The following is a 111696-nucleotide window of genomic DNA, read 5'->3' as shown; positions in this document are numbered from 1 at the left end:
GCTGCCGCCCGGTCCAGTGGCCGCCGTCGGCGTCGGAACGCAGGGTCACGTCGTAGCGGGCACCGTCGGGCGCGGCCGCGGCTCCGGACACGTCCGGCCCGGACACGGCGCGGGCGTCGCCCAGGGCGGACCCGGCCGCCACGAGGAGCGCCAGCAGGACGGTGAACAGACGGCGACCGGAGACGGCGGACCACGCGACTGACGGAGTCATGCCGGCGGATTCTGCCACAACAGCCCTGCCGCGCACCCGACTTGGACGACTTCGCCGCCCGGGACGAGGGGACGACCGGCACGCTTCACGACCGACGACGGTATCGATGCCCATGGTCCTCGCGTGGCTAGACTCCCCGCAGGGCGAGAAGCTGCGGCGACACGACCGGACCGTGGTTTCTCCGGAGAGGCGAGCGATGTCATCGGAAACACAGGGAGCGGGTGAACCCGCGGCGCGGCGGACCGCCGGGGGCGGCGCCGGGCGGCAGCCCGGGATGACCGACGTCGCCCGGCTGGCGGGGGTCTCCGCGCAGACGGTGTCCCGCACCCTGGCCGGTCACCCCCACGTGCAGCAGAAGACCCGCGCCAAGGTGCTCGCCGCCGTCGAGCAACTCGGCTACCGCAAGAACAACGCGGCGCGGACGCTGTCGTCGGGGCGCAGCCGGACGATCGGTCTCGTGACCCTCCAGACCACCTCCTCCTCGCGTACGAACCTGACGTTCGGCATCGAGACCGCCGCCCGCGGGGCCGGGTACGCGGTGAGTACCGCGACCACCGCTTCGCTGGACACGGGGGCGATCGAGGGAGCGCTGTCGCGGCTGGCGGAGCAGGGCGTCGAGGGCGTCATCCTGTCGGTCCCGCTGGTCCATGTGAGCCCGCGGATCGAGCAGCTCACCCGCTCCGTGCCCACCGTCACCGTCGACGGATCGAGGACCCCGGCCACGGAGGTCGTCGCCGTCGACCAGACCCTCGTGGCACGCCTGGCCACACGTCACCTGATCGACCTGGGCCACGAGACCGTCTGGCACGTGTCGGGGCCCGAGGAGTGGCTCGACGCCGCCGGCCGCCGGGCCGGGTGGCGCGACACGCTGGAGTCGGCGGGACGGCCCGTGCCCCCGGTGCTGGAGGGCGACTGGACCCCCGCCTCCGGCTACCGGAACGGGCTGATCCTGGGCAACATCCCCGACGTCACCGCGGTGTTCGTGGCGAGCGACGACATGGCCTTCGGGGTGATCCGCGCCCTGCACGAACTGGGCCGCAGGGTCCCTCAGGACATCTCCGTCGTGGGGGTGGACGACATCGCGCTGGCCGAGTACTGCTCGCCCTCGCTGACCACGGTGGCCCAGCCCTTCGCCGAGATGGGAGCCCTGGCGGTCGCGCACCTGATGCGGCACATCGCGGACCCGGCGGCAGCGCCGGAGCCCGCCGCCGTCGAGCCGGCGCTGATCGTCCGCGCCAGCACCGCGCCGCTCGGCGGACGGGCCCGGCCGTGACCGCGTCCGGAAGGGTTCTCATCTCCGGAAAGACAGGTAAAATCGCTCTAAAGTAGGCGTCCTGCCAGGCGTACCCGCACCGTCACGGAGGGGGGTCGCCATGGATCCGTGGCTGATCTGGCTGATCGTCGCGTCGGTTCTGATCGTGGCGGAGATCTTCACCCTCACCGCCGCGCTCGGCATGCTGGGTGCGGCCGCGCTGCTCACGGCCGCGGCCGCCGCGGCCGGACTGTCCGGTCCCCTCCAGTTCGTTGTGTTCACCGTCGTGGCCACGGTCACCGTCCTCTTCGTGCGCCCCGTCGCCCTGCGACACCTCCTCCAGCCCCAGACGGAGCGGTTCGGCGTGGACGCACTCGTCGGCCGGGCCGCCTACGTCGTGACGGAGGTGACGGGCAGGGAGGGCAGGGAGGGGAGGGTGCGCATCGGCGGGGAGGAGTGGTCGGCCCGTTCCTACGACGAGACGCTGGTGATCCCCCCAGGGGCGACCGTCGACGTCCTGGAGATCAGCGGCAGCACCGCCCTCGTCCACCCCCGGGAGTGACCATGGAAGTCTCGGCGTTCCTCGTCGCAGGTGTGATCGTCGCCCTTCTCGCGGTTTTCACCGTGGTGCGCGCGGTACGCATCGTGCCCCAGGCCCGCGCCCGCAACGTCGAACGGCTCGGCCGCTACCACCGCACCCTGAAACCCGGGCTGAGCCTCGTCATCCCGTACATCGACCGCGTGTACCCGGTGATCGACCTGCGGGAGCAGGTCGTCTCCTTCAAGCCGCAACCCGTGATCACCGAGGACAACCTGGTCGTCGAGATCGACACCGTGCTGTACTTCCAGGTGACGGATCCGCGCGCGGCCTTCTACGAGATCGCCAACTTCCTCCAGGCGGTCGAGCAGCTCACCGTCACCACCCTGCGCAACGTCGTCGGGTCCATGGACCTGGAGAAGACGCTCACGTCACGGGACACCATCAACAGCCAACTGCGCGGCGTGCTCGACGAGGCCACCGGAAAATGGGGGCTGCGGGTGAACCGGGTGGAGATCAAGGCCATCGACCCCCCGCAGTCCATCAAGGACGCGATGCAGAAGCAGATGCGTGCCGAGCGGGACAAGCGGGCCGCGATCCTCGGCGCGGAAGGGCAGCGCCAGTCGCAGATCCTCACGGCCGAGGGCGACAAGCAGGCCGCGGTCCTGCGCGCGGAGGGAAACCGCACCGCCGAGATCCTCAAGGCCGAGGGCCAGTCCCGGGCCATCGACGAGGTCTTCCAGGCCGTGCACCGCAACGACCCCGACCCCAAGCTCCTCGCCTACCAGTACCTCCAGGTGCTGCCGCAGCTCGCGCAGGGCTCGGGCAGCACCTTCTGGGTCATCCCCAGCGAGGTCACCTCCGCCCTGCAGGGCGTGTCCCGGGCCTTCACCGAAGCGCTGCCCCAGTCGCCCGCCACCCGCGAGACCCGCTCCGACGACGGCGCCGCCCAGGCCGCCAACGACACGGCCCAGGCCGCGGAAGCCGCCGCCCAGGCACTCGCCGACGCGGCCGAGGCCGACAAGGCGACGTCCCCGGCGCCGCGCCGCGCCCCCGTGACCGACGAACGGTGAGGACCGGCGACGTGGTGCACACTCGGATGTAGGGGGCGTCTCTCCGCAAGCCACTGCGAGGCCCGCATGTTGGATGTGCCGTTCTGGCTCTGGGCAGTCTTCGCCGCGACCGTGGTCGTGTCGCTCGCCGTCGACCTGTTGGCCCACCGCCACGCCCACGTCATCGGCTTCAAGGAGGCGGCGGCCTGGAGCGGACTGTGGGTCGGACTCGCCCTGGTCTTCGGCGCGGTCGTCTTCCTCGTGCTCGGCGGCACGGCGGGCACCGAGTACACCACCGCGTGGCTCCTGGAGAAGAGCCTCTCCGTCGACAACCTCTTCGTCTTCGCCCTGATCTTCGCCTACTTCAAGGTGCCCCGTGCCTACCAGCACCGGGTCCTGTTCTTCGGCGTCATCGGCGCCCTGGTGTTCCGCGGCCTCTTCCTCGCCGCCGGCGTGGCCGTGGTCAGCCGGTTCACCGCCGTGCTGTTCGTCTTCGCGGCCATCCTCTTCTACAGCGTCTACAAGATCCTCAAGGGCGAGGAGGACAGCTTCGACCCCGGCCGGAGCTTCGCCGTCCGGCTGCTGCGCAAGGTGATCCCCGTCCGGGACACCTACGCGGGCCCCAAGTTCTTCGTGAAGGAGGCGGGCAAGCGCGTGGCGACGCCGCTGCTCGCCGTCGTCGCCGCGATCGAGGCAGCCGACCTGATCTTCGCCGTCGACAGCGTGCCGGCCGTGCTCGCCGTCAGCGACGACGCCTTCATCGTCTACACCAGCAACGCCTTCGCCATCCTCGGGCTGCGGGCCCTGTACTTCATGCTCTCCGGGCTGCTGGACCGCTTCCACTACCTCAGCAAGGGCCTGGCGATCATCCTCGGCTTCATCGGCCTCAAGCTCATCCTCCAGGCGACGCACAAGCTGGTCAGCCCCTCCGTGCCGGAGATCCCGTCCCCGGTGAGCCTGGCGGTGATCGTGGTGGTGCTCGCGGGGTCCGTGATCCTGAGCCTGCGACGTCCGGCGGACGCGCCGGCGGAGAACGCCGGTGAGGACTCCGAGGAGCCACTCACCGCACCGCGAGGTGACCGGGACGCCCCGTGAGGCGGCGGCACGACGCGGATCGCCGCTCCCGGCATACGTACACCAAAAACGGGTAAAAACGTACCAAAACCCTTCTATCGTGTCGCGGACGTGAGCACCATGAGCCACCACACCGAGCGAACGAAGACAGCACAGGTCACATCGGAGCGCGAGGACGTCTGCCCGTCCTGCGGCCACACCGTCCACGCGGAGGTCACCCGGCACAAGACCCTAGGGATCTACGTCCCGGTCTGGCGCCGCGGTACCTGCCACAACCCGGACTGCGCGACGGCCGCACCGGACCGGCGCCGGTGACCCCTGGGTCCGGCGCGACGGCGCGGGCGTGCGCCCGGAGGACACCGGCCGGGCCGCTCAGCCGCGGGCGGGCCCGGTGACGAGCCGGCCCTCGGCGTCGTAGGGCCAGACGTTGGTGCGGCAGCCGTGCAGCCCCTTGATCTGCTGCATCATCACCGGCGCCGGCCGCCCCGCCCCGGGGCACCCCACATGGCCGTGGCCGAGGAAGTGGCCCACCTCGTGGTTGACGATGAGGGCCCGGTAGGACGGCACGTCGTCCGCGTAGTACCGGGTCGCCAGCAGCCACCGCTTGAGGTTGACCATGACGTCCTGTCCCACGTTGCAGTTGACCTCACCGCCGGTGTCGAGACCGTACCGGCCGCAGATCTCGTCCACCGTCCCGGCCGTGGCCAGCCGCACCCGGAAGTCCGAGGCGCCGCCGGACACGCGCCGGAACCCCACCTTCCGGTCGGCCGTCCAGCCCCGCTCGTCGGCGAGGACGCGCTCGACCTCGGTCGCGACGTCCTCGGCCGGAATCCCGATGCCGTCCTCGACCTGGACCACGTAGGTCAGGGTCCGCTCACGCCCCCCGACCCGGGCGCCGTCACCCGGCGCGGTGGCGAACGTCCCGGGCCCCGCCGACGGGATGGAACCGGCGTCCGAACCCGTCTCCGTCTCCGTCCCGTCCTCCACGACCTCGACCCGCTGCCGGTCCTCCGCGGTCCGCCCCTCCCCGCGTGCCCCGTCCGTCTCGACGACCTCGCGCGAGGCGGGCGGCTCGGACGCCGCCGGCCGCCCGGCGGCATCGGCGGAGCGGCCGGACGGCTCCGTCGGCTCCCTCAGGACCAGCCCGCCGGCGACGAGCAGCACGACCCCCGCCACGAGCCCGGCCCGCAGCAGCGGCGGCCCGCCCCGGCGGCGGCGGGAGCGGCCCCCGCCGCGGCGTCGGGGGACCCTCTCGGAGGCAGGCGAGGACGACGATCGGTGCGCGTTCATGATCACGCAGCGTGCCGCCGCCGTGTGATCGTGCGGGGACCGCTTGTGGACCGCTGTGTAACAGCCGGGCCCCGGGCGCCGGTGTTCGCACGTTCATACGCATACTGAGATCCATGCCACGGGTCCTGATCATCGAAGACGACCGCGCCGTCCGGGAGGGCGTGCGGCTGGCCCTGCGCCGTCAGGGACACGAGGTCGCCGCGGCCGCGACGGGCGAGGACGGACTGGAGCGCCTGCGGTCCTTCCGGCCCGACGCCGTGATCCTCGACCTGATGCTGCCGGGCATGCCCGGGCTGGAGGTGTGCCGCCGGATACGCGCCGGCCACCAGGTGCCGATCATCATGGCCACGGCCCGCGGCGACGACACCGACATCGTCGTCGGACTGGAGGCCGGAGCGGACGACTACGTCGTGAAACCGGTCCGCGCCCGCGTACTGGACGCACGCATCCGCGCGGTGCTGCGCCGCGTGGGCGGCGGTCCGGACGACCACGGCACGACCCGTACCGAACACCACGGCGACCTGGTCATCGACCGCGCCGGCCTCACCGTCACCCACCAGGGGCGGCCCGTCGCCCTCGGCCCCTCCGAACTGCGGCTGCTGCTGACCCTGTCCGCCTCGGCCGGGCAGGTCTTCAGCCGCCAGCAGCTCCTGGAAGCCGTGTGGGAGCACAACTACCACGGGGACGCACGCCTCGTGGACGCCTGTGTGAAACGCCTGCGCTCCAAGATCGGCGAGCCCGCGGGCCGGCCGCGCTACGTGCACACCGTGCGCGGCTTCGGCTACCGGTTCGGGACCCGGTGAGAATTGCCCGGGTGGCGCGCGCCCTGACCGGGCTGCGCGTGCGGCTGGTCATGGCCTTCACCCTCGTCGCGGTCGTGGCGACGGTGACCACCGGAGCGCTGACCTTCCGCGAGGCCCGCACCAGGCTCCTCCAGCAGAGCCAGGACACGGTGATCGAGGACTTCCGGCACCGCGTCGACACCCTCGTCCCCAACTACCGCTTCCCGCCCGAGGAGTCCGACCTGCGGTCGTTCGCCGCCGACGTGGCGCGCGGCGGGCGCTCCCAGCCCTGGCGGATCCTGGTGGTCCACGGGGAGGCGAGCGCGACGTCCGTGTCCGGGGACGCCTTCCGTGAACTGTCCCCGGCCATGCGCGAGTCCGTACGCACCCGCAAGGCCACGGTGTTCCAGCGGGTGTCGCGCGACGGCCGCTCCGCGCTCGTCGTCGGCACGCCGGTCACCTTCGCGGGCCCGTACAGAACCGCGCAGCGCGCCTCCGGGCTGGAGGTCTACCTGACCGTGCCGCAGCAGGAGGAACAGGGGTACGTCGATGCGCTGGTCGCCGCCATCGAACGGGCCACCGTGCCCGCACTCGCCCTGGCCGTCCTGCTCGCCCTGCTGGCCGCGCGCGGGGTGCTGCGGCCCGTACGGGCCCTGCGGCGGGCCACCCGCAGCATCGCCGAGGGCCGACTGGACACCCGGCTCACGGTGCAGGGCTCCGACGAACTCGCCGATCTGTCCCGCACCTTCAACGAGACGGCCGCCGCCCTGGAGGGCTCGGTGGCCGAACTGCGGCGCATGGAGGCCGGTGCCCGGCGCTTCGCCGCGGACGTCTCCCACGAACTGCGCACCCCGCTCGCGGCGATGTCGGCGGTGACGGACGTGCTGGACGAGGACGCGGCCGGCCTGGACGGCGACACCGCCATGGCCGTACGCCTCATCAGCGAGGAGACCACGAAGCTGGCGGGCCTGGTGGACGACCTGATGGAGATCTCCCGGTTCGACGCGGGCGCGGCCGCCCTGCACCTGGACGAGATCGACCTCGCCGAGTCCGTACGTCGCACGCTCGCCTCCCGCGGCTGGCAGGCCACCGTGGAGACCGACCTCCCGGAACCGGGCGCGCTGCGGGGCCGGGTGGACCCGCGCCGCCTCGACGTCGTCGTCGCGAACCTCGTCGCCAACGCCCTCCGCCACGGGGCACCCCCCGTCCGGCTGCGCCTGCGGGAAGAGGACGACCCCCGTGCCGGACGGCGGGCGGTAGTGACGGTCGCCGACGGCGGGGACGGTATCCCCGGCGAGGTCCTGCCGCACGTCTTCGACCGGTTCTACAAGTCGGACAGCGCCCGGACCCGCAGCGAGGGCAGCGGCCTCGGACTGGCCATCACCATGGAGAACGTGCGCCTGCACGGCGGCACCGTCCGAGCCGCCAACCATCCGCAAGGCGGCGCCGTCTTCACCGTCGTCCTCCCCCTGAACCCGGACGGCGCACGGGAGCCGACGACGCACTCCGCGAGAGGGGACCGCCCATGAGACCCCCGGCCCCGGGCCCCGCGCGGGCGTGCGGCCGCACCGGGACGAGCGCCCGCCGCCTGCTCCCGCTGCTGCTCGCGGCCCTGCTCCCGCTCTCGGCCTGCGGCATCCCCGCCACCGGAGTCGTCGAGGCGGGCGAACCCGCGACCGGCGTCCTCGATCCCGGCCCTGCCCCCAGCCCCTCGCAGACCTGGCCCGAGCCCGCTCCCGCCACAGTCGTCCCGCTGTACTTCGTCGTCGACGGCGCGTTGACCACGGCTCCCCGTGCGCTGCCCGGCGCGGGGGCCGACCTCGGCAGCACGGTGCTCATGCTGTTCCAGGGGCCGGACGCCGAGGAGCGGAGGAACGGGCTGACGACCGAACTGCCGCCTTCCACGGTGGCGCCCACCATCCGGACCGACGGAGCGGCGGTGAGCGTCCAGCTCCCCGAGGACGCCGCCGGTCTCAGCGACCTGGCCGTCGACCAGCTGGCCTGCACGGTCGCCGTCGCCCGGATGCGCCAGGACCCGACGCTCGGCAGCGCGCAGGTGACGGTGGAGCAGCCCGGCGGCCGGCTCGCGGGCCGGTCCAGCGAGGACTGCCCGGCCGACGCGGCCCACAGGAGCCGGTGAGCGCGTCCGCGGGGGCGGCGCACCCGTGCCGGTCGGCACAGTGCTCGACGTGTCCCGACCCCGGACACGGCAGTGGGCCCGGACCGGAGTCATCCCGGTCCGGGCCCACCTGCGCGGCCACGTGCGGTCACGGCACCTCGGCGGTCAGCGTCCGCCCGGGCCGCCGCTCCCGAAGGAACCGCCGCTGCCCTCGTCCCAGCGGGGCCGCTCCTGCCCGGAGGCGGTACGGCTGCCCTGGTGCCCGAGGTCGTGCGGCAGCGTCCGCTCGTCGCTCTGCGGCATCTCGTCGGGCTCCCGGCGCTCCCGGGTCTCCCGAACGGGCCCGTCCGCGGGCATACGGGGCTGCTCCTCCGGCAGCGGCGGCGGCGACTCCTTGCGCTTCTGCCGGCTGCCGAACGCGAACGCGCCGATCAGCAGGCCCACCACCACGACGGCCGCGACACCGATGCCGATGCCGATCCCAGCAGAGCTCACGGCCAGGTCCATCCATGCGTTGGTCATGGAGCGCGGGTACCCCCGGCTTCGCGTGACCAACCTGCTCAGCGGCATACTCCTGCACCGCCGGGGCGAGGGCCCCGCGCCGACCCGACGGTTTGGCGGCGACCGCAGCGGCAACCCGCGCGGTGTGACATCGACGACGACTTCCCAGCAGGAACTGTTCCGCTTCCTGGAGGACCGTTTCGCTTGTGCACAGGCGTGTACCGAGTGCGCCAGGGCGTGCGCGCTGCGGGCGAGCCTCGTGGACCCGGACGGGACCGAGAACCAGGAGCTCGTACGGCGCAAGGGCATCATGTGCGCGGAGGTCTGCGACGCGACCTGCCGGGTGCTGTCCGAGCAGAACCAGGTGGACGAGGCCGCGATACGCGTCCAGCTCGAGTGGTGCCGGCAGGTGTGCCTGGAGAGCGCCCACGTCTTCGACGGGCACCCCGGGGCGGAGGAGGCCGCCCAGGCGTGCCGGGCCTGCGCCCGGGCCTGCGGAGAGTTCCTCGACACCCTGCGCTGAGGCGGCATGGCGGCGCTGCGGCCTGAGCCTCTGTGGCCGCCGGGTGCGGGGCGCTAGCCTGCCGGTATGACGGCGACGCGGACGACCGGTGATCCGGGGCTCTTCGGCCCGGACTCGGTGACCTGGCAGGCGCACGGCGACCCGATGATGTGGATCGCCGGCATCCGCGCCCTGTACCTCCAGGCACTGCACCCGCGCGCCGTGCGCGGCGTCATGCAGAACAGCGACTTCCGGCGCGACGCCTGGGGCCGGCTGATGCGCACCGCGAGCTTCGTCGGCACCACGACGTACGGCACCACCGACGCCGCGGAGCGGGCCGGCGCGCGGGTACGGAAGATCCACCGCAGGCTCGGCGCAACGGACCCCGCCACGGGCGAGCGGTACGGCGTCGACGAACCCGCGCTGCTGCTGTGGGTGCACTGCGCCGAGATCGGCTCCTACCTCCACGTCCTGCGCCGCTCCGGATTCCCGCTCACGGACGCCCACGCCGACCGCTACCTCGCCGAACACCGGCACAGCGCGCGTCTGGTGGGCCTCGACCCCGCCACCGTGCCGGGGAGCAGGGCCGAGCTGTCCGCCTACTTCGCGCGCGTGCGGCCCGAGCTGGCCGCGGGGCCCGAGGCACACGAGGTGGACGACTTCCTGCTCCGCCCGCCCACGCACCCCCTCCTGGTCCCGGCACGCGAGCTGCTGTGGCGCCGTGTGGCACATCTGGCGTACGACTCCCTACCGCCCTACGCCCACGAGCTCTACGGCAGACCGGCCCCCGCGCCCGGCACCGTCACCCGGCGGCTCCGTGTCACCGGCACCCTGCTGCGCGGAATCCCCGCACGTCTGCGCTGGCAGTTGCCGCCCCAACACATCCTGCGCGCCACGGCCCGGCTCGGTCCGGCCGCGCGCCCGGCACCGTACAAGATCGGACCGTAGGCCGCCGTACTGGGCCGGCCAGGGGAGGATGGGTCGGACTGCTACACCTCGGCCGGCTCGGACGCCCCGAGGACGCCCACCGGATGGCCCGCGAGGCGGCTGCCGCCCGCGCCCGCGTGCTCGGCCCGGACACCCTCGCCCCTCGCCCCTCGCCACGAGATCGGGCATCAGCCTCGGCCGCCCGCGCCCACCACGCGCTCACGGCGGAAGCACGCCGACCGAAGCGCCAACGCCCTTCCGGGCGGGGCCGCACCCGCGTCCCACCCGGGGAGCCCCGGGCGGAGCCCGAAGACGACCGCCGGCGCGACCGTCGCGCCCGACTCTCCCCGCCCTCTCGACCGCGCGGGGCGCCGCGGCTGCCGCGGGGGCTCGGTCACCCGGCCGGCCGATCGCGGCTCTGGCCGCTCATCGCAGCCCCGTGCTACCAAGAGCCATGACCCCGCCCACCCCGCCCAGCGCACGCCATGCGCCCCACGCCTCCCGCGCCTACGACGCCGTCATCGTCGGTGGTGGCCACAACGGCCTGGTCGCCGCCGCCTACCTGGCCCGCGCCGGCCGCTCCGTGCTCGTGCTGGAACGCCTGGACCACACCGGGGGCGCCGCGGTGTCGACACGCCCCTTCGCCGGGGTCGACGCACGGCTGTCGCGCTACTCGTACCTGGTCAGCCTGTTGCCGAAGAAGATCGTGCGGGAACTGGACCTCGACTTCCGGGTACGGGGACGCACCGTCTCCTCGTACACGCCCGTCGAGCGGGACGGCCGGCCCACCGGGCTCCTCGTCGGCGGGGGCGAGCGGCGGACCCGGGAGTCCTTCGCCCGGCTGACCGGTTCGGACCGGGAGTACGCGGCCTGGCAGCGGTTCTACGGCATGACCGGCCGGGTCGCCCAGCGGGTCTTCCCGACCCTCACCGAGCCGCTGCCCACCCGCGACGAGCTGCGTCGCCGGGTCGACGACGAGGCGGCCTGGCGCGCGCTGTTCGAGGAGCCGATCGGTGTCGCGATCGAGGAGCACTTCGCGGACGACCTGGTACGGGGAGTGGCCCTCACCGACGCCCTGATCGGCACCTTCGCCGACGCCCACGACCCCGGCCTCAGCCAGAACCGCTGCTTCCTCTACCACGTGATCGGCGGTGGCACCGGCGCCTGGGACGTCCCGGTCGGCGGCATGGGCGCCCTCACCGACGCCCTGGCCGACGCGGCGCGCGCCGCGGGCGCCGTGCTGGCCCCCGGGCACGAGGCGGTGCGGATCGACACGGACGGACGCGCGGCCGAGGTCACCTACCGCTGTGCCGACGGCGAGGCCGTCGCCGCCGCGCGCCACGTCCTGGTGAACGCCTCCCCGCAGGAACTGGCGACGCTCACGGGACAGGCGCCCCCGCCGCCCGCCGAGGGCGCACAGCTCAAGGTCAACATGCTGCTGACGCGGCTCCCCGCGCTGCGCGACCCCGGGACCGACCCGCACGAGGCCTTCGCGGGGACCTTCCACATCGCGGAGGGCTACGAGCAACTGGCGACCGCCCACGCCCGTGCCGCGGCCGGCGAGCCGCCCGAGGCACCGCCCTCCGAGATCTACTGCCACTCGCTGACCGACCCCACGATCCTCGGCCCCGACCTGGCCGCGAAGGGCATGCACACGCTCACCCTGTTCGGTCTGCACACCCCCGCCCGGCTCTTCGCCCGGGACAACGACGCGGTGCGCGAGCGGCTCCTCGCGTCGACCCTGGCCCAACTCGACGCCCACCTGGCCGAGCCCCTCGCGGACTGCCTGGCGACCGACGCCGACGGGCGGCCCTGCATCGAGGCCCGGTCGCCGCTCGACCTGGAACGCGACCTGCGCCTGCCCGGCGGCCACATCTTCCACCGCGAGCTGGCCTGGCCCCACGCCCAGGAGGGCACCGGCCCCTGGGGCGTCGGGACGGGGCAGCCGAACGTCCTGCTGTGCGGAGCGGGCGCGGTACGCGGGGGCGGGGTCAGCGGGGTGCCGGGGCACAACGCGGCGATGGCCGTGCTGGGCCGGTCGGCGAGCTAGTCGGCCGACGCCGTCCACCCCACCGCCGCGATCCGCGCCGCGTCGGCGGGGCGCGCGTCGTGGAAGAGGACGCCGTCGGCCCCCTCGGCGCGCAGCCCGTCGACGTACGCCCCGCGGCCCACGTACAGCCGGTCGGTCGTGTACCGCCAGCGCAACGTCACTCCCCGCGCTGCCGGGAGGGCGGCCGTCAGCCGGTGCCAGACGCGGCCCGACCAGCCGGTGACCGAGCCCGCCGGGTGCTCCCGCGGTGCCTCTCCGCGGCGCGTCGTGGTGAAGGGGACGCTCGTCCAGGTGGTGCCGCCGTCGGTCGTGGCCTCCAGGACGAGGGTGTCCGACCCGGGTTCGACGTCCCACCACAGCGCGCAGTCCAGCCGCGCCGCACCGCCGGACGTGTCCAGCGCGGGCAGCGTGAGCGTCGCCGTCGCGGAGTTCGCCGTACCGGAGAACCAGGCCGTGCGGCCGTGTGCGGGACGCACCGGCACCGCCCGCGCCATGTTCGTCCCGGCCGCGGCCCGGGGGGCCGAACCGGAACGCCAACTGCGCACCGGGTGGACCGAATTGCCCAGCACCACGAGGAACGAGTCGGTGGTCGGGTCGAGCACCAGCGAGGTTCCGGTGAAGCCGGTGTGCCCGGCCGTGCGCGGAGTGGCCATCGCCCCCATGTACCAGTGCTGGTACAGCTCGAAACCGAGGCCGTGCTCGTCCCCCGGGAAGTCCGTGTTGAAGTCGGTGAACATCAGCTCCACCGACTCCGGCCGCAGGATGCGCTCCCGGCCGTAGGAGCCGCCGTTGAGCAGGGCGCGGCCGAGGACCGCCAGGTCCCAGGCGCAGGAGAAGACGCCCGCGTGACCGGCGACGCCGCCGAGGCTGAAGGCGTTCTCGTCGTGCACCTCGCCCCACACCAGCCCCCGGTCCAGGCCGGACCAGGGCAGGCGCGCGTCCTCCGTGGCGGCGATGTGCGGCTTCCAGGACGCGGGCGGGTTGTAGCGGGTGCGGCGCAGGCCGAGCGGGGCGGTGATCTCCTCGCGCAGCAGCACGTCGAGGGTGCGGCCGGTGACCTCCTCCAGGACGAGCTGGAGGGAGATCAGGTTCAGGTCCGAGTAGAGGTAGGCGGTGCCGGGCGGACTGGCCGGCGCCTCGTCGTAGACGAGCTGCACCTTCGCCTCGTAGGTCGGCGCCTTGTACAGCGGGATCCACGCCCGGAACCCCGAGGTGTGCGTCAGCAGCTGCCGGACCGTCACGTCCTGCTTGCCGGCCCGTCCGAAGTCCGGCAGGTACGAGGCGACCGGCTCCTCCAGCTCCAGCGTGCCCCGCTCCAGCTGCTGCACGGCGAGGATGGAGGTGAACAGCTTGGAGATCGACGCGAGGTCGAACACCGTGTCCTCGGCCATCGGGATCTGCTGCCCCGCGGGGAACTCGACGCCGGTGTCGGTCGCCTCGTCGTAGGCCCGGTAGCGCACAGCCATGCCGATCGGCTCGTGCAGCGCCACCGTGCCGCCCCGCCCGGCGAGCAGCACGGCGCCCGCGTACCACGGGTGCTCGGGGGAGGGGCCGAGGTAGGCCTCGGCGTCGGTGACGAGGCGGCGCAGATGACCGGGGAGCAGACCGGCGCGCTCGGCGGAGCCGCGCCGCAGGGTGGGGCGGCGACCCTGGTCCGCGGCGGCCTCGGCCGGTCCGGCCGCGAACGGGGCGATGGCCAGGGCACCACCGAGTGCCATGGCACCGGCGCCCAGTTGACGCCGCGTGAATCCGTTGGTCGCCTGTCCGGCCATCGAAGAGCCTCCCGCCGCCGAAGCTGAAAGTATCTTTCCTGGATCGCCGTGCGGAGTGAAACTTTCCTGTCAGTGCCGGGTCGTGTCAATGGGGCGGACGGAGCCGACGGGACGCCGGACCCGCCCGGCGCGGCCGGACGGGTCGCAGGACGGCGCGGACTCAGCGTTCGCGCACCCGGACGACGCGCAGGGCGGGCGACGCCCGGATGTCGCGCTCGCAGAAGCGGGACGTCACCCACCGCTCACCCGAGAACAGCCGGGTCTGGTCGGCATGATGGGGCGAGGTGGGGTCGGCGGACTGGGAGTAGGTCAGGAGCGTCCGCGCCACCGGGCACCGGCTCCCGTCCCAGCCGACCGCCTGGATGTAGCTGGAGCCGGTGGTCACCTCGGTGTAGCCGCCGCCGGCCGGGTCCCAGACGGGCTCGATCTTGTTCCAGACGCCCAGCGACTCCGTGCCCCCGCCCACGGGGATGCGCTTGCCGCCCCGCACCACGAACTGGTGCTCACCCAGCCGGGCGCCGAGCGGGATACCCGCCGCCCGCAGTTCGCCGACCGCGTCCGCGAGGGCGGTGGCGAAGCCGGGTACGGAGGTGTCGAGGGTGTTCGGGGTGCGGACCGGGTCGTCGGGCGAGAACGGCACCTTCCACAACCGCCCGGCCGGCACCGTCCTCGTGAGGGCCCGCCAGAACCGGTCGAAGAGCAGCGCGCCCCGGCTCCCGGTGTCGACCGTGCGGTCCCAGCGGGCGAGGACACCGCAGGCATCCCGCACGTCCACCGCTGTGCCCGCGCTGTCGGTCGCCGTGCCGCCGGCCAGCGCCGCGCAGGCCCGCGCCGCGTCGGCGGCGACCAGGTCACCGGCGGGCACGCGGTCGGCGAACTGCTGCCGCTGGAGGTCCCGTACGGTCAGCCCGCCGCGCCCGGCCATCGCCGCCACGTCCTCGACCGCACCCCGCGTCCGCATCGAGCGCTGGGTGCCGACGGTGCCGAAGACGCGTTCGTAGCCGGTGAGCGGGCGGTCCGCGTTGGCCAGCCAGGCGCTGTCGTTGGAGTTCTCCGCGTACGGCGCGTCCTCGAGCGTCGGCATCCGGTCCGGACCGAAGATCCCCGGCTGTACGGCGTCCCGGTCCCGGCCCAGGGCGCAGTCGCCGCGCGACCCGTCGAGGACCGCCACTCCCGAGGACGGGTAGGTGACCTTGCCGAGCGGTGTGGAACAGCGGTCGGCCAACTCGTCGGTGATGCGGGGGAGTACCTGTGACTGGGTGAACAGGGTGCGCCCGCGCGAGTCGGCGGCGATCGTGTTCACCCACGGCAGCCCCTGCGTGCGGCGCAGCGAGTCCCGTACGTCGCCCGTGCCGCGGGCCCGGCTGAAGCCGAGCGCGGTGTCGGAGGCGCGCAGGTTGGCGGCGTTCGGGTCGTTGAGCGCGTAGGCGGTCGTCCCGGTCCACGGCAGGGGCAGCGAGGCGCCGAGCGAGGTCACCACCGGGCCGTACCGGGTCCACCACTGGGTCCGGGTCACCGGCGCGCCGTCCTTCACCGGGACGGTCACGGACCGCTCCGTCATCCGCTCGCGCCTGCCGTCCACCAGGTAGACCGTCGGGTCGGCCGGGTCCAGCGTCAGCTGGTGGAGGTTGAGCGGCACGCCCGTGGCGACGGTGTGGCTCCAGGCGACATGCGCGTTGTGGCCTATGGACACCGTGGCGGAGCCGAGCAGGGAGCCGCCCGCCACGTCGAGCCGGCCCGGGATCGTCTGCTGCGACTGCCAGAAGCGGCGCCCGCCGTGCCACGGGTAGTGCGGGTTGCCGAGCAGCAGCCCGCGCCCGTTCGCCGTGGTGCGCCCGCTGAACGCGACCGCGTTGGAACCCATGTCGGCGTCGTCGGCGGCGAACAGCTCCCGGGCGGCGCGCGCGAGAGCCCCGGCGTCGGGCGCGGGGGCCGCCGCCGCGGTGCCCCCGGACGGGGGCCGGGCGGCCGTGATGCCGTCCACGGCCCGTCCCTCACCGCCGAGCACGGCGAGGGCGAAGCCGCGCACGGCCACGTCCAGCGAGGTCACCGGGCGCACCCAGGAGGCGCCCCGGCACGCCGGGTCGGTGATCCGGTTCTGCTCCAGCCAGGCGTTGTAGCCCGCCGCGAAGCCCCGCATCAGTTCCTCGGAGTCGCGGCTGGGGCCGCGCGGCGCCGGCTCGGCGAGCAGCCGCTCCACCGTGCGCGACCGGCGCACTCCCTGGAAGTACAGGTCGCTGGCGAGGTTCGTGGTGGCCGACGAGAGCGAGAGGTCGGTCGCCGCGTCGGCGCCGAAGTGCCGTGAGCGTTCACCGCGCACGGTCACGAAACCGTCGGCCAGCGCACACACCTGGTCCTCGGCCTGGGCCCAGCCCGTGCCGAAGCCGAGGTTCGCGTAGTCCTCGGCGACGATGTGCGGGATGCCGTACTCGGTGTAGCGGATGACGGCGGACAGCCCGCCGTGGGACGGACGCTCGTGCCGGCCGGCGGACCGTTCGTCCGCGGCGGCCCCGGGCAGCGCGGTCGCCGCGGTGAGCAGGGCGACGGCCGTGACGACGAGCCGTCTCAGGCGGGTGCGCATCGTGCCTCCCGACGTCTTTGGGGGAAGGGGCGGCTGAGCGTACCAGTCGGTATGTGCACGTGTCAGTGGCATGACACGAGCTGTTCACGGAGCCGCCGCACGTGTCTTGACCCGCCCCGCCCACCGGTCGAGGATCATGTCATGACGCAGACGCCCGGACACGGCAGCACGGTCGACGGGGTGCTGCGCCGCAGCGCCCGCCGCACGCCGGCCCGCGTCGCGGTCGAGTACCGCGACCGCTCCTGGACGTACGACGAACTCGACACCGCCGTCTCCCGCGCGGCGAGCGTCCTGGTGGCCCAGGGAGCCGCCCCCGGCGACCGGATCGGCGCCTACGGGCACAACTCCGACGCCTACCTGATCGCCTTCCTCGCCTGCGCCCGCGCGGGCCTGGTGCACGTCCCGGTCAACCAGAACCTGACCGGCGACGACCTCGCCTACCTCGTGACCCAGTCCGGCAGCACGCTGGTCCTCGCCGACCCGGACCTCACCGGCCGGCTCCCCGACGGCGTCCGCACGCTCCCGCTGCGCGACACGGACGACTCACTGCTCGCCCGGCTGGCCACGGCACCCGCGTACGACGGACCCGAGCCGGGCGCCGAGGACCTGGTGCAGCTGCTCTACACCTCGGGCACCACCGCGCTGCCCAAGGGCGCGATGATGACCCACCGGGCGCTGGTGCACGAGTACCTGAGCGCCATCACCGCCCTCGACCTCGGCGCGGGCGACCGCCCGGTGCACGCGCTGCCCCTCTACCACTCGGCGCAGATGCACGTCTTCCTGCTGCCCTACCTCGCGATCGGCGCGACGAACATCGTCCTCGACGCGCCCGACGGCGACCGGATCCTCGACCTGGTCGAGAACGGCCGCGTGGACAGCCTGTTCGCGCCGCCCACCGTGTGGATCGGTCTCGCGGGCCGCGCCGACTTCGCCACCCGGGACCTCGGCGGCCTGCGCAAGGCCTACTACGGGGCGTCGATCATGCCCGTGCCCGTCCTGGAACGCCTGCGCGAGCGTCTTCCGGGACTCGCCTTCTACAACTGCTTCGGGCAGAGCGAGATCGGCCCCCTCGCCACCGTCCTCGGCCCGGACGAGCACGAGGGCCGCATGGACTCCTGCGGGCGCCCCGTCCTGTTCGTCGACGCGCGGGTGGTCGACGAGGACGGCAAGGACGTACCCGACGGCACACCCGGCGAAGTCGTCTACCGCTCCCCGCAGCTGTGCCAGGGATACTGGGACAAGCCCGAGGAGACCGAAGCCGCCTTCCGCGACGGCTGGTTCCACTCCGGCGACCTCGCGGTCCGGGACGCGGACGGCTACTTCACGATCGTCGACCGCGTGAAGGACGTCATCAACTCCGGTGGCGTGCTGGTCGCCTCCCGCCAGGTCGAGGACGCCCTCTACACCCACGAGGCGGTCGCCGAGGCCGCCGTGATCGGGCTGCCCGACGAGCGGTGGATCGAGGCCGTCACGGCGGTCGTCGTCCCGCGCGGCGAGGTCACCGAGGACGAACTGATCGCCCACGCCCGCGAGAGGCTCACCGCCTTCAAGGCACCCAAACGGGTGAGGTTCGTGGACGCGCTGCCGCGCAACGCCAGCGGGAAGATCCTCAAGCGGGAGCTGCGGGACCGGTTCACCGGCCCCTGACCACACGGCCTGTCGGCGGTCGGACCCGATCGCTAGGCTGACCGCGGACGACGAGACCGGGAGGAGCACGGACGTGGCCGAGAGCACCACCCAACAGCGCCCGCTCATGGGCTGGGACAAGCCGGAGCTGGACCTCAGCAAAGCGCAGTGGCAGTCCAGCAGCCGAGGCCTGGGGGATGTCCAGATCGCCTTCGTCGAGGGGTTCATCGCCATGCGGAACAGCGGCAGCCCGGAGAGCCCCTCCCTGATCTTCACCCCCGCGGAATGGGGCGCGTTCGTGTCGGGAGCGCGGGAGGGCGAGTTCGACCTCACCTGAGACGCCTCCCCGGACGCCGGGCCGATGCCCGTCCGCCCGATCCGGGGGTGTTCCCCGCCTTTTTCCGGACACGCGAGCGCGAGCGCCCCCGCGGGGCCGAGGCCTGAGCGAGGCTGACGCCACGAGGGGGACGGTCGTACCCGGAGGTGAGGAACCCATGAGCACCACCCTGCCGGTCATCGCGGCGGTCGACGGCTCGGACGACAGCCTGCGCGCCCTGGACTGGGCCTTGGACGCCGCCCACCGGCGCGAGGCACCCCTGCGGGTGGTGCACGTGCGTCAGTACGCCGCCTGGGCGCAGGCCGAGGTCCTGGTCGCGGGCCCACCGGACACCGGCGACGACCCGCTGCTCGACCAGGCCCGCGAGCACCTGCGGGGGCGGGCCTACGCGGTGGCGACGGAGTACGTCGGCATGGAGGGCGTGCCGGGTGCCGTGCTGCCGGAGCTGGGCGCGGACGCCCAACTGCTGGTGCTCGGCTCCCGGGGCCGCGGCGGCTTCGCCAGTCTGCTGCTCGGCTCCAACGGCATGGCCGCCGCCCGCGACGCCGAGTGCCCCGCCGTGGTCGTGCCCCGCCCCGGGCGCGAGGTGCACGGGGAGCCGCCCGCCGAACCCGGGCCCCGGGTGGTCGTCGGACTGCACGTGGACAGTCCCGACGACGCCACGCTCTCCTTCGCCTTCACCGAGGCGGCGCTGCGCGGGGCCCGCCTCCAGGTGGTCGCCGCCTACCCGTGGCCGGTACAGACCTGGGCCGCCGCCGGCCAGATGATGCCGCTGGTGATCGACGAGGTCTCCATCGAGAGCGAGACCCGGGTCCTGGCCGACGGCTTCCTCGCCCCCTACCGCGGACGCCACCCCGACGTCCGGGCCGAGACGCACGTCGTGCCCGGCGACGCCGCCGGGCACCTCGTCGCCGCCTCCCGCGACGCCGACCTGGTCGTCGTCGGCCGGCACCGCCGGCGCCTGCTGGCCCCCGCCCGCATGATGGGCTCGGTCACCCACGCCGTCCTGCTGCACGCGGCCGCCCCGGTCGCGGTGGTGCCGCCGGCTCCCCCGGAGGAGTGAGGCGAGGCGGACACGCACGACGGCGGGGCCGCACGGCCGGGTCGGGCGGCGCCCGCACTCCGTGCGGAGGGCGCGGCCACGTACCATGGCGGCATGTCGTTCCTCCGCCGCCGCAGCGCCACGCCCGCCGGGCCCGACTTCGACGTACTGGCCATGGACCCGGGCGACTGGCCCGGGAACCTGGGCGCCGGCCTCCTGCCCGCACCGGACGGCAGCTGCCAGGGCGTCTTCCTGCGCTACGACCTGTTCGGCGGACGCGGCCCCGCGATGATCATCGGCAACCTGCCGGCCGGCTCCCCGGCCCGCGAGGTCCCCGAGGGCGAGATCCCGTTCGAGGTCGCCCAGCTGCTGCTGGCCCTGGAGAACGAGGAGGAGGTGACGGTCGTCGGCGCCGAGGACGTCCCCGTGATGCAGGGCGACAACCTGCTCATCGTGCGCCGCCTCAAGCTCTCCGAGGGCCGGATCTCCTGCGTGCAGTTCGACCGCAGCGACGGCGTCCTGGTGACCATCGCCGCCTGGGACCGCCCCATCACCGACGACCTGTACGCCCTGCTGAAGCCGCTCCCGGCGGAGCTCTTCCAGCAGGGCTGACCCGGCGGCTACCGCACGGTCGCGAGCGTGACGTCGGCGGCGCGCACGTACGCGACCCGGTGGCCGTACTGGATCTCGTAGTACAGGTCCTCACCCACGACCACCCGGTGCGAGGCCTCGTCGAAGGTCACCGCGTAGTAGTACTCGCCGGGCACCTTCCCACCGGTCACGTACCTCTGCCCCGCGAGCAGCCGGTACGGCAGCGGCGACACGGCCTGGGCGGGCACGTCCGCCGGGTAGGCGGCCTTCTCCGGGTACGCGCGCCCGTACACCGGTACGCTCTCCAGACCCTCCCTCGGAGTGATCACCCGGCCCGAGGCGGGCACCGCCGCCGGGTTCTTCCGGGGGTCGTGGAACCAGGCCTTCTGGCCCAGGTACCAGATGGCGGTCCAGTCCCCCCACCGGTCGGCGACCGCGTACTGCTGACCCGTCGAGACCCGCGACGACAGGTCGTTCACCCCGGTCGTGGGGGTGGTGCCGAGGCCGACGTCCCTGATCAGCGGCGCGTTCACGTCGTGGTCGGAGTAGAGCCGCACCGCGCTGGAGCCGTGTGCCGCGCAGGGCTCGCCCCGCGTCTCGCAGCCGGTGTACCCGGGCCGGTTGGCGGCGTAGTCGGGGCGGATCGTCACCATGCCGGACTTCCTGCCGGCCGTCGGCTCGAAGGGGCGGCCCAGCAGCTCGAAGTAGTGCCGCCAGTCCCAGTACGGGCCGGGGTCGGTGTGCATGCCCGGGATCGTCGCCGTCGTGGTGCCCGGGACGTTGTCGTGGCCGAGGATGTGCTGCCGGTCCAGCGGGATGTCGTACTTCTTGGCCAGGTACTTCACCAGCCGCGCCGACGAGCGGTACATCGCCTCCGTGTACCAGGCGTCCGGCTCCGCCAGGAAGCCCTCGTGCTCCAGGCCGATCGACTTCGCGTTGACGTACCAGTTGCCCGCGTGCCAGGCCACGTCCTTCGCCTTCACGTGCTGGGCGATGTGGCCGTCGGTGGAGCGCAGGCTGTAGTTCCAGGACACGTAGGTCGGGTCCTGGACCATGTCGAGGACACCGTCCCAGGCGCCCTCGGTGTCGTGCACGACGATGTACCGGATGCGCTGGGCGGCGGGCCGGTTCCCCAGGTCGTGGTTGCCGTAGTCGCCGTCGCCGAACTCCTCGTACGGGGCCGGGAGCCATGCGCAGGACACCGTCTTCGGGCACTCGGTGCCCGCGGCCGAGGCGGTGCGCAGTCCCACGCGTCCCAGCTGCGAGACATCGGGCGCCACGTCGGGCCGGGCCGCCAGGGCGACCCGCTGCCCGGCGTCCGTGGTCCGCCGCCCACCCTCGCGGATCACCTCGAACACGTCGTTCGCGTACGCGGCCGCCGTCGCGGAGTCCTCGGCCCCCGAGAAGCGGGCCACCGCCCCGTACCAGTCCGCCGGGTCCGCGCTGAGCGGCTCGCCCAGGTCCCGCTGGGCGGCGGCGAGCAGTGCGGCGCCGCCGGACACGTTCGCGGCCGCGTCGGTGCGCAGCGCCTCGGGACTCAGACCGGTCAGCTCGGCCGCCCGCGGCAGCGTGGACAGCCGGGCCGGCAGATCGGCGGGTGCCCGGGCCGGCCCCGGGCGCAGCGGCGCCCGGGCGTCGTCGCCACGGGGATCCTCGGTGCCCTCGCTGTGGTGCGAGGCCCCGGCCAGGGCCGCACGCGCGTCGGTGAGGTGCAGCGGGCCGTAGCCGCCGGTCACACTCGGCGCGCCCGCGTGCGCGTCCCAGCGGGACTGGAGGTAGGAGACGCCGAGCAGGACGCTCTGCGGCACGCGGTACTCCGCGGCCGCCACGGCGAAGGCCCGCTGCAGGCGGTCCTCCTGGGCGGGCGGCGCCACGGAGGGCCGGGCGGCGGACGGTGCCGCCCCGAGCAACGGCAGCAGCACTGCCGCCGCGGCCAGGACGGGCACGACGGGGGATCTGCGCAAAGCGGCCTCCTGTGACGGGCGTGACGGGACGGACGGTGCGGGGCCGGGCGTGGGTCAGTGGTACCCGGCGGTCCGACGATCCGTCAATCATGCGTCCATCACGGCGATTGCCCACGTCAGCAGGGGGGCGGGCGAGTTTCGCGGCGGCGGGCCACGGGCCTGGGCGGCGTCAGTGGCGTACACCAATGGCCGACGCGCACCGCGGCACACAAAAATCCGCGGTGCGCTCCCGTCCCGGGCGCACCGCGGTTCGTCGTCCTTCCGTCAGCGCGTGCCGACCGCCGCGCGCACCGCCCGCCGGGCCATCTGGCAGTCGTCGTGCAGCCGGCGCAGCAGCAGCCGCTGCTCCTCGCCGGAGGGCGCGGCACCGGGCGGGACCGGCGCCGCCGGCGCGGTGTCCTGCAGGGAACGCTGCACGGCCGTCTCGTACGTACGGATCTCCCGGGTCAGCACCAGCATCAGGTTGACCAGGAACGCGTCGCGCGCGGCCGTCCCGCCCGACTGGGCGATCTGGCTGATCTGGCGGCGGACCACCGGGGCGTCGCCTAGGACGGCCCACAGCGTCGCCAGGTCGTAACCGGGCAGGTACCAGCCGGCGTGCTCCCAGTCCACCAGCACCGGACCGGCCGGTGACATCAGGACGTTGGAGAGCAGTGCGTCACCGTGGCAGAACTGGCCCATGCCCTGGCGGCCACCCGCGTGGGCGATGCCGTGCAGCAGCTTCTGCAGGTCACCCAGGTCCCGGTCGGTGAGCAGTCCCAGCTCGTGGTAGCGGGAGATCCGGTCGGCGTAGTCCAGCGGCGCGTCGAAGGTGCCGGCCGGTGGACGCCAGGCGTTGAGCCGGCAGATCGCGCCGAGCGCCGCCCTGATGTCCGCCCGCGGCGGAGCCTCCAGCGGATGCCGGTGCAGAGCCGCCACCCGCCCGGGCATCCTCTCGATCACCAGTGTGCAGTTGTCCGGATCCGCTGCGATCAGCCTCGGCACCCGCACCGGGGGGCGGTGCCGGACGAACGAGCGGTATGCCCCTATCTCGTGCCGGATGCGCTCCGCCCACGCGGGGGAGTGGTCCAGTAAACACTTGGCGACCGCGGTGCTGCGCCCGGTCGTACCGACCAGGAGCACGGAGCGCCCGCTGCGGCGCAGCACCTGCACCGGCGAGAACTCCGGACAGATCCGGTGCACGGAGGCGATCGCCGTGCGCAGTTGGGCCCCTTGGGGGCCGGACAGGTCGATTCTCCCGCTGAGCGGCTGGGCGCCGGGGCCCGCGCCGCGCCGCGCCCTGCCCGCCCCGAGCACCGGGGCCGCCGGACGAGCGGGGGCGAGATAGGGGCCGCCGCCCGCCGTCGGACGGGGGTGCAGCGAGCGCTGCGGGGCGGACACGGAGGACGATGCTGCGTACATGATCGAGACAGATCCCTTCGTGTGCCTGCTGTGCCTGTCTGAAGAGCGGTGCCCGACCGATCGTGCGGAAGGGCCGCCTTCTGGAAGCCGTCGCGCCGTCCGACCGGCCGCCGGGGACCACCCTGGGGAGTAACCCCACGGCAACCGGGTCGGGGTGGCGCATTCCTACCTGACACCCGTCCGCCCCTGGCACACCATCTGGCGCACCCTGGCGAACGGTGGCGAATCATCGCCCGGCAACCTGCACGGGGCTACTGTCAACTCAGCCGAGAACCTGGGGGCTTGACGTGAACAAGGAACCCAACACCCGTCTGTCGGACCTGTTCGGCCTGGCCGGCTGGTCCAAGGGGGAACTCGCGAGGCTGGTCAACCGGCAGGCGGCGGCCATGGGCCACCCCCAGCTGGCGACCGACACCTCGCGGGTGCGGCGGTGGATCGACATGGGAGAGATCCCGCGCGATCCGGTGCCGCGGGTGCTGGCGGTCCTGTTCACCGAGCGTCTCGGCCGTGTCGTGACCATCGAGGACCTCGGTCTGGTTCGGCACGGGCGCGCGGGGAAACGGCAGGACGGCGGGAACGAGGAACATCCCGACGGAGTGCCGTGGGCGCCCGAGCGGACCGCGGCGGTCCTCACCGAATTCACGGGAATGGACCTCATGCTCAACCGACGCGGCTTGGTGGGCGCGGGCGCCGCGCTCGCCGCGGGCTCCGCACTCAGCAGCGCCATGCACGACTGGCTGCACACCGACCCGGCCCTGGCTGCCGACGCTCCCCACCCCCGCCGACCTCCGCACGCCGACCCCGCCGGGTTCGACCGGTACGAGGCCGCCCCCATCGGGTCCCAGGAAGTCGAGGAACTGGAGCGCTCGGTCGAGGTGTTCCGCGCCTGGGACGCCGCCCGGGGCGGCGGACTCCAGCGCAAGGCCGTGGTGGGCCAGCTCAACGAGGTGGGGGGCATGCTCTCCTACCACCACCCACCCCATCTCCAGCGCCGCCTGTGGGGCGTCGCCGCCAACCTCGCGGTCCTCGCGGGCTGGATGTCGCACGACGTCGGCCTGGAACCCACGGCGCAGAAGTACTTCGTCATCGCCGCCCATGCCGCGCGCGAGGGCGGCGACCGGCCCCGGGCCGGCGAGGCGCTCTCCCGGGCCGCCCGTCAGATGGTGCACCTGGGCCGGCCCGACGACGCGCTCGACCTGATGAAGCTGGCCGAGTCGGGCTCCGGCGAGGAGGTGCTGCCGCGTACCCGGGCCATGCTCTACACCATCGAGGCCTGGGCGCAGGCCTCCATGGGCAAGGGCCAGGCGATGCGCCGCACCCTGGGCCGGGCCGAGGACCTCTTCGTCTCCGACAAGGCGGACGTGCCGCCGCCGGACTGGATGCAGACGTTCAAGGAGGAGGATCTGTACGGCATGCAGGCCCTGGCCTACCGGACGCTCGCCGAGTTCGAACCGGGCGCCGCCGCGCATGCCCAGCACTACGCCGAGAAGGCGCTGGCCCTCAGGATCGACGGCCGGCAGCGGTCGAAGATCTTCGACTACCTCTCCATGGCCTCCGCCTGCTTCATCGCCGACGACCCCGAACAGGCGGACCGGTACGCGCGACTGGCCCTGGTGTCCATGGGCACCAACTCCTCCCAGCGGACCTGGGACCGGCTGCGTCAGATGTACCGGCTGACCGCGGAGTACGCCGGCTTCCCGAAGATCCAGGAGCTGCGCGAGGAGATCGAACTGGCGTTGCCCAAGGGGAAGTCGTCGAGGGCCAGGGGGAGGAGCGGCGACATCGCGCGGGCGTAGCGCCCACCGCGTGGTGACCGCGCCGCTCAGCCGTGCTCCCTAGACCGTCACCCGGGCGACCAGCACGCAGGTGTCACCCCGGCTGCCGGACGCGGCGGTCGCGGCGAGCACCTCCGTCACGATCCGTACGCCGTCCTGGGCGGAACACACCCCTGCCAGACGGAGGGTCAGCGCGAGGAGGCGATGCTCGTCCTCCTCGGCGAGCCCACCGGTGTGCAGGAGGACCAGGTCGCCGGCGCGGAGGGGCACCGCCTGCCGCTCGGCTGTCGCCCGCACCGTCCCGTCACGGACCAGCAGGGGGGTGGCTCGGCCGGTGTGCGCCCAGGTCAGGGTGCGGGTCCCGGGCCGGTATCCGCAGAACAGGGCCTCGCGCACGGGGGGCAGGGCGCCGCGGTCGAGTAACCGGTCGAGGAGGTCCGGCAGGTGGGCGGGCGGCGAGCCGGCCATCGACAGGCCGCGCAGCGCGCTGATGACCATCGCCGGGGTCTGGGCCCCGGCGATGTCCGGCCCGGCGAGTGCGCCGACGCTGAGCAGGGTGTCGTCGCCGGTGAGCGCGCACGCGTCGTACCAGGCGCCGCTCCGGGGCGCGTGGGCACGGGACGGCAGGTACCCGGCGGCCAGGTCCAGGCCGGGCCGGCCCTCGCGCGGGAACCGCAGGATGCCGTGCCAGGGTGGCAGCACGGCGTCCCGCGGTTCGACCGCGGCCCGTGGCTCGCCGGCCGCCGGCAGGGGACGGTGCCGGAGCGAGTCACGGGTCTCGCTCACCGCCCGCTGACTGCGGCGCAGCTCGCTGACGTCGCGCAGCACCGCCCACATCGAGGCGGTGCTGCCGTCGGCGTCGAGCACGGGCTCGCCCATCATGTGCACGGTGCGTACGGTGCCGTCGGGCCGCACCACGCGGAACTCGCCGTCGATGGGCCGGCCGTCGACGAGGCAACCGGTGACCATGGCGGTCAGTTTCGGCCGGTCGTCGGCGACCACCAGGGAAGGGAGTTCGTCGAGACTGAGCGGAGCGGTCGCCGGATCGCGGCCGAAGATCTGGAAGAGTTCCCCGGACCACTCGGCCTCGTCGGTCAGCAGGTTCCACTCCGCGCTGCCGACCCGGCTGAGCAGGGAACCGGGCCGGAGGGCGGGCGCCGGGCCGTCCCGCAGTTGCGCCAGGTGCTCGTCCAGATCGCTGAGCTGGTGCAGCGCCAGGTCGTAGAGGGCACGCTGCCAGCGTCCGCGCGGGTCCGTCCCGTCGCCCCGGCTGTCCCGCCGTACCGCGTCCACGTCGCCCCGGAGCCGCCGTGTCAGCGATATCAGGGCTTCCACCGAGCCGTGTCCTGATGGCTGGGCGGCTGGATGGTCCGCGGAGAGAGGGGACGACATGACGCACTCCGATGTGCAGACGGTACGACCAAGGCGGGACCGAGGCTGGCGGAAGGACCGTTACGACTGTTGCACAGCCCGCGACGCCCCGTAAGGGATTCGGCAACACACGATACGGTGGTGCTTCAGGCATATGCCACGGTCTTCCCGGAGCGACTTCGGCACGTCGGCGGGGTAGGCGGGCGGAGGCTCAAGTCGTAGAAGTCCTACGGAACTTGACGGGCCTCGGCAGGTGGCGGAGTCGTCGCCCTGATGTTCGGTGAACCCTTGTTCTATGACCGGTCGTACAGGGCCGGGCGGGGCGCCAGGACGACCGGGGTGCGCGTGCCCGTCTCCAGGGAGCGTGCACCGGCCTCGGCGGCCACGGAGGCGGCGTACCCGTCCCAGGCGTCCGGGCCGGTGACCCGTCCCCGCCGGGTGGCGTCGACCCAGGCCTGCACCTGGCGGTCATAGGCGTCCGCGAACCGTACGAGGTAGTCCTGCGGCACCTCTTCACGAGCGGCGCCCGCGGCCGTCACCAGCATGCCGTGCGCCTCCCCGATCCGGGCGCTGCCCGACTCGCAGACGGCCTCGCAGCGCACCTCGTAGCCGAAGCCGCAGTTGACGAAGATCTCCACGTCGACCAGGGCGCCCCGCTCGGTCTCGAAGAGCACGAACTGCGGGTCGAGCAGTCCCGTGGGCGCGCCCGCCGAGGGGCGCGGCCGGAGCACGGACACCGCGGTCAGTTCCTGACCGAGCAGCCAGCGGGCCGCGTCGATCTCGTGCGAGACGGAGCTGGTGACCAGCATCGCGGACGTGAAGTGCGGCGGGGAGGACACGTTGCGGTGGACGCAGTGCAGCATCAGGGGCCGGCCCAGCCGCCCGCCGTCCAGCAGCGACTTCAGCTGCCGGTACTCGGTGTCGTAGCGCCGCATGAAGCCGATCTGCGCCAGCCGCCGGCCCCCTCGCGCCTCCGCCTCCACCACCCTCAGCGCGCCCGCGGAGTCCGGCACCATCGGCTTCTCGCACAGCACCGGCAGCCCGCGGGCGAAGGCGGCCAGCAGAGCCTCCTCGTGCGCCTCGCCGGGCGAGGCGATCAGGACGGCCTCGACACCCGGTGCGTCCAGCGCGGCCTGCGCGGTGGTGCGCACGGCCACGCCGTCCATCCCGGCGACGGCCTCCTTCGCCCGGTCGGCGTCGGGGTCGGCCACCGCGGCGACCCGGGCGCCGCTCACCACCCGGTCGAGGCGTCGTACGTGGTCGGCGCCCATGTGCCCGGCGCCCAGGACCGCCACACCCAGAAGTTCGCTCACGCTCCGTCGACTCCTTCCCCGTCCGCCGCGTACCCGCGAGGGCGGACACGTGTCCGGCGGACAGGGTTTCATGGTGGTCGAGAGGAGCGGGCCCCCGGGGTACGGCGGGTCAGTACCGCAGCACCCCCGCGATGCCCTCCGCCTCCCCGAGCGCGCCGTCCGGTACGAAGCGGACCTCGGCGCCGGTCTCCAGACATTGCTCGACGATCTCGTCCACGATGTCCTCGCGGGCGTCGAGGTCGCCGTCGTCCGCGGGGAGCAGGTGCTCCCCGTCGTCGCGCATCGTCACCTTGAAGTTCTCCTCGACGGCCAGCAGCCGGACCCGGCCGGTGTGCGCGCTCTCCCACAGCTCGTCCACGCCGGCGGCGAAGTCCTTGCGCCCGCGGGCCGCCTCCAGTTCCCTGGCCACCGCCTCGACGTGACCGTGCGCCTCGTCCTCCAGGACTGGCTGCACCGCCTGCCGCACGGCCTCGGCCGTGCCGTGCGCGAGACCTCCGTGCGGCACCAGCACCGCCTCCCGCACGGTGCTCCCGGTCTCCTCCAGCAGGGACAGCGCGGGCTGCGGACCGGTGATGTACAGCGGCCGGGGATGCGCGCGCAGGACCCTGCCCATCGCGGCGTCGGCGTCGCGCAGGAACCGGCGGGTGGTCTCGTCGCGGAAGGTGCTCGGCGAGTCGCCGATCCGCTCCTGGCGTTCGGGGTCGAAGTCCAGCGGCGGCCGGTCCATCGGGAAGCCGCCGGTGCGGTCCTCGACGACCCGGTCCGCGCCGCCGCTCCACAGCGTGACGCGGTCGGCCGCGACCGACAGCACCCAGAACGGCCGTTCGGCGGCCTGCGCGGCCACCAGGTTGCGGGTCAGGAACGTGTCCGCGAGGACCACGCGCTCCGGGACGGAACGGGCGAGCGTCCAGACCTGGTGCTCGCCCGGAGCGGCGAAGATCGCCAGGCCGTCCTCGGCATGGGTCAGATCGACTTCGGCGAGGGCCCGGTCCAGTTCCCGGGACACCTCCATGCGCCGTTCGCGGGTGACCGCCGGATCGTCCTCCAGCTGTTTCTTGGCCTCGGCGACCACGTTGCGCAGCCGGACGGAATCCTGGGCGTTGTCCGGTTCACGGCGGTGGGTCGGCGTCAGCACGGACACGGCCGGGTAGGGGCGGGGGCGCCGAAGCTCGGCGAGGGTGGCGGGACTCAGATCGTGCTCCATGACAGCACGATAGGACCGATGGACGTATCGGGCATTCGGGGGCGATCCACGCCGGCCCGTGCCGGCCTCGCGGCCCGTGGCGCCACCGACCGCGGCCGGCTCAGTCGTCCTCGCTCCGGGGGGTCTCGGAGCCGCAGGAGCTGCCGTCGGCCGGCAGGGAGCCGTACAGCAGGAAGTCGTCGACCTTGCGGTGCACGCACTCGGAGGAGGCGTAACCGGTGTGTCCCTCGCCCTTGTTGTCGAGGACCACGGCCGGCGCCCCGAGCCGCTCGGCGGTCTCCACGGTCCAGCGGTACGGCGTGGCCGGGTCGCCCCGGGTGCCCACGAGCAGCATCCTGGCCGTGTCGAGGTCCTTCACGTCGTCCCGGATGTAGTCGGTGCCCTTGGGGCGGCCGTGGCACATCAGCACCTGGGTGAGCCGGTAGCGGCCGAAGACGGGCGAGGCCTCCTCGTACCGTGCGCGCAGCCGGCCCAGGGACCCGGCGACCTGCTCGGCGGTGGGGCGGTCGGGATCGTCCGCGCAGTTGATCGCCATGAGGGCGGCCGGCAGGTTGTCCAGGGGGACGTCCTCCTGGTCGGTGAGGCCGCCGCCGGCCCGCTCCCGGCCCCGCGCCGGTTCCGGAGCCCGGACCGGGAAGGTGACACCACCGGACACGAAACCCTCCAGGCCGCGGGTGTCGCCGTCCTCCATGAGCTGGGCGAGCGCCCGCTGCAAGGAGGGCCACAACTCCTCGCTGTACAGCGCCTGACCGACGGCACCGACCATGTCCTGTCCGGAGAAGGGCTCGCCGAAGCCCGTCGGGACGGGGTCCGCGTCGAGCGAGGCGATGACCTGTTCGACCTGGCGGCGGGCGCTCCGGGCGTCCTGCCCGAACGGGCACGCGATGTCCTGCACGCACCAGTCGAGGAAGTTCTCCAGCGCCGTCTGCTGTCCCCGCGCGCCGGCCAGTCCCTGCTCGGTCAGCGGTTCCGTCAGGGTGTCGACGCCGTCGAGCACCACCCGGCCGACCTTGTCCGGGAACTGGGCGGCGTAGACCGCGCCCAGCCGGGTCCCGTAGGAGAAGCCCAGGTAGTTGAGCCGGTCGTCGCCGAGTGCCCGGCGCATGACGTCCAGGTCCCGCGCCGCGTCGACCGTGCCTATGTGCCGCAGTACGGGACCGGAGTGCTGCGCGCACTCGGCGGCCGCGTCCCGCAGGCGTCCGAGCACGTCCTCGGGGTCGGTGAGCGTCTTGTTCCCGTCCGTCGCCTCGATGATGTCCACCGTGGCCGGCCCGCAGGTCACCGGGGAGGAGCGGCCGACGCCGCGGGGGTCGAAGGTCACGACGTCGTAGTCGTTGGTGAGGTGCATGAACTCCTTGCCGCCGCCGCTGGCGAACTCACTGACGCCCGAGCCGCCCGGCCCGCCGAAGTTGATCAGGACCGAACCGCGCGGGTGGTCGGTCGTCGCCGGGTAGCGGGCGAGGGCCAGATCGAGCGTCTCCGCCTCGGGCCGGTCGTGGTCCAGGGGGACGGTGACCTTTCCGCATTGCAGGTCCTTCGGGACGTCCATGCCCTCGCACGCCGACCAGGTGACCTTCTGGTCGTGGAACCGGGCCGGGCCGGGTGCGGCGTCGTCCGCGGTCGCCGTCGCGGCGGGCAGCCCGGCACCCAGCAGGGCCAGCCCGAGCGCTCCGGTGACCGCGCGGCGCCGGGCCGTGGGCCGATTCGACAGCTTGGCCTGCATCGATGCCTCCCGGGCGCCCCGTCGCGGACCGGTGGTCGACGCCCTCGCTCACCATAAGCGGGGCCCCGGCGCGGCGCCTCCGGGCGATGCCGCCGGGGAGCCGGGCGCCGCGGCGGGCGTGCGGACGCTTTGCCGCTCGTTCGATGAAACGGCCACTCGATGGGGTGAAAGGCCTATAAGCCATAACTCGGATGGTGCGGTCGCGTTTTAACCGGTGCGGGTCAACCGGTGCGGGCGAGTGCCCGTGACCATGTCTGAAAGGCAGGGAACCTCATGAGAAGGGTCACCCGAAACGGTGTGTTCGCCCTCGCCGCCTCCGGTGCGCTGGCGGTGACGCTGCCGACGCACGCCGCGTTCGCGTCCGGCGGTGCCGCCGCGGACGGTACCGCGGTCGGCTCGCCCGGGCTGATCTCGGGCAACACCGTCCAGCTCCCGGTGGACGTGCCGGTCAACGTGTGCGGCAACACCGTGAACGTGGTCGGGCTCCTGAATCCGGCCGCGGGCAACACCTGCGCCAACGGAGGCGGGGGCGGCACGGCCCGCCAGGGGGCCTCCGCGGGCGGCGGGGCGTCCGGCACGGGCGGCGGCGCGGTCGCCGAGGGCGCCGGGAAGGACTCCCCGGGCGTGCTCTCCGGCAACGGCGTGCAGCTCCCGGTCGACCTCCCGGTGAACGTGAGCGGCAACAGCGTCAACGTGGTCGGCATCGGCAACCCGGCCGTCGGCAACGAGTCGCGGAACACCCCCGGCGACCGCCCCGAGACCGACCGTCCCGAGACCGAGCGGCCTCCCGCGGAATCCGAGCCCGAGCCGTCCGTACCGGAGGAGGAGCGGGTCCCGCCGCAGCCGTCCCCACACTCCGTCCCGCCGCGGTCGTCGGCGTCCCTCGCCCACACCGGCACGGACCAGACCCTGCCCGCACTCGCGGGTGGCGCCGCGCTGCTCCTGGGCGGAACCGTCCTCTACCGGCGTTTCCGACCGCAGGCCGGGGGCTGACCCTCGCGGACGGTCGTCCCGGGGTGCCACCGGGCAGGGTGCAGCCGGGACATGCCGCTCCGCCGGGCGGACACGTGCCGCCGGGCGGACGCGTCGTCGCGCGTCTCCGCCCGGCCCGGTGACCTCGCTTCGGCCGCCGCCCTCAGGCCGGCCCTGAAGGCCCTTCGTGGAAGCGGCGGTGCAGTGCGTGGATCTCCGCGGACAGTTCGCGCACCGGTCCCTCCACGGTCACGCCGGGCGCCACCTCGTGCACCGGCAGCGCCCGCACCGGCGCGGCCGCGGCCCCCAGCTCGGCCAGCCAGCCCCGGAGCTGCTCCGACGAGGCGACGTACACGATGCGGCCGAGTCCCACCCAGGCGTGGGCGGCGGCGCACATCGGACAGTGCTCCCCGGACGTGTACACCGTGGCGGCGGCCCGCTCTTCGGGCGTGAGGTGCGCGGCGGCCCAGCGGGCGAGTGCGAACTCCGGGTGCTGGGTGCGGTCGCCCGAGGCCACGCGGTTGCGGTCCTCGGCCAGCACCGTGCCGTCCGCGCCGACCAGGACCGACCCGAACGGCTCGTCACCGGCTTCCAGTGCCTCGGCCGCCAGCTCCACGCAACGGCGCAGATGCGGCAGTTCGGCGTCCTCCACGGCCATGGCTCGGTTCCTCTCGACGATGTGATCCTCACCCGAAGCCCGCCCGGGTTCACCCGGCGCCACGTCGTCCTGACGTCCCGTTGCGAGCGGGTGCCGGAGGCTTGGGCCCCTGCCTCCGCGGAGTCGAACCTCAGCGTCGGGTACGGCTGCGCGAGCGGTCCAGCGCGGCCACGCCGACCGCGGCCAGTCCGATCTGGATGAGCCACTCGACCCAGTCGACCCCGTCCGTGTCGGCCACGTCGAAGGCCGACGCGATGCCCGAGCCGATGAGCGCGGCCGCGATGCCGACGAGGATCGTCCACAGGATCCCGATGCGCTGGCGGCCCGGGACGACGAGTCGACCCAGGATGCCGACGACGATCCCGATGACGATGGCACTGATGATTCCGTCTATCTCCATGTCCGCCCCTTCTTGTCAAGGCCCCCGCAGGAGTGCGTATGCCCTCTGTGGGCGGTCGCAGTCCGTCTCGGGGCCCGGGGCGCGCGCGGGCCGGTCCGCGGGGGCGGGCCGGCCCGTGCTGTTCCCTTCCGGTGCCGTCTAGGGCTTGCGCATGCTCTTCGCCGCCGTAGCGGCGCACACCGTCCCCAGGGCCAGGGTCAGGGCGCCGATGATGAGGTTGTTCCAGATGACGCCGGCATCCGGGTTCGTACCCACGATCCACGGCGAGATGATCATCCAGATCCCCATCGCGCACATCGCCCCGCTGAGGCCGTACATGCGTTCCGGAGCGCGGGTGAATCCGAGGGCCAGCAGGCCGATGGCGATACCTATGATCAGGTTGTGGGCCACCAGTGCGGGCTGGCTCGTGGTGAAGTGGACTATCCACGGGGACACGGCACAGTACAGGCCGAGCAGGAACACCGGCCCGTCCACGAGTGCCACGTCGCGGCCGCCCAGCATGCGGTCGTAGCGTTGCTGCATCTCCGGTGCGTCGGGATGGCTGGTGATGTCACCTCGGGTGTGCGAGACGTTGGCCATGAGTCGTCTCCTTTGCCTTACCGGGCTCACCGCGTCCTGTGCGGCGAGCGGTAGCGCCTCATATGTTCAGTGTGCTCTTATTTCGCCCTTATGTGTAGTCGTGGGGGGCGTGGGCGGCGTGGGGCGAGGGGCGGACCGGACATGTCCACGCGGATCGCGGGCAGGCGCTGTGGTGAGGGAGCACGAACGGACAGAGGGACAGCGGAGGTGGCCGCGGCTATGGGTGCGAAGGTGTTGGAGCGTTTTCCGGCGGGGTCGCCGCGCGGATCGTGGCCGGCGGAAGAGTACGCCGCGCGACGTCGGGACCAGGGTGAGGCCGCGACCGTCGTGATGGATCTGAAGTCGGACGCCTTCCTGGTGGTCGTTCCGGGGCGCGACGAGGACTGAACCAGGGCCGGAGACGGTGCGGTGCGGGCGTGGTGGCGCCCGCACCGCACGCATGTGGGGCCGCATTGTCGGTCCGCGCGAGGAGAGGCCCTTGTGTCACGCCCGTGTGAAATCCGGTCCGCGATCCGAGACCGGGCCGTTTCCCGTTGACCCTCGTCGACGACGGCTGCCACGATCACCGCTATGACCACGCGACCGGACCTCACGCGGCGACGCCACGTCGACCTCGCGCGCGTCTCGAGCGCCGTCTGTCGCACCGCGGTCTGACCTCTCGCCGAGCCGCCGCTCGGACCCGGCGTACGTGACCGCGGGCCCGTCCCGCGCCTGAGAACGCGGTGCCGATCCCGGTGCCTCGGGGGCTCGTTCACGCCCTGTTCCGCCACCGTCCGTCGCGCGTGCGGCTGTTCGGAGTGCCACGGTGCCGTGCGCCGGGCGGTCCTCCGGTGCCGCTGTCCCGCCCGCGGCCGTCCCGTGTGCCGCTCCGCTTCCCCCCACCCCCTCGTCGTACTCCCCACCGGTGGTCGCGCACCGCCGGATTCCTCGTGTCCGCGCGGCAGGGGAGATCCGGCCGGGAGCGCCGCGCGTCCGCCCACCCGAAAAGAGGAACCATGGCCACCGTCCTGTCCGTCTCCGGCAGCCCCTCCGCCTCCTCGCGCACCAGCGGGCTGCTGCGCCACCTCGACGACCGGCTGGCCGCGCAGGGCCACGAGGTCCTTCCGCTCGACGTGCGCACCGTTCCCGCCGAGGCCCTGCTCGGCGCGGACTTCGCGCACCCGGCGATCATCGAGGCCACCGCGCTGTTCGCCCGCGCCGAGGGTGTCGTCATCGGCACGCCCGTCTACAAGGCGTCCTACTCCGGGGTGTTGAAGGCCCTCCTGGATCTCCTCCCGCAGTACGCCCTCACCGGCAAGACGGTGCTGCCGCTCGCCACCGGGGGCACCACCGCCCACGTCCTGGCGATCGACTACGCGCTCCGCCCGGTGCTGAACTCCATGGGCGCGGCGCACATCGTGCAGGGCTGGTTCACCCTCGACCGGGACATCACGCGCCGGGAGGACGGGACGGTCGCGCTGGCCGAGGGCGCGGAAGAGGCCCTCGCCCACGTGGTCGACCAGTTCTCGACGGCCCTCGGCACCCGCTTCGACCGCCCCGTGCTGGCCGCGACCGGGTGAGCAGCGGGCCGCCCACCGCCGCCCGTACACCGCCGTCCGCTCGGACGCCGTTCGCCGTGCGCTGCCCGTCCGTCGTGCACCCACCCCACCGCAGTGCAGCGACCCTCCGTCGTGCACCGCGTCCTCGAAGGAGATCCCCGTGTCCCTCACCTTCCACTGGTTCCTGCCCACCAGCGGCGACAGCCGCGACGTCGTCGGCGGTGGCCACGGCGCCCCCGCCACCGACTCGGGGCGCAACCGGCCGCCGACGGTGGCCTATCTGAGCCAGATCGCCCGTGCCGCCGAGGATCTCGGCTTCGTCGGCGCGCTCACGCCCACCGGCGCCTGGTGCGAGGACGCGTGGCTGACCACCGCCATGGTCTCCCAGGCGACCGAGCGCCTGAAGTTCCTCGTCGCCTTCCGGCCTGGCCTGCTCTCGCCCACGCTCGCGGCGCAGATGGCGTCCACCTTCCAGCGGCAGACCGGCGGACGGCTCCTGCTGAACGTCGTCACGGGCGGTGAGAGCCGCGAACAGCGGGCCTACGGCGACTTCCTGGACAAGGACGCCCGCTACCGCCGCACCGGCGAGTTCCTGCAGGTCGTCAGGGAGTTGTGGGAAGGCGGCACGGTGAACCTCCGCGGCCGGCACCTCCAGGTCGAGGAGGCGCAGCTGGTCCGGACGCCCGACCCCGTGCCCGAGGTGTACTTCGGCGGCTCCTCGCCCGCCGCCGGACAGGTCGCCGCCCGGCACGTGGACGTGTACCTGACCTGGGGCGAACCGCCCGCGCAGGTCGCCGCCAAGATCGCCTGGATGCGCGGGCTCGCCGCGGAGCAGGGCCGTACCCTGCGCTTCGGCATCCGGCTGCACGTGATCACGCGGGACACCGCGGAGGCGGCCTGGACGGAGGCGCACCGGCTCCTCGACGGCTTCGACCCCGAGACCGTACGGGCCGTGCAGGCCGGCCTCGCCCGCAGCGAGTCGGAGGGGCAGCGGCGGATGCTCGCCCTGCACCACGGGGTTCGCGACGACCTGGAGATCCACCCCAACCTGTGGGCGGGCATCGGCCTGGTGCGCGGCGGCGCGGGCACCGCCCTGGTCGGCAGCCACGAGGAGGTCGCCGACCGGATCGCGGAGTACCACACGCTCGGCATCGACGAGTTCGTCCTCTCCGGGTACCCGCACCTGGAGGAGGCCTACTGGTTCGGCGAGGGCGTCCTGCCCCGCCTCGCCGCACGGGGCCTGTGGCGTCATCCCGCGCGGGCGGAGGCGGAGGCCCCGGTGCCGGTCGCCGTCTAGAGGCCGGCCAGCGCGGCCAGATGGGCCGCGCGCACCGGCGCCGTCTGGCCCTGCACCAGCAGGAACATCCCCTCCCGGGCGAGCCGCTGGGCGGGGCTGTCCAGGCTCGTGGCGCGTCCGCCGCCGCTGACGACCGCCGCCGTGGTGGCCGCCCGCAGGAGGTCGTACGCCCGGGTGCGCAGGGCCAGCCGTTCCTCGACGTGCTCGTGGGGGTCGGGACGGTCCGCGAGGGCGTACGCCCGCGTGCGCAGCTCGTCGAGCCGGGCACGCAGTACGTCGGCGGTCCTCCGCTCGTCCGGGGAGTCGCCGAGCAGGTCCAGCGCGGCACGGGCGACGCCGAAGACGGCGGGCGAGGTGTTGGCGCTGCGGGGCAGGTCGACCCGGGCGAACGCCTCCCGGGGCGTGCGCAGCACCACGGCCTCCCGCGGCACCCACAGGGCGTCCAGCTCCACGGAGACCGTGCGGGAGGCCGTCAGCGCCGCGAGCCGCAGGGGCGGCGACGGACGCAGTCCCGGCTGCTCACGGGCGTCGACGAAGGCGAAGACGACCTCGTCCGCCTCGGTCACGCCCGCGAGCAGCATCACGTCGTTCAGGCCCCAGCCGGTGTACCAGGGCACGGTGCCGTCGAAGCGCACGCCGCCCCGCTCGGCGGCGGCCCGCACCGGGGTGCGGGCGACGGAGCGGACGTGGGCGTAGGCGATGCCGGCCAGAAGTCCGCCGGTCGCCAGCGGCCGCAGCAGGCGTTCCCGGGCGGGGAGCCCGGGCTCCGCCTTCGCCAGCAACCGGACCGGTGTGTGGTGCTGGGTCTGCACGAACCAGGTGGAACAGCACGCCCCGGCCAGGATCTCCGCGACCTCCCGGGCCACCGGGTCCGGGGCGCCCGCCCCGCCGTACTCCTCGGGAGCGCTCACGCCCAGCAGCCCCGAGCGCCGTACCGCGTCGATGTGGCTCGCGGGCACGACGTCCTGGTCCACGTGCTGTGCGGAGGGGGCGAGCAGGCCGTCCGCGAGCCGACGGGCCTCGGCGACGAGCGGATGGGGTGTGGTGGTGGTCATGCGGCGATTCTCGCGATCAGGGCGTCCCGTGACGAGGGCGCCACGGGGGAGAGGCTTCGCGGGGGGAGGCTCAGTGGCGGGTCGCCGGGGTGGGAATTATTTCTCGATGTGAAAGGTTGGTTATTGCATCTACTGTCCGGCGACCGTCTTCCCCCCACCTGCGAGGCACATCGTGAACCACTCCGCCCCCGAGCGGCCCGCCGAGGTCGCGTCCCGGCTGCGCGCCACCTTCCGCACCGGCCGCACCAAGCCCGTCGAGTGGCGCACCGCCCAGCTGCGCCGGTTGCGCGCCCTGCTGACGGAGCAGGGCCCGGAGCTGGAGGCCGCGCTCCACGCGGACCTCGGCAAGAGCGCGGCCGAGGCCCAGCGGACGGAGATCGGCTTCACCGTGCGCGAGATCGACCACACCCTCGACCACCTCACCGACTGGTTGCGCCCCGAGCCCGCCCCCGTCCCGGCCCACCTCGGTGCCGACGCCACCGCCTGGACGCAGTACGACCCGCTGGGCGTCGTCCTCGTCATCGCGCCCTGGAACTACCCGGTGCAGCTTCTGCTCGCCCCGGTCGCCGGCGCCCTGGCCGCGGGCAACGCCGTGGTGGCCAAGCCCAGCGAGCTGGCGCCGGCCACCTCCGCCGTACTGGCCCGGCTGCTGCCGGAGTACCTGGACGACGAGGCCGTGGCCGTGGTGGAGGGCGGGGTCCCGGAGACGACGGCGCTGCTCGCCGAGCGCTTCGACCACATCTTCTACACCGGCAACGGCACGGTCGGCCGGATCGTCATGCGCGCCGCCGCCGAGCACCTCACGCCGGTCACCCTCGAACTGGGCGGCAAGTCCCCGGCGTTCGTCGACCGCGACGCCGACCTCGACGTCGTCGCCGCCCGGCTGGCCGGCGGCAAGTTCCTGAACGCGGGCCAGACCTGCGTGGCCCCCGACTACGTCCTGACCGACCCGGAGACCGCCGCCGCGCTGGAGCCCGCGCTGGTACGCGCCGTCGAGGCACTGTACGGAACCGACCCCGCCGGGTCGGCGGAGTACGCGCGCATCGTGAACGAGCGCCACTTCGACCGGCTGGCCGGTCTGCTGGACTCCGGCCGGGTGGTCGTCGGCGGCGACAGCGAGCGGGCGCGGAAGTACATCGCGCCGACCGTCCTCGCCGACGTCGCCCCCGACGCGCCGGTGATGCGCGAGGAGATCTTCGGGCCGATCCTGCCGATCGTCACCGTGTCCGGCCTGGACGAGGCGATCGCGTTCGTCAACGACCGGGACAAGCCGCTGGCCCTCTACGTCTTCAGCGCGTCCGACGGGACCCGGGAGCGGTTCGCCGCCGAGACCTCCTCCGGCGGCCTCGGCCACGGGCTGCCGCTCGCCCATCTCACCGTCTCCGACCTGCCCTTCGGCGGGGTGGGGGAGAGCGGCATGGGCAGCTACCACGGGCGCTGGTCCCTCGAGACCTTCAGCCACCGCAAGGCCGTGCTGAAGAAGCCGCTGGCCTGACCGCGTCAGGCCGCCCACGCCAACCCGGCCGCCCCTCGGCCGGGTTGAACTGGTCTACACCCTTGACTGGTACAGACCAACGCGGTTGAGTGTGCCTCCACACCCCCCACCACGGCCGCCCCCACGCCGTGGCCGGTCCGACCGGCACGCGCGCACAAGGCTCCGCTCCTCCCTGTCCTCGTACGGGAGCGGCCGTGCCCCGCCGAAGGAGGCAGACCCGTGTCGAGGCGCCGTATATCCGCACTGGTGACCGCACTCGCCCTCGCCGGAGCCGTGCCCGTGCTCCTGCCCGCCGCCGAGGCGTCGGCCGCCGCCTGCTCGAGCTACCCGAGCTGGACGGCCGGCAGGTCGTACAACGCGGGCGACATCGTCCGCTACACCGACGGCAAGGCGTACATCGCCGAGCACGCCAACCCGGGCTACGACCCGATCATCAGCACCTGGTACTGGGAGCCGTACGCCTGTGACAACGGCCCCGGGACGCCGGTCGGCACCTTCGTCGTGAGCGAGGCCCAGTTCAACCAGATGTTCCCGGGCCGGAACTCCTTCTACACCTACCGCGGCCTCACCGCCGCGCTCAGCGCCTACCCCGGGTTCGCCAACACCGGCGGCGACGCCACCAAGAAGCAGGAGGCGGCGGCCTTCCTCGCCAACGTCAGCCACGAGACCGGCGGACTCGTCCACGTCGTCGAGCAGAACACCGCGAACTACCCGCACTACTGCGACTGGGGCCAGCCCTACGGCTGCCCCGCCGGACAGGCCGCCTACTACGGGCGCGGGCCGATCCAGCTCAGCTGGAACTTCAACTACAAGGCCGCGGGCGACGCGTTGGGCATCGACCTGCTGGGCAACCCCTGGCTGGTGCAGAACGACGCGGCCGTCGCCTGGAAGACGGCCCTGTGGTACTGGAACACCCAGTCCGGGCCCGGGAGCATGACCCCGCACAACGCGATGGTGAACGGCGCCGGCTTCGGCCAGACCATCCGCTCCATCAACGGCTCCCTGGAGTGCGACGGCAAGAACCCCGCGCAGGTCCAGAGCCGCGTCACCAAGTACCAGCAGTTCAGCCAGATCCTCGGTGTCTCACCGGGCGGCAACCTCTACTGCTGAGCCGGCCGGCGGGCGGCCCGCCGTGACGCCCGCCGAGCCCGCCTACCGGGCCGTCAGGTACGCGACCGCGACGACCGTGCCCGCGGCCGCCACTGTCGCGGAGGCCGCGGCGGCGTGCCGTCTGAGCAGGGTGCGGCGCAGAGCGAGGTAGCGTGCCTCGTACTCGGCGCGCAGCTGGTCGGCGCGCCGGGCCGTGGACCGCAGCATCCGCCGGGTCAGGTCGAGGCGCTGCGCGGTGTAGTGCCGCGTGAGGTCCTCCGCCTGACCACCGGTGAGCCACGGGAGGCGGGCGCACAGGGCGGCGGCCTCGCTCCGAGCCCGCTCCTGTTCGGCCCGGAGCAGCAGGTAGCCCTCGGCCTGCGTGGCGACCGGAGCGACCCGCGCCCGCGTACCGTCCCCGGTCACGAGCGGTCGCCCTTGTGCCCGGCGGTGTCCAGGGCGTCCCGCTGCCCCGTGTTCTCCGCCTGGTCGAGGCCGGCGAGTTCAGGGTGGTGGAGGTCGAAGGCCGGCGACTCGGAACGGACGCGGGGGAGCGTGACGAAGTTGTGCCGCGGCGGCGGGCAGGAGGTCGCCCACTCCAGGGAGCGCCCGTAGCCCCACGGGTCGTCGACCTCGATCTTCCTGCCCAGGTGGGCCGTCTTCCAGACGTTGTACAGGAAGGGCAGCGTGGACAGCCCGAGCAGGAAGGCGCCGATGGAGGACACGGTGTTCAGGGCGGTGAACCCGTCGGCGGCCAGGTAGTCGGCGTACCGCCGCGGCATGCCTTCCGCGCCGAGCCAGTGCTGCACCAGGAACGTGGTGTGGAAGCCGACGAACAGGGTCCAGAAGTGGACCTTCTCCAGCCGGGTGTCGAGCATGGTGCCGGTCATCTTCGGCCACCAGAAGCTGAAGCCGGCGAACATCGCGAAGACGATCGTGCCGAAGAGCACGTAGTGGAAGTGGGCCACCACGAAGTAGCTGTCGGTGACGTGGAAGTCGATCGGGGGCGAGGCCAGCAGGACACCGGTCAGGCCGCCGAAGAGGAAGGTGACGAGGAAGCCGGCCGCCCACAGCATCGGCGGTTCGAAGGACAGCGAGCCCTTCCACATGGTGCCGATCCAGTTGAAGAACTTCACGCCGGTCGGCACCGCGATCAGGAAGCTCATGAAGGAGAAGAACGGCAGCAGCACGGCACCGGTGGCGAACATGTGGTGCGCCCACACCGTCGCGGACAGGCCGGTGATGGCGATGGTGGCGCCGACCAGCCCCATGTAGCCGAAGATCGGCTTGCGGGCGAAGACCGGGATGATCTCGGTGACCACTCCGAAGAACGGCAGGGCGAGGATGTAGACCTCGGGATGGCCGAAGAACCAGAACAGGTGCTGCCACAGCACGGCGCCGCCGACCTCCGCGTCGAAGACGTGCGCGCCGAACTGGCGGTCCGCCTCCAGCACCAGCAGGGCCGCCGCCAGGACCGGGAAGGCCAGCAGGACCAGCACCGACGTGAGCAGCACGTTCCACGTGAAGATCGGCATCCGGAACATGGTCATGCCCGGCGCGCGCATGCAGATGATCGTCGTGATGAAGTTGACCGACCCGAGGATGGTGCCGAACCCGGACAGTGCCAGCCCCATGACCCACAGGTCGGCCCCGATGTAGCCGCTGCGCATCGGTCCGCTCAGCGGTGTGTAGGCGGTCCAGCCGTAGTCCGCGGCGCCCTGGGGCGTGAGAAAGCTGCTCATGACGATGAGCCCGCCGAAGAGGAACAGCCAGTACGACAGCATGTTCAGCCGGGGGAAGGCGACGTCGGGTGAGCCGATCTGCAGCGGCATGATCGCGTTGGCGAAGCCGGCGAAGGTCGGGGTGGCGAACAGCAGCAGCATGATGGTGCCGTGCATCGTGAACGACTGGTTGTACTGCTCGTTCGACAGGAACTGCAGTCCCGGTCGGGCGAGTTCCGCCCTGATCGCCATGGCCAGCAGTCCCGCGATCAGGAAGAACGCGAACGACGTGATCAGGTAGAGGTGCCCGATCTTCTTGTGGTCGGTGGTCGTCAGCCAGGAGACGACCACCCGTCCTTTGCCGCGCCGCCCCTCCACCGGCACCAGCGTGGTCGGTTCCGCCTGTGCAGTCATCGGCTTCCTTGCATCCGGTCCAACGGGACATTCGGCAATAAAACTCCCGTAAGAGCGCACAGGATGCACTCCGGCGCGCTGGATGAAGGCGTATCGGTTCACGCGATGGTGTCAGCCGCCCCGGTGCGGCACCCGGCCCTAGGAGTCCGCCGCCTCCCGGTTCCGGCGGATGCGGACGCGTCGCAGCATGCCGAGCGACACCAGGGACAGCAGGACGTAGAGACAGCCGACGAGGGTGTCGGTGATCTCCGCGCCGTCGAACACCGCCGTCTTCTGCGCGGACAGTGCCCAGGGGGAGACGGCCAGCCACACCCCCAGCAGCAGCACGAAGAGGTCGGAGCGCGGGCCGGGACGGCGGAAGAAGCGGGCCAGGGCCACCAGGAAGACGGCGATGGCGACGGCTATCTCGTTGCGGTGCGCGTCCTTCGCGCTGTCCGGGTAGCCCACGATCCACGGGGAGACCATCAGGGTCAGGGAGACCAGGAGAAGGAGGAGGCCGACGATCTGCCGACGCGCAGCCTCCAGAAGGGTCGTCGAGTCGGTGTCCGCCCGGGGGGCGGCGGAGGATGAGAGAGCGTGAGGCATCGTGGGGTCCCTACGGAGATCGGTGGTGGAGGCGGTGCCGGACCACGCGCCGTACGAGGAGGCCGGCGACCGCGGCCGCGGTCGTACCCGCGGTCGCCGACGGGGCCCGGCGGGCGTGGGAGCGGTGTGGGATGCGAGGTCGCGCAGCCGGTCGAAGACGTACACCGCGCGCTCGGGCAGCGGACCCGGCGGGAGGGCACCCGCGAAGGCCGGCTGCGAGGCCCCGTTGACCAGGGTGCCGGGACGCGCGCCGGCATGGCCGGTACCGCGGCCCGCGCCGGCACCGTGACGGCGAGGACGTTGAGGTCGAGGACCTTGCGCAGCAGCTCCGGGGCGAGGGCGGCGAACGGGCCGTACCCGTTGATCCCCGCGTTGTTGAGCACGAAGCCGATGTCGCCGCCAGCCGCCCGCTCCGCGACCCGGGCGAGGTCGCCCGGATCCGACAGGTCGGCCGGTCCCGGGCGAGGTCGTCGAGACGCTGCGCCCGCCTGGCCACGAGGACGGTGTCCCAGCCCCGTGCCGCCGGCCGCCGTGCGTACGCCGCGCCGATCCCGGAGGACGCGCTCGTGACCAGGGCCGTTCCGCTCGCTCCACCCACCGTCTCGTCATCCCTCTTCGTCCGCGTGATCCCCGAGGTGCGCCCGGGCGGGCGCGCCTCGGGCGGGTACCCGGGCCGACGGGACCACGCACCGGCCGTCCGGGACGTGGGTTTCCGGCATGGATGGTTACCCGGGCCGGTACAGGTGAAAGGTGCCGGACGTGACCAAGGACAGCGCGTGCGCGTCGCTCATGCGGCTGATGCAGGAGAGCCACACCGTCACGCTGGAGGAGCTGCCTGCCCTGATCGCCCGGCACGCGGCCCCGGCGGGCATCCACGACCCGGCCGTGTTCCTGGTGGACCTGCGCGAGACGGTCCTGCGCCGGCTCACCGGAGCCGGGCCGGACGCCGGGGCGGGCGGGGAACGGTTCACCGTCGACGGGACCCTGCCGGGCCAGGCCTACCAGCGTGTGGAGCTGCTCCCCGAGCAGCAGCTCGACGCGGACCGCGGCGCCGGCGGCCGGCGCCGCTGGTGGGTCGCGATCACCGACGGCGTCGAGCGCCTCGGTGTGCTGCGGGCGGACACCGGGTGGGAGGACGAGGCCGCCGTCCTCTCTCTGCGCGATCTCGCCTCGCTGACCGCCCTGCTGCTGCTCAGCAAGCGCTCCTTCAGCGACTCCTACGCCCGTCTCCTGCGCACCGAGCCGATGAACGTCGCCGCCGAGCTCCAGTGGAACCTGACCCCGCCGCCCGCCTTCGCCGGGCACGACGTGACGGTGGGCGCCGTGATGGAGCCCGCCTACCAGGTGGGCGGCGACGCCTACGACTACGCCGTGACCGGCGAGACCCTCCACCTGGCTGTGTTCGACGCCATGGGGCACGACACCACGGCCGGGATCACCGCCAACGTCGCGGTGGCCGCCTGCCGCAACGCCCGGCGGCAGGGCGCGTCGCTCACCGAGACCGGCCGGCACGTCGAGAGGACGCTGCTCGAACAGTTCGGCGGCAGCCGGTTCGTCACCGGTGTCCTGGCCGAGCTGAACATGCGAACCGGCCTGCTGACCTGGATCAATCGGGGGCATCACCTGCCGATCCTGTTGCGGGGCAACCGGTGGACCGCGGCGCTGCGGTGCCGGCCCGCCGGTCCGATGGGCGTGGACCTGCGCCTGCCCGTCACCGAGTGCACCGACCAGCTGGAGCCCGGCGACCGGCTGCTGCTGTACACGGACGGGATCGTCGAGGCCCGCGATGCCGGGGGCAGGGAGTTCGGCCGGGACCGGTTCATCGACTTCGTCCTGCGCCATCACTCCGGCCGGCACACCCTGCACGAGACGCTGCGCCGGCTCATGGCCGCGGTGCTGGCCCACCACGACGGCAGGCTCGACGACGACGCCACCGTGCTCCTCGCCGAGTGGCGCAGCGGCCGTCAGGACGAGCTGGTCCCGTAGGGCGCGGTCCACCGGGGTGTCCACCGGGACCGGACGGGCGGGCCGTAGCCGCTCGCGCCGGGCGTGCGGAGGGACACGAGCGGATAATCGGGACTTATGAGCCTGTGGGGCAAGCGGGACGACATGATCGTGCACGAGCGTGACCCGTTCAACGCCGAATCGCCCCGGTCCGCGCTGGAGTTCCACGTCACGCCCGTGGACGCCTTCTACGGCCGCAACCACGGCCCGGTCCCCACGGCGGATGCGGCGCTGTGGAGGCTGGAGGTGGACGGACTGGTCGGCAGACCCCTGAGCCTGTCGCTGGACGACCTGCGCGCGCGGTGGCAGCCCGTCGAGGCCGAGGTCACCCTCCAGTGCGCGGGCAACCGGCGGGCCGGCCTGATCGAGGTGCGGGACATCCAGGGCGAGACGCCGTGGGGGGCGGGCGCCGTCTCCACCGCCCGCTTCCGCGGCATCCGGCTCGCCGACGTCCTGGCCGAGGCCCGTCCCCGGGCCGGGGCCGCGCACGTCGCTCTCGCCGGGGCCGACGTCTCCCCGCTCGCCGATCCGCCGCAGCCCTACGGCGGCTCCGTCCCGCTGGCGAAGGCACTGAGCCCGGAGGTCCTGCTCGCCTGGTCCATGAACGACGCTCCGCTGCCCCCGGTGCACGGAGCCCCCCTGCGCGCGGTCGTCCCGGGCTGGATCGGCGCCCGCAGCGTCAAGTGGCTGACCCGCGTCACCGTCCGGAGCACCCCCTCGGACAACCACTTCCAGGCCGTCGCCTACCGGCTGCTGCCGGGCGACCCGGACCCGGGCACCGCCGCCCCCGACGGGGACGGCATCCCGCTCGGCCCCCTCACCCTGAACTGCGCCATCCTGCACCCCGCCGACCACGCCCACCTGCCCAACGGCCCCGCGCGGGTCGCCGGGTACGCCCTGGCCGGCGAGGGGCGCACCGTCGCCCGCGTCGACGTCTCGCGCGACGGCGGACTCTCCTGGCAGCGGGCCGACGTCGGCGAGGCGGCGAGCCCGTGGGTGTGGCAGCACTGGCACACCACCCTGGACCTGCCCCGCGGTGACGTGGACATCGTCGCCCGCGCATGGGACTCGGCCGGCGCCGCGATGCCCGAGTCGCCCCGGCAGCTGTGGAACCCGAAGGGCTACGCCAACACCGCGTGGCCCCGCGCTCGCGTGCGCTGCGGGTGACGCCCCGCTCACATGACGACGGGCGGTCCGCCCCCCGGCGGCAGGACGGCGCTCTGCCCGTGGCGGCAGTGCACGACGCGGTCCGCCAGCCCCGCCCGGTCGGCCTCGGCGAGGAAGTCGTCGATCGGCGAGCGGAAGACGGTGTAGTCGCCGTAGTGCACGGGCAGGACCAGCCGCGCGCGCACGAGCCGGGCGACCTCCGCGCCCTGGCGCCCGTCCATGGTGACGACGAAGCCGCCCGGCAGCGTCGTGCCGCCCAGGTGCAGCACCGCCAGGTCCGGCCCGGGGAAGCGGCGCGCGATCTCTTCGAGGCCGTCGAAGGGCATCGTGTCCCCGGAGATGTACAGGCGGTGCCGCGGCGGCCCGTCGGCCGGCCCGAACTCCAGCAGACTTCCCATGACGGGCGGCAGCAGGCGGCGCAGGACGGGGTGGCCCGCGTGCCGCCCCGGCAGGGCCGTGACCCGGACCTGGGTGCCGCCGCGCCGCACCGTCTCCTCCTGCCAGGTACGCAGTCCCACGGCCCGGTGGAAACCGTGGACTCCCTGCAGACGCCGGGAGGCGTGGGGAGTGGTGACGATCGGGAGCGACCGGGACAGACTCCGGCGTGCGCGTCTGTCCCAGTGGTCGCCGTGCAGATGGGACAGGACCACCGCGTCGAGTTCCGGCAGGTCCGCGGGGTCCAGGGCGGGCTCGGTCAGGCGCCGGCTCGTCAGCCCGTACCCGAGATGGGCGCGCTCGCCCCGGTGCAGGAAGTTCGGGTCGGTGAGCAGACTGAGATCGCGGTACTGCAGGAGCAGGGTCGCGTTGCCGACGAAGTGGAGTCGCAGGCTGTCGTCGTCGAGGGACGGGTCCATGGAGGTTTCCTGTCCGGAGGCGGTCGCTCGGGCCCGGCGGACCGGAGTCGCGGATGCGGGTCGGAGTACCCGTCACACGGCCGCCCACCCACCGCCACGGAGCCGCGGACCGGGAACCGCCCATGGGCGGGCGCGGCACGGTGCGGGCGGAATCGTGCCGGCTCGCGTCACGACCGCGTCACCCCCGGGCCCTCAGCCCAGGCTCCGGGCGCAGGACGGCGGATACGTCCGGGGCGGCGTCGTCCCCGGCACGGTCACGGGCCGGCCCCGCCGCCCGGCGGGTCGCGATCCGCGCGTCCACCTGCACGTGCCTGGCCAGGTGGGACGGGCGCTGTCGAGAACGATCACCGGTCCCGCACCGGTCCCGCACCGGCCCTGTTCAGGGCGCCGCCTCCCCGCACCCACGCCACGGCGCACGCCGCCCTCGTGCGCACGGCGCGCGCCGCCGTCGCCGCGTGCACGCCGCGCCCCGCTACACGGTCCAGACGCCGTCCCGCATGAGGTGACGGCCCTTCAGCTCGGACTCCCCGTGCCAGGCCCGTACGGCGTGCGGGCGCACTCGGAAGCAGGCGTACGGCGGGCCCTCCTCGCGCGGGTCCCAGCCGGTCTTGCCGAGGAACGCCCGGACCGCCGCCGCGGGAGCCTCCGCCGCGCCGAAGACCTCCGCCCGGCCGTCGATCAGGACGACGTCGAGGGTGTCACCGAACGCGAGTCGGGCCCGGCCGCCGTCCCGCAGGTTGCGGCCGGTCGGGTTGGTGAGCCGGGTCCACAGCCAGACCGACTCCTCGTGCCACACGAACCAGAGCGGGACCAGGCACGGCAGCCCGTCGGCATCCGCTGTGGCCACCCAGATGTCCGTCTCGCGGCCCAGGCGGTCCAGTACGTCCTGCTTGCGCCGGGCGGGATCGCGCGGCGGCGGGGTCATCACCATGATCGCGACGTTAGCGGGCGGGCCGCACGCGCACCTCGGCCCGGAGACGTAGGACCGGAGACCGGCGGGGGACCGGCGCGGACCGGGCCGGGACTGGCGCGGGGGTTGGTTTTACGTATAACCTCTCCCGTCAATCGCCCGTCCCGCCGTCCAGAAGGGCTCCGATGAGACGCATCGCCCTGGTCACCCTCGTCGTCGACGACTACGACGAGGCGATCCGCTTCTACACCGAGGCCCTCGGCTTCCGCCTCGCCGAGGACGCGCCCCGGCCCGACGGCTCCCGGTGGGTCGTCGTCGAGCCCGGCACGGAGGGCGCCGGCGCCGCGCTGCTGCTGGCCCGGGCCAAGGGCGAGGCTCAGCGGGCCAGGGTCGGCGACCAGGCGGGCGGTCGTGTCGGCTTCTTCCTGTACACCGACGACTTCGCCCGCGACCACGCCCGCATGACCGCCGCGGGCGTGACCTTCCTGGAGGCTCCCCGGCACGAGCCCTACGGCTCGGTCGCCGTCTTCCAGGACCTGTACGGCAACCGCTGGGACCTGCTCCAGCCGTCCGCCTCCTGACCCGTCCCGCATCCCGCACCGAACCGCCGAGGAACCGCCGCACATGTCATCTACGCGCATAGACACCGAGACTCTCCGCCGCCTCCCCAAGGCGGTGCTGCACGACCACCTCGACGGGGGCCTGCGCCCCGCGACGGTCGTGGAACTGGCGCGCAGCGTCGGACACACCCTGCCCACGACCGACCCCGACGAGCTGGCCGCCTGGTACGTCGAGGCCGCCGACTCCGGTGACCTGGTGCGCTACATCGCCACCTTCGAGCACACCCTCGCCGTGATGCAGACCCGCGAGGGGCTGCTGCGCACCGCCGAGGAGTACGTCCTCGACCTCGCCGCCGACGGCGTCGTCTACGGCGAGGTCCGTTACGCCCCCGAGCTGATGCTGAAGGGCGGCCTCACCCTCGCGGAGGTCGTCGAGACCGTCCAGGAGGGGCTGGCCGGCGGCATGGCCAAGGCGGCCGCCGCCGGTACACCGGTCCGCGTCGGCACCCTGCTGTGCGGCATGCGCATGTTCGACCGCACCCGCGAGACGGCCGACCTCGCGGTCGCCTACCGGGACGCGGGTGTCGTCGGCTTCGACATCGCGGGCGCCGAGGACGGTTTCCCGCCCGCCGACCACCTGGACGCCTTCGCGCACCTGCGCCGCGAGAACGTGCCCTTCACCATCCACGCCGGCGAGGCGCACGGGCTGCCCAGCATCCACCAGGCGATCCAGGTGTGCGGCGCCCAGCGCATCGGGCACGGGGTGCGCATCACCGAGGACATCCCCGACCTCGCGGCCGGCAAGCTGGGCCGCCTCGCGGGCTGGATCCGCGACCGCCGGATCGCCCTGGAGATGTGCCCGACCTCCAACCTCCAGACCGGCGCCGCCACCTCGATCGCCGAGCACCCCGTCACGGCGCTCAAGGACCTCGGCTTCCGCGTCACCGTCAACACCGACAACCGCCTCGTGTCGGGCACCACGATGACCCGCGAGATGTCCCTGCTGGTGGAGCAGGCGGGCTGGACGGTCGAGGACCTGCGCACGGTCACCGTGAACGCGGTGAAGAGCGCCTTCATCCCGTTCGACGAGCGCAGGGCCCTGATCGAGGACGTCGTCCTGCCGGGTTACGCCGCGGCGCTCTGAACCAGTCCGCGCGCATAGGCGGCCTGTCCGACGTGCTGGAGATCGTCGGACAGGACGCTGACCAGGCGCGCGCCCAGCGTGACCGGCGGATCCCAGTTCTCGTCGACGCTGCGCTCCAGGTCCTTCGCGGCCAGGGAGCGCAGGGCCGTGAGCGTCTGTTCGTGCACGGCGTCGTAGTAGCCGGTCAGCAGCTCCGCCGAGTCGACCCGCACCCGTGCGACCTGAGCCGCGCTGTGCCCGTACCCGGTGTCCTCGGGGGGCAGCCCGAGGCCGAAGCGCTTCTCCCACTCCGCGGTGAGCCACACCTGGTCGAGCCCGAAGGCGTCCGCCACATGGTCGTCCTGGACGCGGGTGAGGTGCCAGACGAGCCAGGCGACGGAGTTGGCGCCGTCGCCGGGGCGGGCGTTCAGGCCGTCGGGGTCCAGGCCCTCGACGGCGGAGTGGACTTCTTCCCGGATGCGGCCGTAGCCCTCGATGAGGATGTCCTTCGCATGCATGCGTCCACCATCGCGCAGTCCGCCGTCACACGCTCCCCGTTTCGAGCAGCCCCATGAGCGCCCGCGCCGCCGGGCTGGTGGCCTGCGCGGGCGGCAGCAGGGCGATGGTCTCGTACGCCGTCTCGTCGCTGTCCTCCAACGGGAGCGAGGTCAGCGAGGCCCGTTTGTGCCGGAAGTGCCGCGGCACGACCGCGATGCCGAGATCCTCGTCGAGCAGGTCCAGCAGACCGTGCACGTCGTTCACCTCCAGCGCGACGGTCCGCCGCACGCCGGCCGCGGCGAAGGCCGCGTCCGTGACGCGGCGCGGACCCCAGTCGGGGTGGAAGTCGACGAAGACCTCGTCGGCCAGGTCGTGCGGGGACCGCACCGCGCCGGCCGTCGCGAGGCGGTGGCCGGGGTGGCACAGCACGGTCATCGGCTCGCCGGCCAGCGACACCGACCGCAACTGGTCGGTGTCGTCCTGCGTCCGGTAGGCGAAGGCCAGGTCGAGCCGCCCGGCCCCGACCTCCTCCGCCAGCTCGCCCGAGCCCGCCTGCCGCAGCCTGATCTCCACGTCCGGGTGCCGGCGGCGGAACGCCGCGAGCAGTCCCGCCACCGGCACCCCGGCGATGCACTGCTCGGCCCCCAGGGACAGCGTGCCGCGCAGGACGCCCTGCACCGCGGCGACCGCCTCGTGCGCCGAGCGGACCTGCGCCAGGATGCGCTCCGCCTCGCCCAGCAGCGCCCGGCCGGCCTCCGTCAGCGTCACACTGCGCGTCGTGCGTACGAACAGCGGCGCCCGCAGCTCGCGCTCCAGGGCCCGGATGGACGCCGAGAGGCCGGACTGGGAGACCAGCAGCCGTTCCGCCGCCCGGGTGAAGTGCTGGTCCTCGGCGACCGCCACGAAGTGCTGGAGATGACGCAGTTCCATGACTCAGAAGCGTAACCGCACAATCCCATCGGATTCTTCTGTTGGACCACTGCCCGCAGGTCACGACAGAGTGGGGGACGGTTCCGCCCAAGCCCCGTACCCCGGGTGCCAACCCCTCTGGAGTCGCGTTGTACACCGCACACCCCGACCGCTACGCGGACATGCCCTACCGGCGCACCGGACGCAGCGGTCTGAAGCTCCCCGCGCTCTCGCTCGGCCTGTGGCACAACTTCGGCCCGGACCGTCCCGTGGAGACCCAGCGCGCCATCCTGCGCCGCGCCTTCGACCTCGGTGTCACCCACTTCGACCTCGCCAACAACTACGGCCCCCCGCCCGGCTCCGCCGAGTCCGCCCTCGGTGAGGCGCTCAAGGCCGACTTCGCGCCGTACCGCGACGAGCTGGTCATCTCCACCAAGGCCGGCTACCTGATGTGGCCGGGCCCGTACGGCGAGTGGGGCTCGCGCAAGTACGTGCTGTCCTCCCTCGACCAGAGCCTGAACCGGATGGGCCTGGACTACGTCGACATCTTCTACTCGCACCGCCCCGACCCGGAGACTCCCCTGGAGGAGACGATGGGCGCCCTGCACACCGCGGTGCAGCAGGGCAAGGCGCTGTACGTCGGCGTCTCCAACTACTCGCCCGAGCAGACCCGCGAGGCCGCGCGCATCCTCGCCGAGCTGGGCACCCCGCTGCTGATCCACCAGCCGCGCTACTCCATGCTGGACCGCCGTCCCGAGACCAGCGGCCTCCTGGACACCCTCGACGAGCTCCAGGTCGGCTCCATCGCCTACTCCCCGCTGGAGCAGGGCCTGCTGACCGGCCGCTACCTCGACGGCATCCCCGAGGACTCGCGCGCCGCGAGCGACAGCCCCTTCCTGAACTCCGACGCGCTCACCGGGGAACTGGTCGGCAAGCTGCGCGAGCTGAACGAGATCGCGCAGTCCCGCGGCCAGTCGCTCGCCCAGATGGCCCTCGCCTGGGTCCTGCGCGAGGGCCGGGTGACGTCCGCGCTGGTGGGCGCGAGCAGCCCGCGGCAGCTGGAGGACAGCGTGTCGGCGATCGGGAACCTCTCCTTCGGCGCCGACGAGCTGGCCCGGATCGACAGGATCGTCGCGCGCTAGGGCGCTCAGCCGAGCCGTTCCTCCAGCCGGACCGTGACCGTGTCGCCCTCCGCCTTGCCGATGGCCCGGCGGAGGGCGGCCTTCACCGGCAGCTTGTGCGTGCCGTCGCCCAGCGCCATGAAGGAGCTGCGGAACGCGTGCCCGTCGATGGTGCCGCGGACCTTGACCAGTCCGCGCGTGCCGAAGAACTCGGCGGACCTCGGCCAGACCAGATAGGTCCAGCCACCCTCGTTCGGGCTCTTGCGCAGCGTGGCGCTGAATACCTCGTCGAGGTTTCGGTTCGTTGTCATGACGGCTTCGCTCCCAGGGGTTTTCGGTGGTCCGTGTCCCGGTGGACCCCCGGGGGCGGCGGAACTCATCGCTCCCGCCGTGGACGGTCACGCCCCGGTGGGCACCCGGTCCAGGAAGCCGAACACGGCTCGGATCCGTCCCTCGCCGTCCAGCGTGACCACGTCGGACCCGGCCACCGGCGCCGAGCCGTCGGCCTCGCTCACCAGCTCCCAGGAGAAGCGCGCCGTGTCGTGGTGCCCGTCGACGGCGCCCGACGGACGGAAGACGAAGCCGGGGAACTGCTCGTGCACCGCCGCGATCACGGCCGCGATCTGCTCGTGGCCGCGGACGTCGGCCAGCGGATCGGTGTAGCTGCCGTCATTGGTCCAGGCCGCGGCGACCGCCCGGGCCACGGCGTCCGGCCCGGCGTTCCAGGCCTCGAAGTAGCGGGTGACGGCGACCTCGAAACGGGTGGTGGGAGCGGACACGGCGATCGACCTCCATCGAGACGGTGTGTGCTGGTCAGCAACCGGGTGCCGGTAGCGGCGACCCGATGACGCAACCCTGCCCGCGGCCGTCGCCGCCGTCGATTACCCCGGGGGTCATGCCCGTCCCCCTCGGGGGTCGCGGGAGACGTGGGTGCCGGGCACGTGGAGGCGGGGTCCTCCGTCGTAGGGTTTCGGCCACCAATGACCGTGAATATGCCAGGAGACTGGCCGGAAATTCATGGTGACAGTGGTTCAGCACTGAACATACTCACCTCTAGGGCGTCTCACACCATGCGACAACGTCCTCACGCACCGCACACGAGTCACGCGGGCGCCGGCCCGACCGGCCGGCGGGCCGGGCGACGGGGAGGGGAGCAGTGCACGACGAGTTCCTGTGCCATGTCACCGCCTACGGCGTCTGTGACGGCCGGCGCATCGGCGTCCCTCTCGGCACCTACCGTGCCCCCACCCTCGCCCTCGCCCTGTGGTGGCTGCGCGACCGTGCGTCCTGGATCGCCGAACGGCTCGACCCGCAGCCCGACAGCCCCCACTTACCCCGCGGCGCCCTGACTCCGGTCGCCGACGACGCGCCCGACGTTTCGCGCGTACTGCGCACCTGGTGTGCCGACGACGTACAACAGGAGCTGGTCGCCGACGAGTTGGCGGCAGGACGCCTGGTACGCGTCGCCACCAGTGACGACACCACCGAGTACGAGCTCATGGCCGAGTCCGTGGACGCGCTGCGCATGCAGCGGGCCTCTCCGCCCCTGGTCGTCCCCGTCGCCTGAGCCGGGACCGAGACCTCGCGGCCTCACCCCCGGGGCGGTGCCTCCCGGCCGGCCCGCCGGGCCGCCCACCGCGCGAGCGACGCGCCGAGGAACCCCGTGACCAGCCCCCACAGCAGGGCGAGACCGACCGCGCTCCGCAGCCGCGGCCGCAGGAACAGCTCCCCGGCGAGCCCGCCGGCCAGGTCGCCGATACCGAGCACCGACAGACCGTAGTGCGCGGAGATCCGCCCCACCAGCGTGATCATGAGGACCGTGAGCGCCAGCGCCACCGCCATGTGCAGGGAGTGCACCCAGGCCGGTGTCCCGGCCGGAGCGCGGGACGCCAGCAGGAACCCGGCCGCCAGGAGCAGGACCGCCGCGGCCACCAGGAGCCACCACCACCGCCCGTCGCGCTCGGCCAGCGTCCCGAGGTTCAGCGTCGACAAGTCCGGCGTGCGCAGCACCTCGTCGAGGACGTGCGGCATGGGCAGGCCGAACGGCCCCTCCACCCGCCCCTCCCAGGTGGCGCCCAGACCGATCGTCAGCGCCGGCCACGCCAGGTTCGGCAGGCCGAGCAGCAGCACCGCGAAGGTGTCCGCCGGGTGCCCCCGCGTCCCGGCGACGACCAGCCCGACGACACCGCCGACGACGACGTACGCGAGCAGCAGGGCGGTCACCGCGTACGCCGTCGGACGCACCGAGGGCAGATGGCGCAGCAACCGTCCGGGCAGCGGCGCCCCGCGCGAGACCAGCAGGGCCAGCAGGAGCACCCCCGCCAGCCACAGCAGTCCGAAGAGGACGGTCAGCGGCACGTCCGTGGTGAACCCGACCGTCGGCCTGACGCCGAAGAGGTCGCCGAGGTCGCTCAGCACCCCTTCCCCGAGGGACACCTCGAAGGTCTGCCGCGCCGCGAAGGCCAGTCCGAGCAGGGCGAGCAGCCACAGGACGGCGATCCGGCCGGCCCAGCCGGCCAGTTCGGCCGCGGAGGCGACGGCCCGGCGACGCAGCGGCCGCAGGAAGCCCAGCGCGATCACCAGCGCCCCGGACAGGGTGACGGACAGCGGCATGACGGTCAGTCCGGCATCGGTGTCCGCGAACCCGCCTGCGTCCCCGGACAGCTCCAGGGCCCCGCCCACGGCGGTGACGACGGTCGCCGTGACGACCCGGGGGAAGGCGTTGTCGGGCAGGTCCGCGGCGCCGGCCGCCCACAGTCCGAGCGCGGCCGCGACCCCCATGGCGATCAGCCCGGCCAGCACCACCCCCAGAGCCTGGAGCCAGCCGTGCGCGGCGACTGCCGAACCGGGGGGACCGGAGGGGGTTCGCGAACTCACGCTGCCACGCTAAGCAGCGGCCGCCGGTCCCGCCCGCCCGACACGGCCGTCCGCGCCGGGCCCCTACCCGCGACGGTGACGCGGCGGAGCCGGACGGCGCGGAGCGCCGATAATCGGTTGCCCCACGGCGACGGCGGTGGATGCAATGACCGCCGAGCGGTCGGGCCACCGGCGACCGGCGCGTCACAGGGGAGACATCGGCACATGCGTACACCACCCTCGGCATCCCCGGACCGGACCGGCGGACCCCGTGTGCGGGTCGGCGCCCTCGTGCCGCTGAGCCGGCCCGGCTGGACCGAGGCGGGCCACCACCTGCTCGCCGGGCTGCGACTGGGCGTGCGGGAGGTCAACGACTCCGGGGGGATCGCCGGCCGGCCGCTCGAACTGGTGGTCAGGGACACCGCGGCCGACCCGGACAGGGCCGCGGCGGCCGTGGACGAACTGGCGGGTCTGGGCGTGGCGGCCCTCGCGGGGGAGTACCACAGCGTCGTCGCCCGCACCGCGGCCGCGCGGGCCGACGCCCTCGGCCTGCCGTTCCTCTGCTCCTCCGCGGTGCTGGACGCGCTCACCGAACGCCCGACACCCTGGGTGGCGCGCCTCGCCCCGGCGCAGTCCCACGGCTGGCGCACCTACGCGGACTTCCTCCTCGGCGCCGGCCACCGCCGGATCGCCGTGGCAGCCGAACCGAGCGTCTACTGGGCGTCCGGCGCACGCCTGCTGCGGGACCACCTCGCGCCCCGCGGCGGCACCGTCATCGACCTCGACGCGCGTACGCTCGCCCCCGCCGCCGTGTGCGACGGACTCGTCGCGGGCCGGGCCACGGCGCTCCTGCTGCTGGTCGGCCACCCGGAGCCGGCGGTGTCCCTCGTCAGGGCCGTCCGCCACGACCCGCGTCTCGGCGAGGTCCTGATCGGTGCTCCGGCCGGGCAGCCGGAGTTCGCGCAGTGGGTCACCGCGCTGGGCGGCGAGGGCGCCGCGGTCCCGTTCCTGCGCTACCTGCCCGAGCGGCTCGGTCCCCTCGGCACCAGGGTGGAGACCGCCCTGCGCGAGCGACTGGCCGAGGCGCCCTCCTTCGTCGCCTTCGAGGGGTACGACACCGTGGCGGTCCTCGCGGAGGTGCTGCGTACCCGCGGCGCGGACCGGTCGGGCACGGCCGGAGCCTGGCCGGACGTCGCGGTCGAGGGCACCCGGGGACCGATCCGGTTCTCCCGTGCGCCGGGCATCAGCGTGTGGCAATGGTCCTGGGCCCCGGTCCAGGTCGTGGACCGGGACCCGGCGGCCCCCGGCCGCTTCCGGGTCCTGCACACCGGCTGAGAGCGCGCTGCCGGAGAGCGAGGAGGCCGCGGGGCGGTGGGTAACGGCGGGCCGGAGAGCGCGGAGGCCGCGGGGCGGCGGTGATGAACCGGCGGGCCGGAGAGCGGGGCGGTGGTGGGCCGCGTCTCACCGTGCCCTTCCGTGCGGTGTCAGCCCTGCCGGACGACGAGGGCGTGGTCGCCCAGCCCCAGCAGGCGGCCGGCGGCCACCTCGCCCCGCGTGGTGAAGACCGCGAGGATCCGGCCCGTCTCCGGCACGAACGCCACGTCGAGCACCGTGCCGTGCCCGGCGCCCGCCTCGGTCAGGACCTGGCGGCCCAGCAGCTCGTGGCGGTGCGGGACCGATGCGGGCGCCGCGGCGGAACGGACCCGGACGGCGCCCGGGCCGATCGTCCGCACCGCGTCCCACGGCAGCACCACCCCCTTGCGGAAGAGACCGCCCCGCAGACGGACATGGCTCACCGCGCCGGAGGCGATGTCGACGGTCAGGGACGCCACCGTGCCGAGGGGCCCCGCCCCGGCCGCCGGCACCACGGGCAGCCCCCGCACCTCGGTGAAGAGCATCACGGCAGCGCACCCCTTTGTCGGCCGGTGGCCTCGGCGACCACGGCGGAGAGCCCCGGGAGGTCGTCGGCGACGTGCCGGACCGCGGCCCGGGGCAGGACCAGGGCCCGGCCGGCCACCGTGAGCGTCTCGCCGCGCGGCACGTACACCCGGCGCCGGTGCCGGGTGGGGCCCGGGGCGAAGCCCTTGCTCGCCGCCACCCGGAAGCCCACGACCCGCCCGCCGGTGCCGCCCTCCACCACGACGTCCAGCACCGTGCCGATCTCGGCACCCGTGTCCGTCACCACGGGCGCCCCCACCACCCGGGCCCGCAGGGTCGGCCGGTGCGCTAGCGCGGCGGCGCCCACCAGCGCCCGCCGATCGCGGATCATCACCGCGTCATGGCCCAGCGAGTGCACGAAGGACCAGGGCAGCCCCTGCTTCAGGGGCCCGGACAGCAGACCGCGGCCGGTCAGGGTGAAACCGGTGATCCGGCTCGCGGCGTCGTCGCATACGGTGTCCTTGACATGGGCGACGGCGTCGCCGCCGAGGGTGACCACCGGCCGGGTGGTGAGGCTTCGTGCGGTCATCAGTTCGTTCATCGCACACCCTTCCCGTACCTCCGGGTGCCCCGCGACACTGTGACAATGCCCGCAGTGTGAAGACGTGAGGACTGCGAGGCCGGGCTCGGGGTACGAGGGCAGGTGCAGCAGCGTCCGGCCAGTCCGGCTTCGAGAGAGAAACGCATGACCGAGTTCCTGGACGGGGCAGTGATACCGACTGGTTTCGACGTACCCGTTGACCCGCTGAGGCAGGCGGCGCACTACTCCGGCGAGCCGGGATGCATCGCGCAGGCACGTGCCTTCGCCTCGCTGTTCCTGGAGCAGTTGAGGACCGAGTGGTGCGCCACGATCGGCCCCCGTGCCGACGGCGCGGTCCTGCTCGTGGTGAGCGAGCTGATCACCAATGCGGACCGCCACAGCAAGGGTCCGTACATCCTGGAACTGGAGGGCACGGACGCCACCGTGGCGGTGACCGTCTACGACAGCAGCGGCGCCGTACCCGAACGCTTCCCGCGCGACCCCGAACGCGTCGGCCGCCACGGACTGGAGATCGTCCACGCCCTGGCGGAGGCGGTCGTCGTCGAGCACGTGCCGGTCGGCAAGCGGGTGCGAGCGACGATTCCCCTCACCGAGGCCTGAGCGTGCCGCCCCACCTCCGAGTGTGGGGCGACCTCCGCGCCCTCTGGTCCGTCGTCTCCGGCGTCAGGCGCAGCCCAGCTCGCCCAGCATTCCCTCGCGCAGCCGGGTGATGATCCGCTTGATCAGCCGCGACACGTGCATCTGCGAGCAGCCGAGCCGCTCACCGATCTCCGCCTGCGTGGCCTCCTCGACGAACCGCATGTGGATGATCTGACGGTCGCGCTCACCGAGCTCGGCCATCAGCGGCGCGAGCGAGTGGAAGTCCTCGACGAGTCGCAGCCCGTCCTCCTCGACGCCGATGAAGTCGGCCAGGACCGACTCGCCGCCCTCGGGGCCGTCCCCGGTCAGCGCCGCGTCCAGCGAGGACGAGTTGTAGCCGTTGGAGGCGATCTGGCCCTCGACGACCTCGCTCTCGCTGATGTTCATCAGCGTGGCGAGCTCGGCGACGGTGGGTTCCCGGTCCAGCCGGGAGGAGAGCTCCTCGCGGGCCTTGGCCAGTTCCACCCGCAGTTCCTGCAGGCGCCGCGGCACGTGCACGGCCCAGGTGGTGTCACGGAAGAAGCGCTTGATCTCGCCGACGATGTACGGCAGCGCGAAGGAGGTGAACTCGACCTCGCGCGACAGCTCGAACCGGTCGATGGCCTTGATCAGGCCGATCATGCCGGTCTGGACGATGTCGTCCATGTCGTCCCCGCGCCCGCGGAAGCGGCCGGCGGCGAACCGCACGAGCGACATGTTCATCTCGATCAGGGTGTTGCGCGCGTACTGGTAGTCGTGGGTGCCCTCTTCGAGCTCCGTCAGACGCTGGAAGAACTGGCGGGACAGCTGCCGTGCGTCGCGCGGAGCCACGGCGCGCGGGTCCACCCCGCCCAGCAGTGCTCCGTCCCCCGTCCTGCTCCCGGTTGTCTCCCCGACGACCTGTGCTTTCGGCCGGATCACGGCGGTCTCCATTACCTCTCCCACGAAAGTCACGGTTCGACGTCTCTCCCTAGGCGCTTCCCGCTTGCGGGTACCCGGGGCGCGGCGGCACATGCCCCCGTGTTTCACGGGTGGCCGAAAAACGGTGCCACGGCGTCTCGACGTGATCTGTCACTCTCCAGGGTAGTCCCGTCCACAGCGCGTGGCACCCGCGGATTTCCCTCTGGGCGGAATACCGACCCCTTCCTTCGCGCGGCCCTGCTCCTAGGCTGAGGAGGTGACCAGCCATGTGCCGAACGAAGCCCGTGTCATCGCCCTGCGCCCGCAGCCCGCGCGCCCAGGAGCCCGCCCCGCCGCCAGGGAGCCCCTGTGGCGCGACCTGGTCGGGGACGTCCTGCGCCGTGAGCGCCTCGCCCAGGAACGCACCCTGAAGGAGGTCGCGGAGACCGCCCGGATCTCGATGCCGTACCTCTCGGAGGTGGAACGCGGACGCAAGGAGGCGTCGTCCGAGGTGCTGGCCGCCGCGGCGGGCGCCCTCGGACTGGGGCTCGGTGATCTGCTGGCGCGGGCCCAGGGGGAGCTGGTCCGCCTCACCTCGCGGCACACCGGCGCGAGCCGGGCTCGCGGTACGTCCGCCGCCCGGCGCGACGGGATGTGCCTGGCGGCCTGACCGCCGTACCGGGCCGGCGTCCCGCGGACGCCGGCCCGGCCCCTCACACCCGCGCCAGGCGCCGGCCGAGCACCTCGTCGGCCAGCCCGTAGGCCACGGCCTCCTCGGCGGTGAAGACCTTGTCGCGGTCCATGTCGGCGCGCAGCGTCGTCACGTCGTGGTGCGTGTGGCGGGCCAGCACCTCCTCGACCTGGGCGCGGATGCGCACCATCTCCTTGGCCTGCAGCGCCAGATCGGAGACCGTGCCCTGCCGTCCGCCGCTGGCCGGCTGTCCGAGCAGGACCCGCGCGTGCTCCAGCACGAACCGCCGCCCCGGGTCCCCGCCGGCCAGCAGCACCGCCGCCGTGGAGGCCGCCTGCCCGACACAGAACGTGGAGATCGGCGCCTGCACGAACGTCATCGTGTCGTAGATCGCCATCAGCGACGTGAACGAGCCGCCGGGGGAGTTGATGTAGATCGCGATCTCGCTCTCCGGGGCCGACGACTCCAGGTGGAGGAGTTGCGCGATCACGACGTTGGCCACACCGTCGTCGATCTCGGTCCCCAGGAAGATGATCCGCTCCGACAGCAGCCGGCTGAACACGTCGTAGGAGCGCTCACCCTGCGGGGTCCGCTCGACGACGTTCGGAATCGTGTAGCTCCCCATGTCACAGCCCCATCCGTCGCCTGGTGGCGGCCGGGCGCACGTCCGCGAGGGACTGGACGACCTGGTCCACCATTCCGTACTCCTTGGCCTCCTCGGCCGTGAACCAGCGGTCGCGGTCTCCGTCCCGGGAGATGGTCTCCGGGCTCTGACCGGTGTGTTCCGCGGTGATCCGCTCGATGGTGCGCTTGGTGAACTCCAGGTTGTCGGCCTGGATCTCGATGTCGGCGGTGGTCCCGCCGATGCCCGCCGACGGCTGGTGCATCATGATCCGCGCGTTGGGCAGGGCGTGCCGCTTGCCCGCCGCGCCGACGCTCAGCAGGAACTGCCCCATGCTGGCGGCGAACCCCATGGCGAGCGTCGAGACGTCGTTCGGGATCAGCCGCATCGTGTCGTAGATGGCGAGCCCCGCGTGCACGGAGCCGCCGGGGCTGTTGATGTAGAGGCTGATGTCGGTGCGGGGGTCCTCCGCCGAAAGGATCAGCAGCTGGGCGCAGACCCGGTTCGCGGAGACCTCGTCGACCTGGGTACCCAGCAGCACGATCCGCTGCGTCAGCAGCTGTGCGGCCAGGTGGTCGTCGAAGCGGGTCGCGGGGGTGTCGCCCTCCTCCGCCCGGGGCAGGGCGGCCGGGGCCGGGCCGGTGGTGAGTGGAGACATCGGCGCTCCTTGTCGAGTCGTCGAGTGAGCCGTACGCGGCCGGGATGCCGCTGTCCCTCCACTCTTGGCCCGCCACGGCCCCGCGCGCGGTCTTCTCTGCCCGCGGCAGATTCGCCACGAGCAGACCACTCCCGCCGTCAGGAGCAGACCGGTCCCGCCGTCACGAGCGCATCGCTCCCGCCGTCCGGATCGGCGGCGCCCGACCGATGAGTTCTCCGGCCCGCGCCGGTCGACAGTGGTGACCGTGCTCGCACGCCCAGGAGGTTCGCATGGACACCGACGGATTCACCACGTGTCTCTGGTTCGACGGCCGGGCGGAGGAGGCCGCCCGCTTCTACGTCTCCCTCTTCGAGAACTCCCGCCTCGGGCCCGTCACCCCTTACCCCGAGGGGGCGCACCAGCCCGCCGGCAACGTGCTCACCGTCGACTTCACGGCCAACGGCCAGAAGTTCGTCGCGCTCAACGGTGGCCCGATGTTCACGTTCAACGAGGCCGTCTCCTTCCAGATCACCTGCCACGACCAGAAGGAGGTCGACCACTACTGGACCGCGCTCACCGAGGACGGCGGCGAGGAGGGGCCCTGCGGCTGGGTCAAGGACAGGTTCGGCGTGTCCTGGCAGGTCGTCCCGGCACGGCTGGAGGAGATGTTCCGCGACCCGGACGCCGCGAAGGCAGCGCGCGCCAACCGGGCCATGATGTCGATGCGCAAGCTCGACATCGCCGCGCTGGAGAAGGCGTACGCCGGGGAGTGAGTCCGCCGCCGCGCGGGGGCGGGCGGGGATGACTAGCGTGAGGGGACGAGCGCCCCACCATCCGGACCGTTTCACTCAACCGCACGGGAGGCGGCGGTCATGGCCGTCCAACCTGAAGGAACCCCCTGCTGGGCCGACGCGATGTTCGGCGACCTCGAAGGAGCCAAGCGCTTCTACGGCGAGGTCCTCGGCTGGACCTTCGGCGAGTCCTCGTCGGAGTACGGCAACTACACGCAGTGCTACGCCGACGGCAAGGCGGTCGCGGCCGTGGTGCCGCCCATGCCCGGCCAGGAGGAGCAGGCGCAGTGGTGCCTCTACTTCGCGTCCCCCGACGCCGCGGCGACCGCCGGACGCATCCGCGAGGCGGGCGGCGAGATCGTCATGGAGCCGATGCGGGTCGACGACTTCGGCACCATGTGCCTGGCGCGTGATCCGTCGGGCGTCGTCTTCGGGATCTGGCAGGGTGGCACCCACGAGGGCTTCGAGGCGACGGCGGAGCCCGGCGCGTACTGCTGGGCCGAGGTGTTCACCCGTGAGCCCGGGAAGTCGGACGCCTTCTTCCCCGCCGTCTTCTCCTACACGGCGAAGCAGATGGAGGACGACGGGGTGGACTTCCGCCTCTTCGACCTGGGCGAGGACACCGTCCTCGGTCGGATGGCCATGACGGACGACTTCCCGCCCGAGGTGCCGCCCCACATCAACGTCTACTTCACCGTCGCCGACTGCGACGCCGCCGTGGCCCGCGCCACCGCGCTCGGCGGGGTCCTGCGATTCGGGCCGATGGACTCCCCCTTCGGCCGGTACGCCACGCTCGGCGACCCGCAGGGCGCCACCTTCTCGGTGCTCGACCTCACGACGACGGAAGGGGAGATGCCGAAGGTCACGGACGTCTCCTGAACCCCGTCCGGGCGACCCCCCGCGCCATGGCATGATCGGACGCATGCGTGAACGTGTGGTGGCCGCGTGCGACGGGGCTTCGAAGGGGAACCCGGGTCCGGCCGGCTGGGCCTGGGTGGTCGCCGACGCGGGCGAGGTCCCGGTCCGCTGGGAGGCGGGCCCGCTCGGCCGGGCCACCAACAACGTCGCCGAACTCACGGCGCTGGAGCGCCTGCTGGCGTCGACCGAACCGGACGTGCCGCTCGAGGTCCGCATGGACTCGCAGTACGCGATGAAGGCCGTCACCACCTGGCTGCCCGGCTGGAAGCGCAACGGCTGGAAGACGTCCGCCGGCAAGCCGGTCGCCAACCAGGAACTGGTCGTGCGCATCGACGAGCTGCTCGACGGCCGCTCGGTCGACTTCCGCTACGTGCCCGCCCACCAGGTGGACGGCGACCGCCTCAACGACTTCGCCGACCGCGCCGCCAGCCAGGCCGCCGTCGTCCAGGAGCCGGCGGGCAGCGGCCTCGGCTCCCCGGAGCCGCCGCCCGCCCCCGACGCGCCCGCCGCCAAGAAGGCACCGCGCCGGGGTGCGTCCACGGCCCGCAAGAGCGGCGGCGCCTCCGCGCGCACCATCAAGGCCAAGTTCCCCGGGCGGTGCCTCTGCGGCCGTTCCTACGCCGCAGGGGAACCCATCGCCAAGAACGACCAGGGCTGGGGCCACCCCGAGTGCCGTACGGCGGCGGCCGGCTAGCACCGGGCCGCCCGCATCCCATCGCGCACACCCTGAGACGTCCCCGGTGGGGCCACCGCGCGGGGCCACCGCGGTGCATCAGCGCCGCCCGCCGTCGCGTCCTCCCCGGCGGTGCGTCCGCCTGCTAACCTGCGACGCCATATGACCGTTTTGATGGCATTCCAGGGGTGAGTGTGAAGGTCGCATGCGTCGGTGGGGGACCCGCCGGCCTGTATCTGTCGATCCTGCTGAAGCTGCAGGACCCCTCCCACGACATCACCGTGTACGAACGCAACCCGGAGGGATCCACCTACGGCTGGGGCGTGACCTACTGGCGGGGCCTGCTCGACCGGCTCCACGCACACGACCCCGAGTCCGCGCGCGCCGTCGAGGAGCACTCCGTGCGCTGGCGGGACGGCGTCGCCCACGTGGACGGCGAGCAGGCCCGCCACCGCGGCGACGAGGGCTTCGGCATCGGCCGCCACCGGCTCCTGGAGATCCTCGCCTCCCGAGCCCGGTCCCTCGGCGTGCGCCTGGAGTTCGACCTGGAGGTCGACGCCGCCGACCTGCCCCGCGCCGACCTCGTCGTGGCCGCCGACGGCGTGGGCAGCGCCCTGCGCACCCGGCACGCCGGTCACTTCGGCACCGAGGTCCGGGCCGGGCGCAACCACTACGCCTGGCTCGGTACCACCAAGGTCTTCGACGCCTTCACCTTCGCGTTCACCGAGACCGACCACGGCTGGATCTGGGCGTACGGCTACGGCTACGGCCCCGAGGGCAGCACCTGCGTGGTCGAGTGCGCGCCCGGCACCTGGACCGGCCTGGGGCTGGACCGCGCCGACGAGGCCGAAGCCCTGACCGTGCTGGAGAAGCTCTTCGCCGACGTCCTGGACGGCCACCCGCTCACCGGGCGGTCCGCGGCCGGCGCCGGCGGCGCGTGGCTGACCTTCCGCACCCTCACCAACCGCACCTGGTACCGCGACAACCTCGTCCTGCTCGGAGACGCCGCGCACAGCACGCACTACTCCATCGGCGCCGGCACCACGCTCGCCCTGGAGGACGCCATGGCCCTGTCCGCCGCCTTGCGCGAACGGGCGACCCTCCCGCAGGCCCTCGCCCACTACGAGCGGGAACGCAAGGAAGCCCTGCTCCCGGTGCAGAGCGCGGCCCGGCACAGCGCGCAGTGGTACGAGAACCTGCCCCGCTACATCCGCCTCCCCCCGGAGCACATGTTCGCCCTGCTCGGCCAGCGCCACTCGCCCCTGCTGCCGTACGTCCCGCCCCGGCTCTACCACCGGCTCGACCGGGCGGCCGGCCGGCTGGAGGCACTGCGCCGGCTCAAGCGCTGGCTGGGACCCAGGATCGCGCGCACGGTCCAGGCCCGGAGACTCGCCGCGCGCGACTAGGCGAACCCCGACGGCAGGTCCCGGCGCGGTGCGGGAGCGCTCCGGGTGACAGACTGTCGCCATGGACGAGCGCACTTTCGACAGGTCGGATCAGCACGCCTCGGTGGTCGGACTCGGCACCTGGCAACTGGGCGCCGACTGGGGGGACGTCGACGACAAGGAAGCCCTCGCGGTGCTGGAGGCGGCCGCCGAGTCCGGGGTGACGTTCTTCGACACCGCGGACGTCTACGGCGACGGGCGCAGCGAGGAGACGATCGCCGGGTTCCTGCGCGGGCGGCCCGACCTGCACGTGCTGATCGCCACCAAGATGGGCCGCCGGGTCGAGCAGATCCCGCAGAACTACGTACTCGACAACTTCCGGGAGTGGAACGACCGCTCCCGGCGCAACCTCGGCGTGGACGTCCTCGACCTGGTGCAACTGCACTGCCCGCCGACCCCCGTCTACTCCAGCGACGAGGTGTTCGACGCCCTGGACACCCTCGTCGAGGAGGAGCGCATCGCCGCGTACGGCGTCAGCGTGGAGACCTGCGCCGAGGCGCTGACCGCGATCGCCCGGCCGAACGTGGCGAGCGTGCAGATCATCCTGAACCCGTTCCGGATGAAGCCCCTGCGCGAGGTGCTGCTGGCCGCCCGTGAGGCGGGCGTCGGCATCATCGCCCGGGTGCCGCTGGCCTCCGGACTGCTGTCCGGCAAGTACACCAGGGACACCGTCTTCGCGGCCAACGACCACCGCAACTTCAACCGGCACGGCGAGGCCTTCGACCAGGGCGAGACCTTCTCCGGTGTCGACTTCGCCACCGGCGTGGAGGCCGCCGCGGAGTTCGCCGCGCTCGCCCCCGAGGGGTACACCCCGGCCCAGCTGGCGCTGCGCTGGATCATCCAGCAGCCCGGCGTCACCACGGTGATCCCGGGTGCGCGTTCGCCCGAACAGGCCCGCGCCAACACGGACGCCGCCCGGCTGCCGGAGCTGTCCGAGGAGACGCTCACGGCGATCCGCGACCTGTACGACCGGCGGGTCAGGGACCAGGTCGAGAGCCGCTGGTAGGCGTACCCGCCGGCCTCACGGCACCAGGAGCAGCTGCCGTTCCCGCTCCTGGTCGCCGGAGGCAGCTCCCTCGTTCCGCGTGCTGAAGGCGTGGGCGAGCGTCTCGCTCGCCGCCTCGACGGCCTGCGGCGAGCCCTGGACGGTGACCGAGACCGGCTCCGACAGCGTGGCGCCGGCCGACCGGTCGGCCGTGGCCGCACGCGGCGCGTCCGGGGAGTCGAAGGTCGCGGTGCGCACCGTCGCCCGCTCGTCGCCGGGGAGGCCGTCGGGCGCGCCGAAGACCTCCTCCAGCGCGCGGACGATCGCCCGCGCGTCGTCGATGCCGCCACCGCTGAGCGTGACGGTGAGCTGTGTGTCGGACATGCTTCGCCCTTCCCCAGGAATCGTGTCGGTCCGGGCCCGTGTATCCGTGCGCTGATCACTCAAACCGGGCGCCGTCGTCCCGACCCGGCGCCTGAGGGTGGAGAAGCCGGGAAGAGGGAAGGGAACGCAGGCCGCGGCAACCGGGAGGAACCGTGACGGACCAGGGCGCGACAGCGAACTCGGGTCGGCGCAGAGGGCGCGACGAGACCGAGGAGGAGCGGGCGGACCGCATGTGGACCGAGCTGATCCAGGAGGTCCGCGTCGCGCAGATGGGCGTGCAGATCCTGTTCGGTTTCCTGCTCACCGTCGTGTTCACCCCGAAGTACGACGACCTCTCGGACACCAACCAGATGATCTACCTGGTGACGGTCGTCCTCGGGGCCGTCACCACCGGCGCCCTGATCGGTCCCGTGTCCCTGCACCGCATCGTCGCCGGGCGGCGGGTGAAGCCCCAGGCCGTGCGGTGGGCCTCTCGGCTCACCCTGCTCGGCCTGGTCCTGCTGCTCGCCACGACGACCGCCTCGCTCCTGCTGATCCTGCGCGTGGCGGCCCACGACGGCTTCGTGCCCTACCTCGTGGCCGGGGTGGTGTTCTGGTACCTGGTGTGCTGGTTCGGCATCCCGTTGTGGACCCGGTACCGCCACACGACGCGCTGAGTCCGCGTCAGCCCTCGGCCATGACCTCCGCGAGGAAGTCGTCGACGCACACCTCTTCCTCCCCCGGCCGCACCACGGCGTGGGTCTCGCGCAGGAAGGCCTCGACGGCCGCCGCCCACAGGAACACCACGGCGTGGTGGCGGCCTCCGTCGGGCCGGGAGTCGCCGAGCAGTTCGATCCGCAGCTCGTCCCACAGGCCCCGCGACTCGGGCCGCAGCCGCACGTCGCCCACGCCGACCGGGCGGGTCAGCCCGTCGCCCACCATCTCCCGGTCCAGCGACCAGCGGGCGAGGACGCGTCCGTCGTGGCTGAAGACCACGGTGACGGCGAACGGGTCCGCGGAGTCGTAGCCGAGATGGGCGAGCACGGGGAAACGGTCTGCGTCGCCCGCCTGGAGCTGCACGACCAGGGTCTTGTGCACGAGGGAATTCACGACTGGGGCCTCCGGAGGACGGACGTGGAGCCCTCTAGTACCCCGCTCACCGGCAAGATGCTCAGGCAGACGGGTGAATCCCCTGCCGGGGCTCAGGACCGGCCCAGGGCTTCGCGCAGCGCGGGCAGCAGGGTCTTCTCCGACCAGTCGAGGAAGGCGGGTTGCGTCTCGCCGCCGATCTGCACCAGGGCGACCTCGGTGAACCCGGCCTCGGCGTAGGGGCGCACGGCCTCCACGAACGCTTCCGGGTCGTCGCCGCAGGGGATCGACTCGGCGACGTCGTCGGGGGTGACGAACTGGGTGGCCGCGTCGAAGGAATCCGGGTGGGGCAGTTCGGAGTTGACCTTCCAGCCGTTGCCGAACCAGCGGAACTGCGCGTGGGCGCGCTTGATCGCCGCGTCCCGGTCGGGGTCGTAGGACACCGGGAGCTGGCCCACGCGCGGTTTGCCCGCACCGCCGTGCCGGTCGAAGGCCTCCAGCAGTCCGGGCTTCGGCTCGGTGGCGATGACCAGGTCGGCGTGCTCACCCGCGAGCGCGCAGGAACGCTCGCCGGAGACGGCGATGCCGATGGGCGGCGCGGTGTCCGGCAGGTCCCACAGCCGCGCCGACTCCACGTCGAAGTGCGTGCCGCGGTGGTTCACGTGGCCGCCCTCGAAGAGCGCCCGGATGATCTCCACCGCCTCTTCGAGCATCTCGTGCCGTACGTCGACGGACGGCCAGCCGCCTCCCACGACGTGCTCGTTGAGGTTCTCGCCCGAGCCGAGACCGAGCCGGAACCGGCCCTCGGACAGCAACTGCAGCGTCGCGGCCTTCTGCGCCACCACCGCGGGGTGGTAGCGGAAGGTCGGACACGTCACGTAGGTCATCAGCGGGATGCGCGAGGTCGCCTGGGCGGCCGCGCCCAGCACGGCCCACGCGTAGGGCGAGTGCCCCTGCGAGCGCAGCCACGGGAAGTAGTGGTCCGAGGTCACCGAGAAGTCGAAGCCCGCCTCCTCGGCCCGCACCAGATGGCCGACGAGATCACGGGGGCCGGCCTGCTCGGTCATCATCGTGTATCCGATTTGCACCATGAGGCGCGAGTCCCCGTCCGGGCGCAGCGAAAACGGGGCGAAATGCCGCGCACGCCCGGTGCCCACCGTGAGCCCGCGCCCGCACCGGGCGACGAGGTCTAGGACGGGGAGGGACGCCGCGCGTCCTCCCGGAACGTCTCCAGGAAGGTGGCGAGCGCCCGCCTGTTGCCGGCGTCGTCCCAGTCCTCGGCCGGGGTCGTCCAGCGCAGCGAGAAGCTCCGTCCGCCGCCGAGGAGGAAACCGCGGCCGAAGGTGCGGACCCGGGTGCCGTCGTCCTCGGCGGTCCACTCCATGTCGGCCGCCTCGCGCCCCCGGTACCTCGTCGCGCGGATCTCGCCGATCCTTCGGTAGTCGCCGGACCGCTCCAGACCGGGCTCGACGTCCTCGCGCCACACCGCCACGGGATCGGCGCCCGCCCGCTCGCTGTAGGTGACCGCGAGGGTGCGCGGGTCGCCGGCGGCGCCCAGGACCGCCCGGTAGGCCACGTCCGACACCCGGGAGGTGCTCAGCCGCCGCCAGTCCTCGGGCAGCGCGACGGAGAACCCCTCGGGCGCGTCGTAGCGCCGGAACCCGGCCGGCACGGCGCCGCCCGGTCGCGAGGGAGTGGGGGTCGCGCTCGGCCGGGGAGCGGGGGAGGAGTAGGAGGGGGCCGTGTCGTCCCCGGGCGGCGACACGGGGGCCGAGGGGCGCTGCCGGGGGCCGGTGCCGGTGGCGGAGCCGTCACCCGAGCCGGGCAGGCCGTGGGTGACGGCGAGGACGGCCGCCGTGACCGCGACGACGGCCAGGGCGGTCCCCGCGAGCATCGTCCGCCGGCCCCGCCCGCGTCCCGCGTACCGGGCGGCGGCGCACGCGCCCCGGAGCCGGGGGCGGGACCCCCCGCGCACGACCGCCTCGGGCTCCTCGGCCAGCGCCCGGGTGAGGGCCTCGCGCACCACGGGGCGGGTCAGCCGCTCCCGCGGGTCCTTCCGGAGCAGCCCCTGCACGGCCTGCGTGAGCGGTCCGGCGCGCACGGGCGTGCGCAGCGGCAGCCGGTCCACGCCCCTCAGCGTCGCCTCGGGCCGCTCGCGGTCGCGGAACGGAGGGCGCCCCTCGACCATCGTGTAGAGGATCGCGCCCAGCGCCCAGAGATCGGCCGCCGGCCCGATCCGCTCGTCGCGCGCCTGCTCGGGCGAGGCGTACGAGGGTGCCGTGAGCCGGGGGGCGAGGGTGGCGCCGGCCAGGCCGAAGCCGGTGACGACGACGGAGCCCTCCTCGCGCACGAACACCTGTCCCGGGCTCAGCTCGCCGTGGGTGACCCCCAGGTCGTGGGCCGCCTCCAGCACGTCCAGCAGGGCCAGGCCGATACGTGCCGTCCGCGCGTAGTTGAACGCGCCCTGAGCGGCGAGGAGTTCACCGAGCGGCACGCCGGTGACCCGTTCGGTCACCGTCCACAGGACGCCGTCCGTCACGACGGCGTCGGACACCGCGGCGATCCGCCCGGGGCACAGCGACCGCATGGTCTCGCAGGTGCGCACCACACGGCCGGTGGCCCGGCGGGCGGTCTGCGCCGCATGGCCCTCCGGGAGCGCGATCTGCGTGACCAGGCACGGGCGGCCCGTCTCCGCGTCCACCCCGGACCAGCAGAGCCGGTTCGTCTCACGGTGGACGACCTCCAGGAGGCGGTACCGTCCGGCGACCGATCCGTGTGTGGAGACGTGCGCCCTGCCCATGGCCACCCCTCGTTCGCACCGCCGGCTCTCGGCTTGTGCAGAAGTACGGTGAGGAGGCCGGGGTGCGTTCAACGTGTACGGGTTCCGGGGTCATTTCTGACCGTTCTTCAAAAACCGCGGACAGAGAAACGAAGGGGAATGCGGGAAAGGCGGCCGCGTGGAGGCGCACCGCCCCTGAACTGGACGATCTCGCGCATCTGTTCGGCACGGGAATTCCCGGTCGAGTGCCGGGCCCGCGCATCCGGGGCCGACCTGGTGGTAACCCGCGGTACACGGGGTTGCGGCCCGGATTCGGGCGTCAGCGCAGGCCGAAGCGGTCCGCCCAGGCCGCCATGTCGGCAATGGTCGCGTTGCCGCCGCAGACCACCAGCCCGATCCGGGCGGTGTCGCCCACCCGCTCCACCACCCGCCGGGCCGCGGGCAGCAGACAGCCGGCGGCCGGCTCGGTCCACACCTTCGCGTGCTCGGCGAGGGCCAGCGAGCCCTCGACGGCTTCCCGGTCCGGGACCACCAGCACCTCGGTGACCAGCGCCGCCACATGCTCGTAGGTCACCTGCGAGACGGCCGGAGCGCTGAGCGTGGTGACGATCGACGACAGGGCCACCGGGAGCGGCCCGCCCGCGGCCAGCGCCCGGGACATGGCCTCGGCCCCCTCGGTCTCCACGCCCCAGATCCGCACGTCCGGCCGCACCGCCCGCAACCCCGCCGCCACACCGGCGATCAGCCCACCGCCCCCGATGCTCACGAGCACGTCGGTCAGCTCCCCGGCGTCCGCGGCGAACTCCAGCCCCACCGTGCCCTGGCCGGCGATCACCACGGGGTCGTCGAAGGGGTGGACCAGGGTCAGGCCCTCCTCGCGGAGCCGGCTCACCAACGCGAAGGCGCTGTCCATCCCGTCCGTCAGCCGCACCAGCGCGCCCGCCTCCTCGGCGATCTCCACCGAACGGGCCGGTGCCGTGCGCGGCATGACCACCGTGGCCTTGACGTCGAGGGCGGCGGCCATCACCGCCACCGCGATGCCGTGGTTGCCGCCGCTGACCGCGACGACACCGGCGGCCCGCTCGGCCTCGGTCAGTGACAGCAGTTTCGCCGTCGCGCCGCGAGCCTTGAACGAGCCGGTGCGCTGGAGCAGCTCCAGTTTCGCGGTGACCGGGACCCCGAGCAGCGCGGACAGCCCGGGGCTGGGCACGGTCGGGGTGCGTACGACATGTCCGGCGATCCGCTCCGCCGCGGCTTCGATCTCCGTGATCCCGATCAAGGCACTCATCCTTCCGGCGCGGGCGGTGATCCGCGCCCGTGCGCACCCTTTCGCGTGCCGCGTCCGAGGTCAACACGGTTCCGAGGCGTGGTCGGGCAGGACGTCGGCGAACGGTCCGGTCGCCTCAGTGCGCCTGCGTCTTCTGCGGCGTCACCTCGCTCGGCCGCACGACGACGAAGCCCTCCCCCTGCAGCACCAGTTGCACGGCCTCGCCCGAACCGCCGCGCAGCATCGAGCCGATGGACTGCGAGCGGTGCAGGGAGGTGGCGAGTCCGGCGGACCAGCCCACGATCGCGTCCGTGTCGACGTACACCGGGTACTGCGGCGAGACCGGGATGACGAGCGGGCTGCCCTCGCACACCAGCCCCAGCCTGCCCTGCCCGGTGAAGACGCTGTTGAACAGCCCGCCGCCGGCGATGCCCGAGCCCTTCACCGTGGAGATGCGGTACGACAACGAGGTGTCGAAGCACAGGACGTTGCGGCCGTTGACCGTGAACTCGTCGCCGGGCTCGACCTCCACGATGAAGCAGCTCTGCGCCTCGTGTGCGAACCAGGCCTCGCCCTGCCCGCTCACCGCCATCAGGGGCAGCCCCTCCCCGGTGACCGCGCGTTTGAGCATGCCGCCCACGCCCTGGCCCTTGCGCTCGAACTGGAGGTTGCCGCGGTAGGCGACCATCGCGCCCTGCCGGGCCAGCATGTCGCCGTTCACCGCGTAGCGGATGCACTTGGAGTTCTCGACGGTCATGCCCGGCGCGGTGGCGGGCTGCACCATGTGCTCGCTGGAAAAGAGGTCACCCTTCATACGGGCATCCTGGCCCGGAGGGGGCCCTTCCGCCAAGATCGGTCACCGGACGCCGGGCCTCAGCCGCCGAAGAGCTGCGTCCAGTAGGTGCCCGCCCGGCCGCCGCCGGCGAAACCGATCCCGATGTGGGTGAAGTCGGCCTTCAGGATGTTGGCGCGGTGCCCGGGGCTGTTCATCCAGCCTTCCACGACATCGGCGGGGGAGCGCTGGCCGCAGGCTATGTTCTCGCCGACGGTGCGCCGCGCGGCGCCCGCGGCGGCGGCCCGGTCCCAGGGTCTGCCGCCGTCCGGGTCGGTGTGGGAGTAGAAGTCGCGGGCCACCATGTCGGCGCTGTGCGCCTGCGCGGCCGCGGTGAGCCGCGGGTCGGCCGCCAGCACGGGCAGCCCAGCCGCCGAACGCTCCCGGTTGGTGAGGTCGACGACCTCGGCCGCGGTGCGGGCCAGGCCGTCCGGCGTGAACGGCACGGCCCACAGCGCCGTCCAGTACGTGTCGCCCGAGCCGCCGTTCGCGGCGTACGCCCACCCGGTGTGGGTGAAGGCGGCGTGCAGGGTGCGCCGGGTGCGCTCGGCGCCCAGGCAGTACGCGACGAACTCGGTGGGCGAGCGCGGGCCCGAGACCAGGTGCTCGCCGACGGTGAGGTACGCGTATCCGGCCGAGACGACGCGCTGGTGGACGCTGACGCCGTCGCGGGTCTCCACGCTCAGGGTGCCGGCGGCGGCCATGGCGGTGGCGTGCGCACGCGCCGCGCGGACGAGGCGCGCGTCGGTGGCGACCGGGCCCGAACCGGCGGCCGCACGGGCGGAGTTCACCAGGGCGAGGAAGCCGTCGGGGTCGGCGGCGGGAGCCGGGGGAGCGGCCGTCGGACGGACGCCGGGTGCCGCGGACTCCTCGACGACGTCCACCCCGAAGTCCCGGGCGAGTCCGGCGAGTCCGTCGGCGTACCCCTGGCCGAGCGCGCGCAGCTTCCAGCCCTCGCCGCGCCGGTAGAACTCCGCGAGCAGTAGTACGGTCTCCTGCCGGGGCCGCGCGGGGGTGAACCGGGTCAGCATCCGGCCGCGGGCGTCGGTGACCTGGAGCGTGGGGGAGGGCAGCGCGCTCAGGGCGGTCGCCGGGTCCGAGGGGCTGACCGCCACCGTCACCCGGGTGGCACCGGGGCGCAGCCGCCCGGGATCGACGGTGAGCGTGTCGCCCCGCAGCCGGGCGCCGGGTGCCTCCGGCTGGTTGTAGAAGACGAAGTCGTCGTCGCCGCGCACCTTCCCGCCGTCGTCCGTGACCAGCGCCGACACGTCGAAGCCGCCGGGCACCCGCACGCTCACGGGGCCGTCCGGCAGAGGGATGTTTCCCCCGGGGACCAACTCGCTCATCGTGCCGTCCTTCGTCGTGGTCCGCGCTCCGGTCGGGTCTCTCGGTGACGGCTCAACGACCGCCGCCCGCCGGGGGTTCCCGGGACCGGGCGGCGGCCGGTGCGGGTCCGGCGTCCGGCCGAGGGCTCGTAGCAACGAGCAGATACGGCCGGTGCGGGCCGGTGCGGGCCGCGTCAGGACGGTGGGGTCGGCTCCGGGACGACGAGCCCCTGGCGGTAGGCGACCGCCACCGCCTCCGTACGGCTCGCGGCGTCCAGCTTGGCGAGGATGTTGGAGACGTGGACGCTCGCCGTCTTGGCGCTGATGAACAGCTCCTCGCCGATCTGACGGTTGCTGCGGCCGAGGGCGAGGAGCCGCAGCACGTCCTGTTCGCGGGCCGTCAGCACGGCGGAACCCTCCCGGGCGCCCGTGAGCCTCCCTCGGCGGGCCAGCCCGTCCAGGCGCTCGCGCAGCGGCGTGGCGCCCAGCCGGTCGGCCTCCCGGCGTACGCCGTCGACCTCGACGGCCGCCTCCTCGCGGCGGTCGGCCGCCAGCAGCGCCTCGGCCAGCCTGAACCGGCACCGGGCGCGTTCGTAGACGTCGCCGTGCGCGAATCCCTCCACCGCCCGACGCCAGGCCGCCGGGTCCGGTCCGGCCCCCTCGATCCGGGTCCACTCCGCCTCGGCGCGTGCCAGCCACGCCTGCCCCTCCGGCCCCTGCGGTACGCCGTCCTCCCCGTGCCCGGCGGCCCGGCGGGCCTGCGCCAGGAGCTCCTTCGCGGTGGCCGTCCAGCGGCCCGCCTCCGTCCCGTCGCCGGCCCCGCGCAGCTCGACGACCCGGTCGGCGACCGCGGACAGGGCGAGGGCGGCCAGTCGCACGGTGGCGGCGGGCAGCACGCCCGCGTCGTCGGTGAGCACCTCCACGGTGGACCGCATCCACCGCACGGCCTCCTCCGCGTCACCCCGCGAAGCGGCGGCGTCGGTCAGCACGATGCCCGCCACCAGCGTGCCCATCCAGTCGAACGGGCCCTTCAGCAGCGCGCGGGCCCGGTCGGCGGCGGAGAGGTCCCCGCGCGCCAGCGCCACGTAGAGCCCGGGGCCCGCGCCATGACCCCCCGCGGCGGGCAGCGCACCGGCGTCGTCCGCCGCCGCGCGCACGCACTCGTCCCAGTGGCCCAGCGTGTACTGCACCAGCAGCCGCAGGTACCGCATCTCACGGGGGTACGGCGAGGACAGCAGCCCGGAACGCCGGGCCCGGTCCAGTCCCTCCGACGCCCAGTGCTGGCACTCCTCCAGGTCACCGGACTCGAAGCTCCCGATGGCGAGGTTGAACAGGGCGCGCATCTCCACCGGCGCGTTCCCCGCCCGCCGTGCCAGCTCCCGCGCCTCCAGCAGCCGTTCCCGGCCCCGCGGGGTGCTCCGGTTGCCGCCTTCGAGGCTGGTCAGGGAGATCAGCAGGTCGGCGCGGGCGTCGACGACGCCCAGCTGGTCGGCGACGCGCAGCGCCCGGCGGGCGACCCGCAGCGCCGTCTCGTACTCCCCGACCTGGCGGGCCGCCATGACGTGCGTCGCCGCGGCCCACATCCACGTCGCCGACGGCGGCTCGGCGGGGATCAGTTCGAGCGCCTCGCTGCTGTGCGTGAACGCGGCCGACAGGTTGTCGACGTTCAGCAGGTTCCCGGCGAGCGTGTACCGGACGCGGGCGGCGAGCTCCAGGTCGGCGTCCTGGCCGAGGCCGGCCAGCGCGGAGCGGGTGAGGGAGACCGCGCGGTGCAGCTCCCCGGCGTGCGCGGCGGCGGCCGAGGCGCGCAGCGTGAGCGTCACGACGTCGGAACCGGCCGGCCGCGCCGCCGCGTCGACCGCCGACCACAGGTCGAGGGCCGCCTCCACGTGGCGCAGTTCCTCGGCGGGCGCCCCGACGCGCTGGGCGTGGTCCGCGGCCGCCAGGGACGCGGCGAGCGCCTCGGGCAGGTCGTGACTCTCCCGGTAGTGGTGCGCGCGCTCGGCGGCACTGTCGGAACGGCTCCCCGGCCCGGAGAGCAGCCGGGCGAACGCGCCGTGCAGCCGGGCCCGTTCGCCGGGCAGCAGGTCGGCGTAGACCGCCTCCCGGGCGAGGGCGTGGCGGAAGGAGTAGGCGCCGTCGTCGCCGGCGACGAGCAACTGCCGCCCCACCGCCTCCCGCAGGGCCGTCTCCAACTCCTCCTCGGGCAGCCCGACCGCCTCCCGCAGCAGCTCGTGCCCCACGCGCCGCCCGGCGACGGCGGCGGTGCGCAGGACCTGCTGGGCGGTCTCGGAGAGCTGCTCGAACCGGATGAGCAGGACGTCGGCCAGACCGCTGGGCACACCTCCGGCGGGCGCGTCCGCGGCCGCGACCAGTTCCTCGGCGTAGAAGGCGTTGCCCTCGGCGCGTTCCACGATCCGGTGCACGGTGGTGTCGGGCAGCGGCCGGTCCCCCAGGAGGCGCACCAGCCGGGCCACGTCGGCGTCGGGCAGGGGGCGCAGTTCCAGGCGTTCCACGGCGGGCAGCCGTACCAGTCGGCCAGCAGGGGCCGCAGCGGGTGGCGCCGGTGCAGGTCGTCCGCCCGGTACGAGGCGAGCACCGCGAGCCGGTGGCCGGGCGCCCCGCCCGCGGGCCGCTGCAGGACCCCCCGGCTGAGCAGGAACCGCAGCAGGTCCCGGGAGGACTGGTCGGCCCAGTGCAGGTCCTCCAGGACGAGCAGCAGCGGGGTGATGTCCGCCAGCTCGGTCAGCAGGGCCGCCACCCCCTCGAACAGCCGCAGCCGCGACCGCGTAGTGGCGTCCCCGCCGTCGCCACCGTCGTCCGAACCGCCGCCGAGCAGCCGGTCGGCGGCCGGATGGGCGGCCAGGACGGCGGCGAAGCGCTCGTCGGCCGCCAGCGCGCCGAGTATCTCGGTGAACGGCAGGTACGGCAGGCCCACGTCCCCCAGGTCGACGCAGTGCCCGGTGAGCACGGTCGTCCCGGCCGCGGCGGCCCGCCCGGCGACCTCGTCGAGCGTCCGGGTCTTGCCGACCCCGGCGTCCCCGGCGATCAGTACCGCACGAGCCTCTCCCGAGCGGGCCCGTTCCAGGACGTCGTCCAGGCGCGCGAGTTCGTCCTCGCGGCCGACGAGCGGGCTGCTGAACATGGTCTGCGACACGCCGCCCATCCTGGCACGAGGGCCCGACGGTCCGGCCGGGGCAGGGGCGGCCGGGGCCCGGCCCCGGCCGCGCCTCCCTCAATGCCGCAGAGTCCGGGCCCAGTCCGCGGGCACCCGTCCCGCCGGTCCGGGGCTCGGCTGGTCCTCGGGGTGGCTGCGCGGAGCGGCCAGTTCGGGGCCGGACTCGCGCACCTCCTCGGTCGCGTAGTCCCAGTACCAGTCCTCGCCCGGTTCGAAGCTCTGCACCACCGGATGCCCGGTCGCGCGGAAGTGCCCGGTCGCGTGCTGTCCGGGCGAGCTGTCGCAGCAGCCGATGTGACCGCAGCCGGCGCAGCGCCGCAGGTGGAACCACCAGCCGTCCACCGCGTCGCAGTCGGCGCAGCCGGGGCCGCTCGGCGGGACGGTGGGGTCGATTCCGGTGTCGTCGGTCATGCGGGCTCCTCGGGCGGTTCGGGTACGGCGGCGGTCAGCGGGAGCAGCACCTGGAACCGGGTGTCGCCGGGCGCGGAGTCCACCCGCAGCGTCCCGTGGTGCTTGTTGACCACGATCCGCCAGGAGATGTCCAGACCGAGCCCGGTGCCCTCGCCCACCGGCTTGGTGGTGAAGAACGGATCGAAGATGCGGTCGCGGATCTCCGGCGCGATCCCCGTTCCGGTGTCGCGGAACTCCACCAGCAGTCGGTCGTGGTGGAGCGTGGTCCGCACGGTCAGCGTGCCGTCGCCGCCCGCGCCGTTCACCGCGGAGACCGCGTTGTCGATGAGATTGGTCCACACCTGGTTCAGTTCCGCCGGGTACGCCGGGATCTCCGGCACGGTGCGGTCGTACTCCTTGACGACGTCGATCCGGGGGCCGATCTTGCCGGACAGCATCAGCAGGGTGCTGTCCAGGAGTTCGTGGACGTCGACGGTCCGGTAGGGCGCCCGGTCGAGCTGCGCGTACTGCTTGGCCGCGTCGACGAGGTGCGAGACGCGAGCGGTGGAGTCCGCGATCTCGTCCATCAGCAGTTCGGTCTCCACCGTGTAGTTGAGCCAGCCGATCGCCCCCGGCAGCAGCTGCTCGTCCACCGCCGCCGCCACCTGGTCCAGCCACTCGGTGTCCAGCCCGGCCTGTACGAAGGTCGGCGCGATCCGCCAGCCCTGGTCGACGCCGTGGTCGTCCAGCCAGTCGGCGAGGGCGTCCTCCCGGTCGCTGGCCTCCAGCGGGGAGAGGGAGGGGGCCTTGGCGACCCGTTCCGCCGTGCGCTCCTGTATCTCGACGAGCCCGGCGAGCGCGTCGCGGGTGAACGGGCCCTCGGCGATGACGGCCAGCTTGTGGCGCATCTTCGCCACCCGCTCCCGCAGCGCCGAGGTGGCCCGTACGGCCGCCGCCGCCGGGTTGTTCAGCTCGTGCGTGAGGCCGGCGGACAGCGAGCCGAGCGCCAGCAGCCGCTCACGCTGACCGATGGCCCGCTGGGTGTTCTTCGAACCGAAGAACAGCCCCTCCAGCAGGTGCACCGCCATCGGGAACCACTCCCGCATGACGCTCGCGAAGGTCTGCGCCGGCAGCACGAAGAACCGGGTCGGCTCGGTGACCCGCATCGAGTTCGTGTAGACCTGCGGCACCCGGTCGCCGACGTACGCCTGCATCGCCCCGGCGTACACCCCGCGCTGCGAGGTGCGGTGGGTCTCCACGTCGTCCCCGCCGACCCGCCGCGAGAGCACGACCGTCCCGTCCAGCAACACGTAGAAGCAGGTCGCGTCCTCGCCCTCGGCGTACACCGGCCCGGGTTCGAACCGCTCCACCCGGCCCTCGGCGCACAGCCGTCCCAGCTGCTCGGGCGTCAGCTTCTCGAACAGGAACAGCTCCCCGATCTCCCGGGGGCTGCACGGCATCGGCCGGCCGCTCACGACTGCTCCAGGTACCGGTGGACGAGCATCACGGCCATGGCTCCCTCTCCGACGGCGGACGCGACCCGCTTCGCGGACTCCGCGCGGGCGTCGCCCGCCACGAACACGCCCGGCACGCTGGTCTCCAGGTGGTACGGCGGCCGGTCCAGCTCCCAGTCGGCCGGGGGCCGTCCGTCGGGGCTGAGGTCCGGCCCGGCCAGGATGAACCCCCGCTCGTCCCGCAGCACCGTCCCGTCCAGCCAGTCGGTCCGCGGGGCCGCTCCGATGAACACGAACAGCCACTGCGCGTCGACCTGTTCGGTCTCACCGCTCGCCGCGTCGCGCAGCGTCAGCCGTTCCAGGTGCCCGTCGCCGTGCGCGCCCTCCACGGCCGTGCCGCAGCGCACCCGGATGTTGGGCGTCTCCTCGATCTGCTGGATCAGGTAGTGCGACATCGACGCCGCCAGCGAGTCGCCGCGCACCAGCAGCGTCACCGACTTGGCGCCCCGGGCCAGGTACATCGCCGCCTGCCCGGCCGAGTTGGCGCCGCCGACGACGTACACGTCGTGGCCGTGGCAGGAGGCCGCCTCGGTCAGCGCCGAGCCGTAGAAGACGCCGCAGCCGGTCAGGTCGTCGGCGCCGGGAGCGGCCAGCTGCCGGTAGGAGACACCGGTCGCGAGGATCACGCTGTGCGCGGCGATCGCCGAGCCGTCCGAGAACCGCACGGTCCGCGCCGCGCCGTTGGCCTCCAGGCCGGTCACCTCGCGTGCCGTGAGGATCTCCGCGCCGAACTTCGCCGCCTGCCGCCGGGCCCGGTCGGTGAGCTGCCCGCCGGACACGCCGTCGGGGAAGCCGAGGTAGTTCTCGATGCGGGAGCTCTGCCCGGCCTGTCCGCCGGTCGCCGACCGCTCCACCAGCACCGTGCGCAGCCCCTCGGAGGCCCCGTACACGGCCGCCCCCAGCCCCGCCGGACCGCCGCCGATCACCACCAGGTCGTAGAAGTCGGCCGCCGGCGTCGTCGCCAGCCCCACCCGCGCGGCCAGTTCGGGTGCCTCCGGCTCCACCAGCGGGGCGCCCTCCGGCGTGATCACCACCGGCAGCCGCCGCCCGTCCTGCCCGGCCGCCGTCAGCAGCCGCCGCCCCTCCGGCTCGTCGGACGAGTACCAGCGGTACGGCACCTGGTTGCGGGCCAGGAACTCCCGGACCTCGGAGGAGCGCGCCGACCAGCGGTGCCCGACCACCTTCGTGCTGGGCACCGGCCGGTGGTCGCCGGTGCGCCAGGCCTGGAGCAGGTCGTCCAGCACCGGGTAGAGCTTCTCCTCGGGCGGGTCCCACGGCTTGAGCAGGTAGTGGTCCAGGTCCACGACGTTGATCGCGTCGATCGCCGCGTCGGTGTCCGCGTACGCGGTCAGCAGCACCCGACGGGCGCCCGGATACACGTCCAGGGCCCGCTCCAGGAACTCGATGCCGTTCATCCGCGGCATCCGGTAGTCGGCGAGGAGCACCGCCACCAGGTCGCCGCGGAGCTTCAGTTCCCGCAGCGCCTCCAGGGCCGACTCGCCGGACTCCGCGCGCACGATGCGGTACGAGGCGCCGTACCGCCGCCGCAGATCACGGGCGACGGCGCGGGAGACCCCCGGATCGTCGTCCACGGTCATGATGACGGTCCGCGTCGCCCCGTCGGCCTGTGCCATACGTCCCCCACGTCGAACGGCCGGGTTCACGGCACGGCGTCCCCGTCACCGCACCGGCCTGCCGTCCATCGTATGTTCGATCAGCGCGGCCCGCTCAGTCGGCCGGACGGCCGCCGCGGGGGCCGAGCACGCAGAACTCGTTGCCCTCCGGGTCCGCCAGCACCACCCAGGGCTGCTCGCCCTGGCCCACGTCGGCATGGCGCGCGCCCAGCTCCAGCAGGCGGGCCACCTCGGCCGCCTGGTCCTCCGGCCGGAAGTCGAGGTGCAGCCGGTTCTTGACGGTCTTGTCCTCCGGCACCGGGACGAACAGCAGCCCGGGCAGCCGGTCGGGCGCCGGGCGGATCTCGTACTCGTCGGGCGCGTCGTTCACCACGACCCATCCCAGCGCCTCGGCCCACCAGCGTCCGAGCGCCGCCGGATCGGCCGCGTCGACGTTCACCTGCTCCCACTCCAAGGTCATGCGGACAGCGTAGGGAAGACTGGGCTCCATGAACGACACCGCGACACAGGGAGGGACCCGCATGACGCGCCCGATCACGGCAGGTGTGGACGGTTCGGAGGAGAGCCTGGCCGCGCTGGCCTGGGCCGCCAGGGAGGCGGTCCGCCGGGAGGCGCCGCTGCGTGTCGTGCACGCCTGGCGGTTCGCCTCGCGGGACACGGACGGCCCCACGGACCGGGAGGCGCAGGAGCGCGGGATCCGGGACTCGGTGGCCGAGTCGGTCCGGACCGTCACCGAGCGCCACCCGGACCTCACGGTCTCCACGGAGATCCGCGAGGCCGACGACGCCGTCGCCGCGCTGCTCGCCGCCACGGCCGACACCGAGACGCTCGTGCTCGGGTCGCGCGGGCACGGGGCGGTCGTCGGCTTCCTGCTCGGCTCCGTCGGCCAGCAGGTGATCGCCGAGTCGCCCCGGCCCGTCGTGCTCGTGCGCGCCGGGGACGAGGCCGCGACCGAGGCCGCGGGGCGCGAGGTCGTCGTGGGTCAGCAGGGGGAGCCCGAGGACAGCGCCGACGTGATCGGTTTCGCCTTCGAGGCCGCCGCCGCGCGCGGCGCCACCGTGCGCGCCGTGCGCGCCTGGGCCCTGCCGACGGTGTTCACCTACAGCCCGGGCTCGATGCGCCTCGCCGACGAGGCCGGGGGCCTGGAGCAGTACGAGCGCAAGGCGCTCGGCGAGGCGCTGGCGCCGTGGCGCGAGCGCTTCCCCGACGTCCCGGTGATCGAGCACGTCGAGATGGGCAGCGCGGGTCAGGTGCTGCTGTCGGTGGCCGGTGGCGCCCAGCTCATGGTCGTCGGCCGCCGGGCCCGCCGTACGGCCGTCGGCGCCCGGATCGGCTCCGTGGCGCACGGGGTGCTGCACCACGCCGACTGCCCGGTGGCGGTGGTCCCGCACACGTGACGGGCCGCTGCGCCGCTCAGTCCGCCGTGGGCTCCAGGGTCTCCCGGGCCCGCGGCAGGATGGTCGTGATGTAGTCCTCGACGGCGGTGTCCAGGCCGATGTCGTGCTGGGCGCGCTCGGACAGGAACCAGCGGTGCTCCAGCAGCTCGTGGTAGATCTCGGCGGCGTCCATCGCGCCGCGCAGCTCCACCGGCACGGCGCGCACGGTGGGCCGGAAGACCTCGCGCACCCAGCGGTGGGCGAGGACCTCGGGGCGGGCCCCCAGGGGGTCGCCCGGGGCGTAGTCGTCCTGGGTGGCCATCCAGCTCTCCAGGTCGTTCAGCAGCCGCCGGGCCTGGTTCTCCTCGGCGTCCAGGCCGGTCAGGCGCAGCAACTGGCGCTGGTGGTGGCCGGCGTCGACGACCTTGGGCACGAAGGTGACCGTGTCGCCGTTGGAGGCGTGCTCGATCTGCATCTCGGCCACGTCGAAGCCGAGGTCGTTGAGCCGCCGGATCCGGCGCTCGATGTAGTGGTACTTGCCCGCCGGGTAGACGGAGGTGCGGGTCAGCTCCTCCCACAGGCGCCGGTAGCGGGCGCAGATCTCGGTGCCGAAGTCGATCGGGTCGACGGAGGGGTGCAGGGCGCCGGAGGCCTCCAGGTCGAGCAGCTCACCGCTGATGTTGACCCGGGCGAGGTCGAGGTCGTAGTCGCGCTGCCCGTCGCTCAGCCGGGGGTGCAGGTCACCGGTCTCGGCGTCCACCAGGTAGGCGGCGTAGGCGCCCGCGTCGCGCCGGAAGAGGGTGTTGGAGAGCGAGCAGTCGCCCCACGCGAAGCCGGCTAGGTGCAGCCGGACCAGCAGCACCGCCAGGGCGTCCATCAGGCGGTGCATGGTCGCCGGGCGGAGCGTCGTCTCGAACATCGACCGGTACGGCATGGAGCCGCCGAGGTGGCGGGTGATCAGCACCGGTTCCAGCGGCTCGCCGGCGGCGTCCGTCCGGCCGGTGACCACGGCGAGCGCGTCCACCGCGGGGATGGCGAGCCGGTCCAGGTCGCGCAGCAGCTGGTACTCGCGGAGCGCCGGGCGTTCGGCCAGCTCCTTGACGGCGATCACCTCGTCCCCGGCGCGTGCGTAGCGGACGACGTGCCGTGAGATGCCGCGCGGCAGCGGGACGAGGTACTCCTCGGGCCACTGCTCCAGGGGCGTCTGCCACGGCAGTTCGAGCAGGAGCGCGGGGTGCTCCGGATTGGTGGCGCTGATCTGCAAGGCCATGCCCCGACTCTAGAACGCCCGTTCCCGGGCCCGTCGGGCGGCTTCCTTCACCGGCCCGCGGTGGACGGGACCGTGCCCGGGGAGCAGGACGTCGCCGTCCAACCCGGCCAGGACGTCGAGGGAGGCCGCGGTGCGTGCCCGGTCGTGGTGGAACATGCCGGGCAGCAACTGCGGCCCCGTGGTCCGGGACGTGGCGTGCCCGCTCACCAGCGCGTCGCCGGAGATCACCACTCCGGCGTCCGGGAGGTGGTAGGCGCAGTGCCCGTCGGTGTGCCCGGGGGTGTGGACGGGGACGGGCCGGCCGGGCAGGTCGAGCGGGCCGTCGGCGGGGAGGGGTTCCGGCGAGGTCACCGGGTGCTGCTCGGTACCGCCGGAGCGCAGCACGTGCACCGCCCAGGGCAGCACGCCCGGACGCCAGGCGTTGCGCAGCACCGTGCCGACCGGTACCTGCTGGAGGAAGTCCCGGCGGGCGTGCGGGACTTCGGCCTCGTGCAGGAGGACCGGGGTGCCGTGGGCGGCCCGCAGGTACTCGGCCGAGCCCAGGTGGTCGTTGTGGGCGTGGGTGATCAGCACCGCCACGACCGCCTCCGGCGCGCTCCCGACCTCGGCGAGCGAGGCGAGGAGCTGTGCGCGGTCGCCGGGATACCCGGTGTCGACCAGTGTGACGGCGTCCCCGTCCGTCAGGATCACCCAGTTGGTGTGGGAGCCGTGCACCAGGTAGGTGCCCTCCCCGACGTGCCGCACCCGTGCCCGCATGATCGTCCCGCCACTCCGCTCGTTCCGGTTCGCCGGTACCAGGGAAGCAGGCCGGGGGAGCGGCGGCGGTGCGGGCCCCCACAGGCGGCTCAGCGCACGCCGTGCGGGCGGAACTGGACGCTGATGCGGGGCCCGGCGGCCCGGGTGCTCTTGGGGACGCAGTGCTCCCAGGTGCGCTGGCAGGAGCCGCCCATCACGATCAGGTCGCCGTGGCCGAGCGGCCGGCGCACCGTGGGGCCGCCCCCGCCCGCCGGGCGCAGGAGCAGGTCACGGGGCGCGCCGACCGAGAGGATGGCGACCATCGTGTCCTGCCGCGCTCCCCGCCCGATCCGGTCACCGTGCCAGGCGACGCTGTCCCGGCCGTCGCGGTAGTGGCACAGCCCGGCGGTGGTGAACGGTTCGCCCAGCTCGGCGGCGTAGTGCGCGGACAGCGCGTCACGCGCCTCGGTGAGCAGCGGATGCGGCAGCGCGTCGCCCGCGCCGTAGAACGCGAGCAGCCGGGGGACGTCCACCACCTGGTCGTACATGGCGCGCCGCTCCGCACGCCACGGGACCTCGGCGGCCAGCCGCTCGAAGAGCGCGTCGGCGCCGCTCAGCCAGCCGGGGAGGAGGTCGATCCAGGCCCCGGAGCCGAGGGGGGTGCGGCGCACTCCGGCGAGCGGGCCGAGCCGGACCTCGTCGGTCTGGTCGAAGAGCGAGCCTTGGAGGTGCGTGGTCATGCCACCAGCGTACCCCGTGTTCGAAAGTGTGTTCTATAGCTGACCGGGCCCCTTTCGATACACCGGTGTATCCGATACATTCGCGCATCCGAGCCGGGAGAAAGGGGCCGGACATGACGGCGAAGGCGACCACAGGGCGGGTGACCAGGCGGCGCGTGCGCACCCGCGCGAACCTCCTGGACGCCGCGTTCGCGGTGTTCGCCGCCAAGGGCTTCGGACGGGTGTCGATCGAGGAGGTCTGCGAGGCGGCCGGGTACAGCCGGGGCGCCTTCTACTCCAACTTCGACAGCCTCGACGAGCTCTTCTTCGCCCTCTACCGGCAGCGGGCCGGCCTGATCGCCGAGCAGGTGTCCGCCGCCCTCGCCTCCGACGGCCCCGATCTGGACGTGCCCGCCGCCGTGGAGCGCGTCACCGAGGTGCTGCTCCTCGACCGGGACTGGCTCCTGGTGAAGACGGACTTCCTGGTGCACGCCGCCCGCGACCCGGAGGTCGCCCGGACCCTGCTGGAGCACCGGGCCCGCCTCAGGGGGGCGATCGCCGACCGGTTGGCCCGGGCCCGCGGACACACCGCCCTGCCGGTCGTGCTCGGCGATGCCGAGGGGGCCGCGCACGCCGTGGTCGCCGCTTACGACGGAGTCACCACCCAACTGCTCCTGGACCGGGACGTCGAGCACGCCCGGGCCTGGCTGGGGCGGCTGCTCACCGCGCTGCTCGTCGAGGGCAGCACGAGTCACTGACAACCACACGAGTCACTGACGACAACAGGAAGGACGGTCGCCATGGATGCCGACGTCATCGTGGTCGGAGCGGGTCTGGCGGGCCTGGTCGCGGCCCACGAACTGACCAGCCGGGGCCGGAGGGTCGCCCTCGTCGACCAGGAGAACGCCGCCAACCTGGGCGGGCAGGCCTTCTGGTCCTTCGGCGGCCTCTTCCTCGTGGACTCCCCGGAGCAGCGCCGTCTCGGCGTGAAGGACTCCTTCGACCTGGCCTGGAACGACTGGCAGGGCAGCGCGGGCTTCGACCGGACCGAGGACGAGGACTCCTGGGCGGTGCGCTGGGCGCGGGCGTACGTCGAGTGGGCGGCGGGGGAGAAGCGGTCCTGGCTGGCCGGGCACGGCATCACCTTCCTGCCCACCGTCGGCTGGGCCGAGCGCGGCGACCTGAGGGCCGGCGGGCACGGCAACTCCGTGCCCCGCTTCCACATCGCCTGGGGCACCGGTACGGGCGTCGTCGAGCCGTTCGTGAAGTACGCCCGCCGAGCCGCCCGCGACGGGCTGCTCACCTTCCACCACCGCCACCGCGTGGACCAGGTGATCGTCGAGGACGGCACCGCGCGCGGCGTGCGCGGCACGGTCCTCGCCGAGGACACCTCGCCCCGGGGCGTCGCCTCCAGCCGCGAGGCGACCGGTGAGTTCGCACTCACCGCCCAGGCCGTGATCGTCACCTCCGGAGGCATCGGCGCCGACCACGACACCGTCCGCCGCCACTGGCCCGAGCGTCTCGGCACCCCGCCCGCCGAGATGGTCACCGGGGTCCCCGCCTACGTCGACGGCCGGATGCTCGACATCAGCGCGGAGGCGGGCGCCCGCCTGGTCAACCGCGACCGGATGTGGCACTACACCGAGGGGGTGCGCAACTGGGACCCCATCTGGCCCGGCCACGGCATCCGCATCCTGCCCGGGCCGTCCTCCCTGTGGTTCGACGCCCTGGGCCGCCGCCTGCCCGAGCCCTGCCTGCCCGGCTACGACACCCTCGGCACCCTGCGGCACCTGCGCACGGCCGACGGTCTCGCGGGGCACGACCACTCGTGGTTCATCCTCACCCGGAAGATCATCGAGAAGGAGTTCGCGCTCTCCGGCTCCGAGCAGAACCCCGACATCACCGCCAAGGACCGGGCCGGGTTCCTGCGCGAGCGCGTCCTGGGCAAGGGTGCCCCGGGCCCCGTGGCCGCCTTCCTGCGCGAGGGCGCCGACTTCGTGACCGCGCCGAACCTGGAGCAACTGGTCGACGCGATGAACCGGTTGACCGACAAGCCGCTCCTGGACGCCGCCTCGATCCGGCGGCAGATAGAGGCCCGGGACCTGCAGCTGGCCAACCCGTACGCCAAGGACGCCCAGGTCCAGGGCATCCGCAACGCCCGCCGCTACATCGGCGACCGCCTCGGCCGGGTGGCCACCCCGCACCGCATCCTCGACCCGTCGGCGGGTCCGCTGATCGGCGTCAAGCTGCACATCCTCACCCGCAAGACCCTCGGCGGCATCCAGACGGACCTGGACTCCCGCGCCCTGGGCGCCGACGGCACCCCGGTGGGCGGCCTGTACGCGGCCGGTGAGGTGGCCGGGTTCGGCGGCGGCGGGGTGCACGGCTACAACGCGCTCGAGGGCACCTTCCTCGGCGGCTGCCTCTTCTCCGGGCGGGCGGCGGGCCGGGCCGCGGCACGGCAGACCGCCTGAGCGGCGGACGCGTCCGGCCGGCGGCTCACGCCGCTCACGCCCGGCACGCCGCTCACGCCCCTGGCGCCTCGTCGAGAAGGCGGCGCAGCACGGACGCGTGGCTCCGCCCGGGGGACTTGGACGCGGTCAGCAGCGTCACGTCCCCCCGGCGGGCCAGCTCCCGCAGCTGGTCGAGGAGCTCGGCCGCCTCCGGGGCGGCCAACTCCGCCTCGTAGCGCGCGGCGAACTCCTCGTAGGGGCCTTCGCCCGCGTGGTACCAGCGGCGCAGTTCGGTCGACGGGGTCAGACCCTTGGGCCACGCGTCGACCTGGGACGCGTCCTTCGCCACCCCCCGCGGCCACAGCCGGTCCACCAGCACCCGTACGCCGTCGTCCGGCGCGGGCGGGTCGTAGACGCGGTGCACACGCACGGTCATGGCCGGTCCTTCCGCGGGTGGTTGTGCCGGGGTTCGGCGTCCGGCCGCCGGGGGCGACCGCGCCGCGCCGTGGTCAGGCGGACCGCCGGCGCACGGCCTCGCGCCGCTTGAGCGCACGGCGTTCCAGTTCACTGGTCCCGCCCCAGACGCCGATGGTCTGCCCCGTGTCGAGGGCCCAGCGCAGACACTGCTCCTGCACGGGGCAGCCCCGGCAGACCGTCTTGGCCTGCTCGGTCTGCAACGCGGCCGGTCCGGTGGTGCCGATCGGGAAGAACAGGTCGGGGTCCTCCGCGCGGCACGCGGCGTGCTCTCGCCAGTTGTCCATCAAAGTCACCTGCGATCGGTATCGTTCGCGCTTTCGGGAATGGTTTGCTCCGTTGCGGGTGACCGTTCGCCACCGGTGTGAAACCGGCTGTGTCGTTTTCGCCCCGGGGCGCGCCTAGGTCCGCAGGGCCCGCGCCGCCGCCGAGACCACCGCGTCGGCCACGGTGGCCAGCGCCGGGGAATCGAGCTTCCACTGCTGCCAGTACAGCGGGATCTCCACCGCCAGATCCGGGGCGAAGTCGACGAGCCGGCCCGTGCGCAGCAGCGGTTCCGCCTGCGGTTCGGGCACCATGCCCCAGCCCAGGCCGGCGGCGACCGCCTCGACGAACCCCTCCGAGGTCGGTACGTAGTGCCGCGCGGGACCCGCGTCGCCGTGGCCGAGCCGGCGCGCGAAGCCGTCCTGGAAGTCGTCCCGCCGGTCGAAGACCACCACCGGCGCCGCCACGATCGACCGGCGCAGCGGCTCGGCCAAGTGCCGGGCCGCGAAGGCGGGTTCGGCACAGGGGAGGTACCGCATCCGGCCCAGGTGCCGGACGGTGCAGCCCGGGACGGGATCGGGCGACGAGGTCACCGCGGCCATCACCACGCCCTCCCGCAGCAGGGTCGCCGTGTGGTCCTCGTCCTCGCGGCGCAGCTCGAAACAGAGCCGCGGGTCCCGGGGCATCCGCGTGAGCGCGCCCAGGAACCAGGTGGCGAGCGAGTCCGCGTTGACCGCCACCGAGACCCGCGTCGGCTCCCCGGCCCCGCTGAGCCCCAGCTCGGCGTACGCGTCCCGCTCCAGCCTGGCCACCTGACGGGCCAGCCGTACCAGCACGGTGCCGGAGTCCGTCGGACGCACCGGCTTGGTGCGCAGCAGCAGCACCCGGCCGGTGCGCTGCTCCAGCGCCTTCACCCGCTGACTGACCGCCGACGGTGTCACGTGCAGGGCCGCGGCCGCCGCGTCGAAGGTGCCCTCGTCCACCACCGCCAGCAGGGTGCGCACCTGATCGAGGGGAAGGTCCGCGAACGCAACCGGACCCGTCGTCGCCGCTGCCTCCGGTGTCATCACAAGGCCTAATGTTACGTAAGAATCTTTAGCTGTACCTCCTGTGATCGCTCGCTTAGCGTCGGGAACATGACCAACGCCCTCACCGCCGCGGCCGCCGGCTTCGGCACCGGCCTCTCGCTCATCGTCGCCATCGGAGCCCAGAACGCCTTCGTCCTGCGCCAGGGGATCCGCCGCGACGCGGTCCTCGCGGTGGTCGGCATCTGCGCCCTGTCCGACGCCCTGCTGATCACGCTCGGGGTCGGCGGGGTCGGCGCGGTGGTGGTGGCCTGGCCCGGCGCGCTGACCGCGATCGGCTGGGTCGGGGGCGCGTTCCTGCTCTGCTACGGCGCCCTGGCCGCCCGGCGGGTGTTCCGGCCGGCCGGCGCGCTGCGGGCGGACGGCGAGGTCGCGGGCTCGCGCCGCCGGGCCGTCCTCACCTGCCTGGCGCTCACCTGGCTCAACCCGCACGTCTACCTCGACACGGTCTTCCTGCTGGGCTCGGTCGCCGCCGACCAGGGACCGCTGCGCTGGACCTTCGGCGTGGGTGCCGCGGTCGCCAGCCTGTGCTGGTTCGCCGCGCTCGGCTTCGGCGCGCGCTACCTCGGCCGCTTCCTGGCCCGGCCCGCGGCCTGGCGGGTCCTGGACGGACTGGTCGCCACGACCATGATCGTCCTCGGGGTCACGCTCATCACCGGGGCCTGAGCGGGGACGCGAACCGGCCACGCGGACGCAGGGTGTCCGGGCGGGACTGGGATAGTGGGCGCGCAACCGAAAGATGTAACAAGCACGTAGGAAGCGCGTGGACACGAGTGAGAGCAGTGAGAGCGGTACCGGAGCAGGGGCGAAGGACCCCGACCCGCGGCAGGGAGGCCGGAGGCGCGGATGGCGCCGCTGGGCCATGGACACCCGCCCGCTGCGCCGCCCGGCCTACCGCAGGCTGTGGTCCTCCACCATCGTCACGGCGGTCGGCAGCCAGCTCACCGCCGTGGCCGTGCCCAAGCAGATCTACGACATCACCGGCTCCTCGGCCTGGGTCGGCGCCGCGAGCCTCGCCGGCCTGCTGCCGCTGATCGTGTTCGCGCTGTGGGGCGGGGCGGTCGCCGACACCATGGACCGCCGCAAGCTGCTGCTGATCACCAACGTCGGCATCGCCGTGACCTCGCTGCTCTTCTGGGTGCAGGCCGTCACCGGCATGGAGTCGGTCGCCGCCCTGATGCTGCTGCTCGCGCTCCAGCAGGCCTTCTGGGGCCTGAACGCCCCGGCGCGCAACGCCTCGATCGCCCGGCTCGTCCCCGACGACGAACTCGCCGCCGCGAACGCCCTCGGCTCGACCGTCATGCAGACCGGACAGGTGGTCGGCCCGCTGCTGGCCGGCGCCCTGATCCCGGTCGTCGGACTGGCCGAGCTGTACCTGATCGACGCACTGGCCCTGTGCGTCACCGTCTGGGCGGTCCACCGGCTCCCGGCGCTGCCGCCGCTGTCGGGTGCCGCGGTCCGGCGCGCGGGCGTGCGCGAGGTCGTGGCCGGCTTCCGCTACATCGCGCGCCACAAGGTGCTGCTGCTGTCCTTCCTGGCCGACATCGTCGCCATGGTCCTCGGCATGCCCCGCGCCCTGTTCCCGCAGCTCGCCGCCGAGGGCTACGCCGGCCACGGCGAAGGACTCGCCCTCGGTCTGCTGTTCGCGGCGATACCCGTCGGCGCGGTGGCCGGCGGGGTGTTCTCCGGCACCTTCTCCCGGGCGCGCCGCCACGGGTGGATGGTGATCGGCGCGGTGGTGGTCTGGGGCGCCGCGATCGCCGGCTTCGGGCTGAGCTCCAGCCTGTGGGTCGCGGTGGCCTTCCTCGTCGTGGCGGGCGTCGCGGACATGGTGTCCATGGTGTTCCGTGGCGCGATCCTGCTGTCCGCCGCGACCGACGAGATGCGCGGGCGGATGCAGGGCGTCTTCACCGTCGTCGTGGCGGGCGGCCCCCGCCTGGCCGACGTCCTGCACGGCGGGGCGGGCTCCGCCGTCGGTGCACGGGAGGCGGTGGCCGGTGGCGGGCTGCTCGTCGTGGTGGTGATGCTGGCCCTGGCGGCCGCCGTCCCGGCGCTGCGGCGCTACCGGGTCTAGCCGCCCCCGCGGCGGGGGCCTCTCACAGGGACCCGCGTCCGTGCAGGGCGTAGTGCTCCATCAGCCGGCCCCTGGTGGTCTCCAGCCGGTGCGCGAGGATCTCGGCGACGGAGCGCACCAGCACGATGCCGAGCTGCGGGTCCTCCTCGCACAGGGCGAGTACCGAGGCCGCGTCGAACTCGTAGGCGCGCACCGGGCTGAAGGCCTCGGCGCCGAAGTCCCACTCGTAGGGCGGGAAGAGCCAGGACCAGCCGAGCAGGTCACCCGCGCCGAGGCTGGCGACCGTGACCTGCTGGAGGGACGTGACCTGCTGGGTCAGGGAGACCGCGCCGGAGCGGACGACCCAGAACCGGTCGGCCCGGCCGCCGGCCTCGAAGATCCGGGTGTCCTCGGGGAAGGAGACCTCCCGGGCGAGTGCCGTAAGCCGTCCGCGCTGGGGCTGGGGGAGGGCGGTCAGCAGTTTGATCGCTTTGGTCATGGCACGGGGCTCCTCGCCGGCGATTCGGTTCCGGGGCTTTCCCTATGCCCATTTCAGTCGCTGTCGGCGCCCTGAGCACCTCGGCGGACGGCGGATCCCGGACGGATTTCGTGCCGGAACCGGGGGCGGGGGCGCGAGGGCGTGAAAAAGCCCTGGCTGGACGGGGGAAGCCAGCCAGGGCCGTAAGCGGTGACGTACGAAGGACATTCGGTCGACTCCGTCGCCACGTATGGATGAACGCTAAACCATCTTCGGCGGATCCGGGAAACCGGGACCCGGTCACGTGACCTGTTTCACGCGCCACCCCAGGGCCACATGCCGCCCCAGGGCCACATGCCGCTCCCGGACAAGCTGCCGCCCCCGGGCCGCCGGGTGGGCCCGGCCTCAGCCGCCGTTCTCCGCGACCACCCGCACCGTCTCCAGCGCGGGATCGCTCGGGTCCGGGAGGAACATCCCCGCCTCCAGGCCGCTGCGCAGATACCGCAGGACCGGCTCGGCCAGCCGCTCGCCGGGCAGGACGGCCGGGATGCCGGGCGGGTACGGCGTGATCATCTCCGCCGCGATCCGACCGGCGGCCCGGTCGAGCGGCACGTCCTCGGTGGGTCCGAAGAACGCGTCCCTGGGCAGCATCACCTGCGGCATCCGCAGCCCGGTCGGCGACGGCACCTCCACGCGCGGGGCGGGAGCGAGATCCGGGGCGGCGTTCGCGAGGTCCTTGAGCGCGGTCAGCAGTTCCCCCGCGGTCTGGCGGTCGTCCCCGTGCGTGATCTGCACGCCGATGCGGCGGTGGTCCGTCAGGTGGGCGACGACAGACCGGTGCTCGCGCAACCAGTCCGCCGCCTGGTACCCCGAGACGCCCAGCCCGTCGAGGTCGATGACGACGGGCAGCGGGTCGAAGTCGTGGGCCATCCCGGGCGCGCAGAAGTCGTCCCGGTCGTTGACGTGCATGCCGTCGATCTCCTCGACCGCCGAACGCACCTCCGCCGCCAGCTTCAGCGCCTCGCCCATCAGCTCCTCACCGTGCAGCACCATCTGCCGGCGCCAGCCGTCCAACCCGGCGAAGATCAACGTCGAGGGGCTGGTGGTGTTCAGCAGGTCCGCCCGCATGCCCAGCACTTTTGGCGTGACCAGGTCGCCGCGGAGATGGAACACGGACCCCTGCTCCAGGCCGCTGCCCATCTTGTGGATGCTGGTCACGCAGATGTCGGCCCCCGCGTCCATCGCCCAGGAGGGCAGGTCGGGGTGGAAGGGCAGATGCGCGCCCCAGGCCTCGTCCACGATCAGCGGCGTCGAACGCCGGTGGCAGACCTCGGCGACGGCCCCCAGGTCGGCGCCGGCGCCGTAGGGGGTCGGGCTGGTGATCAGCGCGCCCTTGGCGTCGGGGTGGGCGGCGAAGGCCTTCTCGAACTCCTCGGCGGACGGCGGATGGGCCAGGTGCCGCTCGGCGTCCCAGCGCGGCTCCACCCACACCGGCTCGATGCCGGACAGGATCAGCCCCGAGACGACGGCCTTGTGCGCGTCCCGGCCGATGAGCAGCTTCTCGTGCGGCCCCGCGACCGCCAGCATCGCCGCCTTCACCGAGAGGGAACTCCCGCACGTCGTGAAGAACGTGTGGTCCGCGTGCACGGCGTCCGCCATCAGATCCTGGGCGCGCTGCAGCACCCGCCCCCGGGTGAGCCGGTCGTCCAGTCCGCCGATCGCCAGGACGTCCCCGTAGAAGACGGCGTCTCCCAGCACCTCGCGCACCGCGGGGTCGGCCCCCCGCGCCTGCTTGTGCCCCGGCGGCGTGAACGACAGCCGTCCCTCGCGGCGGTAGTCGACGAGGGCTTCGAGAACGGGTGCTCGGGTGTGGTCGGCTGTCATGCCGGTCCGGTTTCCCGGCGCCCACCCGGTCAATCAGCCCCGTGGCCCGTCACGCTGCGTTCCTGCCCGGCGTCAGCACCTCGTCCAGCACCCGCAGGACGGCCTCGTAGGCCAGCGACCGCACCGCGGCCTCATGGGAGCCCTCCGGATCGGTCGTCCGCAGCTCGTCCCTCCGCCCCCGCCAAGTCCGCTCCTGCTCCAGCGCGCAGGCCCGCGCACGGTGCATCCGGCGCAGCAGTTCATCCGCGTCCACAACATCCGTCATGCCTTCCGTTTACCCCCGTGCGGCGCCGGGATGGCTGTTGCGCCGTACGGAGGCGGGGAGGTTTGGCACCACCGGCAGAGGTGAGCCGACAGTGACGGGGCCGCACGGCGCGCTCATCGCGCGGAGCCGGCCCGACCCGGTACGTCTCACCCCCCAAGGGAGCTGACGGATGTGTGACAGCCACACCACCGAAACCGTCGTCGACCCGTACGACGCGGACCGGCACCGGCGGTTCCGGCCGTGCAAACCCGCCGAGGCGCGCAGGACCGTCGAACGCGTCGTCACCGCCCGCGGCGCCGCCGACGGCCGGGCCGTGTGCGACGCCGCCGCCCTGTCGGACGCCGTGCTCGTCGCCTCGGAACTGACCACCAACGCGATCCTGCACGGCGGCGGCATCACCGACTTCCAGGTCGACGTCGTCGGCCCCGGCGTGCGCCTGTCGGTGAGCGACCGCAGCCACGACCTGCCGGTGGCGGTGCCACGCACCGACCCCCAGGGCCGGCGCCGCGTCGGCGGCCGGGGCTGGCCGATCGTCTGCCGGCTCGCCTCCGACGTGCGCGTGGCAGACCTTCCCGCGGGAGGCAAGTGCATCACCGTGGTCGTTCCGCTGTCCTGAGTACTTTTCGAAAAGCGGAGTTTGTTCCCCCGGGGTGGGGGCAGTCGCAAGTTCGTGCTTCGGACCGGAGGCGCAGCAGCGGGAGCGGTATGGCTGCGCGGGCCCTCCGGGTGAGGTCACCCGGACAGCACCGTTCCCGCGGAATGTTCCCCTGAGACCACCGTTCAGGAGCGATCCGCATGCTCATCGAAACACCCACCGTCCCCGGAACCCCCGCCGAGCCCGCCCACACGTCCGACACCACCGCCCGTCGCCGGCACGACGACGCCCCCGACACCATGGCCCTCTTCGGACGGCTGGCGGGTCTGGAGGACGGGCCGGAACGCGACGCGGTCCGCGACGAGCTCGTCACCGCCTGGCTGCCCATGGCCCACCGGATCGCGGGCCGCTTCAGGGACCGCGGCGAGTCCATCGAAGACCTGCGCCAGGTCGCGGCGCTCGGCCTGGTGAAGGCCATCGACCGCTTCGACCCGGAGCGCGGGGCCTTCGAGAGCTATGCCGTGCCCACCATCACCGGTGAGGTCAAGCGTCACTTCCGCGACCGGATGTGGGCCCTGCGGGTGCCCCGCCGGGTCCAGGAACTGCGCAACAAGGTGCGGGTGGCCCGGCGCGAGCTGACCCAGAACCCGGGCAGCCCCGAACCCTCGGTGGCCGCCCTCGCCGCGCACACCGGACTGACCGAGGACGAGGTCAGCGCGGGCATGGAGGCGCTGGAGAGCTTCAGCACCCTGTCGCTGGACGCGGAACTCTCGGCCGGCGACGACGGCTACAGCCTCGCGGACACCCTCGGTGCCGCGGACGGCTCGTACGACACCGTGATCGACCGCGAGTCCGCCAAGGAAGGGCTGCGCAGGCTGCCCGAGCGCGAGCGGGCCATCCTCTACATGCGCTTCTTCGAAGACATGACACAGAGCCGTATAGCCGATCGTCTCGGCATCTCGCAGATGCACGTCTCGCGGCTCATCAGCCGCAGCTGCGCCCGAGTGCGCGACGAGGCACTGGGACAGCGCCCGGGCCACCGGGGCACCGGCCGCACGACCCGCGGCTGACGCGCCGCCGATGACCGCAGGAGGAACGAGACGGATGCTGACGCCCCACCCTGCCGTGCTGCGCAGACTCGTCGAGGCCTACGAGGCCTCGGCGGCGTGCGAGCCCGCCGACGACGCGGGCGGACCGGGCCCCCGGACCCGGGACCTGGCGTACACGCTGTGCGTGTCGACCGGCACGCGGGACGTGCGGCACGCCCTGGAGGCCGCGCGGCGCCAGCTAGGGGCCGCTCCGGTCCCGGCGTCCGGGTCCGCCGAACCCGCCCTGGCGGTGGACTGACCCGGGGGACGGGTCGGGGAAGGTGTGGTGACCCGGCTGCCCGCACACCGCTCGTCGGTGTGCGGGCAGCCGGGGTGTGTGCCCGGTACGACGGGGCATGCGGAATCTCGGGAGGGGATGCTTCACATGAACGCGAATGTTCTGGCACGTTCCGGCCGCGGCCGGGCCCGTAGGGCGGCAGGCGGATCGACCGCCGAGGGAGCCGCGCGAGCGGGACTCACCGCACGCGGCGTCATCTACCTGCTGGTCGGCATCCTGGCCCTGCAGATCGCCTTCGGCACCGGAGATCACGAGGCGGACCGGGGCGGTGCCCTGGCCGAGCTGTCGGACAAGCCCTTCGGCGCGGTCCTGCTGTGGGCGCTCGGCGCCGGACTGGTCGGCATGGCGCTCTGGCGGCTGTCGGAGGCGCTCTTCGGCGTCACGGGCAAGGACGGCCACACCGCGAAGAAGCGGCTCCCGGCCGCCGCCCGCTGCGTCTTCTACTCGTTCGTCGCCTACTCGGTCCTCGCCTTCGCGGCCGGCTCCGGCGGTGGCGGCTCCAGTGACCGGCAGTCCCGGGACGTCACCTCCAGGGTGATGGAGATGCCCGCCGGGCAGTGGATCGTGGGCCTGGTCGGCGCCGGGATCGTCGTCGCCGGTGTCGTGATCGCCGTGCAGGCGCTGCGCCGCAGCTACCACAAGAAGCTGAAGCTGGGCGAGCTGAGCCCCCGGGCCCGGCGGCTGGTCGACATCACCGGCGTCGGGGGAGGAACGGCCCGTGGTGTCGTCTTCGCGGCCGCCGGAGCCTTCGCCGTGCGAGCCGCCGTCGACTACGAACCCGACCGGGCCAAGGGCCTGGACGACACCCTGCGCTCCTTCGCCGGCACCCCGCTCGGACCCTGGCTGCTGGTGTGCGTCGCCGCGGGTCTGGTGCTGTTCGGGGTGTTCTCCTTCGCCCTCGCGCGCTGGCGCAGGGTCTGAGCCGCGCGGCACGGGGAACACGGGTCGAATGAACGAACACGAGATTCCTCCGCCGGACGGACGTCCCGTGGACGTCTACCTCGACCTCCTGCGCGTGCGCATGGAGACCGACGACTACCAGTTGCTGCTCAGCGTGGTGGAACCCGTCCTCCAGGCGATCGACGAGCAGCAGATGCCCACCATCGACTTCTCCCTGGACGGGGACAACGCCGAGGCGCTGCCCCAGGAGATCAGGGACGAGGCCGCGCTGGTCATCGCCACCGCGGTCACCGGGCGGCTGGACAACGAGGTCGTCGAGATCAGCACCGACGAGACCGGCCCGGTGCGGGTCGTCACCGACGCCGCCACCGCCTCCGACCCCGCACGCCTCGAGGAGATAGCCGACTACCTCAAGGAACGCCACGTGCAGAACGAGGAACTGCGCGGCATCGCCGAGGCCAGCGGTCTGCCCAGCGACTTCTGACCCTCACCCCCGCGGTGTCCTGACGGGGACACCCAGGGGCCGGGCGAGACCCACCACCGCTTCGTCCAGGCGCTCCAGGTGCCGCAGTACCCGGCCGGTGATCCGGCCGTACCGCGGCACCCCGGCGGCGTCCGGTTCCAGCAGCGACGCGATGCTCGGCCCGGTCTCCACCTCGGTCCGCGCGCCGTCGTCGGCGACCCGCGCGGCGATCGCCTCGATGTTGCGCACCGTGCGCCGCACGGCCCCGCGCAGCCGGGGGTCGGCGGCGATCGAGGGGTGCGTCGGCAGCAGCTCGGCGGTCGCCGCCAGCGACCGCGCGTGATACGCGCAGGTCTCCAGCAGGGCCACCACGTACTGGGCCGTGTCCCGCCGGGCCCGCAACGGCGTGATCGGGTGCGTGAGCGGCTGGGTGGCGGCCCGCAGATCGCCCAGGGCCTGGTCCAGCTCCCGTGCCGTGTCCAGCAGATCGGCCGCCGGCCCGCCACTGAGCTGGTCCACGGCGCCCTCGGTGACGTCCGTGAGCCGCTCCAGGACCGTCTCCAGCAGCTCGTTCGTCCGGCGGTCGGTGCGTATCGGCAGCACCAGCGCCGCCGCGACGATCCCGCAGGCCGCCCCGAGCGCCGTCTCCTCGATGCGCAGCAGCAGCACCGACAGACTGTAGGTGTGCAGCAGGGTGTAGAGCAGTCCCAGCATCGCGGTGACGAAGAACGACATCAGCGTGTAGGACAGCGGCGCCGTGTAGAACATCGCGAAGATCAGCAGCAGTACCAGGCCGAACGCGATCCAGGTGTGGTTGCCGACCAGGCCGGCCAGCACGATGCCCGCCACGACCCCCAGGACGGTGCCCAGCAGGCGACGGTAGCCCTTGACCAGGATCTCGCCCGTGGAAGCGGTGTTGATGAAGACGATCCAGCAGGTCAGGACCGCCCAGTACCAGCGCTGCGAGGACAGCAGCTCCCCGCCGACGATGGCGAGCGAGGACCCCACCGCGACCTGTACCGCGGCGCGGGTGGTGGGCCGCCGCAGCCCGGTGGGTTCCTCCTTGGGGGCGGCCTCCTCACCGGCCTCGATGGCCGCGTCCTCGGCGTCCAGTTCCTCCCGGGAGCGGGTCGTCGCCGGGGTGTCGTCCGACTCGTCCTGCGGCCCGTCCAGGGCGATCCGCAGGCCCATGACCGCGCGCGCGGTCTCACCGATGCCGCGGAACACGTCCTGCACCGCAGGGGTCGCCTCGGGCAGGTTCTCCTCGTCGCGGTAGCCGAGGAGGCGGTTGCGCAGATGGGACAGCGCGGTGCCGCGTGCCTCGGCGGGCGGCCGCAGCACCAGCGTGCGCAGCGCCCCGAGATCGCGGCGCAGGATCTCCGTGGCCTCACCGGGCGCCGGCGAGCGGCCCACCGCGGGCGCAGGCGCGCCCGGCAGGTGCAGGGTCAGGGTGTCCGCCCGCTCGGCGCTGCGCGCGGTCAGCAGCAGCAGGCCGAGGCGCTCGGAGGCGATCTCGGCGTCCGCGACGCGCCGCTGCACCAGCCGCGCCGTGGACTCGTCGGGGGTGCCCTCCGCCAGCCGGGACTGGATCATCAGAGCCGTCTCGTGCAGCCGCGCGGTGCCGTCCCGCAGGTGCTCCAGCGTCTTCTCGATCTCGTCCGGCCCCGCGTCCAGCAACTCGGCCTGAGTGGCGATCAGCTGGGCCAGCCGGGCCCGGAACGCCTGCCGCAAGCGCTGCAGGATGCCCGCGGGCGTCGCCGGCACCACCGCGAACCGCACCACCGCGCTGCACGCGAAGGCCACCGCGATGGCCCCCAGCAGCTCGGGCAGCACCGACACCTGGGCGCCGACGAACAGCGAGAGGAAGTAGACCTGGAAACCGATCAGCCCGAGGGCCGTGCCCCGGTCGCCGAACCTGCGCACGAAGACGGCGCAGAAGATCAGGACGACGAAGAAGGCGTCGCCGATGACGACCCGCGAGGCGAGCAGTGAACTGATCGACACCGAGGCCAGGGCCACGGGCAGCCCCAGCGCCAGCGTGACGGCCTGCGGGCCGGGCTCCTTCTCCCGGATGGCGAAGGTGGCGACCATCGCCGCGATGGCCCCCGCCACCAGGTGGGTGACGTCGGCGCCGAACACGGCGAGCACGGCGAGGGTGAGCGCGATGGCGCCCACCGTCCGCAGCCCCGCCGTCAGTCGCAACAGCCCGGGGTCGGACGCGGCGAGGCGGTCCCGCAGCCGTGTCCGCACCGAGCGCCCCGCTGCCTTCACGCCGCCGTACACCTACCCGTTCCACGACCGAACCCGGCCGGTTCGCGCCTAGATCCACTTCTCAGCATGCCATGCCGCGAGCCGACCCGGGCCGCGGGGTCACTCCGCCCGGACCGCCCCGGCGACGCGCTCCCGCACCTGTTCAGGTGTCAGGTACGCGTCGGTGTACTCGAAGTCCTTCAGCTTGGCCGGCTTGCGGGCCTGGAAGCCGGTGCGGACGAAGTCGTCGCCGGCCAGCGCGTTGAGCGCCCAGTTCGTCGCCACCCGGGCCTTGGCCACGCCGGTGCGCAGCGCCGACCAGTGGTAGCCGCGGGCCACGGCCTGGGCGGGCAGCCCCTTCAGCTCGACGCCGAGCGGCTTGGAGACTGCGTCCGTGCCGCCGAGGTCGACGACGAGACCCAGGTCCTTGTGGACGTAGGGCCGCATCGGCTGGTTGCGCAGCATGGCGATGAGGTTCTCGGCCACGTGCCGGCCCTGCCGCATGGCGTGCTGGGCGGTGGGCGGGCAGACCGAGCCCTCCTGGCCCTTGGCGAGGTCGGGCACCGCCGCCGAGTCGCCCAGCGCGAACACCCCGTCGTGGTTCGGCAGGCACATCTCCGCGGTGACCGCGAGCCGCCCCTTCACGGTCTCCGCGCCCAGCGTGGCGATGAGCGGGCTCGCCACTACCCCGGCGGTCCAGATCAGCGTGCGGGTGGGCACGACCCGGCCGTCCGTGAAGGTGACCTCCTCGGGTCCGGCCTTCTCGATGGACACGCCGAGGGAGATCTCGATGCCGCGCCGCGTGAGGATCCGCTGCGCGTCCCGCCCGAGCTTCTCGCCCAGCTCGGGCATCAGCTTCGGCGCGATGTCGATCAGATGCCACTTGATCAGGCTCGGGTCGAGCCGGTTGTAGCGCTTGACCGCCGCGTGCGTCAGCCGCTGCAGACAGGCCGCGGTCTCGGTGCCGGCGTATCCGCCGCCGACGACCACGAACTGCAGCCGGGAGGCGCGTTCCACCGGGTCCTGGCTGGCGTCGGCGAGGTCGAGCTGGGAGATGACGTGGTCGCGGACGTACGCGGCCTCCGCCAGGGTCTTCATGCCGAAGGCGTTGTCGGTGAGCCCCGGGATGTCGAACGTGCGGGTGATGCTGCCGGGGGCCAGCACGATGTAGTCGTACGGCTCGTTGACGATCTGGTCGGTGATGGTGCGCACCACGCAGACCTTCGCCTTCAGGTCCACCCCGATGGCACCGCCCGGGATGATCCGGGTCCGGTACTTGCTGCTGCGGCGCAGGGAGAGCGCGATCGACTGGGGGGTGAGCACCCCGGAGGCGACCTGGGGCAGCAAGGGCAGATAGAGCTGGTAGGAGAACGGCGCCACCAGGGTGACGTCGGCCTCGTTCGGGGCGAGCCTGCGCTCCAGACGACGGACGCACTCGACGCCGGCGAAACCTGCGCCGACCACCAGGATCCTGGGTCGTGTCACGGTGTTCATCCCTTTCTGCGGCTCCAGGCGGTCTGCCGCGAACGCCATTCGCCTGCCCCTGGATCGCTGCTTCGCACCTCGTCGATCCCATCGCGCCCACGCCGATCCGGCCAGCCGGACGCGGCAGGCAGGCGACACGCCCCGGTCACCACGATGCCGCGCCCGGCCCCGGAGCGCGCCGGGCGGGAGCGGCGGAGCCCGGACCGACCCGCGGGGGAGGGACGCGTCCGGCTCAGCCGGAGCCGCGGAGGTGGCAGAGCAGCAGGCACACGTCGTCGTCGCGTTGCGAGTCGCTGAGCAGGGGACGCAGAAGGCCGTCCGCCGAACCGTCGAGGTCCGCCTCCAACTGGGCCGAGCCGAACCCGCCGAGCGCCTCGGAGAGCCGCGCGATGCCCGGGTCTATGCCCAGCGCGCGCCGCTCCACCAGACCGTCCGTGTACAGCGCGAGCGTCGAGCCCGGAGGCAGCGGGACGGTGTGGTCGGCGATCTCCTGCCGCAGCGGGATGCCGAGCATCGCGCCCGGTTTGGCGTCCAGGGTTCGGACCCGCCCGTCCGGGGTACGCAGCACCGGCGGCGGATGCCCGGCGGCCGCCCACGTCATCGTGGGGTCGTCGGGGTGGAAACGCGCGATGACGGCCGTGGCGAACAGGTCGGGCTGGAGGTGGTGCAGGAACGTGTGCAGCCGGGTCAGCAGCCGGCCGGGGCTGCCGCCGTCGACGGCATAGGCACGCAGCGCGGTACGCAGCTGGCTCATCATCACGGCGGCACGCAGCCCGTGCCCGGTCACGTCGCCGACCACGGCGATGGTGCCCCCGTCGGGCTGGCGGAAGGCGTCGTACCAGTCGCCCCCGATGTTCAGCCCGTGCGTGGCGGGCAGGTAGCGCGCGGCCAGGGCCAGTCCCGGCGGGGAGGGCAGCTCCGTGAGCAGGGCCCGCTGCAGCGTCTCGGCGATGTCCCGGTTGTGCTGGTAGCGCTGGGCGTGGTCGATGGCGATGCTCGCCCGCCGGGTCAGCTCGATCAGCATCACGGCGTCGTCGGGGTCCCAGCGCTCCCCGGGCGGCGACAGGGTCACCACGCCCAGGGGAGCCCGCCGCGTCGGCAGCGGGATGGACAGCAGGGGCCGCTCCGGCTCCAGCGCCGAGGGCGGCTGGTGCTCGACCCCGGGCAGACCGCCCGGGTCCACGGCGGCGTACTGCGGCCGGCCCGTGCGGGCCGCGACCACGGCGACGGCCGGATGCGCCGGGCCAGGCCGTTCGCCCTCCTGCTCGAACAGCCAGACGTCGACGCTCGCGGCGTACTCGGGCACCAGCAGCTCCGGCAGCCGGCGCACGATCTCGTGGTGGTCCAGCGAGGCCGTGAGCACCGCGCTCGCGTTCGCGAGGAAGGTCAGTCTGCGGCGGGCGTTCTCCGCCTCCGTGCGGGCCTTGCGTTCGGCGGCGAACGCCTCCCGCTGGGCCCGCCCGGCAGCGTCCAGCTCGGCGTGCAGGGCCACGACGCCCTGGTTGGTCTGCTGCAGCTCCTCCCGGTGGAAGTCCACCAGGTGCTCCTGCTCGCTCAGCCTCTCCAGCACCAGCGCCGTGTCCTCGTCCGCGCCCAGCAGCGCCTCCGCCAGCACGGCCGGGTCGTCCACCGCGGCCTCGGCCTCGGCGGCGGGCACGCTCTCGGGGCAGGGCACCGTGACCCGCCACGGGGGCTGGCCGGCGGCAGCGGTGTCGCCGGCCGGCGCCACCACCGCGTGCAGCACCTGCCCCGCGGCCTCCGGCGTGACGCGGGAGGCCGCCCCCGTCTCCAGGGTGAGCCGCCAGGCGCCGCCCTTGGTCAGGCACAGCCGCAGCTGCGCGCCGAGCGAGGACACCAGACGGGCGCGCTCCAGGGGAGGCACGCCGTAGGCCGTGGCCAGGCGCGCGGCGGCGATGCGCGCCCGCGCGGCCTCGGCGACGTCGGTGATCTGCCAGGTACGGGTCATGTGCGGTCCGGCGGGGTCGGGGCCAGTACGGCGACGGCGGTGTCGTCCCGCACCGGGCGGGCCGAGCTGCCGGCGTCCCGGACGATCACGGCGGCCGTCACCGCCGGGTCGGTCGCCGTGCGGCAGGTGTCGTAGGTGGGTGTCCAGCGGCTCGGCAGACCGTCGCTGTGCAGGACCAGGACACGGTCGTCCGCCCAGGCCGTCTCCTCCTCGCGGAGGGTCGTGGGCCGGTGGGTGCCGACGATGCCGGGCTGCGACACGAGGTGCCGCCAGGCGCCGCCCTCGCACAGCCGCGCCCCGATGTTGCCGACCCCGGCGAACCTGAGCACCGCGGCACGGGTGTCGACCTGGGCCACCGCCACGGCCGCGCCGCGGGTGCCCCTCAGCGCCTGGTCGAGCCGCCGCAGCGCCTCTGCGGGGCCGAGGTGGGCCGCGCCGCGCAGCGCCTCCACGGCCGCGGTCGAGGCGCGGGCCGCCTCCGGGCCGTGCCCCAGGCCGTCGGTCAGCATGAGCGTGACCCGGTCCGCGTCCCGGACCCAGCCCCAGGCATCGCCGGAGTACTCCGCGCCGCCGAACGGCACGTTCACGGCACCGGCCCGCACCCGGGACGCCGGGTCCGGCCCGGTGGCGGGACGGTCGGGCACGGCACCGATCCGGGCGACGACCACCGTGCCCCGGCCCGGGACGCTGTGCAGGTCGAAGTCGTCGGCGAGGCGCGCGCAGGTGCCGAGACCGGCACCGAGCGACCCCGTCGTGGTGAAGCCGTCGCTCAGCGCGGCGGACACGTCGGCCATCCCCGGCCCGTGGTCGACGGTGGCGACCTGCACCAGCCTCGTGTGCTCACCGCCGGTCACCAGGACCGGCGGGGCGACGACGTCGACGAGGACCTGGCCGCCCCCGGCGTGCTTCAGCAGGTTGGTGGCCAGCTCGGTCGCCACCAGCGCGGCGGTGGCGGCCCGCTGCTCGTCCAGCCCGGCCAGGGCCGCCGCGTGCTCGGCGGCCACCCGGGCGTCGCGCACCCGCGTCGAGTCGTGCACGGGTACGTCCCACACGCGTGGCATCAGCTCTCCCCACGGGGGCGAGGAGGCCGACCCACCCAGGAGGTCACCCGCACGGTGGTCCCTGCTCCGGGGCCGCTCTCGATCGTGAAGTCGTGCACGAGGCGCCGGGCGCCGCCCAGGCCCATGCCCAGCCCGCCGCCCGAGGTGAAACCGTCGCTGAGCGCCTGCTCCAGGTCCTCGATGCCCGGTCCCTCGTCATGGAAGGTCAGCCGCAGCCCTCGTACACCTCCCTCGGTGAGGGGCTCCGTCTCCATCGTCCCGCCGCCCCCGTACACCAGGGTGTTGCGGGCCAGTTCGCTGGCCGCCGTGACCAGTTTCGTCTGGTCCACCAGACCGAAGCCGATCTGGGCGGCCGTCTGCCGCACGTGCTGGCGGACCCACACCAGATCCATGTCCGACCGGATCGGCAGGCGGGCCTGGGCGCCCGCGGCAGTGTGCATCACGGACTCTCCTGGCGCAGCCCGCCGTAGCGGGACGACGGGGCGTGCTGCGTGAGCAGCTCCATGGCCACCTCGGTGCTGAGCGCGGTGTGCATCCCCGGCAGGGTCAGACCCAGCTCCACCAGCGTGATGGCGACCGCCGGGCGCATGCCGACGACGACGGTGCGGGCGGCCAGCAGCTCGGTCTGCCCGGCGATCTCGGCCAGCACCCGGCCGAGGAAGGAGTCGACGATCTCCACACCGGAGATGTCGATGATCACCCCCGCCGCGCCGCTGCGGGAGATGGTCTCGGCGAGGTCCTGCTGGAGCTGCTGCGCCATGCTGTCGTGCAGGTCGCCCTGCAGGGTGACCAGCAGCACCTCTCCCAGCCGGAGAACCGGGACATGACCCGTCACGGGAGCCCCGTACGGACCACCCGGGAACGCCTCGCTCACCGGGCGACCACGCCGTTCGGGCCGGGGCCCACGATGCCGGCCCCGAGCTGGTGCAGGACGTGCCCGAGGGCGTCGGCGAGGCTCGCCCGGGTGACCACGGTGCCCAGGTCCAGACCCAGGTGGACCATGGTCTGGGCGATGGCGGGGCGGATGCCGGAGACGATGCACTCGGCACCCATGAGCCTGGCCGCCGCCACCGTCTTCATCAGGTGCTGGGCGACCAGCGAGTCGACGGTGGGCACGCCGGTGATGTCCAGGATCGCGTAGCGCGCCTGCTGCTCCACGATGGACTCCAGCAGGGTCTCCATGACGACCTGGCTGCGGGCACTGTCCAGCGTTCCGATCAGCGGCACGGCCACGATGCCGTCCCACAGCTTGATGACGGGAGTGGCCACCTCCAGCAACTGCAGCCGCTGGCGGTCGATGAGGGCCTGCCCCTCGCTGAGCGCCGTCTGCATGACCACGACCCGCAGGGTGCCCATCAGCACGCTCAGCGTGGTGACACAGGCCCGGGCCTCCTCGGGCGAGGCGTCCGGCAGGTCGGCCAGCAGCAGGTTCTCGACCGGCTGGCGCAGGGCGGCCAGCTCGCTGGACACCTGAGCGGTGCTCAGGCCGGCGCGGGAACGGGCCGCGCCCATCCTCGCCAACTGCTCGCGCACGGTCGTGAACCCCGCGGCGTCCGGGTCCTCCACCCGCTGCGCGTCCGCGACTTGGGCCAGCCCGTCCACCACCGCCTTGCCCGCCTCGACCGCCTCGTCACGGGAGACGGTGAACACGGCCCGGAACAGGGCTTCGTCGGCCCACCGCTGGGCGATCTCTTCACGGCGGCGCCGCAGGAAGTCCCTGACCTCGTGGGTCGGCGATCCCGCTGCTCCCTCGGCCTGTTCCGGCACCTGTTCCACTCCTCATCCGCGTTGCGCCGCACCGAACCCGCAGGCAACGTGACGGCGATGTGATCCTGCCGGGCGACCACTGTAACCACCCGCCGACCTCGTACGACACCTGCTCCCGAGGAGCGGCGGCGGACCGGGTTCAGGCGTCGGGCACCTGGGGTCCCCCCGGCAGCGCGTCGACGCGCGAGAGCGCCTCGTCGACGCTGTCGGAGACCGGCACGGTGATGCTGACCCCCGTCAGATCCAGGACCCGCCGCACCGCAGGGGTCGGCGAGATGATGTGCACACTGCCCGGCAGCTCGCGCGCCTCCTGGTAGACCCGCAGGATGATGTTCATGCCGGAGGAGTCCATGAACGGGACCTCCGACAGATCCAGCAGGAAGTGCCGCCGCCCGTGGTGCAGTTGGTTGGCCAGATGGTGCTGGAACTCGGTCGCCGTGTCGACGTCCAGGTAGCCCTCCACCTTGAGCAGCGCGACATCCTCCCGCGGCAGCGACACCTCTACGGACAGCGGGTTCTGGGCTATGGGCACGTGTACCTCCAACAAAGCGGCCGGCGCGGCGGGACGTCATGTCCCACCGCGCCCCGCGGTTACCCCCGAATCGGATCTCCACACCTGTCCGGTCGGAAGCGGGACCGCGTGCCGTTGGTCACCCGACCCGGATGCCCACGAGACACGTGTCGTCGTCCGTGTCGGACCGGCTGTAGGTGAGCAGCCGGTCCAGGTGCTGGTCCAGGGTGATCGGCGCCCTACGGGCCGTGCTCAGCAGCTGGGCCAGCGACTCCTCCACCGAGCGGTCACGGCGTTCGATCAGGCCGTCGGTGTACATCAGCAGCGTGTCCTCGCCGGCCAGCTGCACCTCGTCCTCCTCGTACGCCGCCTCCGCCACCGCGCCCAGCAACATGCCCCGCACCAGCGGCAGCGGCTTGGCCGCCGCGCCCCGGACCAGGACCGGCGGCAGATGGCCCGCCCGGGCCCAGCGCAGCGTCCGCAGGGACGGGTCGTACAGGCCGCACACCGCCGTGGCGGTCACCCCGCCCGTCAGGTGGTGCGCCACGATGTTCAGCCAGGACAGCAGCTGCCCCGGCCCGGCACCGGTGACCGCGAGGCCGCGCAACGCGTTGCGCAGCACCACCATGCTGGTCGCGGCCTCTATGCCGTGCCCGGCCACGTCCCCCACGCACAGCAGCACCAGCCCGTTCGGCAGCATCACGGCGTCGTACCAGTCACCGCCCACCAGCTGCTCCGTCTCCGCGGGCCGGTACCGGACGGCCACCTGGAGGTCCGGCACCTTCAGCGGACTCTGGGTCGGCGGCATGATGGCGTGCTGGAGCTGGAGCGTCAGCCGGTTGCGCTCGATGGCCTGCTGCTCGGTGTGGGCCAGCTGGTCGCGGGTCGCGGCGAGCGCCACCTCGGTCCAGTGCTGGGCCGAGATGTCCTGGTAGGCGCCGCGGACGACCAGCAGGCGGTCGTCGGTGTCCAGGACCGGTTCGGCCACCACCCGCACGTGCCGGGTGACGCCGTCGGGCCGCTGGAGCCGGAACGCTGCCGACGCCGGCCGCCGGTGGTGCAGCAGCGTCCGCAGGAACCGGCCGATGGCGACGGCGTCGTCCGGGTGGGCGTGCGCGGCCAGCTCCTCCAGCGGTACCGGCATGCTCGTCTGCGGGCGGCCGTACAGGTCGAAGAGCTGGCCGTTCCAGGTGATCTCACCGGTCAGCAGGTTCTCCTCGAAGCCGCCGATGCGCCCGAGGCGCTGGGCGTGCTGGAGGAGGCTCGCCAGCCGGGCCGTCTCGTCCTCGATGCGCCAGATGAGCAGCACGGCGTTGCCGTGCCGGCTCACGCTGATGTCCGCGACGGCCGACAACGGCACCTGGTCCACCAGGGCGGTCAGATTCATGCGCCGGGCCCGGAACGGCTCGCCGGTGGCGTACACCCGCTCCACGCTGCGGAACAGCTCGCTGTCCCCGGCGGCCATCGGGTAGGCCTCCAGCAGCAGCGCGCCGCCCACCACGGCCCGGGGCCGCCCGGCGGGATCCAGGAACCGCTTGTTCACGTGCTGGATGCGGAAGTCCGCCAGGTGACCGTCCGCGTCCAGGTGCGGCACCAGGACCAGCGCCGGGTCGTACAGGCCGTCGGCCAGGTCCATCAGCTCCACCGCGTCCGGCATGACCCGCGGCTCCTGTCCGGCGCCGGGCGCCGGCGTGTACGACTCCAGGGTGTGCGCGCACAGCTCCGCCAGCGCCTCCACCTGCCGGACCACCTGGGGCGGCTGCGGGTCCAGCGGCGCCGGCCAGGCGATCTCCAGGACGCCGTGGATGCGCCCCCCGGTACCGGCGGGCACCGCGACCCTGCCGCCGTCCGGGTACTGGTGCCGGCCCATGCTGGGCAGGCTCGTCCCGGTCAGGGAGGTGAACCACTGACCCGCGCGCTCGGTCAGTCCCGACCGGGCCACCGTCGCCACGTCCGGTGGCACGTAGCGCCAGCGGGCGGCCTCGGCCGCGGAGAAGCCCGCGCTTCCGGCCAGCGTGAGCGAGCCGTCGTACCCGGCCGCCCAGATGGCCACGGCGGCCGCGCCGAGCGGGCGCAGCGCCTGCTCCAGCAGGGCGTCGGCGACGGCCTGGGTGTCGTCCGCGGCGAGCGCGCCGCTCTCGGCCGCCCGCAGACGCACCGCGGCCGACTCCGCCGCCGCGTCGCCGTCGGCGGTGGCGTCCTCGGCGTCCACGCTCTGCACGGCGGCGGTGGCGGTGAGGAAGGCTTCCGTCACCTCCGACATGCGGTCGCGGGCGGCCTGGTTGATGACGTCGACCGCGAACTCCAGCGGGGTCACCTGCGACTGCTCGGCCAGCTCGGCGAGCTGGCGGGCGGCCTCGGCCGGACCGCACCCGAGCCGGGCCACCAGGATGCCCTTGGCCAGCTCTATCAGAGCCCGCCCCTCGGCCTCCGCCTGGGCGGCGCGGACCTCGCGGCTGAGCCGGTCCACCGTGGCGGCCAGCCGGCCCACGGGGGACACCGGGGTCATGCCGCGCAGGGCGGCGGCCGGTCCGTCGACCGCGCGGGACGGTGACGGCCCGGAGACCGCGGGCGGCGCGGTCGAGAGGTCCGGCGGCGTCCCGCCGACCGGTTCGCTGGGCTGCTCGGACTTGCTCACGATGGGGACGCTCCTCGACTGGAGACCGCCACGGTGCGCGACGCGACGCGCCGCGCACCGCCCGGCCCACCGGTGTACGGGACGGGGGCCGGCGCGCTCATGCGGGCAGCCACCGTCGGACGCAGGCGATGAGGTCCTGCGTGTCGACCGGCTTCGTGACGTAGTCGCTGGCCCCCGAGGCGAGGCTCTTCTCCCGGTCGCCCGGCATCGCCTTCGCGGTGACGGCGATGATCGGCAGCTCGGCGTACCGGGGGATCCGGCGGATCTCGGCGGTCGCCGTGTAACCGTCCATCTCCGGCATCATCACGTCCATGAGGACGAGCGCGATCTCCGGGTGGTCCACCAGCGTCTCGATGCCCCGCCGCCCGTTCTCCGCGTGCAGCACCCGGAAACCGTGCAGCTCCAGGATGCCGCTCAGCGCGAACAGGTTGCGCGCGTCGTCGTCGACGACGAGGACGGTGCGCCCGGCCGACGGGTCGTCCACCGTCTGCGGGGCCAGGTGCTGCGGTTCCTCCGGCCGGACCAGGGAAAGCACGTCCCCGGGCTCCTCGGCGGCCAGGTGCAGCGCGATGCGCTCCCGCAGCTCGTCGAGGCTGGACAGGAACTCCAGCGCCCCGTCCTGCGCGCCCGAGAGCAGGCTCTCCTCCAGGGCCGCGTCCGCACGGTGACCGCTGTGCACCAGCACCGGCACGCTCGCCAGCGCCGAGTCGCCCCGCAGGGCCCGCAGGAAGCGTGACGCCTCGCCGTCCCGCATGCCCAGCTCCAGGACGACGCAGTGGCACGGCTCGTCCGCCAGCGCGCCCGCGGCCTCCTGCGCCCCCACGGCCGTGATGACGTCGAGCGGCGGCCGGTCGCCCGCGTCGTCCCGTCCGTGGGCCAGGTCGGTGATCACGCTCTCCGCCACGAGGGTCAGCAGACCGCGCGGACGCTCCTCCACGACGAGCAGCCGCCGAGGGCGCTGCCGCGGGCCGCTGGTGAGCTCGGGCACCGGCGCCGGACGGGTGAGCACGTCGGCCGGCGACTCGGCCGGGACGTGGTCCGGGCCCCGCGCCAGCAGGTCCTCGAAGTCGGGCCGGGCCGCGGGCAGGAACAGGGTGAAGGTGCTGCCCCGGTCGGGCGTGCTGTCCACGGTGACGGCGCCACCGAGCAGCTGGGCGATCTCCCGGGTGATGGAGAGGCCGAGTCCGGTGCCGCCGTACTTGCGGCTGGTCGTGCCGTCCGCCTGCTGGAAGGCGCCGAAGATCGACTCCAGGTTCTGTTCCGGGATGCCGATGCCGGTGTCCTTCACCCGGAAGGCCACGACGGCACCGCCCCGCACCACGCCCGGGGGCACCTCGTCGTCGTGGGCCGGCTCGACGGCCAGCTCCACCCCGCCCCGCTCGGTGAACTTCACCGCGTTGGACAGCAGGTTGCGCAGCACCTGACGCAGCCGGGAGTCGTCCGTCAGCAGGTCCGCCGGCGCCCCGGTGGCCGTCGACACCGTGAACTCCAGGCCCTTCTGCGTCGTCATGGGCCGGAAGGTGGCCTCGACGTACTCGATGAGCTGCCGCAGGGTCACCCGCTCGGGGGAGACGTCCATCTTCCCCGCCTCGACCTTCGACAGGTCCAGGATGTCGTTGATCAGCTGGAGCAGGTCCGAGCCCGCGGAATGGATGATGCCCGCGTACTCGACCTGCTTCGGGGTGAGGTTGCGCGAGGGGTTCTGCGCGAGGAGCTGGGCGAGGATCAGCAGACTGTTCAGCGGGGTGCGCAGCTCGTGGCTCATGTTCGCCAGGAACTCCGACTTGTACTTCGAGGCCAGCGACAGCTGCTGGGCACGGGCCTCCAGCTCCTGGCGCGCCTGCTCGATCTGCAGGTTCTTCGCCTCGATGTCCCGGTTCTGCGTCGCCAGCAGGGACGCCTTGTCCTCCAGCTCGGCGTTGGAGCGCTGCAACTCCTCCTGCTGCACCTGGAGTTCCGCCGAGCGCGCCTGCAGTTCGGCGGTCAGGCGCTGGGACTCGGCGAGCAGCTCGTCGGTGCGCGCGTTGGCCACGATCGTGTTGACGTTCACGCCGATGGTCTCCATCAGCAGTTCCAGGAAGTCCCGGTTGATCTGCGTGAACGGAGCGACCGACGCCAGCTCGATGACACCGAGGACCTGCCCCTCGACCACGATGGGCACCAGCACCAGGGCGGTGGGCACCACCTCGCCGAGCCCGGAGGAGATGGTCACGTAGCCCGGCGGCAGCTCGTCCACCACGATGGTGCGGCGGCTGCGCGCGGCCTGGCCGACCAGGGTGCGGCCGAAGGCGATGCGGGTGGGCTTGGCGGAGTCCTCCGGGTAGCCGTACGAGCCGACCAGGCGCAGCTCGGGGCCCTTCTCGCCCTCCTCCGCCAGGTAGAAGGCGCCGTACTGGGCGGCGACCAGCGGCACCAGCTCGTCCATGATCAGCTCGGCGACCACGGGCAGGTCGCGGTGTCCCTGCATCAGGCCGGAGATCCGGGCGAGGTTGGTCTTGAGCCAGTCCTGCTCCTGGTTGGCCCGGGTGGTCTCGCGCAGGGACTGCACCATCGCGTTGATGTTGTCCTTGAGCTCGGCGACCTCGCCGGAGGCCTCCACGTTGATCGAGCGGGTCAGGTCGCCCTCGGCGACGGCCGACGTGACCTCCGCGATCGCGCGGACCTGCCGGGTGAGGTTGCCCGCCAGCTCGTTGACGTTCTCCGTGAGGCGCTTCCAGGTGCCGGAGACACCCTCGACCTCCGCCTGGCCGCCGAGCCGTCCCTCGGTGCCGACCTCACGGGCGACGCGGGTCACCTCGTCGGCGAAGGCGGAGAGCTGGTCGACCATCGTGTTGATGGTCGTCTTCAGCTCCAGGATCTCGCCGCGCGCGTCGACGTCGATCTTCTTCGACAGGTCACCCCGGGCCACCGCCGTCGTCACCAGCGCGATGTTGCGCACCTGGCCGGTGAGGTTGTTGGCCATGGAGTTGACGTTGTCGGTGAGGTCCTTCCAGGTGCCGGCGACGTTCGGCACGTGCGCCTGGCCGCCGAGCCGTCCCTCGGTGCCGACCTCGCGGGCGACGCGGGTGACCTCGTCGGCGAAGGCGGAGAGCGTGTCGACCATCGTGTTGATGACGTCGGCCAGCGCGGCGACCTCGCCCTTGGCCTCGACCGTGATCCGCTGCGAGAGGTCGCCGCGCGCCACGGCGGTGGCGACCTGCGTGATCGAGCGCACCTGGCCGGTGAGGTTGTTGGCCATGGAGTTGACGTTGTCGGTCAGGTCCTTCCAGGTGCCCGACACGCCGCGCACCTGCGCGCGCCCCCCGAGGTTGCCCTCGGTGCCGACCTCGCGGGCGACGCGGGTGACCTCGTCGGCGAAGGCGGAGAGCTGGTCGACCATCGTGTTGATGGTGTTCTTCAGCTCCAGGATCTCGCCGCGGGCGTCCACGGTGATCTTCTGCGACAGGTCGCCCTTGGCCACGGCGGTGGCGACCTGGGCGACGTTGCGGACCTGGTTGGTCAGGTTGCCCGCCATGAAGTTCACCGAGTCGGTGAGGTCGCGCCACGTGCCCCTGACGCCCTGCACGTCGGCCTGGCCGCCGAGCCGTCCGTCGGTGCCGACCTCGCGGGCGACGCGGGTGACCTCGTCGGCGAAGGCGGAGAGCTGGTCGACCATCGTGTTGATGGTGTTCTTCAGCTCCAGGAT

At 73.4% G+C, this 111696-nt stretch carries 109 protein-coding genes and 1 pseudogene (1 of these 110 only partly in view); 48 read left to right on the top strand and 62 right to left on the bottom strand.

Annotation, left to right across the window (positions count from 1 at the left end; translation table 11 throughout):
- Positions 1-211, bottom strand: the 5' portion of a protein-coding gene (locus ACGF5T_RS29415) for a M1 family metallopeptidase (RefSeq protein WP_366767722.1). The gene continues 1184 nt to the left of window position 1, outside the view; 211 of the gene's 1395 nt are visible here — the first part of the coding sequence; it begins with the start codon at positions 209-211; the stop codon falls past the left edge of the window.
- A gap of 274 nt (positions 212-485) precedes the next feature.
- Here ACGF5T_RS29415 and ACGF5T_RS29410 point away from each other — a divergent pair, with 274 nt between their 5' ends.
- The 5 genes from ACGF5T_RS29410 (at position 486) to ACGF5T_RS29390 (ending at position 4442) form a co-directional block, all read left to right on the top strand.
- On the top strand, positions 486-1484 hold the full coding sequence (locus ACGF5T_RS29410; RefSeq protein ID WP_356610692.1) for a LacI family DNA-binding transcriptional regulator: 999 nt from the start codon (positions 486-488) through the stop codon (positions 1482-1484).
- A gap of 100 nt (positions 1485-1584) precedes the next feature.
- Entirely contained in the window at positions 1585-2025 is a 441-nt protein-coding gene (locus ACGF5T_RS29405) for an NfeD family protein (RefSeq protein ID WP_356610693.1), read from the top strand.
- A gap of 2 nt (positions 2026-2027) precedes the next feature.
- Positions 2028-3074, top strand: coding sequence for an SPFH domain-containing protein (locus tag ACGF5T_RS29400; RefSeq protein WP_361017005.1), 1047 nt, complete (start codon positions 2028-2030; stop codon positions 3072-3074).
- 66 nt (positions 3075-3140) lie between these two features.
- Positions 3141-4148, top strand: coding sequence for a TerC family protein (locus tag ACGF5T_RS29395; RefSeq protein WP_356610695.1), 1008 nt, complete (start codon positions 3141-3143; stop codon positions 4146-4148).
- Between the two features lie 99 nt (positions 4149-4247).
- Positions 4248-4442 (top strand): hypothetical protein, encoded by a 195-nt coding sequence (locus ACGF5T_RS29390; RefSeq protein WP_356610802.1) that lies wholly within the window; start codon positions 4248-4250, stop codon positions 4440-4442.
- Between the two features lie 57 nt (positions 4443-4499).
- On the opposite strand, the gene ACGF5T_RS29385 is transcribed toward ACGF5T_RS29390, so the two are convergent.
- The gene (locus ACGF5T_RS29385) at positions 4500-5417 is read right to left on the bottom strand and encodes a DUF3152 domain-containing protein (RefSeq protein WP_356610696.1); all 918 of its coding nucleotides are present in this window, start codon (positions 5415-5417) and stop codon (positions 4500-4502) included.
- A gap of 113 nt (positions 5418-5530) precedes the next feature.
- Here ACGF5T_RS29385 and ACGF5T_RS29380 point away from each other — a divergent pair, with 113 nt between their 5' ends.
- From ACGF5T_RS29380 to ACGF5T_RS29370, 3 genes are read left to right on the top strand one after another with little or no spacing between them, the layout of a single operon-like run.
- Positions 5531-6220 carry a response regulator transcription factor gene (locus ACGF5T_RS29380; RefSeq protein WP_356610697.1) on the top strand — a complete coding sequence of 230 codons (690 nt, stop codon included), beginning with the start codon at positions 5531-5533 and terminating at the stop codon, positions 6218-6220.
- A gap of 11 nt (positions 6221-6231) precedes the next feature.
- Positions 6232-7728, top strand: a complete 1497-nt coding sequence (locus tag ACGF5T_RS29375) for an ATP-binding protein (RefSeq protein WP_356610698.1) — start codon at positions 6232-6234, stop codon at positions 7726-7728.
- Complete coding sequence (locus ACGF5T_RS29370) at positions 7725-8339, top strand: hypothetical protein (protein ID WP_356610699.1); 615 nt, start codon at positions 7725-7727, stop codon at positions 8337-8339. The genes ACGF5T_RS29375 and ACGF5T_RS29370 overlap by 4 nt, the downstream gene beginning before the upstream one ends.
- Before the next feature lie 144 nt (positions 8340-8483).
- Here the strand turns inward: ACGF5T_RS29370 and ACGF5T_RS29365 are convergent, their stop codons facing one another.
- The gene (locus tag ACGF5T_RS29365) at positions 8484-8840 is read right to left on the bottom strand and encodes a DUF6479 family protein (RefSeq protein WP_356610700.1); all 357 of its coding nucleotides are present in this window, start codon (positions 8838-8840) and stop codon (positions 8484-8486) included.
- Positions 8841-8964: 124 nt separating this feature from the next.
- Between ACGF5T_RS29365 and ACGF5T_RS29360 the strand changes: the two genes are divergently transcribed.
- The 3 genes from ACGF5T_RS29360 to ACGF5T_RS29350 all read left to right on the top strand — a co-directional run bounded on the left by ACGF5T_RS29360 (position 8965) and on the right by ACGF5T_RS29350 (position 12298).
- Complete coding sequence (locus tag ACGF5T_RS29360; protein ID WP_356610803.1) at positions 8965-9342, top strand: ferredoxin; 378 nt, start codon at positions 8965-8967, stop codon at positions 9340-9342.
- Between the two features lie 66 nt (positions 9343-9408).
- The gene (locus ACGF5T_RS29355) at positions 9409-10269 is read left to right on the top strand and encodes an oxygenase MpaB family protein (RefSeq protein ID WP_366767721.1); all 861 of its coding nucleotides are present in this window, start codon (positions 9409-9411) and stop codon (positions 10267-10269) included.
- A gap of 433 nt (positions 10270-10702) precedes the next feature.
- Positions 10703-12298, top strand: a complete 1596-nt coding sequence (locus tag ACGF5T_RS29350; protein ID WP_366767720.1) for an NAD(P)/FAD-dependent oxidoreductase — start codon at positions 10703-10705, stop codon at positions 12296-12298.
- Here the strand turns inward: ACGF5T_RS29350 and ACGF5T_RS29345 are convergent.
- Together ACGF5T_RS29345 and ACGF5T_RS29340 are read right to left on the bottom strand one after the other, a co-directional pair.
- Complete coding sequence (locus tag ACGF5T_RS29345; RefSeq protein ID WP_366767719.1) at positions 12295-14070, bottom strand: serine hydrolase; 1776 nt, start codon at positions 14068-14070, stop codon at positions 12295-12297. The two genes, ACGF5T_RS29350 and ACGF5T_RS29345, sit on opposite strands and share 4 nt — an antisense overlap.
- Before the next feature lie 160 nt (positions 14071-14230).
- Positions 14231-16651 carry a penicillin acylase family protein gene (locus ACGF5T_RS29340; protein ID WP_366767718.1) on the bottom strand — a complete coding sequence of 807 codons (2421 nt, stop codon included), beginning with the start codon at positions 16649-16651 and terminating at the stop codon, positions 14231-14233.
- A gap of 141 nt (positions 16652-16792) precedes the next feature.
- On the opposite strand from ACGF5T_RS29340, the gene ACGF5T_RS29335 reads away from it, so the two are divergent.
- The 4 genes from ACGF5T_RS29335 (at position 16793) to ACGF5T_RS29320 (ending at position 20268) form a co-directional block, all read left to right on the top strand.
- On the top strand, positions 16793-18298 hold the full coding sequence (locus ACGF5T_RS29335; protein WP_356610705.1) for an acyl-CoA synthetase: 1506 nt from the start codon (positions 16793-16795) through the stop codon (positions 18296-18298).
- A 73-nt stretch (positions 18299-18371) separates the two neighbouring features.
- A complete protein-coding gene (locus ACGF5T_RS29330) occupies positions 18372-18614 on the top strand; it encodes a DUF397 domain-containing protein (protein WP_356610706.1) in 243 nt (80 codons plus the stop codon).
- 157 nt (positions 18615-18771) lie between these two features.
- Positions 18772-19677 (top strand): universal stress protein, encoded by a 906-nt coding sequence (locus tag ACGF5T_RS29325; RefSeq protein ID WP_356610707.1) that lies wholly within the window; start codon positions 18772-18774, stop codon positions 19675-19677.
- A gap of 93 nt (positions 19678-19770) precedes the next feature.
- A complete protein-coding gene (locus ACGF5T_RS29320; protein ID WP_356610708.1) occupies positions 19771-20268 on the top strand; it encodes a hypothetical protein in 498 nt (165 codons plus the stop codon).
- Positions 20269-20276: 8 nt separating this feature from the next.
- On the opposite strand, the gene ACGF5T_RS29315 is transcribed toward ACGF5T_RS29320, so the two are convergent.
- The gene (locus ACGF5T_RS29315; RefSeq protein WP_366767717.1) at positions 20277-22211 is read right to left on the bottom strand and encodes an N-acetylmuramoyl-L-alanine amidase; all 1935 of its coding nucleotides are present in this window, start codon (positions 22209-22211) and stop codon (positions 20277-20279) included.
- Positions 22212-22475: 264 nt separating this feature from the next.
- The gene (locus ACGF5T_RS29310; protein WP_366767716.1) at positions 22476-23612 is read right to left on the bottom strand and encodes an aminoglycoside phosphotransferase family protein; all 1137 of its coding nucleotides are present in this window, start codon (positions 23610-23612) and stop codon (positions 22476-22478) included.
- A 287-nt stretch (positions 23613-23899) separates the two neighbouring features.
- Here ACGF5T_RS29310 and ACGF5T_RS29305 point away from each other — a divergent pair, with 287 nt between their 5' ends.
- On the top strand, positions 23900-25408 hold the full coding sequence (locus ACGF5T_RS29305; protein WP_361017033.1) for a hypothetical protein: 1509 nt from the start codon (positions 23900-23902) through the stop codon (positions 25406-25408).
- Positions 25409-25447: 39 nt separating this feature from the next.
- Here ACGF5T_RS29305 and ACGF5T_RS29300 read toward each other — a convergent pair whose 3' ends face one another.
- The 4 genes from ACGF5T_RS29300 to ACGF5T_RS29285 form a co-directional block, all read right to left on the bottom strand.
- Complete coding sequence (locus ACGF5T_RS29300; protein ID WP_366767715.1) at positions 25448-26779, bottom strand: PAS domain-containing protein; 1332 nt, start codon at positions 26777-26779, stop codon at positions 25448-25450.
- Between the two features lie 272 nt (positions 26780-27051).
- Positions 27052-28071: a Gfo/Idh/MocA family oxidoreductase gene (locus tag ACGF5T_RS29295; RefSeq protein ID WP_366767714.1), complete on the bottom strand. Its 1020-nt coding sequence runs from the start codon at positions 28069-28071 to the stop codon at positions 27052-27054.
- 109 nt (positions 28072-28180) lie between these two features.
- Positions 28181-29275 carry a chemotaxis protein gene (locus tag ACGF5T_RS29290; protein WP_356610713.1) on the bottom strand — a complete coding sequence of 365 codons (1095 nt, stop codon included), beginning with the start codon at positions 29273-29275 and terminating at the stop codon, positions 28181-28183.
- 100 nt (positions 29276-29375) lie between these two features.
- Positions 29376-30998, bottom strand: coding sequence for an alpha/beta hydrolase (locus ACGF5T_RS29285; RefSeq protein ID WP_356610714.1), 1623 nt, complete (start codon positions 30996-30998; stop codon positions 29376-29378).
- A gap of 273 nt (positions 30999-31271) precedes the next feature.
- On the opposite strand from ACGF5T_RS29285, the gene ACGF5T_RS29280 reads away from it, so the two are divergent.
- On the top strand, positions 31272-31991 hold the full coding sequence (locus ACGF5T_RS29280; protein ID WP_356610715.1) for a chaplin: 720 nt from the start codon (positions 31272-31274) through the stop codon (positions 31989-31991).
- A 142-nt stretch (positions 31992-32133) separates the two neighbouring features.
- Here the strand turns inward: ACGF5T_RS29280 and ACGF5T_RS29275 are convergent, their stop codons facing one another.
- The 3 genes from ACGF5T_RS29275 to ACGF5T_RS29265 all read right to left on the bottom strand — a co-directional run bounded on the left by ACGF5T_RS29275 (position 32134) and on the right by ACGF5T_RS29265 (position 33607).
- A complete protein-coding gene (locus ACGF5T_RS29275; protein ID WP_356610716.1) occupies positions 32134-32628 on the bottom strand; it encodes a nucleoside deaminase in 495 nt (164 codons plus the stop codon).
- A 130-nt stretch (positions 32629-32758) separates the two neighbouring features.
- Complete coding sequence (locus ACGF5T_RS29270) at positions 32759-33028, bottom strand: GlsB/YeaQ/YmgE family stress response membrane protein (protein WP_356610717.1); 270 nt, start codon at positions 33026-33028, stop codon at positions 32759-32761.
- 138 nt (positions 33029-33166) lie between these two features.
- Positions 33167-33607 (bottom strand): SPW repeat protein, encoded by a 441-nt coding sequence (locus ACGF5T_RS29265; protein ID WP_356610718.1) that lies wholly within the window; start codon positions 33605-33607, stop codon positions 33167-33169.
- 219 nt (positions 33608-33826) lie between these two features.
- On the opposite strand from ACGF5T_RS29265, the gene ACGF5T_RS29260 reads away from it, so the two are divergent.
- From ACGF5T_RS29260 to ACGF5T_RS29245, 4 genes are all read left to right on the top strand, one after another.
- Positions 33827-33994: a hypothetical protein gene (locus ACGF5T_RS29260; protein ID WP_356610719.1), complete on the top strand. Its 168-nt coding sequence runs from the start codon at positions 33827-33829 to the stop codon at positions 33992-33994.
- A gap of 183 nt (positions 33995-34177) precedes the next feature.
- Positions 34178-34261 (top strand): putative leader peptide, encoded by an 84-nt coding sequence (locus tag ACGF5T_RS29255; RefSeq protein WP_356610804.1) that lies wholly within the window; start codon positions 34178-34180, stop codon positions 34259-34261.
- Positions 34262-34602: 341 nt separating this feature from the next.
- Positions 34603-35166, top strand: a complete 564-nt coding sequence (gene ssuE / locus ACGF5T_RS29250) for an NADPH-dependent FMN reductase (RefSeq protein ID WP_356610720.1) — start codon at positions 34603-34605, stop codon at positions 35164-35166.
- 139 nt (positions 35167-35305) lie between these two features.
- Entirely contained in the window at positions 35306-36442 is a 1137-nt protein-coding gene (locus ACGF5T_RS29245; protein WP_356610721.1) for an LLM class flavin-dependent oxidoreductase, read from the top strand.
- Here the strand turns inward: ACGF5T_RS29245 and ACGF5T_RS29240 are convergent.
- Positions 36439-37497, bottom strand: a complete 1059-nt coding sequence (locus tag ACGF5T_RS29240; protein WP_356610722.1) for an acyl-CoA dehydrogenase family protein — start codon at positions 37495-37497, stop codon at positions 36439-36441. The two genes, ACGF5T_RS29245 and ACGF5T_RS29240, sit on opposite strands and share 4 nt — an antisense overlap.
- A 172-nt stretch (positions 37498-37669) precedes the next feature.
- On the opposite strand from ACGF5T_RS29240, the gene ACGF5T_RS29235 reads away from it, so the two are divergent.
- Complete coding sequence (locus tag ACGF5T_RS29235) at positions 37670-38992, top strand: aldehyde dehydrogenase family protein (RefSeq protein WP_356610723.1); 1323 nt, start codon at positions 37670-37672, stop codon at positions 38990-38992.
- A 219-nt stretch (positions 38993-39211) separates the two neighbouring features.
- Positions 39212-40102, top strand: coding sequence for a glycoside hydrolase family 19 protein (locus ACGF5T_RS29230; RefSeq protein WP_356610724.1), 891 nt, complete (start codon positions 39212-39214; stop codon positions 40100-40102).
- Between the two features lie 42 nt (positions 40103-40144).
- Here the strand turns inward: ACGF5T_RS29230 and ACGF5T_RS29225 are convergent, their stop codons facing one another.
- From ACGF5T_RS29225 to ACGF5T_RS29210, 4 genes are all read right to left on the bottom strand, one after another.
- Complete coding sequence (locus ACGF5T_RS29225) at positions 40145-40507, bottom strand: hypothetical protein (RefSeq protein ID WP_356610725.1); 363 nt, start codon at positions 40505-40507, stop codon at positions 40145-40147.
- Complete coding sequence (ctaD, locus tag ACGF5T_RS29220) at positions 40504-42216, bottom strand: cytochrome c oxidase subunit I (protein WP_356610726.1); 1713 nt, start codon at positions 42214-42216, stop codon at positions 40504-40506. Before ctaD ends, ACGF5T_RS29225 begins: the two co-directional genes overlap by 4 nt.
- 138 nt (positions 42217-42354) lie before the next feature.
- Positions 42355-42801, bottom strand: a complete 447-nt coding sequence (locus tag ACGF5T_RS29215; RefSeq protein WP_366767713.1) for an SPW repeat protein — start codon at positions 42799-42801, stop codon at positions 42355-42357.
- Positions 42687-43247: a hypothetical protein gene (locus tag ACGF5T_RS29210; protein ID WP_366767725.1), complete on the bottom strand. Its 561-nt coding sequence runs from the start codon at positions 43245-43247 to the stop codon at positions 42687-42689. The genes ACGF5T_RS29215 and ACGF5T_RS29210 overlap by 115 nt, the downstream gene beginning before the upstream one ends.
- A 343-nt stretch (positions 43248-43590) precedes the next feature.
- On the opposite strand from ACGF5T_RS29210, the gene ACGF5T_RS29205 reads away from it, so the two are divergent.
- Together ACGF5T_RS29205 and ACGF5T_RS29200 are read left to right on the top strand one after the other, a co-directional pair.
- Positions 43591-44787: a PP2C family protein-serine/threonine phosphatase gene (locus ACGF5T_RS29205; protein ID WP_392889743.1), complete on the top strand. Its 1197-nt coding sequence runs from the start codon at positions 43591-43593 to the stop codon at positions 44785-44787.
- Between the two features lie 96 nt (positions 44788-44883).
- Positions 44884-45972 carry a sulfite oxidase gene (locus tag ACGF5T_RS29200; RefSeq protein ID WP_356610729.1) on the top strand — a complete coding sequence of 363 codons (1089 nt, stop codon included), beginning with the start codon at positions 44884-44886 and terminating at the stop codon, positions 45970-45972.
- A gap of 8 nt (positions 45973-45980) precedes the next feature.
- Here ACGF5T_RS29200 and ACGF5T_RS29195 read toward each other — a convergent pair whose 3' ends face one another.
- Both ACGF5T_RS29195 and ACGF5T_RS29190 read right to left on the bottom strand, forming a co-directional pair.
- Positions 45981-46826 carry an MBL fold metallo-hydrolase gene (locus tag ACGF5T_RS29195; RefSeq protein ID WP_366767711.1) on the bottom strand — a complete coding sequence of 282 codons (846 nt, stop codon included), beginning with the start codon at positions 46824-46826 and terminating at the stop codon, positions 45981-45983.
- A gap of 472 nt (positions 46827-47298) precedes the next feature.
- The gene (locus ACGF5T_RS29190) at positions 47299-47757 is read right to left on the bottom strand and encodes a pyridoxamine 5'-phosphate oxidase family protein (RefSeq protein ID WP_366767710.1); all 459 of its coding nucleotides are present in this window, start codon (positions 47755-47757) and stop codon (positions 47299-47301) included.
- A gap of 164 nt (positions 47758-47921) precedes the next feature.
- On the opposite strand from ACGF5T_RS29190, the gene ACGF5T_RS29185 reads away from it, so the two are divergent.
- Together ACGF5T_RS29185 and ACGF5T_RS29180 are read left to right on the top strand one after the other, a co-directional pair.
- Positions 47922-48317, top strand: a complete 396-nt coding sequence (locus ACGF5T_RS29185) for a VOC family protein (RefSeq protein ID WP_361017055.1) — start codon at positions 47922-47924, stop codon at positions 48315-48317.
- A gap of 43 nt (positions 48318-48360) precedes the next feature.
- Positions 48361-49440 (top strand): adenosine deaminase, encoded by a 1080-nt coding sequence (locus ACGF5T_RS29180; RefSeq protein ID WP_356610734.1) that lies wholly within the window; start codon positions 48361-48363, stop codon positions 49438-49440.
- On the opposite strand, the gene ACGF5T_RS29175 is transcribed toward ACGF5T_RS29180, so the two are convergent.
- Positions 49422-49937: a DinB family protein gene (locus tag ACGF5T_RS29175; RefSeq protein ID WP_366767709.1), complete on the bottom strand. Its 516-nt coding sequence runs from the start codon at positions 49935-49937 to the stop codon at positions 49422-49424. The two genes, ACGF5T_RS29180 and ACGF5T_RS29175, sit on opposite strands and share 19 nt — an antisense overlap.
- A gap of 25 nt (positions 49938-49962) precedes the next feature.
- The gene (locus ACGF5T_RS29170) at positions 49963-50847 is read right to left on the bottom strand and encodes a LysR substrate-binding domain-containing protein (RefSeq protein WP_356610736.1); all 885 of its coding nucleotides are present in this window, start codon (positions 50845-50847) and stop codon (positions 49963-49965) included.
- Between the two features lie 128 nt (positions 50848-50975).
- Between ACGF5T_RS29170 and mgrA the strand changes: the two genes are divergently transcribed.
- The gene (mgrA, locus tag ACGF5T_RS29165; RefSeq protein ID WP_366767708.1) at positions 50976-51968 is read left to right on the top strand and encodes an L-glyceraldehyde 3-phosphate reductase; all 993 of its coding nucleotides are present in this window, start codon (positions 50976-50978) and stop codon (positions 51966-51968) included.
- 5 nt (positions 51969-51973) lie between these two features.
- Here the strand turns inward: mgrA and ACGF5T_RS29160 are convergent, their stop codons facing one another.
- Positions 51974-52258, bottom strand: a complete 285-nt coding sequence (locus tag ACGF5T_RS29160) for a DUF1905 domain-containing protein (RefSeq protein ID WP_366767707.1) — start codon at positions 52256-52258, stop codon at positions 51974-51976.
- Positions 52259-52345: 87 nt separating this feature from the next.
- Positions 52346-52726: a nuclear transport factor 2 family protein gene (locus ACGF5T_RS29155; protein WP_356610739.1), complete on the bottom strand. Its 381-nt coding sequence runs from the start codon at positions 52724-52726 to the stop codon at positions 52346-52348.
- Between the two features lie 377 nt (positions 52727-53103).
- On the opposite strand from ACGF5T_RS29155, the gene ACGF5T_RS29150 reads away from it, so the two are divergent.
- Positions 53104-53514: a hypothetical protein gene (locus ACGF5T_RS29150; protein ID WP_356610740.1), complete on the top strand. Its 411-nt coding sequence runs from the start codon at positions 53104-53106 to the stop codon at positions 53512-53514.
- Positions 53515-53537: 23 nt separating this feature from the next.
- Here ACGF5T_RS29150 and ACGF5T_RS29145 read toward each other — a convergent pair whose 3' ends face one another.
- Positions 53538-54824, bottom strand: coding sequence for a streptophobe family protein (locus ACGF5T_RS29145; RefSeq protein ID WP_366767706.1), 1287 nt, complete (start codon positions 54822-54824; stop codon positions 53538-53540).
- 204 nt (positions 54825-55028) lie between these two features.
- Here ACGF5T_RS29145 and ACGF5T_RS29140 point away from each other — a divergent pair, with 204 nt between their 5' ends.
- Positions 55029-56138 (top strand): ABC transporter substrate-binding protein, encoded by a 1110-nt coding sequence (locus ACGF5T_RS29140; protein WP_366767705.1) that lies wholly within the window; start codon positions 55029-55031, stop codon positions 56136-56138.
- A 149-nt stretch (positions 56139-56287) separates the two neighbouring features.
- On the opposite strand, the gene ACGF5T_RS29135 is transcribed toward ACGF5T_RS29140, so the two are convergent.
- Together ACGF5T_RS29135 and ACGF5T_RS29130 are read right to left on the bottom strand one after the other, a co-directional pair.
- On the bottom strand, positions 56288-56704 hold the full coding sequence (locus ACGF5T_RS29135) for a PRC-barrel domain-containing protein (protein WP_366767704.1): 417 nt from the start codon (positions 56702-56704) through the stop codon (positions 56288-56290).
- On the bottom strand, positions 56701-57282 hold the full coding sequence (locus tag ACGF5T_RS29130) for a PRC-barrel domain-containing protein (protein ID WP_366767703.1): 582 nt from the start codon (positions 57280-57282) through the stop codon (positions 56701-56703). The genes ACGF5T_RS29135 and ACGF5T_RS29130 overlap by 4 nt, the downstream gene beginning before the upstream one ends.
- A gap of 144 nt (positions 57283-57426) precedes the next feature.
- On the opposite strand from ACGF5T_RS29130, the gene ACGF5T_RS29125 reads away from it, so the two are divergent.
- Positions 57427-57882, top strand: coding sequence for an ATP-binding protein (locus ACGF5T_RS29125; RefSeq protein WP_356610745.1), 456 nt, complete (start codon positions 57427-57429; stop codon positions 57880-57882).
- A 63-nt stretch (positions 57883-57945) separates the two neighbouring features.
- On the opposite strand, the gene ACGF5T_RS29120 is transcribed toward ACGF5T_RS29125, so the two are convergent.
- The gene (locus ACGF5T_RS29120) at positions 57946-58833 is read right to left on the bottom strand and encodes a SigB/SigF/SigG family RNA polymerase sigma factor (RefSeq protein ID WP_356610746.1); all 888 of its coding nucleotides are present in this window, start codon (positions 58831-58833) and stop codon (positions 57946-57948) included.
- A gap of 244 nt (positions 58834-59077) precedes the next feature.
- On the opposite strand from ACGF5T_RS29120, the gene ACGF5T_RS29115 reads away from it, so the two are divergent.
- Positions 59078-59470: a helix-turn-helix transcriptional regulator gene (locus tag ACGF5T_RS29115; protein WP_361017068.1), complete on the top strand. Its 393-nt coding sequence runs from the start codon at positions 59078-59080 to the stop codon at positions 59468-59470.
- Positions 59471-59513: 43 nt separating this feature from the next.
- Here ACGF5T_RS29115 and ACGF5T_RS29110 read toward each other — a convergent pair whose 3' ends face one another.
- Together ACGF5T_RS29110 and ACGF5T_RS29105 are read right to left on the bottom strand one after the other, a co-directional pair.
- Entirely contained in the window at positions 59514-60116 is a 603-nt protein-coding gene (locus ACGF5T_RS29110; RefSeq protein ID WP_361017070.1) for an ATP-dependent Clp protease proteolytic subunit, read from the bottom strand.
- Between the two features lies 1 nt (position 60117).
- Entirely contained in the window at positions 60118-60771 is a 654-nt protein-coding gene (locus ACGF5T_RS29105) for an ATP-dependent Clp protease proteolytic subunit (RefSeq protein WP_356610749.1), read from the bottom strand.
- Between the two features lie 269 nt (positions 60772-61040).
- Between ACGF5T_RS29105 and ACGF5T_RS29100 the strand changes: the two genes are divergently transcribed.
- The 5 genes from ACGF5T_RS29100 (at position 61041) to ACGF5T_RS29080 (ending at position 65583) form a co-directional block, all read left to right on the top strand.
- The gene (locus tag ACGF5T_RS29100) at positions 61041-61523 is read left to right on the top strand and encodes a VOC family protein (protein WP_356610750.1); all 483 of its coding nucleotides are present in this window, start codon (positions 61041-61043) and stop codon (positions 61521-61523) included.
- Between the two features lie 99 nt (positions 61524-61622).
- On the top strand, positions 61623-62420 hold the full coding sequence (locus tag ACGF5T_RS29095) for a VOC family protein (RefSeq protein WP_366767701.1): 798 nt from the start codon (positions 61623-61625) through the stop codon (positions 62418-62420).
- A 31-nt stretch (positions 62421-62451) separates the two neighbouring features.
- Positions 62452-63153, top strand: coding sequence for a ribonuclease H (locus ACGF5T_RS29090; protein WP_356610752.1), 702 nt, complete (start codon positions 62452-62454; stop codon positions 63151-63153).
- A 167-nt stretch (positions 63154-63320) separates the two neighbouring features.
- A complete protein-coding gene (locus ACGF5T_RS29085; RefSeq protein WP_366767700.1) occupies positions 63321-64538 on the top strand; it encodes an FAD-dependent monooxygenase in 1218 nt (405 codons plus the stop codon).
- Positions 64539-64599: 61 nt separating this feature from the next.
- Positions 64600-65583 carry an aldo/keto reductase gene (locus ACGF5T_RS29080; RefSeq protein ID WP_366767699.1) on the top strand — a complete coding sequence of 328 codons (984 nt, stop codon included), beginning with the start codon at positions 64600-64602 and terminating at the stop codon, positions 65581-65583.
- A gap of 15 nt (positions 65584-65598) precedes the next feature.
- On the opposite strand, the gene ACGF5T_RS29075 is transcribed toward ACGF5T_RS29080, so the two are convergent.
- Positions 65599-65946 (bottom strand): hypothetical protein, encoded by a 348-nt coding sequence (locus ACGF5T_RS29075; RefSeq protein WP_366767698.1) that lies wholly within the window; start codon positions 65944-65946, stop codon positions 65599-65601.
- A 230-nt stretch (positions 65947-66176) separates the two neighbouring features.
- Here ACGF5T_RS29075 and ACGF5T_RS29070 point away from each other — a divergent pair, with 230 nt between their 5' ends.
- A complete protein-coding gene (locus ACGF5T_RS29070) occupies positions 66177-66602 on the top strand; it encodes a DUF6328 family protein (RefSeq protein WP_356610805.1) in 426 nt (141 codons plus the stop codon).
- A gap of 7 nt (positions 66603-66609) precedes the next feature.
- On the opposite strand, the gene ACGF5T_RS29065 is transcribed toward ACGF5T_RS29070, so the two are convergent.
- The 11 genes and pseudogenes from ACGF5T_RS29065 to ACGF5T_RS29015 form a co-directional block, all read right to left on the bottom strand.
- The gene (locus ACGF5T_RS29065; RefSeq protein WP_356610756.1) at positions 66610-67035 is read right to left on the bottom strand and encodes an SsgA family sporulation/cell division regulator; all 426 of its coding nucleotides are present in this window, start codon (positions 67033-67035) and stop codon (positions 66610-66612) included.
- 92 nt (positions 67036-67127) lie between these two features.
- Complete coding sequence (locus ACGF5T_RS29060) at positions 67128-68105, bottom strand: LLM class F420-dependent oxidoreductase (protein ID WP_356610757.1); 978 nt, start codon at positions 68103-68105, stop codon at positions 67128-67130.
- A 98-nt stretch (positions 68106-68203) separates the two neighbouring features.
- Complete coding sequence (locus ACGF5T_RS29055) at positions 68204-69814, bottom strand: protein kinase (protein ID WP_356610758.1); 1611 nt, start codon at positions 69812-69814, stop codon at positions 68204-68206.
- A 298-nt stretch (positions 69815-70112) separates the two neighbouring features.
- Positions 70113-71072, bottom strand: coding sequence for a threonine/serine dehydratase (locus tag ACGF5T_RS29050; RefSeq protein WP_366767697.1), 960 nt, complete (start codon positions 71070-71072; stop codon positions 70113-70115).
- Between the two features lie 124 nt (positions 71073-71196).
- Positions 71197-71874, bottom strand: a complete 678-nt coding sequence (locus tag ACGF5T_RS29045) for an AIM24 family protein (RefSeq protein ID WP_356610760.1) — start codon at positions 71872-71874, stop codon at positions 71197-71199.
- A 59-nt stretch (positions 71875-71933) separates the two neighbouring features.
- The gene (locus ACGF5T_RS29040) at positions 71934-73238 is read right to left on the bottom strand and encodes a CAP domain-containing protein (RefSeq protein WP_356610761.1); all 1305 of its coding nucleotides are present in this window, start codon (positions 73236-73238) and stop codon (positions 71934-71936) included.
- A 173-nt stretch (positions 73239-73411) separates the two neighbouring features.
- Positions 73412-76383: pseudogene (locus ACGF5T_RS29035) on the bottom strand (AAA family ATPase).
- Positions 76384-76452: 69 nt separating this feature from the next.
- Positions 76453-76806, bottom strand: a complete 354-nt coding sequence (locus ACGF5T_RS29030) for a UBP-type zinc finger domain-containing protein (protein ID WP_366767696.1) — start codon at positions 76804-76806, stop codon at positions 76453-76455.
- On the bottom strand, positions 76803-78260 hold the full coding sequence (locus ACGF5T_RS29025; RefSeq protein ID WP_356610764.1) for an ATP-binding protein: 1458 nt from the start codon (positions 78258-78260) through the stop codon (positions 76803-76805). The genes ACGF5T_RS29030 and ACGF5T_RS29025 overlap by 4 nt, the downstream gene beginning before the upstream one ends.
- Positions 78257-79933, bottom strand: a complete 1677-nt coding sequence (locus ACGF5T_RS29020; protein ID WP_366767695.1) for an FAD-dependent oxidoreductase — start codon at positions 79931-79933, stop codon at positions 78257-78259. The genes ACGF5T_RS29025 and ACGF5T_RS29020 overlap by 4 nt, the downstream gene beginning before the upstream one ends.
- A 94-nt stretch (positions 79934-80027) precedes the next feature.
- Positions 80028-80393, bottom strand: coding sequence for a VOC family protein (locus ACGF5T_RS29015; protein WP_366767694.1), 366 nt, complete (start codon positions 80391-80393; stop codon positions 80028-80030).
- A 61-nt stretch (positions 80394-80454) separates the two neighbouring features.
- On the opposite strand from ACGF5T_RS29015, the gene ACGF5T_RS29010 reads away from it, so the two are divergent.
- Entirely contained in the window at positions 80455-81330 is an 876-nt protein-coding gene (locus tag ACGF5T_RS29010) for a universal stress protein (protein WP_356610767.1), read from the top strand.
- 16 nt (positions 81331-81346) lie between these two features.
- Here the strand turns inward: ACGF5T_RS29010 and ACGF5T_RS29005 are convergent, their stop codons facing one another.
- The 3 genes from ACGF5T_RS29005 to ACGF5T_RS28995 form a co-directional block, all read right to left on the bottom strand.
- On the bottom strand, positions 81347-82579 hold the full coding sequence (locus ACGF5T_RS29005; protein ID WP_356610768.1) for a DUF4032 domain-containing protein: 1233 nt from the start codon (positions 82577-82579) through the stop codon (positions 81347-81349).
- A gap of 9 nt (positions 82580-82588) precedes the next feature.
- The gene (locus ACGF5T_RS29000) at positions 82589-83335 is read right to left on the bottom strand and encodes an MBL fold metallo-hydrolase (RefSeq protein WP_356610769.1); all 747 of its coding nucleotides are present in this window, start codon (positions 83333-83335) and stop codon (positions 82589-82591) included.
- Between the two features lie 89 nt (positions 83336-83424).
- Positions 83425-84054 carry an alpha-ketoglutarate-dependent dioxygenase AlkB gene (locus tag ACGF5T_RS28995; RefSeq protein ID WP_361017093.1) on the bottom strand — a complete coding sequence of 210 codons (630 nt, stop codon included), beginning with the start codon at positions 84052-84054 and terminating at the stop codon, positions 83425-83427.
- Positions 84055-84167: 113 nt separating this feature from the next.
- Here ACGF5T_RS28995 and ACGF5T_RS28990 point away from each other — a divergent pair, with 113 nt between their 5' ends.
- Together ACGF5T_RS28990 and ACGF5T_RS28985 are read left to right on the top strand one after the other, a co-directional pair.
- Entirely contained in the window at positions 84168-84791 is a 624-nt protein-coding gene (locus tag ACGF5T_RS28990; RefSeq protein WP_361017095.1) for a TetR/AcrR family transcriptional regulator, read from the top strand.
- Positions 84792-84833: 42 nt separating this feature from the next.
- Positions 84834-86507, top strand: coding sequence for an FAD-binding dehydrogenase (locus ACGF5T_RS28985; protein WP_366767693.1), 1674 nt, complete (start codon positions 84834-84836; stop codon positions 86505-86507).
- Between the two features lie 52 nt (positions 86508-86559).
- Here ACGF5T_RS28985 and ACGF5T_RS28980 read toward each other — a convergent pair whose 3' ends face one another.
- From ACGF5T_RS28980 to ACGF5T_RS28970, 3 genes are all read right to left on the bottom strand, one after another.
- Positions 86560-86922, bottom strand: coding sequence for a DUF488 family protein (locus ACGF5T_RS28980; protein ID WP_356610773.1), 363 nt, complete (start codon positions 86920-86922; stop codon positions 86560-86562).
- A 73-nt stretch (positions 86923-86995) separates the two neighbouring features.
- Complete coding sequence (locus ACGF5T_RS28975; RefSeq protein WP_053126994.1) at positions 86996-87247, bottom strand: WhiB family transcriptional regulator; 252 nt, start codon at positions 87245-87247, stop codon at positions 86996-86998.
- Positions 87248-87361: 114 nt separating this feature from the next.
- Positions 87362-88291 (bottom strand): LysR family transcriptional regulator ArgP, encoded by a 930-nt coding sequence (locus ACGF5T_RS28970; RefSeq protein ID WP_356610774.1) that lies wholly within the window; start codon positions 88289-88291, stop codon positions 87362-87364.
- Positions 88292-88360: 69 nt separating this feature from the next.
- Between ACGF5T_RS28970 and ACGF5T_RS28965 the strand changes: the two genes are divergently transcribed.
- Together ACGF5T_RS28965 and ACGF5T_RS28960 are read left to right on the top strand one after the other, a co-directional pair.
- Entirely contained in the window at positions 88361-88975 is a 615-nt protein-coding gene (locus tag ACGF5T_RS28965; RefSeq protein WP_366767692.1) for a LysE/ArgO family amino acid transporter, read from the top strand.
- Between the two features lie 97 nt (positions 88976-89072).
- Positions 89073-90383 (top strand): MFS transporter, encoded by a 1311-nt coding sequence (locus ACGF5T_RS28960; protein WP_366767691.1) that lies wholly within the window; start codon positions 89073-89075, stop codon positions 90381-90383.
- Between the two features lie 22 nt (positions 90384-90405).
- On the opposite strand, the gene ACGF5T_RS28955 is transcribed toward ACGF5T_RS28960, so the two are convergent.
- The 3 genes from ACGF5T_RS28955 to ACGF5T_RS28945 form a co-directional block, all read right to left on the bottom strand.
- On the bottom strand, positions 90406-90861 hold the full coding sequence (locus ACGF5T_RS28955; protein ID WP_356610777.1) for a cyclic nucleotide-binding domain-containing protein: 456 nt from the start codon (positions 90859-90861) through the stop codon (positions 90406-90408).
- Between the two features lie 384 nt (positions 90862-91245).
- A complete protein-coding gene (locus ACGF5T_RS28950; protein ID WP_366767690.1) occupies positions 91246-92724 on the bottom strand; it encodes an ornithine decarboxylase in 1479 nt (492 codons plus the stop codon).
- Between the two features lie 49 nt (positions 92725-92773).
- Positions 92774-92989: a hypothetical protein gene (locus ACGF5T_RS28945; RefSeq protein ID WP_366767689.1), complete on the bottom strand. Its 216-nt coding sequence runs from the start codon at positions 92987-92989 to the stop codon at positions 92774-92776.
- A gap of 169 nt (positions 92990-93158) precedes the next feature.
- On the opposite strand from ACGF5T_RS28945, the gene ACGF5T_RS28940 reads away from it, so the two are divergent.
- From ACGF5T_RS28940 to ACGF5T_RS28920, 5 genes are all read left to right on the top strand, one after another.
- Positions 93159-93605: an ATP-binding protein gene (locus tag ACGF5T_RS28940; protein WP_356610780.1), complete on the top strand. Its 447-nt coding sequence runs from the start codon at positions 93159-93161 to the stop codon at positions 93603-93605.
- Between the two features lie 179 nt (positions 93606-93784).
- Positions 93785-94654, top strand: coding sequence for a SigB/SigF/SigG family RNA polymerase sigma factor (locus tag ACGF5T_RS28935; protein ID WP_356610781.1), 870 nt, complete (start codon positions 93785-93787; stop codon positions 94652-94654).
- Between the two features lie 34 nt (positions 94655-94688).
- Positions 94689-94931: a DUF5133 domain-containing protein gene (locus ACGF5T_RS28930; RefSeq protein ID WP_366767688.1), complete on the top strand. Its 243-nt coding sequence runs from the start codon at positions 94689-94691 to the stop codon at positions 94929-94931.
- Positions 94932-95057: 126 nt separating this feature from the next.
- Positions 95058-95891 (top strand): DUF1206 domain-containing protein, encoded by an 834-nt coding sequence (locus tag ACGF5T_RS28925; RefSeq protein ID WP_366767687.1) that lies wholly within the window; start codon positions 95058-95060, stop codon positions 95889-95891.
- 28 nt (positions 95892-95919) lie between these two features.
- Positions 95920-96354, top strand: a complete 435-nt coding sequence (locus tag ACGF5T_RS28920) for a hypothetical protein (protein ID WP_356610784.1) — start codon at positions 95920-95922, stop codon at positions 96352-96354.
- 3 nt (positions 96355-96357) lie between these two features.
- Here the strand turns inward: ACGF5T_RS28920 and ACGF5T_RS28915 are convergent, their stop codons facing one another.
- The 10 genes from ACGF5T_RS28915 to ACGF5T_RS28870 form a co-directional block, all read right to left on the bottom strand.
- Positions 96358-98604 (bottom strand): FUSC family protein, encoded by a 2247-nt coding sequence (locus tag ACGF5T_RS28915; RefSeq protein WP_366767686.1) that lies wholly within the window; start codon positions 98602-98604, stop codon positions 96358-96360.
- Between the two features lie 99 nt (positions 98605-98703).
- The gene (locus tag ACGF5T_RS28910) at positions 98704-100077 is read right to left on the bottom strand and encodes an NAD(P)/FAD-dependent oxidoreductase (RefSeq protein WP_356610786.1); all 1374 of its coding nucleotides are present in this window, start codon (positions 100075-100077) and stop codon (positions 98704-98706) included.
- 223 nt (positions 100078-100300) lie between these two features.
- Positions 100301-102034 carry a SpoIIE family protein phosphatase gene (locus ACGF5T_RS28905; RefSeq protein ID WP_366767684.1) on the bottom strand — a complete coding sequence of 578 codons (1734 nt, stop codon included), beginning with the start codon at positions 102032-102034 and terminating at the stop codon, positions 100301-100303.
- Positions 102031-103095: an ATP-binding SpoIIE family protein phosphatase gene (locus ACGF5T_RS28900; protein WP_361017116.1), complete on the bottom strand. Its 1065-nt coding sequence runs from the start codon at positions 103093-103095 to the stop codon at positions 102031-102033. The genes ACGF5T_RS28905 and ACGF5T_RS28900 overlap by 4 nt, the downstream gene beginning before the upstream one ends.
- Complete coding sequence (locus ACGF5T_RS28895; RefSeq protein WP_356610806.1) at positions 103095-103535, bottom strand: anti-sigma regulatory factor; 441 nt, start codon at positions 103533-103535, stop codon at positions 103095-103097. Before ACGF5T_RS28895 ends, ACGF5T_RS28900 begins: the two co-directional genes overlap by 1 nt.
- Positions 103535-103969 (bottom strand): STAS domain-containing protein, encoded by a 435-nt coding sequence (locus ACGF5T_RS28890; protein WP_356610789.1) that lies wholly within the window; start codon positions 103967-103969, stop codon positions 103535-103537. The genes ACGF5T_RS28895 and ACGF5T_RS28890 overlap by 1 nt, the downstream gene beginning before the upstream one ends.
- On the bottom strand, positions 103966-104862 hold the full coding sequence (locus tag ACGF5T_RS28885; RefSeq protein ID WP_356610790.1) for an STAS domain-containing protein: 897 nt from the start codon (positions 104860-104862) through the stop codon (positions 103966-103968). The genes ACGF5T_RS28890 and ACGF5T_RS28885 overlap by 4 nt, the downstream gene beginning before the upstream one ends.
- A gap of 139 nt (positions 104863-105001) precedes the next feature.
- Positions 105002-105394, bottom strand: coding sequence for an STAS domain-containing protein (locus ACGF5T_RS28880; RefSeq protein ID WP_356610791.1), 393 nt, complete (start codon positions 105392-105394; stop codon positions 105002-105004).
- 118 nt (positions 105395-105512) lie between these two features.
- The gene (locus ACGF5T_RS28875) at positions 105513-108011 is read right to left on the bottom strand and encodes a SpoIIE family protein phosphatase (RefSeq protein WP_392889683.1); all 2499 of its coding nucleotides are present in this window, start codon (positions 108009-108011) and stop codon (positions 105513-105515) included.
- A 97-nt stretch (positions 108012-108108) separates the two neighbouring features.
- A partial coding sequence (locus tag ACGF5T_RS28870) for a HAMP domain-containing protein (protein WP_356610792.1) occupies positions 108109-111696 on the bottom strand: 3588 nt, incomplete at its 5' end.

It is taken from the genome of Streptomyces sp. NPDC047853 (genome assembly GCF_043204535.1).
GTDB lineage: Bacteria > Actinomycetota > Actinomycetes > Streptomycetales > Streptomycetaceae > Streptomyces.
Note: the sequence above shows the minus strand (reverse complement) of the source record. Positions and strands in the feature narration are given on the sequence as shown.

Coding starts and splice junctions, on each gene's coding strand:
- ACGF5T_RS29060 (WP_356610757.1), bottom strand. CDS start 68,105: ATGGTGCAAATCGGATACACGATGATGACCGAGCAGGCCGGCCCCCGT.
- ACGF5T_RS28975 (WP_053126994.1), bottom strand. CDS start 87,247: ATGGACAACTGGCGAGAGCACGCCGCGTGCCGCGCGGAGGACCCCGAC.
- ACGF5T_RS29000 (WP_356610769.1), bottom strand. CDS start 83,335: ATGCGGGCACGGGTGCGGCACGTCGGGGAGGGCACCTACCTGGTGCAC.
- ACGF5T_RS29370 (WP_356610699.1), top strand. CDS start 7,725: ATGAGACCCCCGGCCCCGGGCCCCGCGCGGGCGTGCGGCCGCACCGGG.
- ACGF5T_RS29310 (WP_366767716.1), bottom strand. CDS start 23,612: ATGTACGCAGCATCGTCCTCCGTGTCCGCCCCGCAGCGCTCGCTGCAC.
- ACGF5T_RS29345 (WP_366767719.1), bottom strand. CDS start 14,070: ATGGCCGGACAGGCGACCAACGGATTCACGCGGCGTCAACTGGGCGCC.
- ACGF5T_RS29300 (WP_366767715.1), bottom strand. CDS start 26,779: ATGTCGTCCCCTCTCTCCGCGGACCATCCAGCCGCCCAGCCATCAGGA.
- ACGF5T_RS29185 (WP_361017055.1), top strand. CDS start 47,922: ATGAGACGCATCGCCCTGGTCACCCTCGTCGTCGACGACTACGACGAG.
- ACGF5T_RS28910 (WP_356610786.1), bottom strand. CDS start 100,077: ATGAACACCGTGACACGACCCAGGATCCTGGTGGTCGGCGCAGGTTTC.
- ACGF5T_RS28920 (WP_356610784.1), top strand. CDS start 95,920: ATGAACGAACACGAGATTCCTCCGCCGGACGGACGTCCCGTGGACGTC.
- ACGF5T_RS29240 (WP_356610722.1), bottom strand. CDS start 37,497: ATGACCACCACCACACCCCATCCGCTCGTCGCCGAGGCCCGTCGGCTC.
- ACGF5T_RS29195 (WP_366767711.1), bottom strand. CDS start 46,826: ATGGACCCGTCCCTCGACGACGACAGCCTGCGACTCCACTTCGTCGGC.
- ACGF5T_RS28990 (WP_361017095.1), top strand. CDS start 84,168: ATGACGGCGAAGGCGACCACAGGGCGGGTGACCAGGCGGCGCGTGCGC.
- ACGF5T_RS29365 (WP_356610700.1), bottom strand. CDS start 8,840: ATGACCAACGCATGGATGGACCTGGCCGTGAGCTCTGCTGGGATCGGC.
- ACGF5T_RS29070 (WP_356610805.1), top strand. CDS start 66,177: ATGTGGACCGAGCTGATCCAGGAGGTCCGCGTCGCGCAGATGGGCGTG.
- ACGF5T_RS29325 (WP_356610707.1), top strand. CDS start 18,772: ATGAGCACCACCCTGCCGGTCATCGCGGCGGTCGACGGCTCGGACGAC.
- ACGF5T_RS29175 (WP_366767709.1), bottom strand. CDS start 49,937: ATGCATGCGAAGGACATCCTCATCGAGGGCTACGGCCGCATCCGGGAA.
- ACGF5T_RS29350 (WP_366767720.1), top strand. CDS start 10,703: ATGACCCCGCCCACCCCGCCCAGCGCACGCCATGCGCCCCACGCCTCC.
- ACGF5T_RS29190 (WP_366767710.1), bottom strand. CDS start 47,757: ATGGTGATGACCCCGCCGCCGCGCGATCCCGCCCGGCGCAAGCAGGAC.
- ACGF5T_RS29090 (WP_356610752.1), top strand. CDS start 62,452: ATGATCGGACGCATGCGTGAACGTGTGGTGGCCGCGTGCGACGGGGCT.
- ctaD (WP_356610726.1), bottom strand. CDS start 42,216: ATGACTGCACAGGCGGAACCGACCACGCTGGTGCCGGTGGAGGGGCGG.
- ACGF5T_RS29170 (WP_356610736.1), bottom strand. CDS start 50,847: ATGGAACTGCGTCATCTCCAGCACTTCGTGGCGGTCGCCGAGGACCAG.
- ACGF5T_RS28955 (WP_356610777.1), bottom strand. CDS start 90,861: ATGACCAAAGCGATCAAACTGCTGACCGCCCTCCCCCAGCCCCAGCGC.
- ACGF5T_RS29290 (WP_356610713.1), bottom strand. CDS start 29,275: ATGGAGCACGATCTGAGTCCCGCCACCCTCGCCGAGCTTCGGCGCCCC.
- ACGF5T_RS29340 (WP_366767718.1), bottom strand. CDS start 16,651: ATGCGCACCCGCCTGAGACGGCTCGTCGTCACGGCCGTCGCCCTGCTC.
- ACGF5T_RS28980 (WP_356610773.1), bottom strand. CDS start 86,922: ATGACCGTGCGTGTGCACCGCGTCTACGACCCGCCCGCGCCGGACGAC.
- ACGF5T_RS29270 (WP_356610717.1), bottom strand. CDS start 33,028: ATGGAGATAGACGGAATCATCAGTGCCATCGTCATCGGGATCGTCGTC.
- ACGF5T_RS28945 (WP_366767689.1), bottom strand. CDS start 92,989: ATGACGGATGTTGTGGACGCGGATGAACTGCTGCGCCGGATGCACCGT.
- ACGF5T_RS28925 (WP_366767687.1), top strand. CDS start 95,058: ATGAACGCGAATGTTCTGGCACGTTCCGGCCGCGGCCGGGCCCGTAGG.
- ACGF5T_RS28900 (WP_361017116.1), bottom strand. CDS start 103,095: ATGCCACGCGTGTGGGACGTACCCGTGCACGACTCGACGCGGGTGCGC.
- ACGF5T_RS29020 (WP_366767695.1), bottom strand. CDS start 79,933: ATGGCACAGGCCGACGGGGCGACGCGGACCGTCATCATGACCGTGGAC.
- ACGF5T_RS29285 (WP_356610714.1), bottom strand. CDS start 30,998: ATGCAGGCCAAGCTGTCGAATCGGCCCACGGCCCGGCGCCGCGCGGTC.
- ACGF5T_RS28965 (WP_366767692.1), top strand. CDS start 88,361: ATGACCAACGCCCTCACCGCCGCGGCCGCCGGCTTCGGCACCGGCCTC.
- ACGF5T_RS29095 (WP_366767701.1), top strand. CDS start 61,623: ATGGCCGTCCAACCTGAAGGAACCCCCTGCTGGGCCGACGCGATGTTC.
- ACGF5T_RS29200 (WP_356610729.1), top strand. CDS start 44,884: ATGAGCCTGTGGGGCAAGCGGGACGACATGATCGTGCACGAGCGTGAC.
- ACGF5T_RS29005 (WP_356610768.1), bottom strand. CDS start 82,579: ATGGCCTTGCAGATCAGCGCCACCAATCCGGAGCACCCCGCGCTCCTG.
- ACGF5T_RS29055 (WP_356610758.1), bottom strand. CDS start 69,814: ATGGGCAGGGCGCACGTCTCCACACACGGATCGGTCGCCGGACGGTAC.
- ACGF5T_RS29045 (WP_356610760.1), bottom strand. CDS start 71,874: ATGAAGGGTGACCTCTTTTCCAGCGAGCACATGGTGCAGCCCGCCACC.
- ACGF5T_RS29280 (WP_356610715.1), top strand. CDS start 31,272: ATGAGAAGGGTCACCCGAAACGGTGTGTTCGCCCTCGCCGCCTCCGGT.
- ACGF5T_RS28995 (WP_361017093.1), bottom strand. CDS start 84,054: ATGACCACGCACCTCCAAGGCTCGCTCTTCGACCAGACCGACGAGGTC.
- ACGF5T_RS29110 (WP_361017070.1), bottom strand. CDS start 60,116: ATGGGGAGCTACACGATTCCGAACGTCGTCGAGCGGACCCCGCAGGGT.
- ACGF5T_RS29385 (WP_356610696.1), bottom strand. CDS start 5,417: ATGAACGCGCACCGATCGTCGTCCTCGCCTGCCTCCGAGAGGGTCCCC.
- ACGF5T_RS28930 (WP_366767688.1), top strand. CDS start 94,689: ATGCTGACGCCCCACCCTGCCGTGCTGCGCAGACTCGTCGAGGCCTAC.
- ACGF5T_RS28940 (WP_356610780.1), top strand. CDS start 93,159: ATGTGTGACAGCCACACCACCGAAACCGTCGTCGACCCGTACGACGCG.
- ACGF5T_RS29180 (WP_356610734.1), top strand. CDS start 48,361: ATGTCATCTACGCGCATAGACACCGAGACTCTCCGCCGCCTCCCCAAG.
- ACGF5T_RS29405 (WP_356610693.1), top strand. CDS start 1,585: ATGGATCCGTGGCTGATCTGGCTGATCGTCGCGTCGGTTCTGATCGTG.
- ACGF5T_RS29410 (WP_356610692.1), top strand. CDS start 486: ATGACCGACGTCGCCCGGCTGGCGGGGGTCTCCGCGCAGACGGTGTCC.
- ACGF5T_RS29120 (WP_356610746.1), bottom strand. CDS start 58,833: ATGGAGACCGCCGTGATCCGGCCGAAAGCACAGGTCGTCGGGGAGACA.
- ACGF5T_RS29125 (WP_356610745.1), top strand. CDS start 57,427: ATGACCGAGTTCCTGGACGGGGCAGTGATACCGACTGGTTTCGACGTA.
- ssuE (WP_356610720.1), top strand. CDS start 34,603: ATGGCCACCGTCCTGTCCGTCTCCGGCAGCCCCTCCGCCTCCTCGCGC.
- ACGF5T_RS28970 (WP_356610774.1), bottom strand. CDS start 88,291: ATGACACCGGAGGCAGCGGCGACGACGGGTCCGGTTGCGTTCGCGGAC.
- ACGF5T_RS29395 (WP_356610695.1), top strand. CDS start 3,141: ATGTTGGATGTGCCGTTCTGGCTCTGGGCAGTCTTCGCCGCGACCGTG.
- ACGF5T_RS29075 (WP_366767698.1), bottom strand. CDS start 65,946: ATGTCCGACACACAGCTCACCGTCACGCTCAGCGGTGGCGGCATCGAC.
- ACGF5T_RS29215 (WP_366767713.1), bottom strand. CDS start 42,801: ATGCCTCACGCTCTCTCATCCTCCGCCGCCCCCCGGGCGGACACCGAC.
- ACGF5T_RS28950 (WP_366767690.1), bottom strand. CDS start 92,724: ATGACAGCCGACCACACCCGAGCACCCGTTCTCGAAGCCCTCGTCGAC.
- ACGF5T_RS29320 (WP_356610708.1), top strand. CDS start 19,771: ATGTCGTTCCTCCGCCGCCGCAGCGCCACGCCCGCCGGGCCCGACTTC.
- ACGF5T_RS29355 (WP_366767721.1), top strand. CDS start 9,409: ATGACGGCGACGCGGACGACCGGTGATCCGGGGCTCTTCGGCCCGGAC.
- ACGF5T_RS29140 (WP_366767705.1), top strand. CDS start 55,029: ATGCGTACACCACCCTCGGCATCCCCGGACCGGACCGGCGGACCCCGT.
- ACGF5T_RS29390 (WP_356610802.1), top strand. CDS start 4,248: ATGAGCCACCACACCGAGCGAACGAAGACAGCACAGGTCACATCGGAG.
- ACGF5T_RS29335 (WP_356610705.1), top strand. CDS start 16,793: ATGACGCAGACGCCCGGACACGGCAGCACGGTCGACGGGGTGCTGCGC.
- ACGF5T_RS29130 (WP_366767703.1), bottom strand. CDS start 57,282: ATGAACGAACTGATGACCGCACGAAGCCTCACCACCCGGCCGGTGGTC.
- ACGF5T_RS28935 (WP_356610781.1), top strand. CDS start 93,785: ATGCTCATCGAAACACCCACCGTCCCCGGAACCCCCGCCGAGCCCGCC.
- ACGF5T_RS29255 (WP_356610804.1), top strand. CDS start 34,178: ATGACCACGCGACCGGACCTCACGCGGCGACGCCACGTCGACCTCGCG.
- ACGF5T_RS28905 (WP_366767684.1), bottom strand. CDS start 102,034: ATGACCCGTACCTGGCAGATCACCGACGTCGCCGAGGCCGCGCGGGCG.
- ACGF5T_RS29400 (WP_361017005.1), top strand. CDS start 2,028: ATGGAAGTCTCGGCGTTCCTCGTCGCAGGTGTGATCGTCGCCCTTCTC.
- ACGF5T_RS28895 (WP_356610806.1), bottom strand. CDS start 103,535: ATGCACACTGCCGCGGGCGCCCAGGCCCGCCTGCCGATCCGGTCGGAC.
- ACGF5T_RS29265 (WP_356610718.1), bottom strand. CDS start 33,607: ATGGCCAACGTCTCGCACACCCGAGGTGACATCACCAGCCATCCCGAC.
- ACGF5T_RS29030 (WP_366767696.1), bottom strand. CDS start 76,806: ATGACCGACGACACCGGAATCGACCCCACCGTCCCGCCGAGCGGCCCC.
- ACGF5T_RS29040 (WP_356610761.1), bottom strand. CDS start 73,238: ATGAGCGAGTTGGTCCCCGGGGGAAACATCCCTCTGCCGGACGGCCCC.
- ACGF5T_RS29100 (WP_356610750.1), top strand. CDS start 61,041: ATGGACACCGACGGATTCACCACGTGTCTCTGGTTCGACGGCCGGGCG.
- ACGF5T_RS29205 (WP_392889743.1), top strand. CDS start 43,591: ATGCGGCTGATGCAGGAGAGCCACACCGTCACGCTGGAGGAGCTGCCT.
- ACGF5T_RS29275 (WP_356610716.1), bottom strand. CDS start 32,628: ATGGCCGTGGAGGACGCCGAACTGCCGCATCTGCGCCGTTGCGTGGAG.
- ACGF5T_RS29010 (WP_356610767.1), top strand. CDS start 80,455: ATGACGCGCCCGATCACGGCAGGTGTGGACGGTTCGGAGGAGAGCCTG.
- ACGF5T_RS29015 (WP_366767694.1), bottom strand. CDS start 80,393: ATGACCTTGGAGTGGGAGCAGGTGAACGTCGACGCGGCCGATCCGGCG.
- ACGF5T_RS28985 (WP_366767693.1), top strand. CDS start 84,834: ATGGATGCCGACGTCATCGTGGTCGGAGCGGGTCTGGCGGGCCTGGTC.
- ACGF5T_RS29080 (WP_366767699.1), top strand. CDS start 64,600: ATGGACGAGCGCACTTTCGACAGGTCGGATCAGCACGCCTCGGTGGTC.
- ACGF5T_RS29380 (WP_356610697.1), top strand. CDS start 5,531: ATGCCACGGGTCCTGATCATCGAAGACGACCGCGCCGTCCGGGAGGGC.
- ACGF5T_RS29260 (WP_356610719.1), top strand. CDS start 33,827: ATGGGTGCGAAGGTGTTGGAGCGTTTTCCGGCGGGGTCGCCGCGCGGA.
- ACGF5T_RS29160 (WP_366767707.1), bottom strand. CDS start 52,258: ATGACAACGAACCGAAACCTCGACGAGGTATTCAGCGCCACGCTGCGC.
- ACGF5T_RS29105 (WP_356610749.1), bottom strand. CDS start 60,771: ATGTCTCCACTCACCACCGGCCCGGCCCCGGCCGCCCTGCCCCGGGCG.